The sequence below is a fragment of the Streptomyces sp. NPDC048825 genome, assembly GCF_043198355.1.
GTDB lineage: Bacteria > Actinomycetota > Actinomycetes > Streptomycetales > Streptomycetaceae > Streptomyces > Streptomyces xiangluensis.
On record NZ_JBICUR010000004.1, the window covers coordinates 454,746 to 538,061 of the forward strand.

Here is an 83,316-nt window from a genome sequence, read left to right on the forward strand (position 1 = left end):
CCGATGGGCTCTCGTTGGGTGCTCAAGATGCAGCAGGTTGCGAGTACACGCCGGACCTGCGGCGTCAGTCGCCCATGCCGAACCGGGGTTCCTCGGTTCGGGTGAGGATACACTCGAACTCCCGTACTGGATCGGCTACGTGAGCACCTGTCAGGGCGGTGCCTCCAGGCCCTTCATGGGCTCCGGGAGCTCGACATGGGTTCGGAACTTCATGCCGCGGGCTCCCACATGAACCCGTCCGGGTCGGTGAAGGTCCCGGCGTCGCCGCCGATCGTGAGCCGGTGGGACCCGCTGCCCTCCGGCGGGACTCCGGCGACCTTGGCCAGGCCGCGACGTCCGTACAGCGACAGCTTGATGGGACTCGATGAACCGTCGAACTCGACGTACTTGCTGCCGAAGCTCTTCGCGACCGTGAGGCCGCGGTCGACGTAGAACCGCTTGGTCGCGGCCATGTCCGAGACGCCCAGCAGAAGAACGATCTCATCGATTTGCCGGCTGTCCGGACCGGTGTCCTTCTTCGACGAGCTTGCGAGCTGCCAGATTGTCCCGTCTGGGGCCTGTACGACGCCGCCGTAGCCCCACAACGACTTCTTGGCGGGCTTCAGCTCGGTGGCGCCGGCGGCCAGAGCGGCGCCGAAGAGGCCGTTGACGATCGACGGCTGGGAGACCACGAGCGACACCGTGAACCCGCGGAAGCCGGACGTCGGCGCCTCCGAGGCCCGCAGGCGTACTTGTTTGCCCAAGCCGAAGGCATCGGTGTAGAAGCGCTCGGCGGCCGTGGGGTCGGCCACCTCGAGGGTGAGGCAATCGATGGCGGTCATGGCGTTCACGCTAGCTGCGGCTCGGTGACCGGCGCTTCTTGAATCCTGATCGGTGTTGCCACCGGCCGGGAGCCGCTACTGCTCGCAGAAACCGGTCGTTGGGGCCGCGCCAGTCTCAGGATGAGTCTCCGTAGCGGGTGGCAATCGCGGCGGCGCGGTTGCGCAGGGAGGTGCGTAACGTCTGCGGGGCCAGGGCTTCCGCGTCCGTGGCGAGCTGCCACAGCGCCCATTCGGCGTGTCGTGAATCTTGGAAGGTCACCTCCAGCCGCAGCCAGCCGTCTGCGTCGGGTTCTTCTGCGCGGACGGCCAGCGCGGTGTCCAGCAGGTCCTCCCGCCGCGCCGGGTTCACCCGTACCCGCACGGTGATGTGGTTGCCGCCGGAGAGAAACTGCGCGGAGCGTTCCCGCCAGATCCGGTCCAGATCGACCCGGTTTGGCCGCTGTGCCGTTTCCGGGAGCTCCTCGGCGGCCAACACACGCGACAGCCGGTAGGTGCGGTCCGCGCCGGATCTCGTGGCCAGCAAGTAGCCCCGGTCGCGCACGGTGACCAGGCCGATCGGGTCCACCGTGCGCCACTGTGGTGTCTGGTCTGTGGCCGCGTAGTGGATGCGGAGCTTGTGTCCGGCGAGCACCGCGCGCCGGACCGCGATCATTGTGGTGTCGGGTACCTCCTCAGTGAGGAGCCGACGTGAGAGCAGGTCGGTCTCCGGGTCGACGAGAAATCGCTGGACCGCGTCGCTCGCGGTGGCCCGGTGGCTTTCGGGCAGCGCGTCGACCACCTTCCGCATGGCCGAAGCGAGCGCCGAGCCGAGGCCGAACACCTGCTCCCCGCGCCCCGATCCGGCGGTCAGCAAGGCAAGGGCCTCGTCGTGGTTCAGACCGGTGAGCTCGGTCCGGAAACCGGGCGCCAACGCGAAACCGCCGTGCCGGCCGCGTTCGGCGTAGACCGGGACGCCGGCTGCGGACAGCGCCTCGATGTCGCGCAGCACGGTGCGGGTGGATACCTCCAGCTCGCGGGCCAGCGTGTCCGCAGTCAGCCGACCGCGCTGACGCAGCAGCAGCACCAGCGAGACCAACCGGTCGGCGCGCATACGAGAACTTTATCGAAATACGTGACCAAGGATGTCGTGATTTGTTGCGAGGCTCGTCAACACGACGTCGAGGCCGGCGGCTACCGAGCCGATGGCCGTACGTACTCCCCATGAATCGAATGGAGCTGACGTGGCAGTGGAACGAACGGCGGTCAACCCGGTGACGTGGTCGGTGGAGATGGGATTCAACCAGGGCGAGGTCGTCTCCGGGCACACCCGGACCCTGTACATCTCGGGGCAGACCGCGATGAGCGGCGACGGCAAGCCCCAGCATGACGGTGACATGGCGGCGCAGTTGACGCTGAGCATCGACAACCTGGAGGCCGTGCTCGGCGAGGCCGGCATGTCTCTCGCGAACCTCGTCCGGCTCAACGTCTACACGACCGACGTCGATCTGCTTTTCCAGCACTACGGCGTGCTGGCGGCGCGGTTGGGCGCCGCGGAGGTGGCGCCGACCACCACGATGCTCGGGGTGACACGGCTGGCGATCCCCACCCTGATGGTCGAGCTCGAGGGGACCGCCGTCGCGTGATGCGACGTTCGGGCTGACGGTGCCGGGACGCGCCTTGGTCTGCGACAGCAGATCCGGCGGGAGGCGCGGGAAGGATCCGGAGGGTTTGCACGCGTTCACCAGCTGATTCCGGCCGCCACCGGCAGGTGGTCGCTGCCGGTGGCCGGCAGCACCCACGAGCTCTCCGGCTCCACGCCGCGGACCAGGATCTGGTCGATCCGCGCCACCGGGAAGGACGCCGGCCAGGTGAAGCCGAAGCCCTCCCCGGCCGCGTTCTGGGCCGAGCGCAGCTGTGAGGTGATGCCGTCGAACGCGCGGTCGTCCATGGTGCCGTTCAGGTCGCCGAGCAGCACCACCCGCTCGTTCTGCTCGGCGGCGAGGGCCTCGCCGAGCGCCTGCGCGTTGCGGTCCCGCGAGTCCGTCCAGAAGCCCGCCCTGGGATTCACCCGTACGGACCCCAGGTGGGCCACATACACCGCCAGCGGCCCGTGGTCGGTGGTCACCGTGGTGCGCAGCGCCCGGTTGTAGGCCATCTTGACCTCGTCCGGCTTCGTGTCCCCCAGCGGCCCGGCGTCCATCTTGATGTCGACCGGCTGGGTGTCCGACAGCGGCAGCTTGCTCCACAGTCCGACCGTGCCCTGCACCGTGTGGTACGGATACGCCTTCGCCAGCCCCTTCTCGTACGTGCCCCTGGCCTGCTCGGTCATCTCCTGCAGGGCCAGCACGTCCGCACCGGAGGCGGCCAGGTCGCGGGCGGTGCCGGCCGGGTCGGGGTTGTCGGCGCCGACGTTGTGGCCGGCCACCGTGAGGTCGCCGCCCGGGTGGGACTTGTCGCTGAGCAGCGCGCCGAAGAGGTGCAGCCACACCATGACCGGCAGCAGCAGCGCGACCACCGCGGAGACGGAGCGACGCCACAGCGCCCCGGCAAGGAGCACCGGGATGAACAGGCCGAACCACGGCAGGAAGGTCTCCACCAGGCTGCCGAGGCCCCCGATCCGGTTCGGGATCTTCGCATGCAGCAGCATGAGCAGGCCGAGCAGCAGCGCCAGCGCAGCGAGCACCGGGCCGCGCTTCCAGGGCCCCGGCCGGGAGCCGATGCGGATCGCCCGGCGGATGCCCGCGCGCCAGGTACCGGAGCCGGTACCCCGGCGGCCGGCGCCGCCCTGCCCGGTCTCCGCCGTGTCCACCTGCGCCACCGTCAGTCCTCGCTCACTGCCGGTCACTGCTGCATCCTCGGGTCCTGGGTGGGGTCCGCATACATACGCGGGCAACCACGATCGATCGCAGTGGTGCGCAGTTCGTAGTGCCAGGGTTCGTTCCTGTAGACCTGGCACAGCCCGTACTCGGCACCGTGTTCGGAAAGCCACGCCATCGCATCGGAGCTCCCGATGTCGACCGCGTCCCCCGACACGTGAGGAGACGTCACCGCGGTGGCCACCCATCGGGCGGCCTCGTCCGCAGACCCGTATTTGGAGACCGCCTCGCGAAGAAGCTGATTCTGGTACTCCGGGGAACGCCAGCCGCTGGTGACGGAGAACTCGACTCCGTCGTCCGCGGCAGCCGTTGCAGCCCGGCGGAGGGCCTTGAGCAGACCTGGATCGAGGTTGGCCACAGCCGGAATCGCGTCATCGAAGACCGTCACGTCGTCGGGGACCGCACCGTCAGCCTCGCCGAGCGCACCACCGTGCTCACGGTGAAGCGGATTCGAGGACGATGCGGCCGAGGGGGACGAAGAAGGCGAGGTGGACGAGGACTTCGGCGCCTGGCAGCCGAGGGTGGTGATCACTGCGATGACGGCTATCAGGTCGACGACAAGGAGCCGGCGAATCCGGCGGGTCGATGTTCGTGCTGATGGTGGGGTCCAAGTCATGCCGCCAGTCAAGGCAGCGTGGTGTTGCCGGCACGTATGCGGTTTTCGATACGCCGACGATATGTGCCGACTCGTAGCCTCAAGAACATGCGTGTGTTGGTTGTCGAGGACGAGCCGTATATGGCAGAAGCCATCCGCGATGGTCTGCGCCTGGAAGCGATCGCGGCGGACATCGCCGGTGACGGCGACACCGCTCTGGAACTGCTCGGCATCAACACCTACGACATCGCCGTTCTCGACCGCGACATCCCCGGCCCCTCCGGCGACGAGATCGCCAAACGCATCGTCACCTCCCGCAGCGGCATGCCGATCCTCATGCTCACCGCCGCCGACCGACTCGACGACAAGGCCTCCGGGTTCGGACTCGGCGCCGACGACTACCTCACGAAGCCGTTCGAGCTCCAGGAGCTCGTGCTCAGGCTCAGGGCACTCGACCGCAGGCGTGCACACACCAGGCCTCCCGTACGAGAGATCGCAGGTCTGCGTCTGGATCCGTTCCGCCGCGAGGTCTACCGTGACGACCGCTACGTCGCGCTGACCAGGAAGCAGTTCGCCGTGCTCGAAGTCCTCGTCGCCGCCGACGGCGGTGTCGTCAGCGCCGAAGAACTCCTGGAACGCGCGTGGGACGCGAACGCCGACCCATTCACCAACGCCGTGCGCATCACGGTCTCGGCACTGCGCAAACGTCTCGGCGAACCCTGGATCATCGCCACCGTGCCAGGCGTCGGCTACCGCATCGACACGCAACCGGAGGCCGGAGACGAGGGAGGGGACCGTGGATAGGGCACCCGGGTTGAGCGTTCGCCTCAAACTCACCCTCAGCTACGCCGGATTCCTCATGGTCGCAGGCGCCTTGCTGCTCACGGCGGTGTGGGTGTTCCTCCTGCGTTACGTCCCCGATCGTGCGATGCTCATCAACCCCGATGACAAACCCACGAGCGGTGTCTTTCCCGTCCGGTCCGCCCTCCTGGACGTTTTCGCTCCGAGGGCACTCGCAGTACTGGCGTTCCTGCTGCTGTTCGGTCTCCTGGGAGGGTGGCTTCTCGCCGGCCGCATGCTCGCCCCCCTGACTCGCATCACGGACGCCACCTGCATGGCCACGAACGGATCACTCTCCCACCGGATCCGGCTACCGGGCCGCAGGGACGAGTTCCGCGAACTCGCCGACGCCTTCGACACGATGCTCGCGCAGCTCGAAGCACACGTCGCCGAACAGCAGAGATTCGCAGCCAACGCCTCTCACGAGTTGCGCACCCCACTGGCGATCTCGAAGGCACTGCTCGACGTGGCCCGCACCGATCCGAACCACGACACCGGCGAACTCGTCGACCGCCTCCACGCCGTCAACACCCGAGCCATCGACCTCACCGAGGCACTGCTCCTGCTCAGCCGCGCCAACCAACGGTCCTTCACCCGAGAACACGTCGACCTGTCCCTCATAGCGGAAGAAGCCACCGAAACACTCCTCCCCGTCGCGGAAAAGCATGGCGTCACCATCGAGACTTCTGGCGACGTCGCTCCCACGATCGGATCGCAAGCGCTCCTGCTGCAGCTGACCATGAATCTCGTGCACAACGCCATCGTCCACAACCTGCCTGAACAGGGCACCGTGTGGGTGAATACCGGCGTCCGCCCCAAGACTGTGGTGCTCACTGTCGAAAACACTGGCGAGAATATGTCCCCACGGCTGGTGTCGACACTCGCCGAACCATTCCAGCGCGGCACCGAGCGCATACACATCGACCACGCAGGCGTCGGCCTCGGCCTGGCAATCGTCAAAACCATCACCCAGGCACACGACGGAACGCTCACCCTCACCCCGCGCTCTGCCGGCGGGATCCGCATCACCGTGGAACTACCCGCGACAGCCCCGCACACCGACAGGTGAAGAATCAGGGAATTGACGCGCCTCGTGCCGAGCTGCGCCTCGTCCCGCGGTGAAGTGCCCTGCAAAGCAAGGCAGTTGACTGAGGATGCGGAGCTGGGCGATCCGCTCCGGCAGTTCACCGCGCTGATGTCGCGGGGTCGTTGACATGCCCGAGGCGAGCCGCGATCTTTGTGAACCGACCGCTGTTTGACCAACAAAAGGGGGAAATCCAATGCGGATGGTGCGTCTCGCTGTGGCGGGCACGATGATGGCTTCCGGGATGCTCGCGTTCGGCGTGGCTCCTGCGCAGGCAGCCACCTATTGCAGCGGCTGGAAGCAGGTGGAGAGCTTCCAGGAGCGGGCCTGTGTCATCACCGAGAGCGGGAGCAAGATCAGGCACCGGCACGAGGTCCGCAACCTGATCGACCGGACGCAGTCGACCCAGGTGACCACGTTCCGGTACATCAACGGCAGCGTCAGCGTCTGCAAGAGCGCGCAGAGGGTGTCGTTCTCCGCGCACCAGACCAAGAGCTGGTCGTGTGTCAGCACCCGGATTTCGGGATCGAAGTACATGACCCGCGGCTACATCACCAAGCAGGGCGGCGGCAATGTCGGTGTGGACTCGCGGACCATCACTGGCTGACCCGCCTCCCCACGCCGAGAGTTGACGGCCCTCGTCGTGCGCTGCCTCGTAGCGCACGACGGGACTGGGGCATGTGCACGCATGCCCGCACTACGACCCCGTGGCCTCACAGCCGCCCGCCAGCGTCATCGCCCGGTCCAGCGCCTGCAGGAAGCCGTTCACGGTCGCCCGGTCCCGGACCGCCAGCCGCAGCCAGTCCTCGCCCAACCCCGGGAACGTGTCGCCGCGGCGCACCGCGTATCCGAGGGTGCGCAGGTGGTGGCGTACGAGCGCCGCGTGGGGGAGTCGTACGAGGACGAAGGGGCCCTCGGCGGGCTCGGCCACCGACAAGCCGTCGGAGGCGAACTCCTTGAGGCCCTCGACGAGATGGGCGCGGTCCGTGACGACGCGGTGGGCCGCCTCGGACTGTTCCGCGAGAGCCCGCGGAGACATGCAGGCCTCCGCCGCCGCGAGGGCCGGTGTGGAGACCGGCCAGAGGGGCTGGGCCCGCTGCAGGTCCGCGATCACCTCCGGAGGAGCGAGCACGTAACCGATCCGCAGCCCGGCCAGACCCCACGTCTTTGTGAGGCTGCGCAGCACCACCAGGCCGGGGACGTCCGTCCGCCCGGCAAGGGCCTCGCATTCCCCCGGCACCGCGTCCATGAACGCCTCGTCGACCACCAACGTCCGTCCAGGGCGGGCGAGTTCAGCGATCCCCGCAGCCGGGTGCAGCACGGACGTCGGGTTGGTCGGGTTTCCGATCACCACCAGGTCCGCGTCCTCGGGGACGGCCGAGGGGTCGAGACGAAAGCCGTCCGCCGCCCGTAGCACGACCCGGTCCACGCTGTGGCCCGCGTCCCGCAACGCCGCCTCCGGCTCGGTGAACTGCGGGTGCACCACCACCGGCTGACGTACCTTCAGGGCGCGGGCGAGCAGCACGAAGGCCTCCGCCGCGCCCGCCGTGAGGAGTACACGCTCCACGGGGAGCCCGTGCCGGGCAGCCACCGCCGCGCGCGCGGACCGCCCGTCCGGGTAGGCGGCCAGCCCGGCCAGCGACCCGGCGATCCGCTCGCGCAGCCACGCCGGGGGCGTGTCGGCGCGGACGTTGACCGCGAGGTCGACGAGGGCCGAGCCGTCGTCGCGTACCTCCGCGTCACCGTGGTGACGGAGGTCGTGCGCCCGGTTCTCGGGTCCCTCGGCTCTCTCAGTGCGCATGGGAGTGTGCATGCCCGTGGTGGTGACCACCGTGATGGTGATCGTCGTCGTCCGGGTGGAAGTGCGGCTGCTGGGGCATGCCCACCTTGTCCTCGAAGCCCGGCAGCGCGATGCGGTAGACGCAGGAGTCGCAGTTCATCCGCAGGTCGCCGGCCACGGCTTCCCGGTAGCGCTCCATCACCAGGTCGAGCAACTCCGGCTCCGGGCCGATGACTTCGGCCGACCGTACCTCGATATCCGGGTGTGCCGCCGCCCAGCCTTCGGTCTGCAGCCGCACCCGGTCCGGCAGGATGCCGGTGAACAGGAAGTAGGGGAGCACGACGATCCGCCGGGCGCCCAGCCTCGCGCAGCGGTCGAGGCCGGACGGCACATCCGGCGCCGCCAGCGACACGAACGCGGTCTCCACCCCCGCGTAACCTCGCCCCTCCCACAACAGCCGCGCCGCCTTGTGGACCTCCGCATTGGCGTCCGGGTCGGTCGAGCCGCGGCCGACGAGGAGGACGGTCACATCGGCCCGGTCGAAGGGCGTGCGCGCCGTGGAGCCGAGCGCCTCGTCGAGCCGTCGCTCAAGGACGGTGAGCAGCGCGGGGTGCGGGCCGAGCGGGCGCCCGTACGTGTACGAGATCCCCGGGTGCCGTTCCTTCTCACGGGCCAGCGCTGCCGGAATGTCACCCTTGGCGTGCCCGGCGGACACGAGCATCAGCGGGACGGCGGCGAAACGGCGTACCCCTTGCTCGACCAGCTCCGTCACGGCGTCGCCGAGCGGCGGCGGGGACAGTTCGATGAAGCCGCCCGCGACGGGGAGTTCGGGGGTGCGGCGGCCCAACTCCCGTACGAAATCACGGAAGGCCTCGGCGCCCGCGTCGTCCCGGGTGCCGTGTCCGGCGATGAGCAGGGCGGGCGGCTGGGACGTGGTCACGGTTTCTCCTTCAGGGGCTCTGAGGCCTCGGATACGGCGGATGGAACTGGCGAAACGGGTGGATCTGGGGGTACGGGTTGATAGAGCAGGGCGTTCAGCGCCGCCGCGGCGACCGCCGAACCGCCCTTCTCGGAGACGTTGCTGACGGCGGGCAGCCCGCTCTCCCGCAACGCGGCCTTGGACTCCGCCGCGCCGACGAAACCCACGGGCAGACCGATGACGAGCGCCGGAGCGGCGTCCAGCGTCAGCAGCTCCTCCAGCGCGGTCGGAGCACAGCCGATCACCCAGAGCGCACCGGGCCCGACCTGCTCGTACGCGAGCCGGATCGCATGCGCCGAACGCGTCAGCCCGGGACCGGAACCGGCGTCCTTCAGCCGGCACACGGTCTCGCGCCGGGTGATGCCCGCCGCGACCATCTCCACGTCCACCACGACGGGCGCCCCGTCGTGCAGCGCGCCATGGGCCTTCTCCAACGCGGCCTCGTCCATGACGAGATCCTCCGCGTACGCGAGGTCGGCGGCCGAGTGGATCACCCGCTCCACGACCGCGCGCGTCAGCGGCGGGAAATGCGAGGTGTCGAGCCGGGCGCGCAGCCGCCGGAAGGACTCCACTTCGATGGGGTGCACGGCCCGGGACTCCGGGAACACTTGGCTCATCGGGGCTCCTCCTGCCAGCGATATCCGCGCGGCGTCACCATGCGGCCCGAGATCTCACGGGTCGCCGTGTTGCCCACCGTCACGACCGTCATCATGTCGACGGTGGCCGGGTCGAGTTCGGCGAGTGCGGTGAGGCGGCTGGACTCGTCCGGGCGGGAGGCGTTGCGTACGACACCGACGGGTGTCGTCGGCTCCCGGTGTTCCCCGAGGATCGCGAGGGCCTTGGGGAGCTGCCAATCGCGGCCCCGGCTACGGGGGTTGTAGAACGTCACCACGATGTCCGCCTCCGCGGCGGCCCGTACCCGACGCTCGATGACCTCCCACGGAGTGTGCAGGTCGGACAGGCTGATCGACACGTGGTCATGGCCGAGCGGCGCGCCCAGGATCGCCCCGGCCGCGAGCGCGGCGGTCACTCCCGGCACTCCGACCACGTCGATGTCGTCGGACGCCTCCGCGAGCGCGGGCGAGGCCATCGCGTACACGCCCGCGTCCCCGCTGCCGATGAGCGCGACGGCGTGACCGAGTCGGGCTTCTGTGACGGCAGTTCGGGCTCGTTCCTCCTCCGCTCCGAGCCCGGACTCCAGGATCCGGGTGCCGGGCCGGAGCAGGTCGCGGATCTGGGCGACGTACTGGTCGAGGCCGACGAGCACGGAGGCGCGGCGCAGTTCCTCCCTGGCGCGTGGGGTGAGGAGGTCGCGCGCGCCGGGGCCGAGCCCGACGACGGCAAGCCGACCGCGGGACGGACGTCGTACGACGGCGCAGGTCGCCATCGCGGGCTGTCCGGGCTGCCCGGCCGACTTCTGCTTGGGTACGAGGAGTTCGCCGCCCCGTACGAGCGCGGCGGCCTCCGCGACCGAGGGCGTACCGACGGCGGTCAGCGGGGCGTCCGACGGGTTCGGCACGTCCACGGCCGCCAACTCCTCGGCGGAGTACGTGACCAGGGGGACCCCGAGGCGGGCGGCTGCCTCCAGGAGGCCGGGCTCGTCGGCCTTGGCTTCGACGGTGGCGAGTTCGGCGACGGACTTCGCGGAGAGCCCGGCATCGCGCAGGGCATCCGCGATGTTCCCCAACACCTCATCCACGGGCGCGCCCTTGGAAGCGCCGACGCCGATGACGAGGGAAGGCGGACGGAGGACGACTTCATGCGCGGCGGGCTCGACCAGCCGGTCGCTGACGCGGATCGTGTACTGATCTGTCAGAGCAGTGAGGCCAGTCAGACCTGTCGGGCCTGTCGGGGTTACGGGAAGGGGCGGGAGCGGCCACGGCACCTCCGCCTCCAGGGCTACGGGCTCCCCGTCCAGCAGAGCGCGCGTCACGGCGGCGACATCCCCCTCGACCGGAAAACCGAGCGTGTCGAGGCCGGGCAGACCGACCGCGTCCGTCGCCGTCGTCACCACGGGCTGTGCGCCCAGCAACTCACCCACCGCGTGGGCGAGTTCATTGGCGCCACCCCCGTGCCCGCCGACAAGCGGGACGGCGAACCGACCGCCCTCGTCGACACACACGATCCCGGGGTCGGACGCCTTGTCCTCCAACAGGGGTGCGACGAGCCGGACCACAGCCCCCGTTGCCAGGAAGCACACCAGCTGCTCACACTCCGCGAAGGCCCGCCGCACGGCATCACCCACGGGGCCGTCGTACACCCGCGTGCGATCCGGCCAGGCCGCGGCCACCCGTTCACGGGCCCTGACACCCGCCGCCGTCGCCGAAATCAGGCCGATCACTGAGCAACTCCCTCGGTACGCGCCGGAGGCCGGACGCCCCACAGCAGAAAGACGGGATTGGTCGCCGCGAGCCGGGTCACGTCCCCGGGCAACGGCGCGAGCCGGGACGACTGCAGCAGTACGCCGTCGCAGCTGAATCCGGCGGCCAGCAGCGCCTCCCGTGCCGCCGGAACCCGGTCCAGCGCGGCCATCGCCACCACGACCGCCCGCCGCGCCCGCCGTGCGCAGGCCGTCACGATGGCGGCCAGCTCACGCCCGCCGCCGCCGATGAACACGGCGTCGGGGTCGGGGAGTTCGGACAGTACGGCGGGTGCGACGCCCTGCACGACGGTCACGTCGACACCTTGCGCGGCGGCGTTGGCGCGTACGCGCTCCACGCCGTCCTCGCTCTTCTCGACGGCGGTCACGGCGGCCCCGAACCGTGCGCACTCCACGGCGACCGAGCCGGAGCCCGCGCCGATGTCCCAGACGTGGTCGCCGAGCCGCGGCCCGAGCCGGGCCAGCGCCAGGGCCCGTACCTCGAACTTGCTGATCATCGAGTCGCGATACGTGAACTCGCCCTCGTCCAGAGCCCATTGGGTGGGACCGGGCACCGCCCCGGCGATCGTGCGTACGGGGGAGACGGCGCGTGACTCGTCGAGGCACAGCACGACGCTGACCGCCGGCCCCCAGTCGCGGGCGGCGGCCTCGGCGGGCGTGACCCGCTCGACGCGCTCGTCCGGGCCCGAGCCCAGGGCCGAGGCCACGACGAGGACGCGTTCGCTCGACTGTGATCGCAGCGCGGCGCCCAGTTCCGCCGGCCCGGCGCCCGGGCCGGTCAGCACCGCCACCTTGGGGTGGGCCAGGCAGACGTTCACCGCGGTCCGTGGGTCCCGGCCGTGGGCGCTCACCACGATCGCGTCGTCCCAGGTCAGGCCCAGGCGCGCGAAGGCGGTCGCGACGGACGAGACAGCGGGGCGTACGTCCAGGGTGTGGGCGCCGAAGCGGTCGGCGAGCGCTCGCACGATGCCGAAGAAGCCGGGGTCTCCGGAGGCCAGCACCACGACGCGCCCCTGAGCTGTGTGGTCCGCGGGCTTCTTCAGGTGCTGCTCGATCGCGTCGAGGGCAGGGGGCAGCGGGCCGAGCACGATCTCTTCCGTCGTGTCCGGCAGGTCGGCCGCCGTCAGGTGCCGACGGGCGCCCACGACGAGCGTCGCCGTGGCCAACTCGGCCTCGGCGTCCGGAGGAAGGGGCGACCCGGTTCCCGTACCGATGACGGTGATCACGGTTGTGATCATGGTGTGGCACCTCGTGTACGCAGCGCCTTACGTGCCTCGGGGTCCGCCTTGCGGAAGCCGTGGAAGTGGCCCGGGTGGTAGAGGTGCGAGCGGGTGCCGTGCGCGTCGAGGGCCGCGCCGACCAGGAACAGCGTGTGCTTCCACAGCTTGTGCTCCTTGACGGTCTCCTCCAGCGTGCCGATCGTGCACTTCACGATCAGCTCCTCCGGCCAGGTCGCCTGGTACGCGACCACGACCGGCGTCGTCGTCGGGTAGCCGCCCTCCAGCAGTTCCCGTACGAGCTGGCCGCTGCGGGCGGCGGACAGGAACAGCGCCATGGTGGTGCCGTGGCGGGCGAACTCGCGTACTTCCTCGCCGGGCGGCATGGGTGTCTTGCCGCCGCCGAGGCGGGTGAGGATCACGGACTGGGCGATCTCGGGGATGGTCAGCTCGCGTTGTGCCAGGGCGGCGACGGCGGAGAAGGAGGAGACGCCGGGGATGATCTCGGTCTCGATGCCGATGCTTTTGCACCGGTCGAGCTGTTCCTGCGTACCGCCCCACAGGGCCGGGTCGCCGGAGTGGATGCGGGCCACCTTGAGGCCTTCCGTTGCGGCCCGTTCGTACACGGCCACGACGTCCTCGAGCGACATGGTTGCCGAGTCGAGGATCTCCGCTTCCTCGCGTGCGTGGTCCAGGACCTCCTCCTGCACCAGGCTGGCCGCCCAGATGACGATGTCGGCCTCTGCGATCGCCTTCGCGGCGCGGAAGGTGAGCAGGTCGGCTGCGCCGGGCCCGGCGCCGACGAAGGTCACCTTGGGGGTGGGGGCGTCGGGCATGGGGTGGGTCCTCTCCTACGAGTGATCAGTGGCTGCGGGGACATTGGGTGCGGGCTGGGAGGTGGCTGAGGTGATGGGGGCCTGCGGCGCTTCTTTCCTCAAGCCCACCCCTTCCCGTAACCAGGGGCGCTGCCCCTGGGCCCCGCAGGGGGCTCCGCCCCCAGACCCCCGATCAGCCTGAGCGGCCTCGTCCTCAAGCTCCCCCACTCTCGGCTTCGCTCGAGCGGGGGGACCCCCACGACGGGCTGCCAGTGGCTGGTGGCCTGGGTGCGAGTGGCTCCGGCCGTTCACAGCTTGCCGCCGCGTTCGCCTTTGCGTGGGGCGGGGGCGATGAGGGTGGAGAGGTACGGCAGGGGAGTGCTGTCCATGTCGGATGCGGGGCGGATCGACTCGTCGGGCAGGCCCAGTGCCGAGCCCCACACCGCGTCATCGAGCCGCCCGGTTTCCCGCAGCGCCGCGGCCACTTCCTCCGCGAGGCGGCCGAACTTGTACGCGACAACCGTCCCCGGACCGCTCAGCGCGTCCTTCAGCACGGCGGAGCCCGCAGTGACGGGGACGAGGGTGAGTGGCTCGGTGCCCTCGGTCAGTACGGCACCTGAGCGGGCGGCGAGGTCCTGCATGGCGGTGATGCCGGGCACCGTTTCGACGACCGTGCCCGGGATCAACTCCTCGATGGTCTGCGCGAGATAGGTGAACGTGGAGTACACGTTCGGGTCGCCGATGGTGGCGAAGGCGACCGTGGCGTGGGCGCGCAGCAGCTCGGCCACCCGCGCACCGGCCGCGTCCCAGGCGGCCTCGCGCCGTGCGCGGTCCGACCGCTCGTTGAGCGCGAACACGACCCGTACGACCTTGTCCTCGGGCACGTAGTGCAGCACGGTGGCCTCGGCGCGCCCGCGTTCGCCCCCATCTTTTCCATCAAATGCAGCCATCACGGGGACGACGACCACGTCCGCCGCGCGGAGGGCATTGACCCCCTTGACGGTCACGAGCTCCGGGTCCCCGGGCCCCACTCCGACTCCGATCAGCCTGCTGCTGCTCATGACGTCCGGCACCTCTCCACGAACCGACGGGCGACGCCGGGTGCGGACGCCCAGTGCGTGTGCACGTAACTCGCGTGCACACCTTGTTGTACAAAACCTTCGACTCGCCGCCCCGGAGCATGGAGCCCCCAGGCGGGAGCGGCGCCCGCGCCGGGCTCGACGACGGTGCGGTGAAACTCGTGACCGCGCATACGCGTCCCGGCTGCGGCGAGGACGCTGTCGCTCACGGCCACGGCGTCCCGGTACCCGAGGGTCAGCCGCTCGTCCATACGGGCCGTCGCCTCCAGCACGCCGCACATGGGCTGCCCGTCGAGCTCACGGGAGAGGTAGAGGAGGCCGGCGCATTCGGCGGCGACGGGAGCACCACTGAACGCCAGCTCGGCGATGGCTTTGCGCAGGGGTTCGTTGGCGGACAGCTCGGAGGCGTACACCTCCGGGAACCCGCCGCCGATGACCAACCCTGCCGTTCCGTCCGGGAGTTGCTCGTCATGGAGGGGGTCGAAGGTGATGACTTCGGCTCCGGCGGCGGCGAGGAGTTCGGCATGCTCGGCGTAGGAGAAGGTGAAGGCGGGGCCGCCGGCGATGGCGACGATGGGGGACTTCGGCTGGTTCGGGGCTGTTGGCCTGGCTGGTTCCTTTGAGCTCAGTCCAGGCACAAGCAGCCCGTCCGGCGTTTGAGGACGAGGCCGTTCAGGCCGATCGGGGGTCTGGGGGCGGAGCCCCCAGTTTCGGGAAGGGGCGGGGCTGGGGAAAGAAGCGCCGCAGGCCACCACCTCAGCCGGATCCCAACCCGCACCCGACAACCCAGGCGCACTACGCGCCAGCGCAAGCAGCGCAGACAGATCACACCCCTCCCGCACCCGCGAGGCCATGACCTCGACCGCCCCCACGGCCTCCGCCCGCCGCTCGGCAACCGGCACCAGTCCGAGGTGCCGAGAAGGCGTCCCCACCTCCCGAGCCCGCCGCAAAACACCAAGCGCCGGCACCCCGGACTCGTCCAACGCCTCCCGCAACATCACCTCATGCCGCTCGGACCCCACCTTGTTGAGGATCACGCCCGCAACCCGCACCTCGGGATCCCAGGAAGCAAACCCATGCACGAGCGCAGCCACCGACCGAGCCTGCGCCGACGCATCAACAACCAACACCACGGGCGCCCGCAGCAGCTTCGCCACATGAGCGGTGGACGCCAACTCCCCCTCCCCGGCGGCCCCGTCGTACAGCCCCATCACACCCTCGACAACGGCGACATCACACCCGCGCGCACCATGCGCGAACAACGGAGCCACCAACTCCGCCCCACACAGATAGGGATCGAGATTCCGCCCCACCCGCCCCGCGGCAAGCGCGTGATACCCGGGATCGATGTAGTCGGGCCCCACCTTGTGCGGAGACACGGCAAGCCCCCGCGAGGCGAACGCCGCCATCAGCCCCGTAGCAACAGTGGTCTTGCCGCTTCCGGAAGAAGGCGCGGCAATGACCAGCCGAGGGACGGAAATCACCACTCGATGCCCCTCTGGCCCTTCTGGCCGGCGTCCATCGGATGCTTGACCTTGGACATGTCGGTGACGAGATCGGCGAAGTCGACGAGCTTCTCGGGCGCGTTCCGCCCGGTGATCACCACATGCTGCGTTCCGGGCCGGTCCCGAAGCACTGCGATGACCTCGTCGACATCGACCCACCCCCAGTGCATGGGGTACGCGAACTCATCGAGGACATACAGCTTGTACGTCTCGGCAGCGAGGTCACGCTTGACCTGCTCCCACCCCTCGCGGGCCTTCTCCTCGTTGTCCATCTGGGAGTCGCGCTGCACCCAGGACCAGCCCTCACCCATCTTGTGCCAGTCGACGGACCCGCCCTCACCGGAGGCACCGAGGACCCGCAACGCGTTCTCCTCGCCGACCTTCCACTTCGCCGACTTCACGAACTGGAACACCCCGATCGGCCACCCCTGATTCCAGGCCCGCAACGCGAGCCCGAAGGCGGCGGTGGACTTGCCCTTGCCGATCCCGGTATGCACCACGACCAGCGGCCGATTACGTCGCTGACGCGTCGTCAAACCGTCGTCCGGTACGACACTCGGCTGTCCCTGCGGCATTACGCGGCCCTCCTGCCGTTGCCCCTGCTGCCCTGAACGTCCCTGACAAGACCGGCGATCGAGTCGGCCCGCAGCTCGTCCAACGTCACTGCCGTACCGCCGAGTTCACCTGCGAGCTGCCCGGCAAGCCCGAGCCGTACGGGCCCCGACTCGCAGTCGACGACCACGGACGCGACCCCGTCGGCCGCGAACAGCCGCGCCGCGCGCCCAGCGAGCGTGACGGGCTCCGGCCCACCCGTGGCCCGCCCGTCCGTCACCACGACGACGAGTGAACGCCGCGCGGGATCCCTGAGCCGTTCCACCCGCAGCACGTCATGGGCACGCAACAGCCCTGCGGCCAGCGGTGTCCGCCCACCCGTCGGCAACGACTCCAGCCGTGCCGCCGCCGCGTCCACCGACGAGGTCGGCGGCAACGCGACCTCGGCGTCCTTCCCCCGGAAGGTCACCAGCCCCACCTTGTCCCGCCGCTGATACGCGTCGAGCAGCAGCGACAGCACGGCCCCCTTCACCGCGCTCATCCGCTGCCGTGCGGCCATGGACCCGGAGGCGTCCACGACGAACAGCACGAGGTTCCCCTCACGGCCCTCCCGCGTCGCCTGCCGCAGATCGTCGCGCCGTACGACAAGTCCGGGCCCCGACCGTCCGCGCGCCCGCTGATGCGGGGCCGCGGCCTGCACGGTCGCCGCCAAGTGCAGCTTGGTGAGCGCCCCTCGGGGCCGCCGGGCCCCGGTGGTCCGCCCGTGCTCGGTCCGCGCCCGGGACCGCCGTCCGGCAGCACCCTCGCCGAGTCCGGGCACGCTCAGCATCTTGGTACGAAAGGGCTCGGCAGCCCGTACGGGGGACTGCTCACCGCCACCGGGTGCTGCCGGTGCCTGCCCGTCGCCCTCCGAGTGCTCGCCCTGCGCCGGAACATCAGCGGCGGGGGAGTCATCCCCGTCCGGCCCGTCCTGCGGCGGCTGCCCGCCACCGCCGGGCCCGTCCGGATCCGGATCCGGATCCGGATCCGGATCCGGGTCTTCGTCGCCGGCGTCGTCACCGCCGCCGAACTCCTCCAGCGTGTCGTCGAGCTTGTCCTCGTCAAGTCCCGGCGCATCAAAGGGATTACGCCGCCGCCGATGCGGCAGCGCGAGCAGAGCCGCCTGTCGCACGTCCTCCGCGAGGACATCCGTCCGCCCGGCCCACGCGGCCAGCGCCGTCGCGGTCCGCGCCATCACGATGTCGGCCCGCATCCCGTCGACCTCGAAGGCCGCGCAGGTCGCCGCGATCTGCCGCAGCGCCCCGTCGCCGAGCCGTACGGAGGGCAACAGCTCCCGCGCCGCCACGATCCGCGCCCGTACGGCGGCCTCGTCGTCGGCCCAGCGCGCCGCGAAGCCGGCCGGGTCGTCGTCGTACGCGAGCCGCCGCCGCACGACCTCGACCCGCTGGTCGGGCTCCCGCGAGGCGGCGACCTCGACGGTCAGTCCGAAGCGGTCCAGCAACTGCGGCCGCAGCTCGCCCTCTTCGGGATTCATGGTGCCGACAAGGAGGAACTTGGAGGCATGCCGCACGGAGACGCCCTCGCGCTCGACGTACGAGGCACCCATCGCGGCGGCGTCCAGGAGCAGGTCGACGAGGTGGTCGTGCAGCAGATTCACCTCGTCGACGTAGAGGATCCCGCGGTGGGCGTCGGCGAGCAGGCCGGGTTCGAAGGCCTTCACGCCCTCGGACAGGGCACGCTCGATGTCCAGCGCCCCCACGAGCCGGTCCTCGGACGCGCCGACGGGCAGCTCGACCATCCGGGCCGGACGGGACGTACCCGCGCCCGTCTCGTGCGGCCCGTCCGGACACGCCGGATCCGGCGACACCGGGTCGCACGAGAAGCGGCACCCGGCGACGACGTCCACCTCCGGCATGAGCGCGGAAAGGGCGCGTACGGCTGTGCTCTTGGCGGTGCCTTTTTCGCCGCGCACGAGCACGCCGCCCACCGCAGGTGACACGGCGTTCAGCAGCAGGGCGAGCCGCAGGTCGTCCTGACCGACGACAGCCGTGAACGGAAAGGGGGTACTCACTGGTCGTCGCCCTCCAAGTCGCCTTCGAGCTCCAGGTACGTGGCGCGCAGCCGTTCCAGCGTGTCGGCGTCCGGCTCGGCCCACAGCCCCCGGTCGGCGGCCTCCAGCAGCCGCTCTGTGATCCCCCTCAGCGCCCAGGGGTTGGACTTCTTCATGAAGTCCCGGTTCTCCGCGTCGAAGACGTACTCGGCGCTGAGCTTCTCGTACATCCAGTCGTCCACAACCCCGGCCGTGGCGTCGTACCCGAAGAGGTAGTCGACGGTCGCCGCCATCTCGAACGCACCCTTGTAGCCGTGGCGCCGCATGGCGGCCATCCAGCGCGGGTTGACCACGCGGGCGCGGAACACGCGGTGCGTCTCCTCGCCGAGGGTGCGGGTCTTCACCTGGTCGGGCGTGGCGGAGTCGCCCACGTACGCCTCCGGACTCGCCCCCGTCAGATGCCGCACCATGGCGACCATCCCGCCGTGGTACTGGAAGTAGTCGTCCGCGTCGACGAGGTCGTGCTCACGGGTGTCCACGTTCTTCGCGGCGACAGCGATCCGCTTGAACGCCGTCTCCATGTCGCCGCGCGCTGCCCGCCCGTCGAGTCCGCGCCCATACGCATAGCCGCCCCACACCGCGTACACCTCGGCGAGATCGGCGTCGGAGCGCCAGTTGCGGGCGTCGATGAGCGGCAGCAACCCCGCCCCGTACGCGCCGGGCTTCGAACCGAAGATGCGGGCCGTCGCACGTCGCCGGTCGCCGTGCTCAGCGGTGTCCTCGTCGGCGTGCGCCCGTACGAAGTTCCTGTCCGTGGGCTCGTCCAGCTCCGCCACCGCCCGCACCGCGTCATCGATCAGCCCCACCACATGCGGGAACGCATCGCGGAAGAACCCGGAGATACGGACCGTGACGTCAATCCGCGGCCGGCCCAGCTCCTCGACCGGAACCACCTCGAAGCCCGTCACCCGGCGCGACGCGTCGTCCCACACCGGACGGCAGCCGAGCAGGGCCAGGATCTCCGCGATGTCGTCGCCCTGCGTGCGCATCGCGGACGTACCCCACACCGTCAGACCCACGGACTGCGGATACTCACCCGTGTCCTGGAGATACCGCTGCACGAGCGAGTCCGCGAGCGACTGCCCGACCTCCCAACTCAGCCGTGACGGGATCGCCTTGGGGTCGACCGAGTAGAAGTTCCGGCCGGTCGGGAGGACGTTGACCAGACCGCGGGTCGGGGAGCCCGACGGGCCCGCCGGGACGTAACCGCCGTCCAGGGCCCGGAGGATGTGGTCGATCTCGTCAGTCGTACGGGCGAGACGCGGCACGACCTCACGGCACGCGAATTCCAACACCGCGACCGCGTCCGGGAGTTCGGTGCCGACGACCTCGCGTACGAGACCTGGCACGGCCGTGACGTCCCACCCGCGCTCCTCCATGCCCTCCGCGACCCGGCGGCACAGGATCTCCAGGAGGTCGATCGCGTCCGAGGCCGTGCGTGACGGTCCGTCGACGAGGTCGGTCAGCTCGGCCGGCACCTTCAGCGGCGTGCCCGGCTCGGCGAGCAGCTCCTTCTCGACCAGGCCGAAATGAGACGCGAACGAGGCGCGCAGGCCAGGCAGCGCGTTCGCCGCACCGCCCCACACCTGTGAGGCCCGCAGGACGGCGAGTACGAGATTGACGCGTGGCTCGCCCACCGGGCCACCGCCGAGGATGTGCAGCCCGTCCCGGATCTGGACGTCCTTGATCTCGCACAGATAGCCGTCGATGTGCATGACGAACTCGTCGAATGCGTCGTCGTCCGGCTGATCGTCCACATGCAGGTCGTGGTGCAATTCGGCGGCTTTGACCAGCGTCCAGATCTGGGCGCGCACCGTCGGCGCCTTCGTCGGATCCAGGTCGGACACCAGGGCGTACTCGTCGAGCAGTTGCTCCAGTTTCGCGAGATCCCCGTACGTGTCCGCGCGCGCCATCGGCGGCACCAGGTGGTCGACGACCGTGGCGTGACCGCGGCGCTTGGCCTGGGTGCCCTCGCCGGGGTCGTTGACGATGAAGGGATAGATCAGCGGCAGGTCGCCGAGCACTGCGTCCGGTGCGCAACCCCCGCTCAGCCCGAGTCCCTTGCCGGGAAGCCACTCCATCGTGCCGTGCTTGCCCATGTGTACGATCGCGTCCGCGCCGAACGAGAGTTCCAGCCACCTGTACGCCGCCATGTAGTGGTGCGACGGCGGCATGTCCGGGTCGTGGTAGATGGCGATCGGGTTCTCGCCGAAGCCACGGGGCGGCTGGATCATGACCACGACGTTCCCGAACTGGAGGGAGGCCAGCACGATGTCGTCCCCGTCGACGTACAACGAACCCGGCGGCTCACCCCACGCCTCCAGCATCCCGTCCCGCAGTCCGGGGTCGAGCTTGTCGAACCAGGCCTGGTAGTCGGCGAGCGGTACGCGCGCGGGTGCGGAGGCCAGTTGATCCTCCGTCAGCCACTCCACGTCGTGACCGCCGGCCTCGATGAGCCGGTGGATCAACTCGTCGCCGTTGTCGGGGTATCCGCTCACCCCGTACCCGGCGTCCCGCAGGGCATCCAGCACCCGCACGGCCGATGCGGGCGTGTCCAGCCCCACCGCGTTCCCGACCCGCGAGTGCTTCGTCGGGTAGGCGGTGAAGACGAGCGCCAGCTTCTTCTCGTCGTTCGGCTTGTGCTTCAACTGCGCGTGCCGTACGGCGATTCCGGCCACCCGCCCGGCCCGCTCCGGATCGGCGACGTACACCGGAACGTCGTCAGGGCCCTGCTCCTTGAAGGAGAACGGGACCGTGACGATCCGTCCGTCGAACTCCGGGATCGCGACCTGCATCGCCGCGTCCATGGGGGAGAGGGCGGCATCGGAGTCATCCCATGCCTGCTTCGACGATGTGAGGCAAAGCCCTTGCAGCACAGGGATGTTGAGGTCGGCCAGCGCCCCGATGTCCCAGGCCTCCTCGTCACCGCCGGCCGACGCCTGCGAGGCGTGCGTGCCTCCTGCCGCGAGCACGGTGGCGACCAGCGCGTCGGCTCGCCCGAGGATCTCGTACAGGCCGGCGTCGGCACCGCGCAGCGAACCGCAGTACACGGGAAGGGCGTTGGCGCCGCGCGCCTCGATCGCGTCGCAGAGGGTGTCCACGAAGGCGGTGTTGCCGGACAGCTCGTGGGCCCGGTAGAAGAGGACGCCGACGGTCGGGCGGCCGTCGACGTACGGACGCTCACCGTGGACGCCGTACTCGGCCATCTTCTGCGGCTCTTCGAAGCCTTCGCCCGTGAGCAGCACGGTGTCGGAGAGGAAGCGGGCCAGCTCGGCGAGGTTCCCGGGGCCGCCCTCGACGAGGTACCGAAGCGCCTCCGCCACGACACCGGCCGGCACCGACGACTCCGCCATCAACTCCGCGTCGGGAACGGCCTCTCCGCCGAGCAGTACCGTCGGGATCCCGGACGCCTTCAACGCCGCGAGCCCGTCCTCCCAGGCGCGTTTGCCACCCAGCAGGCGTACGACGGCGATGTCCGCGCCCTCGATCAGCGCGGGCAGCTCCTCCGCCACATCCACCCGGGTCGGATTGCCGATCCGGTACGAGGCGCCGGAAGCGGCCCGGGCCGCCAGCAGATCCGTATCGGCGGTCGACAACAACAGCACTGTGCTCATGCGGGCGCTCCCGGTGGAATGAAGGGCAGTCCTGAGGGCGCGCCAGACTCGATGAGTCGCCACAGCGCGTCCGTGTCCGCGTGGTTCTCGATCAGATCGCCGAGCCGGTCCAGCTGCTCCTCACGCAGCGCGGCGAACGACGTGTCTGCGGCCGGTACGAAACGGCGGCCCGCGGCGGCCGCCACCTCGCGCAGGAAGGCCCGCCGGAAACCGTCCGACTCGAGCGAGCCGTGCCAGTGCGTCCCCCAGACCTCGCCGACCCGGCAGCCGTCCAAGCTGTGTCCATTGTCATCAGAGATGAACGCGGTTCCGCCGGTGACTTCGGCTACGCCGTGATGGATCTCGTACCCCTCGACGTACTCGCCGAGGGCCTCGCCGACGGGGCGGGTGAGGGTCTTCTCCCGCGCGAACCGCACGCGTACGGGGAGGAGTCCGAGTCCGTCGACATGGCCCGCGCGCGACTCGACCTCGTCCTCGATGTGCTCGCCGAGCGCCTGGAAGCCGCCGCAGATCCCGAGGACGGGCCGCCCTTCAGCGGCTCTGCGCATCAGCGCATCCGCGAGTCCGCGCTCCCGCAGCCATTCCAGGGCCCTGACCGTCCCTCGGGTGCCGGGCACGACGACCAGGTCCGCGTCGGCCAGCTCCTCCGCCCGATCCACGAACCGCACGACGACGCCCGGTTCGGCGGCGAGCGCGTCCACGTCGGTGAAGTTGGACATCAGGGGGATCGCGCAGACGGCGACCCGTAGGACGTCCTCCCCGACGGGCGGAGCGACCACCGACTCGCGCACCGTGCCCCGCAGTGACACGCGCAGCCCGTCCTCCTCGTCGATGCCGAGGCCGTGCTGGAAGGGGAGCACGCCGTACGTGGAGCGTCCGGTGAGGGAGTGCAGCATGTCCAGCCCCGGCTCCAGCAGCGACACGTCGCCGCGGAACTTGTTGACCAGGAACCCGGCGACGAGCGCCTGGTCCTCGCGGGACAGCAGAGCGATCGTCCCGAAGAACGACGCGAAGACCCCGCCACGGTCGATGTCACCCACCACCAGCACGGGAAGCCGGGCGTTCCTGGCGATTCCCATGTTCACGATGTCCGTCCGCCGCAGATTGATCTCGGCGGGACTGCCCGCCCCCTCACAGATCACCGCGTCATACGTGCCCCGCAACTCGGCCAGGCACTCCAGCACGGTTCCAAGGAGCTGCTCCTGCCTGCCCCCGTGCAGCACTTTCCCGGGGGACACAGCGCCTGACAGCGGCTCCGCCGCGGGCCCAGAACCCCCGAAGAACCCGCGCGCGCTCAACTCGCCCACCGGTTTGCCCATCAGCACGACCTGGCTGCTGCGGTCGCTGCCCGGCTTCAGCAGTACGGGGTTCATGAGCGCCGTCGGCTCGACGCGTGCGGCCTGTGCCTGCATGGCCTGCGCGCGCCCGATCTCGGCGCCCTCGCGTGTGACGAACGAATTGAGGGACATGTTCTGCGCCTTGAAGGGCGCGACCTTGACGCCCTGGCGCACCAGCCACCGGCAGATCCCGGCGGTGACGACGCTCTTGCCGGCGTCGGAGGTGGTCCCTGCGACAAGCAGCCCGCCGCCGCTCATGACGTACGCCCCTTTGCGCTCAGCCGCCCGTTGAGAAGCCGTGTCGTGAGGAGCCGTCCGGCCACGCACACACCGAGGGCCAGTCCGCCCACCCGCTGCGAGAGGCGTACGGCCCGCTCGATGTCGTCGACCTGGACGGCCCGTCCCTCGCCGTTGAGTACCGGCCGGTGCTCAACTCGCCCGCCGTACGAGAGTGTCCCGCCAAGGCGTACGCCCAACGCCCCCGCGAACGAGGCCTCGACGGGCCCGGCGTTGGGGCTCGGGTGCTTGGCGGCGTCGGTGCGCCAGGCGCGTACGGCCCCGCGGGGATCGCAGCCCGCGACGGTCGCGAGCACGGCGGTCAGCCGGGCGCCCGGCCAGCCCGCCACGTCGTCGAGCCGCGCGGAAGCCCAGCCGTACCGCCGGTACTTGGGCGATTTGTGCCCGACCATGGCGTCCAGCGTGTTGACGGCCCGGAAACCGACGAGCCCCGGCGCACCTGCCACCGCACCCCACACCAGTGCGCCCACCACCGCGTCGGAGGTGTTCTCGGCGACGGACTCGACGACGGCCCGGGCGATCCCGTCGGCGTCCAGCGCCTGCGGGTCCCGTCCGCACAGGTGCGGCAGCCGCTCCCGGGCCGCCTCGAGATCCCCGGCCGCGAGTGCCTCGCCGACGGCCCGGGCCTCGCGGCCGAGCGAAGTCCCGCCGACCACGGCCCAGGTGGCGGTGGCGGTCAGTGCGACGGAGGCGGTACGGGAGGTACGTACGGACGTGGCGGCGATGGCCGCGAGGGATACGGCACCGCCTACGCATACGGCGGTGTGCAGCGCGCCCCACCCACGGTGGTCCTGCCACAACACCCGCTCCACGGCGCCCGCGGCCCGCCCGAACGCGGCGACCGGATGCCCATGGCGCGGATCGCCGAGGAGGAGGTCACCGAGGAGGCCGGCGGCGGCGCCGTACGCGAAAACGCGATCGGCACGCATGGGGTCAGCCTGTCGCTACGTCAGGCAGAACCCTTTGCGCCCTTGAAACCCTCGTACTCGGCAAACTGATCCGCAACAGGCAGCCGCACATGGCGATATGTCCTCACTCAGGGTGTCCGCGCCCTGGTTCGACGAGACCGACGGCGAGAGTTCCTGGCTCCCGGGGAACTGCTTCCCCGGTCACAGTGGCGGGACCGCGCCGGACTCACACCGGCTTCCTCTTCTGCCGCCGTACTTGGCTCGGGCAGTCCACCACGCCCGCGAACCGCCGTCAACTTGCCGCTGACCTGCGGAGGGAGAGTGTGCTAAGGCCCACACGGGCGGGTGGGGCGCCGGACGTCAAAGGGTGGGGTGCAGGGACGTCAGGCCACGATCAGGTAGATGCCGTACGCGACCGCCGCCGTGCACGCCGTGAAGCATGCGTACGCGCCGGTGGTCGCGAGGAGCGCGGAGTTGCCCTGGGCGGACGCCGACTCGCGCCGGGAGAGGCCGGCGATGCCGAGGGTGAACAGGCCCACGAGGGCGACGGTGACGATGAGGCTGACTCCGAAGACGGAGCCGAGGGCTGCCCAGTCGATGTGCATGGTGTGGATTCCTCAGACCGTGGCGGTGCGGGTGGCGGGCTCGGTGTCCGGCTCTTCGACGGTGCCCGTCGGGGGCGGGGTGACGGCGGCGATGGCCGTGGTCACCACGTCGGGGGTCTCCTCTGCGTCGTCGACCTCGTTGACGTTCGTGTGGTCGACCACCTCGCGGCGGGAGACCACCCAGATCGCGGCGCTGGACGCGATCAGGAAGACGGCGACGAACGCGGTGCCCCAGGTGCCGAAGGAGGTCACGTACTCCGCGATCGCGGCGACCAGGGCCGCTGCCGGCAGCGTCAGGCCCCAGGCGACGAACATCCGGGTGGCGGTGGACCAGCGGACCACACCGCCCTTGCGGCCGAGGCCCGCGCCCATCACCGAGCCGGAGACCGAGTGCGTGGTGGACAGGGAGAAGCCGAGGTGCGAGGAGGCCAGGATGACCGTGGCCGCGCTGGTCTGGGCGGCGAAGCCCTGCTGCGGCTGGAGGTCGGTGAGTCCCTTGCCCATCGTCCGGATGATGCGCCAGCCGCCGAGGTAGGTGCCGAGTGCGATCGCGAGACCGGCGGAGAGGATGACCCAGACGGGCGGGTCGGAGTCGGGGGCGATGGCGCCGCCGGTGACCAGGGCGAGGGTGATGATGCCCATGGTCTTCTGCGCGTCGTTCGTGCCGTGAGCCAGCGAGACGAGCCCCGCGGAGGCGATCTGACCTGTGCGGTAGCCCTTCTTGGCGGCTTCGCCGTTCGCGTTCCTGCCGAGCCTGTACGTCAGCTTGGAGGCAAGCATCGCGGCAAGGCCCGCGACCAGCGGGGCGGCGATCGCGGGGATCAGCACCTTGGTGACCAGGACGTCGCCGTGCACCGCGCCGGCGCCGGCCGAGGCGATGGTGGCGCCGATCAGGCCGCCCATGAGGGCGTGCGAGGAACTGGACGGCAGGCCTACGAGCCAGGTCAGCAGGTTCCAGAGGATGGCGCCGACGAGCGCGGCGAAGATCACCTCGGGTTGGATGCCGGTTTCGTCGACCAGGCCCTTGGAGATGGTGTTGGCGACCTCGATCGAGAGGAAGGCGCCGACAAGATTGAGTACGGCGGACATGGCCACCGCGGCCTTGGGCCGCATCGCGCCGGTCGAGATGGTAGTGGCCATCGCGTTGGCGGTGTCGTGGAAACCGTTCGTGAAATCGAACGCGAGGGCGGTGACCACCACTATCGCGAGGATCAGCGAGAAGTTCTCCATTTACCTGGTCTTCTATTGGACGTCAGCGGCTCGTGGACCGTAGGCAACCTGGATGAACGGAAGATGAACTCAGCAGGGCCACGAGATGTATCGAAACGAGGCGTCACTGTAACGAGACGCCACCCCTCCAGGTACCCGGAGGGGTGGCGTGTAGTCGAACTGAGGCGGAGTGCCGGGCTCCGCCGGCCCTTGCTTCTAGCCCTTCGCGAACTTCTTGAGCCGGCTCATGGAACCGTTGAACACGTTCTGGTCACCCGGCAGGCTCCCGCCGTTGTCGTACTGCCAGAACGTCCACGTCCTCCAGCCCGCAGGCAGCGCCCCCGCCGACGAGCTGTAGCGGGCCAGCCAGAGTGCGTGGTTCGAGGCGAACGCCGAGCTGTTGCCGGTGCAGTTCTTCCACCAGTGCGTGGTGGTGTAGATCACCGGGCGGCGGCCGGTCTGCCGCTTCACCTCGTTGCTGAACGACTTGATCCAGCCGACCATCTTGGCCTTGCTCAGGCCGTAGCACTTCTTCTTGCCGTACGGGTTGTACTCGATGTCGAGCGCGGGTGGCAGCGTCCAGCCGTCCGCCCGCCAGCCGCCTCCGTTGCGTACGAAGTACGCCGCCTGTGTCCGGCCGGACGACTTGTGCGGCAGCGCGAAGTGGTACGCCCCGCGGACCAGGCCCGCGTTGCGGGCGCCGTGGTACTGCTGGCCGTAATAGGGATTGCGGTAGGTGTGGGACTCGGTCGCCTTCACATAGACGAACTTGGCGCCTTTGCTCTTCGCCTTCGACCAGTTGACGTTCTTCTGGTGCGAAGAGACGTCGTGCCCCTTGGGCTTGGCTGCCGCCGAGACCGGAACCTCGACGAGGGCGGTGGTGCCGATGGTCAGAGTCGCCACGGAGAGCACGGCGAAACGGGCGCGACGACTGCGTGACAGCCGGCGACTTCGGGACGGTTTGCGATCACGGGCCATTTTTCCCCCCGGAATGGCGGCGTGCACGACAAATCTCCCCGAGGTTATTGGAAGATCCGTGAAACTCCGTCGGTCGTCGGCCAATTGATCCGGGCGGGCGTTCTGTTCGTATATGCGCCCTTTCGGAGGTGCGCGTTCCGCCCTAAAGTGCCCCGGCCCGCGCCGGGCCGGGGCGCGCGGCTGGCAGGATCGCGGCATGGCCGAAGAGCGGTGGGACGCAGGGTACGGGCGGGACGTGGCGGGGCAGGGCGCGCGGGACGCGACGGAACGGGCCTGGCGCGAGCTTGTGGCGACGGCCCGCCGGACGGTGTCCGAAGGGCTGGTTGTCGGAACGTCGGGCAATGTGTCGGTCCGGGTCGGGGACACCGTCCTGGTCACGCCGACCGGAGTCCCATACGACGAACTCGGGCCCGAGGACGTCTGCGGGGTCGGTCTCGACGGCCGGCAGGTGCTCGGTTCACTCGTTCCGACCAGCGAACTGCCCATGCATCTGGCGGTCTACCGCGGCACCGACGCCCGTGCCGTCGTCCACACCCATGCCGTGCACGCCACGGCCGTCTCCACGCTCGTCCCCGAGCTGCCGCTCATCCACTACATGGCCGCCGCGCTCGGCGGCCCCGTCCGCGTCGCCCCCTACGCGACCTACGGCACGGAAAAGTTGGCCGAGAACATGCTCCGGGCACTGCGGAACCGCACGGCCTGCCTCCTCCAGAACCACGGCACACTCACCTACGGCACCACCCTCCTCCAGGCCTACGACCGCACGGCCCAGCTGGAGTGGATGTGCCGCCTGTGGCTGACGGCGTCGTCGCTTCCGGGCCACTCGCCGTCGCTGCTGAGCCGGGAGCAGGTGGCGGAGGTGGGGGAGCGGTTGAAGGGGTACGGCCAGCCGTAGCCGCCCTCCGGGCGCACTTTTCACGGTCCCTTCGGCTGGCCGACAGCGGGCTCCGTCTGGAGACTGGACCCGTGCGCACAGTGAAAGTGACGGCCGCGGCCGTCACCGCCGCCCTGGCCGCCGGAGCCGCCACCGTCGCGGCCGGCCGCTTCGCGAGCGACGCCGCCCTGAAGGCGTCGCCGGACCGACCGCTGCCCACCGAACCCCGGCTCACCGTGCACGCCACGGCTGCCGGGCGGATCACGCTCACCCGCGCCCTGGCCTCCCAGCGGCCGGGCATGTACGGCCTGAGCGACAACGCGAGCCATGCCGTCGTCGGTACGGTCCTGGACGCCGTCCCGCACCCCGCCGACACGGTCGTACGCCGACTGGAACGCGTCACCCGCGGCACGCTGGAAGCCGGCGACAAGGTGTGGTTCACCCCGACCGTGCACATCGGCGACCCGAGCACCGCGCTCGGCCTCGACCACACCGACGTCGACATCCCCGGCGAACTCGGCGCCCTGCCCGCCTGGTTCTTGCCAGGCGCCCGCGAGCCCTGGGTGATCACCGTGCACGGTCTGGGCACCACCCGCGAACACCCCATGAACGTCATGGAGTTGCTGCACCGCCTCCGCTTCCCCGTTCTCGACCTCGCCTACCGCGGTGACCCCGGCGCACCCCGCCCACCAGACGGCCTCTGTCACCTCGGCGAGACCGAGTGGCCCGACCTCGACGCGGCGATCCGCTACGCCGTGCGCTCCGGCGCCGAACAAGTCGTCCTGTACGGCTGGTCCACCGGCGCCACCATGGCGGTGCGCGCCGCCGCGCACTCCGCGCTGCGCGACCGGATCTCCGGGCTCGTGCTGGACTCGCCCGTCCTCAGCTGGGAGGACACGCTGCGCGCCCTCGCCGCGGCCCGCCGCATCCCCGGCGCCCTGCTTCCGCTGGCCGTCCGCGCCGCTCAGGGCCGCACGGGCATGCAGGGCGACCGGATCCAGGGCGCGGCCGACCCCGACCTGCTCAAGGTGCCGGTCCTCGTCCTGCACGGCCCGGACGACGCGGTCGCACCCTGGGCGCACTCCCGCCGTCTCGCCGACCGCCGCCCGGACCTGGTCACCCTGCACACCGTCCGGAACGCCCCGCACGGAGCCATGTGGAACGCCGACCCGGCCGGTTACGAAGAGGCCCTGCGCCGCTTCCTCACTCCGCTGATGTAGCCCTCGGCTCCCCTAGCCTTCCTCCCCCGCCTCCCTCCTCTCCTTCCTCTCCTTCCTCTCCTTCCTGTTCCTTCGTGCTCCCTCTCGGCTTCCGGTTCGACCCTGAGCACCTGGTTGCCGGGGGCTGTGAGGGCCCGTGGAGCCCGGTGCGTTGGCCTTCCCTGTCGCCCTCCGCGACCTTCCGTTTGGGTTTTCGGACCGTCAACCGGAAGACTGCCCCCGTGACGTCCCGTATCCCGCGCGACTCCAGGCTCCGACTCGTCCGCTCACGACCCCTGGCCGCCGCTCCCCGAGCGATGGACCAACGGCGTACGCGCCGACCCGCACCGCGACCGCCCGAGGGCACCCCGGCGCCCGCGGAACTGGCCCGCATGGCGCGTGCCCAGCTCGCCGGCGCGGCCCGTGTCGCCCGCTGGGCCGACGCCGCGCTCAGCCCCGGCCGGGACCTCGACGGCACGCCACCCGACGCCACGGGCACGCTCTCCGAGGCGAGTGCCCAACGGGCCGCTGACGACCTGGCCCTGACTCCGGCTCAGGTCCGCGCGGACTGGGACACCGCACGTCTCGCGGGCCTCATCGAGGTGCACGGCCACAGCGCCCGCCCCGGATGGCGGCTGCGCGCCTGGAACCGCGACGACAGCGCCGTACTGCGCGGCTGGGTCGCCCTCTTCGACGCCTGGTCGCTCGCCTGCCCGGAGCCCGAGGACCAGGAGCACGCGGCCGTCGCCGAAGTCGTCTCCGCGATGCCCCAGGTGCTCTCGTTCCTCCAGCTCTCGGCCGGCCCCGTCCCCGTCACCCAACTCCTCGACCTCCTCGACCAGCGCGTCACGGAACTGCGCACCGAGCGCTGCGAAATCCCGTACGGGCCGCAGCCCGAGCCGGTGGAGGAACCGGCACACGACACCCCTCTCGCCCCCCTCCTCGACTGGGCCCTTCACGCCCTCGCCTCCGTGGGCGCCCTCACCTGCGCCGACGGCCAGGCCACGCTCACCCCGCTGGGCAGCTGGGCGGTGTGGGTCAAGCTGGAGCAGATCTGCGTCGCCGCGCAGAGCCCCGCCGGAAACATCGAGCAGCCGGCCGAGGACATGCTCCGCGGCTGTGCCCAGCTGCGTCCCAACGCGGCCCGTGCCGAATACCGCGCCTGGCTCGCCGCCCGCCCCGTCGGCAGCGCCGTCACCGAACTCCTCGACGCCGCCCGGGGCGAGGACGCCCTGCTGCGCGGGCTCGCCTTCGAAGCGCTGCGCGTCGTCGGCGCCCCCGCCGAGCCGGACGTACGCGCCGTCGTCGACGAGGTCCACCTGCGTCCGTACGCCCTGCTGTGGCTCGCCGTGCACGACGGTCACGATCCCGAGGACGCCCACGAGATCCTCACCCGCGAAGAGGCCACCTGGCTGTGGGTGGACACCGCCGCGGCCGTTGCCGACCACGGCGAAGCCCCGCTGCTCGTACGGCACTTGGAGTCCGCGGTGCAGCCCACCGTGCCCGCGCTCCTCGACGAGGTCCGCGCCGTCGGCCACCCCCGCACCGTGCAGGTCCTGGTCGCCCTCGCCGCCGCCCACCCCGACCCGGCCCTGGCCAGGGCCGTACGCCGCGCCGCCTTCCAGGTGCACACCGGAGGCAACTGAGTCGCCGAGTGGGGGCGGCGTGGTCAGGCCCGTATTCGGGATTCGGCGTCAGGTCTGTATTTCGGGGGCGTACGTGCCGAAGCTCCAGATGTTGCCCTCCAGGTCACGCGCCATGTAGTCCCGCGATCCGTAGTCCTGGTCCGTCGGGGGCATGAGGATCTCCGCCCCGTGGTCGACGGCCCGCTGGTGGTGCGTGTCGACGTCGTCCACGACGACGTACACCCCGGTGTGGGTCGAGCCCTTCATCGCCTCGTCGAAGCGGCCGCCGCGGCCCCTGGAGCCGAGCATCACCGCGCCATTGCCCTGCACCAGCTCCGCGTGCAGCACCGTGCCGTCCTCGCCCTCGTACACCGACGCCTCGATGAAGCCGAAGGCCTCCGTGAGCTGCCTGATCGCGGCCTTCGCGTCCCCGTACAGCAGCGTCGGAAAGATGCTCGGGCGTCCGCCGACCGTGCCCGCCATGCCGACCACTTCCTCTCGCCTCGTCGCCGCATGTGACCTGCTGAATCCGACCTCCTCCCAGTCTTGCACCAGGCACTGACAACGCCCTCGGAGCCGGAATCCCCGGCTCTCGGGGCGACGAACTGCCGGGCCGCAAAGGTGACGTAGAACATGCGCACGCAGAAAAACTGCTTGCAGACCCCCGTTAGACTGGCCCCATGGCCATTCTCCTCGCGCATTAGACGGCGTGATCGCCCCGCCCGTCGCCCGCCACCACACTTCCAAGCGCGCGCTACGGCGGCACCACCTCATTCGCCCACTCCGTCATCAACCCCGCCCTGGAGTCTGTCCGTGATTTCCGCCTCCGGTATCGAGCTGCGTGCCGGTGCCCGCATCCTCATCGAGTCCGCCACCTTCCGTATCGCCAAGGGCGACCGCATCGGCCTGGTCGGCCGCAACGGCGCGGGCAAGACCACCCTCACCAAGGTCCTCGCAGGCGAGGGCGTGCCCGCCGCGGGCACCGTCACCCGCTCCGGCGAGGTCGGCTACCTCCCGCAGGACCCGCGTACCGGCGACCTCGACATGCTCGCCCGCGACCGCATCCTGTCCGCGCGTGGCCTGGACACCCTGATCCGCAAGATGCGCGAGAACGAACAGCGCATCGCGAACGGCCAGGGCGCCACCCGCGACAAGGCACTCAGGCAGTACGAGCGCCAGGAGACGGAGTTCCTCACCAAGGGCGGATACTCCGCCGAGGCCGAGGCCGCCACCATCGCCGCCGCGCTCAACCTGCCGGACCGGGTGCTCGGCCAGCCCCTGCATACACTCTCCGGCGGTCAGCGCCGCCGTATCGAGCTGGCCCGCATCCTCTTCTCGGACGCCGACACCCTGCTCCTCGACGAGCCGACGAACCACCTCGACGCCGACTCGATCGTCTGGCTGCGCGACTACCTGAAGACGTATCGCGGCGGTTTCATCGTGATCTCCCACGACGTCGACCTCGTCGACACGGTCGTCAACAAGGTGTTCTACCTCGACGCCAACCGCTCCCAGATCGACGTCTACAACATGGGCTGGAAGCTGTATCAGCAGCAGCGCGAGGCCGACGAGAAGCGGCGTAAGCGCGAGCGGCAGAACGCCGAGAAGAAGGCTTCCGCCCTCCACTCGCAGGCCGACAAGATGCGTGCCAAGGCCACCAAGACCGTCGCCGCGCAGAACATGGCCCGCCGCGCCGACAAGCTGCTGGCCGGCCTGGAGGCCGAGCGCAAGTCCGACAAGGTCGCCAAGCTGCGCTTCCCCGAGCCCGCGCCCTGTGGCAAGACACCGCTCACCGCGGAGGGTCTGTCGAAGTCGTACGGCTCTCTGGAGATCTTCACCGACGTCGACCTGGCCATCGACAAGGGCTCACGGGTCGTCATCCTGGGCCTCAACGGCGCCGGAAAGACGACCCTGTTGAGGCTCCTCGGCGGCGTGGAGAAGCCCGACACCGGCCAGGTCGTGGAGGGCCACGGACTCAAGCTCGGCTACTACGCGCAGGAGCACGAGACCCTCGACCCGGATCGCACGGTGCTGGAGAACATGCGCTCCGCGAACCCCGACCTCGACCTCGTCGAGGTGCGCAAGACCCTCGGCTCCTTCCTGTTCTCCGGCGACGACGTCGACAAGCCGGCCCGGGTCCTGTCCGGCGGCGAGAAGACCCGCCTCGCGCTCGCCACCCTCGTGGTGTCGTCCGCGAACGTCCTCCTCCTCGACGAACCGACCAACAACCTCGACCCGGCCAGCCGCGAGGAGATCCTCGGCGCCCTGCGCACCTACAAGGGCGCCGTCGTCCTCGTCACCCACGACGAGGGCGCGGTCGACGCACTCCAGCCGGAGCGGATCATCCTGCTGCCCGACGGCGTCGAGGACCTGTGGGGCGCGGACTACGCGGACCTTGTCGCCCTCGCCTGAGCCGCGCACGGTCCGGGGCGGGGTCAGCGGGGCTTGATCGAATGACTGATCAACTGCGTATGGATCATTCGGCTCATCCGTGATCCATCATCTGTGTGAGATCTCCTCGTACCGAGGTGTGTCGTACATCGATTTCGCGGCCGGGTCCTCGGCCGGCCGAGGACCGGCCGCTCCGCTCCGCTGACCTGGACCTTCGCGCGTGAACCCGTTCGGCCGTACGGACACCGCTGCCCGGAACCAAGGATTCCGCTCGTGAGGATGAGCTTCCGCGACTCAAAGCTTGTCCTACGGACCTTGCCGAATGGGTGGCCAGGAAGCTCTTGAGGGGTGATCATGAGAAGTCCAGAGCGCACTTCCCATGAGGAGGCACGGGTGGCCGAGACTCTGAAGAAGGGCAGCCGGGTGACCGGCGCCGCGCGCGACAAGCTCGCGGCAGACCTGAAGAAGAAGTACGACTCCGGTGCGAGCATCCGGGCACTGGCCGAGGAGACCGGCCGCTCGTATGGCTTCGTCCACCGGATGCTCAGCGAGTCGGGAGTCACGCTCCGAGGGCGTGGCGGAGCGACTCGCGGTAAGAAGGCCGCCTCGGCCTGAAGCCGGGCGGCTCCTTGTTCTCCGATGGTGGCCACCCGGTCGGTCGGGTGACCGACCGGGTGGTTACTGTGCAGTCACTTGAGGGTGCGCGCGTACGGCACCCGCTCTGACCGCACCCATCGGAGGCGCCCCATGGCTTCGCTCGACCCGGTACTCGACAAGGACGGCGTACGGCTCACCGTCCACGAGGCGATCGCCACGGTGACGCTGACCAATCCGGCCAAGCGCAATGCGCAGAGCCCCGCTATGTGGCGGGCGCTGGCCGAAGCGGGGCGGCTGCTGCCGGGCACCGTTCGCGTTGTCGTGCTGCGCGCGGAGGGCAAGTCCTTCTCCGCGGGTCTCGATCGGCAGGCGTTCTCGCCCGAGGGGTTCGAGGGCGAGCCGTCGTTCATCGAACTCGCGCGCAGTTCCGATGCCGAGCTCGATGCGGCGATCGCCGGGTACCAGGAGGGTTTCACCTGGTGGCGGCGCAGCGACATCGTGTCCGTCGCCGCCGTGCAGGGGCATGCCATCGGGGCGGGCTTCCAGCTTGCTCTCGCCTGTGACCTGCGCGTCGTTGCGGACGACGTGCAGTTCGCCATGCGCGAGACCAGCCTCGGGCTCGTGCCCGACCTCACGGGTACGCATCCGCTGGTGGGGCTGGTCGGCTACGCCCGTGCGCTGGAGATCTGCGCGACGGGGCGCGTTGTTCTGGCCGAGGAGGCCGTGAGTACGGGGCTGGCGAATCTTGCTGTGCCTGCGGAGCAGCTCGACGATGCGGTACGGGATTTGGGGGCGGCGTTGTTGGCTGCGCCTCGGGATGCGCTTGTCGAGACGAAGGCGCTGCTCCAGGGTGCCGTTGACCGCACGTATGAGGACCAGCGGGTCGCGGAGCGCTCCGCGCAGGGGCGGCGGTTGCGGGACCTTGCCGGGATCGGTGACTAGGCGCGTTACTGGAGGCCGTTCGAAGCTGCGGGTCCGTTGTGGCTGGTCGCAAAGGGGCGCGTCCCGCCTGGTCGGCTCATTCTGTGATCCTCGTGATCAGTACCGCCACCGATGGGTGGTCCGGGAGTGCTTCGCTCGCCGCCTCTCGGACCTCACGGGCCACCTCCAGTGCTCGCCGGTCCGCGTGGACCTCGAGCTCCACGCGGACGTGACGGCGCGGCAGGGTGGCCTCACCGGAGTGCTCCTCGATGTGCACCGCGCGGCCCAGGCCGGCGAGTGTGCCCGTCAGGCGGGCTACGCCCGGGACACTGAGCGCGGCGGCTGCCACTCGGGACTCGTCGTCTTCCAGTGTCGGCTCAGGCTCAGGCTCAGGTTCCGTGGTCTGCTGCCGTTCACCAGGACGTACGTCGGTCTCGCCCCCCTCTTCCAGCAGCCCCGTCACGCGTAGATCCACCTCCGTGACCGTCAGCCCGAGCCGCTCCGTCGCCGCCTCGGCGAGAGTCGCGCGGAGGCGGGACGCGAGGGTGGGGAGGGGTTCGCCGGTCGCGAGGGTGGCGGTGAACTCGCCGCTGATCCGCAGTGGCCCCGGCGGCAGGGCGCTGGGCGGAGGCGGTACGGCGGCCACGTATGTCTGGTCCGGGTCGGCGAGCGCGAGCCGTAGCGTGCCGAGGTGTACGCCCGGCACATGGTGCGCGGCGCGGCGCAGCACGGACTCGGCCGCCCTCTCCGTGATCCAGGCGCCGTCGCGCGGGCCCCCCAGTGGAAGGAGCCTGCCGAAACTGAGCTGACGTCGTACTGCCCGGGTCCACTGATCCGCCATCATTGCTCCAGCCTGCCGCATCACCTGCTGCGCTGCCGTGCAACCACACTTAGTGTGAGGGAAGGAGCGCAAGCCGGAAGGGACGCAGGGCGATGACCGACATGACGCAGCGGAACCGGACGGACAACCCCGAGGGCGAGAAGGGGGCGGAAGTACAGCCCCGCAGGCCCAGTGTGACCAAGCGCGGGGGAGGCGACCCGGCCTCCAGGGGACGTACCACGATCGCCGACGGCGTGGTGGAGAAGATCGCCGGGCTCGCAGCCCGCGATGTGCTTGGGGTGCATGCGATGGGCAGCGGGCTCTCGCGCACCTTCGGAGCGGTGAGGGACCGAGTCCCGGGCGGTGCGAAATCCGTGACCCGGGGCGTGAAGGCCGAGGTCGGCGAGGTACAGACGGCGCTCGACCTGGAGATCGTCGTCGACTACGGCGTCTCGATCACCGACGTCGCCGGCGCCGTGCGCGAGAACGTCATCTCGGCCGTCGAACGGATGACGGGTCTTGAAGTCGTCGAGGTCAATATCGCGGTCAGCGATGTCAAACTGCCGGAAGAGGAAGAAGAGGAAGAAGAGACCCGGCTTCAGTAGCACCGCCCCCTTTGATGCTCAGAGGAGCGCAGCATGAGCATGGCCGCGATCGGCATGATCGCCGGAATGGCGCTGGGCTTCGCCGGATACTTCGGCGGGTTCGGTGCCTTCCTCCTCGTGGCGGCCCTCGGCGCCGTCGGCTTCGTGGTGGGCCGCTTTCTGGAGGGCGACTGGGAACTCGGTGACTTCTTCCGTACTCGCGGCGACCGGCGGCGGTGACGCACGTGACCGGTGAGCTCGCCGCGGCCGGAGCCCCCATCCGGCCCGGCAGCCCCGGCCGGACCGTCGCACCTGCGGAGCGCGGTGCGCTCCGCATCGCCGACCGCGTCGTCTCGAAGATCGCCGCGCAGGCGGCGCGCGAGGCCCTGGACGTGCTGCCCCCGGACGCCGGGCCGCCGCACGCCAGCGTCGTCGTGCACCACGACGTGGCCCGTGTCCGGATCGGCCTGGAACTCGACTACCCCTCCGACATCGGCGCCCAGTGCGCCGCCGTGCGTCGCCAAGTCACACAGCGGGTAAGGATGCTGGCGGGTATGGAGGTGCCCGAGGTCGCCGTCCAGGTGCAGCGCCTGCACTCCGCGCAGGCACGCGGCGCGGCAGAGGGGAGGACCCAATGAGCGAGTCCCAGGGCGCCGAGAGCACCCGCCAACTGCCCGTCATCGAGAAGGCGGCCGAGAGTGAACTCGGCCAGTCCGCGTCCGCGGCGGCGTACGACCCGCTGCCCACCGCCGACGCCGAGGACGACGGGAACGGCCGCTTCTGGTCCGTACGCCGTGTCCCCGCGGGCATCCTCGCACTGCTGGTCCTGGCCGGCGCGGGCCTCCTGCTGTACGACGTCGTCGCCGTGCGCCTCGACCGGTCCGCCATGGCCTGGCGCAGGTCCCTCGCCCGGGAGCTCGCCGAGCGGCCCCTCGACGACATCTGGGTGCTCGTCGGCGCCGGGGTCGCGGCCGCTCTCGGCATCTGGCTGCTGCTGCTCGCCGTGACGCCCGGTCTTCGGGACGTACTGCCGATGCGTCGCCCCCACGCCGACGTACGGGCCGGTCTGCACCGGTCTGCGGCCGCCACGATGCTGCGCGACCGGGCCATGGAGGTCTCCGGGGTGCGCTCGGTACGGGTCCGAGTGGGGCGCAGGAAGGTCGGTGTGCGGGCGGCGTCGCACTTCCGTGAACTCGACGATGTACGCGCCGACTTGGACGCTGCGCTCGCCCAGGGCATCAAGGGGCTCGGGCTGGCCCGGCGGCCTGCCCTGTCCGTGCGTGTCGTGCGGGCGAACAAGAACCGGAAGGGGTGACGGCCGGTGCTGAGGATCGTGAACCGTGTTCTCGTGGGGCTCGCAGGCCTGCTGCTCATCGTGGGCGGCGGCTCAGTGCTCGCCGTGGGCCTCGGTCTTGATCCGCCTTCGTGGTGGGTCCACGACGGGCAGCGGGATGTGCTGCTGAGCGACGCGGACCGGACCCGCTGGCGGGACGAGGGCTGGTGGTGGCCCACCGTCATCGCCGTACTCGCCGTCACCGTGCTGCTCGCCCTGTGGTGGCTGATTGCGGTACTACGACGGCGTCGGCTGGCCGAGGTGCTCGTCGACACCGGCGACGGCGAGGGGGCACTGCTGCGCGGGCGCGCCCTGGAGGGCGTACTGGCCGGCGAGGCGGGCGCACTGGACGGCGTACAGCGCGCGCAGGCAGCGCTGACCGGCAAGCGCAGCACCCCTCAAGCACGGGTACAGCTGCTCCTCGAACCGCACGTCGACCCCGGCGACGCACTGCACGGCCTGACGACCCAGGCCCTCGCTCACGCCAGGGACTCGGCCGGGCTGGCCGCGCTGCCCGCCGAGGTACGCCTTCGCGGGGTCAAGCACCGGGCGGAACGGGTCAGTTAGAACCCGCGCCGAGTCCCGCCATCAACAGGGACCATGACCCCCGTCAGGTACGACGCGGCCGGTGACAGCAGGAACGCGGCCGTCCGCCCGAACTCCTCCGGGGTGCCGTAGCGGCGCAGCGGGATGCGGGACTCGTTGGCCGCGCGGGTGGCCTCCGGGTCGGGGGACAGGCCGTCGAGCTGGCGCATGCGATCCGTGGCGATACGGCCCGGGAGCACGCCCACGACGCGGATGCCGCGCGGGCCGAGCTCGTCCGAGAGCGACTTGGCGAAGCCCGCGAGACCGGGGCGCAGGCCGTTGGAGATGGTCAGGCCCGGGATCGGCTCGTACACCGAACCGGAGAGCACGAAGCCGATGACTCCGCCCTCGGCCAGCTCCGCGGCAGCCGCGCGGGCCAGCCGGACCGCGCCCAGGAAGACCGACTCGAACGCCGACTGCCACTGCTCGTCCGTGTTGTCGGCGGCGAAGCCGGGCGCCGGGCCGCCGACGCTGATCAGAATGCCGTCGAAGCCGCCGAAGCGCTCCTGTGCGGCGGCTATCAGATTTGCCGAGGCCGCCGGGTCGGCGTTGTCGACGGCGACTCCGTGGGCGTTCGGGCCGAGAGCCGCGGCGGCCTCGGCCACCGTCTTCTCGTCCCGGCCCGTGATGATCACTTTCGCGCCGTCGGCGAGGAGTTCCCGCGCGGAGGCGTTGCCCAGGCCGCGGGTGGCCCCGGTGACGACGTAGACACGGTCCTTCAGTCCAAGATCCATGCCCCTATCCTGCCCCCTCCTCGCCGAACAGGGTGAGGGCGGTGCCCACCAGTCCGATATGGCTGAACGCCTGCGGGAAGTTCCCGAGGTGGCGGCCCTCGACGGGGTCGTACTCCTCGGACAGCAGCCCCACGTCGTTGCAGAGCGCGAGCAGGCGCTCGAAGAGCTCGCGCGCCTCCTTCGTACGCCCCGTGAGATGCAGCGCGTCCGCGAGCCAGAACGAGCAGACCAGGAAAGCGCCCTCACTGCCAGGCAGCCCGTCGATCACCGTCTGCTCCGAGGAGTACCGGCGCAGAAAGCCGTCGTGTGCGAGCTCGTCGCGTATCGCGTCGATCGTGCCGATCACCCGCGGATCGTCCGGTGGCAGAAAGCCAGTACGGGGGATGAGCAGCAGCGAGGCGTCCAGTTCGCGAGAGCCGTAGAACTGCGTGAAGGTGTTCCGCTCAGGGTCGTAACCGCGCTCGCACACCTCGCGGTGCACCTCGTCGCGCATCGCGCGCCAGCGGTCCGGGTGGCCGCTCAGGCCGGGGTTCTCCTCCAGGGCCCGGGCGGTGCGGTCGGCGGCCACCCACGCCATGATCTTCGAGTGCACGAAGTGCCGGCGCGGACCGCGTACCTCCCACAGGCCCTCGTCGGGCCTGCGCCAGTTGGACCGCAGGAACTCCATCAGGGCCTCCCGCAGACGCCACATGTGCGGTTTGTTCGGCAGGCCGGCGCGCAGGGCCAGCGCCAGGGAGTCGATGACCTCGCCGTACACGTCGAGCTGCAACTGGCGTACGGCGTCGTTGCCGACCCGGACCGGACGCGAGCCCTGGAATCCCGGCAGCCACGGCACCTCGTACTCGGGGATCCGCCGCTCGCCCGCGAGCCCGTACATGATCTGCAGGTCCGCCGGGTCACCCGCCGCCGCACGCAGCAGCCAGTCGCGCCACGCCTCGGCCTCCTCGTGGTAGCCGCACGTCAGCAGCGCGCCCAGGGTGAGCGTGGAGTCGCGCAGCCAGCAGTAGCGGTAGTCCCAGTTGCGTACGCCGCCGAACTCTTCCGGGAGCGAGGTGGTGGGCGCCGCGACGATGCCGCCGGTCGGCGCGTACGTGAGGGCCTTGAGGGTGATCAGGGAGCGGACGACCGCGTCCCGGTGCGGGCCCCGGTAACGGCAGCGGGCCGCCCATGCCCGCCAGTCGTCGACGCTTGAGGCCAGTGCCTCGTGCGGGTCGACGAGCGGGGGGCGCGGCTCGTGCGAGGGGTGCCAGGTCATCACGAAGGCGACCTTTTCGCCCTCGGCGACCGTGAACTCCGAGTGTGTGCTGTAGTCCTTGCCCCAGGTGCGGACCTTGGGCTCGCTGCGCAGCCACACCGAGTCCGGGCCCGCCACGGCCACCCGATGGCTGTCCGACTTGCGCATCCACGGCACGATCGAGCCGTAGTCGAACCGCAGCCGCAGGGTGCTGCGCATGGTCACGCGGCCCTTGAGGCCCTCGACGACGCGTACGACGTCGGGAGAGCGGTCGCGCTGCGGCATCAGGTCGGTGACGCGTACCGTCCCCTCGGGGGTCTCCCACTCGGTGTCGAGCACGAGTGACTCAGGCCGGTACGCCCGCCGTGTGCACGCCTCCTCGCCCTTCGGCGCAAGCCTCCAGTGACCGTTCTCCTCATCCCCCAGCAGCTTCGCGAAGCAGGCCGCCGAGTCGAACCGGGGCAGGCACAGCCAGTCGATCGAACCGTCCCGCCCGATCAGGGCGGCGGTCTGGTGGTCGCCGATCAGCGCGTAGTCCTCGATGGCGGGGACCGTCCCGTCCGCCTTCTCGGTTTCTTTCCCGGCTGTGTGGGTCGCCTCGGACCCGTTGGGTGGGTGGGGCTCGTTCGATGAGTGCACGGGTGACGGGTTCCCGTCACGGCCGGTGACCAATCAGAGTGGGATCGTGTCGGCGGTCCGGGCTGTACGGCCGGCCGGTGGCACCTGGCGGTTACGGCCATACGGCGGCCGGTGTCGCCTCCGGCGGCGCCTACGGGGCGGCTGGTGTCGCTTCCGGGCGGTCCGCCTATACGGAGGCCGGTGTCGCCGCCTCCGGCGCTTCCGTCTTGGCAGCGGCCTCCGCCCGGTCCCGGCGCTCACGGCGGACCAGGATCACCCAGCCCACGGGGACGCCTGCCGCGAAGAGCCACCACTGGATCGCGTACGCGTAGTTCAGTGCGGCGTCCTCGTCGCCGGGCCTGCCGATCGGCTCCGGGGTGGCGCCCTTCGGCGCGGGTGCTGACTGCGCGATGTAGCCGCCGAGCACCTGCTTGCCGAGGCGGCGGGCCTCTTGCTCGCTGTTGATCAGCATGATCTGCCGGTCCGGCAGGCCCTCGAGGTTCTTGATGCCGCTCGCTTCGGTCGTCTCGTCAGGCATGAGCCGCCCGGTCACGGTGATCTCGCCGCGGGCCGGTGCGGGGATCTCGGGAAACGCCGTCTGGGTCGGGGCCCCGGGGATCCAGCCCCGGTTGACGAGCAGGACCTTGCCGTCGTCGAGGACGAAGGGGGTCAGGACGTGGTAGCCGACCTCGTCGTCGGAGTTGGTGCGGCGGCGGACGACGACCTCGTCGTCGGTGTCGAAGCGGCCCTTCGCGGTCACGCTGCGGTACCGCTCGTCGGTGGTGACGGTGTGCCCGGGGGAGGTGAGCTTCTCCACGGGCACCGGCTTGGCGCCCAGCGCCTCGGAGACCAGCTGGTTCCGGGCGGTGCGCTCCTCGTAGCGGTGCATCTGCCAGATGCCCAGCCTGATCATCGTGGGGATGAGGAGGAGGGCGACCAGCGTGAGGATCACCCACTGCCGGGACAACAGAAAGCGGTACACGCCATTGACGTTACCCCGCATGAATCGGCCCTCGACGGGAGGGTCCCGCCGAGGGCGAACGTGCGCAGGGGGTGCCTCACACTTTGTCGATGATCCCCGCCTTTCCTTCCGAGCGGGCGCAGTGCGCCCCGCAGAACCACTGGCCTCCGACCTCGACTCCCTGGCCGATGATCTGGACGCGACAGTGCTCGCAGATGGGTGCCATTCGGTGGATGGCGCAGGCGAAACAGTCGAAGACATGTACCGCGCCCTGCGCGTGCACCTCGAAGGACATCCCGTAGTCGTTTCCGCAGACCTCGCAACGTGCCATGCGCCACAGGGTGGGCCGCCGCGACGGCATGGGCGAGCGGCTGCGTGGCGAGTCGCCCGCCAATCACCCGTACGCCCGGCTCCCGCGCCGTACGTCCGGATCTCTCGTCGTACGCCCTGCCCCTCCTGCGTCCGTACGCCAGGATCTCGCGCCGCGGGCCGGGGCGGGCCCCGTCACGCACCCTCGGCCGGCTCCACATCCAGAAGCAGCTGTCCGAAGGCCGCCTCGTCGACGACCGGTGTGCCGAACTGGCGGGCCTTGACCGCCTTGGACGTACCGGAGTCCGGGTCGTTCGTGACGAGGAGGCTGGTGAGCCTGGACAGGCTCGTCGCGACATGCAGTCCGGCGTCGACGGCCCGGTCCTCCAGGAGCTCGCGGTCGACCGAGGTGTCCCCGGAGAACGCGATCCGCATGCCCTGCTTGAGCGGTCTGCCCGGCTCGTACCGGCCCGGGTTGGGGTAAGGGCACGCGGGCCGCTTGCGGGAGGGGCGCCAACTCCCCGGCCCGTATCCGCCGTAGCCCCCGCCGCCGGACTGCCGGCCGATGCGCGGCGCGGACCCGTCCGCCCACTCCGTGAGCGGCCGGCACTCCAGCAGCGGCAGTCGTACGCCGTCGCGCGCGGCGGCGTGCAGGCTCGGCCGGAACGCCTCGGCGAGCACGCGCGCGTCGTCCAGCGCGTGGTGCGCGCGCTGCTGTACGACGCCGAAGTGCGCGGCGAGCGAAGCCAGCTTGTGGTTGGCCAGCGGCAGGCCCAGCTCCTTGGAGAGCGCGATGGTGCACAGCCGCTGACGGACCGGCGCCTCGCGCTCCGCGCGGGCGTACTCCCGGGCGATCATCGACCAGTCGAAGACGGCGTTGTGTGCGACGAGCACACGGCCGTCGAGCCGGGCAGCGAACTCCTCGGCGATGTCCCGGAAAAGAGGCGCGCCTTCGAGTGCATCGCTCGTCAGGCCGTGGATCCACACCGGCCCGGGATCCCGCTCCGGATTGACCGTCGTGTACCAGTGGTCCTCGACCTCACCGCGCGCGTCCAGCCGGTAGACCGCGGCCGACACTATGCGGTCGTCGCGGGCCAGGCCGGTGGTCTCCACGTCGACCACCGCGTATCCCTGCGGATACGCGGCCGGCCACGAGGCTGCGGACGCTGCGGACGTACGGTCTTCGAGCATGGTCACCGAGGATAAAGGGCACGACTGACAGTCCGTTCGCCGGACTCCCTTGCCCGCGCCCCCGAGCGTCCGTCAGCTGCCCGGCCATCTGCGTCTCTTGGTGGAGTTGGCCAAGAAGCAAGCGCGTACCCTAGGTAATACTTGTGGGTAACAACGTCTGGCCGCAGCTCAACGGCCGCTCTACGGTTCACACATGCCGAACCTGCCCGATGTCGTGCTGTGGTCGATACCCGCCTTTGTGCTGCTCACCGTTGTCGAAATGGTGAGTGTCCGGATACATCCGGCCGCCGAAGGGGATGCCGCGGGGTACGAGGCGAAGGACGCCGTGACGAGCGTCTCCATGGGGCTGGGCAGCCTGGGCTTCGACCTGCTGTGGAAGATTCCGATCGTCGCCATCTACACGGCCGTCTACGAGCTGACGCCCCTGCGCGTGCCCGTCCTGTGGTGGACCGTGCCGCTGATGCTGCTCGCGCAGGACTTCTTCTACTACTGGTCGCATCGCGGGCATCACGTCATCCGCATCCTGTGGGCCTGCCACGTGGTGCACCACTCCAGCCAGAAGTTCAACCTCACCACCGCACTCAGGCAGCCGTGGACAACCTGGACCGTCTGGCCGTTCTACGTTCCTCTCGTCGCCCTCGGTGTGCATCCGGCCGCGCTCGCGTTCTGCTCGTCCGCGAACCTCGTGTACCAGTTCTGGATCCACACCGAGCGCATCGGAAAGCTGCACCGTGCCTTCGAGTTCGTCTTCAACACGCCGTCCCACCATCGGGTCCACCACGCCTCCCAAGGGGGCTACCTGGACCGGAACTTCGGAGGGATACTGATCATCTGGGACCGGCTCTTCGGCTCCTTCGTCCCGGAGACCGAGCGGCCGGTGTACGGGCTGACGAAGAACATCGACACGTACAACCCCCTGCGCGTCGCCACGCACGAGTACGCCGCCATCGCCAGGGACCTGCGGGCTGCGGGCAGTTGGCGTGAGCGGGCGGGGCGGGTGTTCCGGGGGCCCGGCTGGCAGCCGCCGACGCCTGCCGGTGTCGAGGAAGCAGGTGATCCGGTCTCGGAGACGGCCACAGGGACGGTCACCGGGACGGTCGCGTGAGCCCAGGCCGCCGCGAGCGCCACGCGCGCGTGGCGCTCGTCGCCCTCGGTCTCGTCACCGTCGTCGATCTCGTCTGCCTGGTGTTCGGTACCGGCCTCGGGCACGCGCTCGCCAAGCCGCTGCTGATGCCGCTGCTCGCCGCACATGTGGGACTACGCGGCGGGCCCCGACTCCTCGCCGCCGCCCTCCTGTTCGGCTGGGGAGGCGACGTGCTCCTGCTGTTCGACGTCGACGCCGCGTTCCTCGCCGGAATGAGTTCCTTCGCGGCCGGGCATGTCTGCTACCTCGTGCTCTTCAAGAGGCACGCCTTCCTGGGGCACGACGCGGAAAATGGGGCTCCACGCGTGCGTGCCGCCTGGCCGGCGGCCGGATACGGCGTCGCTCTCGTCACGACCGTCGCCCTTCTGTGGCCGGACCTGCCTCCCGAACTGCGGGTCCCTGTCGCCGGCTACAGCGTGCTGCTCACGGCCATGGCGTACCGAGCAACCCGCCTCGGCCTCACTGCCGCCCTCGGAGGCGCCCTCTTCATGCTCTCGGACACGCTCATCGCGACCGGAGTCGCCGAGTGGCCACAGCTCCCGCGCCCCGAGTTCTGGATCATGGCCACCTATGTCGCCGCGCAACTCCTGCTGGCGCGTGGGGTGCTGGACGTAGCCGGGCGCAACGCTCCCAAGGCCCTGGTCACCAACTGACGCGGATCAGGCGTTCACCAGCGAATCGGCACCGGCAGCGCCGTGAGCACCGCGGACACCGCGACCACCGCCCCCAGGGCGACGACTTCCGCACGGGCGGGGGCGTAGGCGGTGAGCGGGTCGGCAGCCCTGCGCAGCCGTCGGCGCGCGCACAGGGCGAGGACGGCGACGGCGACCACGAGGAGTAACTTGGCCAGCAGGGCACGCCCGTACGCCGTAGCTGTCAGCTGCTCCAGGACGGTCTCGGCCGGCATCCGGCGCAGGGTGCTGCCCACGCCCGTCAAGGTGATCGCGGCGAACAGAACGGCCGCCACACGCGCGTAGAGCCCGAGAAGCGCGGCGCCCGCCTCCGGGTCGCGCCAGCGCCACTGCAGGCGCAGGACGTGCAGCAGGCCGCCCGTCCACAGGGCCGCGCACGTCACGTGTACGAGCGTCAGGCCCGAGCCGAGCAGCGGGCTGTACTCCGTGGTGGGATGGGCCCGCAGTGCCTCCGCGACGGCCACCGCGGCGAGCGCCCACACCTGGGTCGCCGGACGGCGCGACAGGGCGCACAGGCCCGCCACGACGAACGCGTTGACCTCCAGCAGCGCGAGCATGCCGTCCCGGGTCTCGTACAGGCCGCCGATGTCCAGGTCGGAGAACCGGCGCGGCACCAGGTTGCCGTTGGCCACGACCGAGGCGAGCCCGAGCGCGGCGACGAAGCCGGCGCCCGCCGCGAAGGGAGCCCAGCTCCGGGGTTTGTCGTCCAGGGGCGCCCCCGGCACTCGGCGGGCCAGCCGGGTGGCGAACAGTTCCCCCGCCGACACGCACACCGCCGCGAACAGCACCGTACGCAGCAGGGCGATCCCCCCGTCAGCGGGCAGGGCGGCCTCCCCCGTGCCCCGCAGGACGACGGGCGGCCCGGCCAGCGGGATCAACGCGGCCAGGCCCACCAGGACGAGAACGGCAACGGCCCGTCGCCCCCCGGCCCGGCTCACCCGGGCGGCGCCCACCTCGCCACCCGCGTCGGCACTCGGTCTTATCGAACTCACCTCAGGATCTTCACCAGTCATTCAGATCCGGGCAAGCCCTGGAGAACAACTGAGGGAACGACTTTCCACCCCTGCATACGCCTCTGACCGCCTCCGCGACTCACCGCCACCCGCCGTCTGCGGCGGCTCTCGCACCCGATCACCGCGTACAAGAGCCGGGCGACCCCTGGGTCGCCCGGCTCAACTCCCCGCAGGGAGGCACTGCTTGTCCGCTACTTCGTCACCGCGTCCAGCGCGTCCACCATCCCCGCGCCATAGAACCCGTTGCGGTTCTTGCCGCCCTCGCAGACCGCGTCGATCTTGCCGTCGCCGTCGATGTCGTACGGGTCGGTGCACGGTACGGCGTCGGCCTCCGCGTACAGCAGGGCCTTCACCAGGGCCGGCGGGGCGTACGGGTGCGTCGACTTGATGAGCGCGGCCACGCCCGCGGCGTGCGGGGAGGCCATCGACGTACCGGCCATGTAGCCCCACTTGCCGCCGGGGACCGGGCCCAGGATGAGGCCGCTGGTGGCGGGCGGGGGCGGGGTCTGGTATGCCGTCGAGTCGCCGCCGGGTGCGGCGATGTCGATGACGTCCATGCCGTGGTTGGAGAAGGACGACTTGATGCCCTTCGCGCCCGTCGACGCGACCGTGACGATGCCCGGCAGCTGGGTCGGGATGTCAAAGCACGTGGACGGGTCGATCACGCGCTCCGACGGGGTGGAGTCGTTCGGCGACACCGGGTCGGTGATCTCGTCCGCCGCGAGGTCGTAGTTCTCGTTGCCCGCCGCCGCGACGTTGACCGCGCCCTTCTTCTCCGCGTACCGCGAGGCCCGGGAGACGGCTTCCACGAGGGCCTTCTGGTCCGGGTCGTTCTTGCAGTTGAAGTACCACGGGTCGGTGTAATAGCTGTTGTTGGTCACATCGACGCCGTGCTCGGCCGCCCACATGAAGCCGCAGACGACGGCCTCCGTGTAGAAGAAGCCGTCCGGGTTGGACACCTTGATGCCGGAGACCTTCACGCCCGGGGCGACGCCCGTGACGCCCACGCCGTTCTTGGCGGCGGCGATCTCACCCGCGACATGCGTGCCGTGCGGGCTCTCGGAGGCGCTCGGCCGCCACGCCCCGTCGGCCGTGTCCGGCTTGCCCGACACGCAGTTGACCGACGCCTCGCGGTCGAAGTTGGGCGCGATGTCGGGGTGCGTGTCATCCACGCCCGTGTCGATCACGGCGACCGTGACGTCCCGGCTGCCCAGCGACTTCTCGTGCGCCTTGTCCGCCTTGATGGCGGGCAGGTCCCACTGCAGCGGCTCCAACGGGTCCTGCCCGGCCGCCGCTTCGACGCCTGCGGCCTGCTCCGAGGTGAGCACCTTGGGGGTGCCGAGATCGGTCGTGGACTGCGCGGGCAGTGGCGCCGTACGCGTCGAGCCCGCCGACTCCACCCCGCGCACCTTGCGGATGGTCTTCGCGAAGTCGGCGTTCGACGAGTGGACGACGATCACGCCGATCTTGTCGTACGACGTCACCACGGTGCCGCCGGCCTTGGTGATGGCCCTCTTCACGTAAGAGGAAGTGCCGTGACCGGGGCGGACGTTGACGACGTAGCTGAGCGAGGTCGCATCCGCCGAGAGGGCGGAGAGCAGCGGTGCCTCGTCCCCGGCCGCCGAGGCCGCGGGCGCCGCCGCGGCGCCGGCGTTCGGCAGTAAGACGAGTGCCGTCGCCATGGCCATCCCGACCGGGACGGCCAGGACGCGACGAGAGCGCGTATGAGGCGCTGTCATGGAGTCTCCAGATTCGTTCGTGGCGTACAAGTCGGCCTGCCTCACCGCTTACTTGACCGCCCGCAGCGCGTTGACGATACCGAAGCCGTAGAAGCCGTTCACACGCTTGCCGCCCTCGCAGGTGGCGTCCACGACACCGTCGCCGTCACCGTCGTAGTCGGTCGGGCAGCTCTGGCTGTCCGCCTGCGCCTTCAGCAGCGCCTGGAGCTGGCCCGGAGTCGCCCACGGGTACTTGGACTTGAGCAGCGCGGCGACCCCGGAGGCGTGCGGCGCCGCCATCGACGTGCCCTGCAGGTAGCCGTACGCGTTGCTCGGCATCGTGGACAGGATCCGGCCGTTCTTCGACGGGGTGTCCGGGATCTGATACTTGTCTCCGCCCGGCGCCGCGATGTCGATGACGCCCTTGCCGTACGTGGAGTAGTACGACTTGGTGTTTTTGACGCCGGTCGCGCTGACCGTGACGATGCCCGGCAGTTGGGTCGGCACGTCGAAGCACTCGTGCGGGTCGATGGTGCGGGTGACCGGGGTCGAGTCGTCGGGGCTGGAGTCGTCGACGATCGCGTCCGAGTCGAGGTCGTGGTTGGAGTTGCCCGCGGAGGCGAGGTGGAGGGTGCCCTTCTTCGTGGCGTACTGCTGGGCCCGGTTCACCGCGTCGACGATGGCCCGCTGGTCCGGGTCGTCCATGCAGTTGTACAGCCACGGGTCCACGTAGTAGCTGTTGTTGGTGATCTCGACGCCGTGGTCGGCGGCGAACACGAAGGCGCAGACGACGCTCTCCGGGTAGAACAGGCCGTTCTCCCGGTCGGTCACGTTGATGCTGGAGACCTTCACGCCGGGCGCGACACCGGCCACGCCGATGTCGTTGCGGGCTGCGGCGATCTCACCGGCCACGTGCGTGCCGTGGTAGTCCTCCGGGGTGTACGGGCGCCAGGCGCCCTCGCTGGTGTCCGCCACGCCGCCGGCGCAGTTGGCCGACTGGGACGCGGAGAAGTTCGGGGCGAGGTCCGGGTGGGTGTCGTCGACGCCGGTGTCGATCACGGCGACGGTGACCTTCTTGCTGCCCGGGTTGATCTTCGCGGCCTTGTCGGCGCCCATCGCGCGCAGATCCCACTGATCGGCCTCGAGGGGCTCCTCGGCGGCCGTGCTCCTGGCCTCGACCTCGGCGGCCTCGGCGGCCGACAGGTACTGCGCCGCGCCCTCGTCCGTCGTCCCCGCCGGCGTCAGCGGCGTGGTGCGCGTCGCACCCGCGGACTGCACCCCGCGTACGGCACGAATCTGCTTGCCGAACTCCGGGTTGGCCGAGTGGACGACGATGACGCCGATCTTCTTGTACGTCGCGACAACCGTGCCATCTGCCTTGGCTATCGCCTTCTTCACCGACTCGATCGTGCCGTGGTCCGCCTTCTTGGTGTTGACCACGTACGCGAGGTTCGGACCCTCCTCCGCGGCCACAGCGGGGGTGTCGACCGGGGCGGCCGAGGCGACGCCCGGCAGGAAGCCGAGCGAGGCGGTGAGGGACAGCACGACGGGCACGGCGAGCGCAAGACGGCGTCTGGAGCGCAGATGAGCCATGGGGTCTCCACATCATCCGGAAAAGGAACCGGCCCGAACACAGGTGGTGCTCGGGCAGGTACATGACTTGAGTGGTGCAGGGGCGAAGCTATCTCCCGTGATCCCTGGCCAGCAACGACTTACAGAAAATGACATCCGAAAGAACGGCCGGGCGTTGAACCGGTCTTCGCATCGCCCCGTGACCTTGGGCAGGGGCGAGAGCAACAGCGAGCCCCTGTTGGATCACACCCGGGAGGCCCTAGCATCGCCACTCGGCCCACGTGATCCACACGTTCCGTGAGGTCCCAAAAGAACCATGTCCATTGCCAGTTCAGCCCTTCATCCCCATCCGCCCGCATCCGATTCGGACGCCGCAACCGCAACGCGAGGAGACTCCGTGGCTACCGACGCACCGCCCCCCTCGAAATCCCAGCCTCACCTCCCCACCACCGAGGAGTTCGTCGAGGTGCAGGAGAGCGCTGAGTTCGGTGAACTACGCCGCTCCCACCGCTCCTTCGCCTTCCCGCTGACCGTCGGCTTCATCAGCTGGTACCTGCTGTACGTCCTGCTGTCGAACTACGCGGGCGGCTTCATGGGCACCAAGCTGTTCGGCAACATCAACGTCGCCCTCGTCTTCGGTCTCGCCCAGTTCCTCACCACGTTCCTCATCGCCTGGTGGTACGAGCGGCACTCCTCCAGCAAGCTCGACCCCAAGGCCCACGCGATCAAGTCCCGGATGGAGGGCGGCGAATGAGCCCCGCGATCACTCAGGTCCAGTTCGCCGCGAGCGAAGTGCAGCTCGCGGCGAACGAGGCCAGCGAGCACCGGCCGCTGATCATCTCCCTGTTCGCCGCCTTCGTCATCGCCACCCTCTTCATCACCGTATGGGCGGGCCGGCAGACCAAGGACGCCGCCGACTTCTACGCGGGCGGACGGCAGTTCAGCGCCTTCCAGAACGGACTCGCCGTATCCGGCGACTACATGTCCGCCGCTTCCTTCCTGGGCATCGCGGGTGCGATCGCCCTCTTCGGATACGACGGCTTCCTGTACTCCATCGGCTTCCTGGTCGCCTGGCTGGTGGCCCTGCTCCTGGTCGCCGAGCCGCTGCGGAACTCCGGCCGGTACACGATGGGCGACGTCCTCGCGTACCGCATGCGCCAGCGCCCGGTGCGTACCGCGGCAGGCACCTCCACGATCGTCGTGTCGATCTTCTACCTGCTGGCGCAGATGGCCGGCGCGGGCGTCCTCGTCTCGCTGCTGCTCGGCATCACCTCCGACGCCGGCAAGATCCTCATCGTCGCCCTCGTCGGCGTCCTCATGATCGTGTACGTCTCCATCGGCGGCATGAAGGGCACCACCTGGGTCCAGATGGTCAAGGCCGTGCTGCTCATCAGCGGCACCATCCTGATCACCTTCCTGGTGCTGCTGAAGTTCAACTTCAACATTTCCGACCTGCTCGGCACGGCCGCCGAGAACAGCGGCAAGGGCTCGGCCTTCCTGGAGCCCGGCCTCCAGTACGGCGCGACCGGCACCACCAAGCTGGACTTCATCTCGCTCGGCATCGCCCTGGTGCTCGGCACCGCCGGACTGCCGCACATCCTGATCCGCTTCTACACGGTGCCCAACGCCAAGGCCGCCCGGAAGTCCGTGAACTGGGCGATCGGCATCATCGGCGGCTTCTACCTGATGACCATCGCGCTCGGCTTCGGCGCCGCCGCACTCATCTCGCAGGAAGAGATCATCGCGTCCAACAAGTCCGGCAACACAGCGGCGCCCCTGCTCGCCCTGCACCTGGGCGGCGTCGACTCGGCCTGGGGCGCGATCCTGCTGGCCACGATCTCCGCGGTGGCCTTCGCGACGATCCTCGCCGTGGTCGCCGGCCTCACCCTCGCCTCGTCCTCCTCGTTCGCCCACGACATCTACGCGAACGTCATCAAGAAGGGCAAGGCCACCGAGAAGGAGGAGGTCAGGGCGGCCCGTCTGGCGACCATCGGCATCGGCGCCGTCTCCATCCTCCTGGGGTCCCTCGCCCGCGACCTGAACGTCGCAGGCCTCGTCGCCCTCGCCTTCGCGGTCGCCGCCTCCGCCAACCTGCCGACGATCCTCTACAGCCTGTTCTGGAAGCGGTTCACCACCCAGGGCGCCCTGTGGTCGATCTACGGCGGTCTGACCGTGGCCGTCGGCCTGGTGCTGTTCTCACCCGTCGTCTCCGGCGACCCCACGGCGATGTTCCCCGACGTCGACTTCTCCTGGTTCCCGCTGAAGAACCCGGGCATCATCTCCATCCCGTTCGGCTTCCTGATGGGCTGGCTCGGCACCGTCCTGTCCAAGGAGGAGCCGGACACCGGCAAGTACGCCGAGCTGGAGGTGCGCTCGCTCACCGGCACCGGGGCCCACTGAGGCTCCCTGCCTGCCGCGGCCGCGCCGTAGTCCCCTGGACGTTCTACGGCGCGGCCGCGCCATGTCTCGTGTGATCCGCTTGCCGATCCCTTGCCGTCGTTGTCGGTCCTGTCACGTAGGCTCGCTGGTAACTGATTCACATGAGTGCTTGTTCTGAGTGCTGGTTCTGAGTGCTTGTTCGCTCGAGTGGAGGGGGCCCCACGTGCTCATCGACACCTATGGCCGTGTGGCCACTGATCTGCGTGTGTCGCTGACGGACCGCTGCAATCTGCGGTGCACGTACTGCATGCCCGAAGAGGGCCTGCAGTGGCTCGCCAAACCCGACCTGCTCACGGATGACGAGATCGTCCGCCTCATCGACATAGCCGGGCGCCGGCTGGGCATCACCGAGGTCCGCTTCACCGGCGGTGAGCCTCTGCTGCGCCCGGGCCTCGTCGGCATCGTGGAGCGCGTGGCCGCGCTCGAGCCGCGCCCCCAGATGTCCCTGACCACCAACGGCATCGGCCTCAAGCGCACGGCCCCGGCCCTGAAGGCGGCGGGCCTGGACCGGGTGAACGTCTCCCTGGACACGCTGCGCCCCGACGTCTTCAAGACCCTCACCCGCCGCGACCGTCACAAGGACGTCATCGAGGGCCTCGAAGCCGCCCGCGAGGCGGGCCTGAACCCGGTCAAGGTCAACACCGTCCTGATGCCCCGACTGAACGACGACGAGGCCCCGGACCTGCTGGCCTGGGCCGTGGAGCACGACTACGAACTGCGCTTCATAGAGCAGATGCCCCTGGACGCCCAGCACGGCTGGAAGCGCGAGGGCATGGTCACTGCCGGTGACATCCTTGCCTCACTGCGCACCCGCTTCGAGCTCACCGAGGAGGGCTCCCAGAAGCGGGGCTCGGCCCCGGCCGAGCGCTGGCTCGTCGACGGAGGCCCGCACGTCGTCGGCGTGATCGCCTCCGTCACCCGCCCGTTCTGCTCGGCCTGCGACCGTACGAGGCTCACGGCCGACGGCCAGGTCCGCACCTGCCTCTTCGCCCAGGAGGAGACCGACCTGCGGGCCGCCCTGCGCTCGGACGCGCCGGACGAGGAGATCGCCCGCGTATGGAAGCTGGCGATGTGGGGCAAGAAGGCGGGCGCGGGCCTGGACGACCCGTCGTTCGTGCAGCCGGAGCGACCCATGTCGGCGATCGGAGGCTGAGAGCCCTCCGACTCCGGGGACTTCGGGGCTGAGCCTCGCTAAGCCTCGGGGGACTGCGGCGGCTCCTGGCGTTCCAGGGGTTCCTGGGAGTCCAAGTCCTCCAGGAGCACGACGTCCTTCAAGAAGCCCCGTACGCCAAGGAACTTGGACAGGTACTCACGGTGCTCCTCGCACGCCAGCCACGTCTTGCGGCGGTCAGGGGTGTGCAGCTTCGGGTTGTTCCAGGCGAGTACCCACACCGCGTCGGCCCGGCAGCCCTTCGCGGAGCAGATGGGCGATGCGGGTTCGGAGCCGGGGACGTTCAGGATCACGCCCCCGACCCTAACCCTTGACGGCATCACCGCCCCTTACGGCATCTAGAAGATCCCGAGCACGGCCGGCCACGCGCAAGGAACGGCACCACAGAGAACGTGGGCCGCGAAATCGACCGGCGCGGCTACAGCGCGACGGCGGTGCCGAGGGGGGAACCAGCGGAAGAGCCGGGAGAAACTCCGTGACAAAAGGCGACGCCGAGCAGCCACGGGGGGAGCTGCCCGGCGTCGGTCTTTCGCTCCGACGGGGGATGCGGAGCGCGTACGAAGTATGTCACGGGTAACCCGTTGCCCGGCACTGGAACAGCATGATTGATCTGAGCTTTTCTTGAGCTTGGTGCAGTGGTGACGTCCGGCTGGCATGGATCGGCGGTGGTCAGGTCCGCTCGTGCGGCTCGCCCTGGGCGTCGGCCGGGGAGTCGGCCGCGAGGTCTTCCGGGACGGATTCCGCGGCGTCGTCCGGGCGGGGCTCCGTGAGCATCGGCCGGGCGGGCATGGTGACGAACGTCGACGGCAGCGACGGCGCGTTCTCGCGGCCCGCGTTGGCGATCACCACGGCGATGTAGGGGAGGACGAGGCCGAGCACCAACGCGACGATGGCGACGTGCCGTTCGACGTTCCAGAGGGTGGCCGCGAGGATCACGGCGAGCGTACGGACGGACATCGAGATGACGTAGCGGCGCTGCCTGCCGCGTATGTCGTCGGCGAGCCCCTGCCTGGCCCCGGTGATCCGGAAGACCTCGGTTTCGCTGTGCTTCCGCATCACGTTCCACCACCCGTCTGCATCGGACGCGCACCGGCCCGTACGACCTCCACGTTACGCCGCACGTGCGCCACGTTCGAGACCGGGGCCCGTCCCGTCCGGGCGGGCACCACTGCGCCGTACCGCGTATGGCCGCGCCCGGCATGCGGCGTACGACGGCCAGGCCGAAGCTGGGCGAAATGCTCACGTAGAGCCGTACAGGAGGCAGCCATGGGCTGGTTGTGGGCGATCATCGTCGGGTTTGTGCTGGGCCTGCTGGCCAAGGCGATCATTCCGGGCAAGCAGCACAGCCCGCTCTGGCTGACGACCATCTTCGGGATGATCGGCGCCATCGTGGGCAACTCGATCGCCCGCGGCATCGGCATCGACGAGACCCGCGGTATCGACTGGGGCCGCCACGGCCTCCAGCTCGCCGCCGCGGTCGTCCTCGTCCTCTTCGGCGACATGCTGTACACGGCCGTACGGGGTGGCAAGGAGCGCAGGGAGCGAGCGTGACGGTGCGACGAAGGACCGTACGGCGAAGGGGGTGGCCGGTCGGCCACCCCCTTCACCTGTGCGCCGGGCTCAGCCGCCCGTGACCTCCACCGCCGCGAGGTTCTTCTTGCCGCGCCGCAGGACCAGCCACCGCCCGTGCAGCAGGTCCTCCTTGGCGGGGACGGCGTCCTCGCCGGCGACCTTGACGTTGTTCACGTACGCCCCGCCCTCCTTGACCGTCCGCCGGGCGGCCGACTTGCTGGCCACCAGGCCGACCTCGGCGAAGAGATCCACCACCAGGGCCGGCTCAGCGACCTGAATGTGCGGCACCTCGGAGAGCGCCGCACTCAGCGTCGCCTCGTCCAGCTCACCCAGCTCACCCTGACCGAAGAGGGCGCGCGACGCGGCGATCACGGAGGCCGTCTGCTCGGCGCCGTGCACCAGCGTCGTCAGCTCCTCGGCCAGCGCCCGCTGGGCGGTACGGGCCTGCGGACGCTCCTCGGTGACCTTCTCCAGCTCCTCCAGCTCCTCGCGGGACTTGAAGGACAGGATCCGCATGTACGCCGAGATGTCCCGGTCGTCCGCGTTCAGCCAGAACTGGTAGAACGCGTACGGCGTCGTCATCTCGGGGTCCAGCCAGATGGCACCGCCCTCGGTCTTGCCGAACTTCGTGCCGTCCGCCTTGGTCATCAGCGGCGTCGCCAGCGCGTGGACGTCGGCGTGCGTCTCCAGCTTGTGGATCAGGTCCAGGCCCGCCGTGAGGTTGCCCCACTGGTCGCTGCCGCCCTGCTGGAGGGTGCAGCCGTACCTGCGGTAGAGCTCCAGGAAGTCCATGCCCTGGAGCAGCTGGTAGCTGAACTCCGTGTAGCTGATGCCCTCCTCGGACTCCAGGCGCCGGGCGACCGAGTCCTTCGTCAGCATCTTGTTGACGCGGAAGTGCTTGCCGATGTCCCGCAGGAACTCGATGGCCGACATCCCGGCCGTCCAGTCCAGGTTGTTCACCATCACCGCGGCGTTCTCACCCTCGAAGGACAGGAACGGCTCGATCTGCCCGCGCAGCCGGTTGACCCAGTTCGCGACCGTCTCCGGATCGTTCAGCGTGCGCTCCGCCGTCGGGCGCGGGTCGCCGATCTGGCCGGTCGCGCCGCCCACCAGGGCCAGCGGGCGCAGGCCCGCCAGCTGGAGGCGGCGCATGGTGAGGACCTGCACCAGGTGGCCGACGTGCAGACTGGCCGCCGTCGGGTCGAAGCCGCAATAGAATGTGACGGGACCGTCCGCGAGCGCCTTGCGCAAAGCGTCCTCGTCAGTGGACAGGGCGATCAGCCCGCGCCACTTCAGCTCGTCGACGATGTCCGTCACGGTTCTCGTATCTCCTTGGATGATCTTCGGGCGGTCGAATGACAGCCAGCTACGAGGTTATACGCCCCGACTGACAGAGCCCACGCCGTTATGTGCCCTGAGCCGCAGGCCCTGTCACACGCCCTGACTGACCGAACTCATGTTGAAGTCCGGGATGCGCAGGGGCGGCATCGCGGCCCGGGTGAACCAGTCGCTCCACTCCCTCGGCAGCGTCTTCTCCGTGCGCCCCGCCTCGGCCGCCCGCCCCAGCAGATCCACCGGGGACTCGTTGAACCTGAAGTTGTTCACCTCGCCCGTGACCTCGCCGTTCTCGACCAGGTAGACGCCGTCCCGGGTCAGGCCGGTCAGCAGCAGCGTGGCCGGGTCGACCTCGCGGATGTACCAGAGGCAGGTCAGCAGCAGCCCGCGCTCCGTGTTCGCGACCATCTCCTCCAGAGAGCGGTCCTGGCCGCCGTCGAGGATCAGATTGCCGATGCCGGGAGCCACTGGCAGTCCGGTCAGGCCCGCGCTGTGCCGGGAGCTGATCAGACGCGCCAGCTCGCCCGCCCGGATCCACTCGGTGGCCTGGAGGGGCAGCCCGTTGTCGAACACCGAGGAGTCGCCCCCGGAGGAGTGCGCGAGCTCGAAGGGCGCACACTCCAGACCCGGCTCGTTCGGGTCGCTGCGCAGCGTCAGGGGCAGCTCGGCGAGCTTCTCGCCGATGCGCGTACCGCCGCCGGGCTTGCTGAACACCGTCCGGCCTTCTGCCGCGTCCCGGGCCGACGACGACCACAACTGGTAGATCAACAGATCCGCGACAGCGGTCGGCGGCAGCAGCGTCTCGTACCGCCCGGCCGGCAACTCGACGCGCCGCTCCGCCCACCTCAGGCGCGTGGCCAGCTCCGCGTCGAGCGCCGCCGGGTCCACGTCCTTGAAGTCGCGCGTCGACCGCCCCGCCCACGCGGAGCGCGTACGGTCCGGCGACTTGGCGTTCAACTCCAGCGTGCCGTTGGGCTGGTCGTGCCGCAGACGCAGCCCCGTCGACGTACCGAGGTAGCTGGAGACGAACTCGTGGTTGGCGAAGCCGTACAGCTCGCGTCCGCCCTCACGCGCGCGGGCGAACGATTCGCCGAGCGCCGGGGCGAAGTCCGCGAAGACGCCCGACGAGGTCTCGGCGGGGGCGTCCGTGAACTCGGGGGACTCCGCGACCCCGGTGACCAGCGGCTGCGCGTCCTCGGCCGGGCCCGCGCCCCGCGCCGCCACCTCGGCGGCCCGGACCAGCGGCTCCAGCTCGTCCGCCGTCACGGCCGAGCGTGAGACGACCCCGGAGGACGTGCCCTCCTTGCCGTCGACGGTCGCGATGACGGTCAGCGTGCGCCCGCGTGTGACCCCGTTCGTGGTCAGCGCGTTGCCCGCCCAGCGCAGATTGGCCGTCGAGTACTCGTCCGCGATCACGACGCAGCCGTCGGCCCGGGACAGCTCGAGGGCGCGCTCGACGACCTCGTGCGGCTTGTTCGTACGCGCGCTCATCGACCGGCCTCCTGGGTGGTGTTGAGGATGTTGACGCCCTTGAAGAGGGCCGACGGGCAGCCGTGCGAGACCGCCGCGACCTGGCCCGGCTGGGCCTTGCCGCAGTTGAAGGCACCGCCCAGGACGTACGTCTGCGGGCCGCCGACCGCGGCCATCGAGCCCCAGAAGTCAGTGGTCGTCGCCTGGTACGCGACATCTCGCAGCTGGCCCGCGATCCGCCCGTTCTCGATCTTGAAGAAGCGCTGCCCCGTGAACTGGAAGTTGTACCGCTGCATGTCGATGGACCAGGAGCGGTCGCCGACGACATAGATCCCGCGGTCGACGCCGCTGATCAGGTCCTCGGTGGAGAGACCGCCGGGATCCGGCTGAAGCGACACGTTGGCCATGCGCTGCACCGGCACATGGCCGGGGGAGTCGGCGTACGCGCAGCCGTTGGACCGCTCGAAGCCGGTCAACTTCGCGATTCTGCGGTCGAGTTGATAGCCGACCAGCGTCCCGTCCTTGACCAGGTCCCAGGACTGCCCTGCGACGCCCTCGTCGTCGTACCCGATCGTCGCGAGCCCGTGCTCGGCGGTCCGGTCGCCGGTGACGTTCATCAGCTCGGAGCCGTACCTCAGCTTGCCCAGCTGGTCGAAGGTGGCGAAGGACGTCCCGGCGTACGCAGCCTCGTAGCCGAGCGCGCGGTCCAGCTCGGTGGCGTGCCCGATGGACTCGTGGATCGTCAGCCACAGGTTGGACGGGTCGACGATCAGGTCGTACACCCCCGCCTCGACGCTCGGCGCCCGCATCTTCTCGGCAAGCAGTTCCGGGATGCGGGCCAGCTCGGAATCCCAGTCCCAGCCGGTGCCCGTCAGGTACTCCCAGCCGCGCCCGACCGGCGGCGCGATCGTCCGCATCGAGTCGAACTCGCCGCTCGACTCGTCGACCGCGACAGCGGTGAGCTGCGGATGCAGCCTTACGCGCTGCTGCGTGGTGACGGTCCCCGCCGTATCGGCATAGAACTTGTTCTCGTGCACCGTCAGCAGCGAGGCGTCCACATGGCTGACCCCGTCGGCCGCGAGCAGCCGCGCACTCCAGTCCGTGAGCAGCCCCACCTTCTCGTCGTCCGGTACGGAGAAGGGGTCGATCTCGTACGAGGAGACCCAGCTCTTCTCGGCGTGCACGGGCTCATCGGCCAGCTCGACGCGCTCGTCCGAACCCGCCGCCTTGATCACCTGAGCCGACAGCTTTGCCATCGCCACGGCCTGCGAGGCGACCTTCGCGGCGGCGTCCATCGTCATGTCGACACCGGAAGCGAACCCCCAGGTCCCGCCGTGCACCACGCGCACCGCGAACCCCAGATCGGTCGTGTCCGACGACCCGGACGGCTTGCCGTCCCGCAGCCGCCAGGCCGCACTGCGCACCCGCTCGAACCGGAAGTCGGCATGCTCGGCGCCGAGCGCCCGGGCGCGGGCGAGCGCGGCGTCGGCCAAGGACCTGAGCGGTAGTGCCGTGAAGGCTTCGTCGATGGAATGAGGCACGGAGGTCTCCCTGCTGTCGTCGCCCTGTCAGGTCCGATCATGTCGCGCCGACGGTTCCGCGGCCACACGTTTCTGTAGGGATCCGACAGTGAGTCCCGTACGCCACTGTTGGTGCTCGATTCTCCGTAAGGGGGGCGGCAACGATAGGTTTTCGAGGTACCAGACCGGCTATCGAAAGGGTGATCCGTTGAGCCGCTCGGTTCTCGTCACCGGAGGAAACCGGGGCATCGGCCTCGCCATCGCCCGCGCTTTCGCCGACGCGGGCGACAAGGTCGCGATCACATACCGCTCGGGAGAGCCCCCAAAGGGGTTCCTCGCCGTCAAGTGCGACATCACCGACACCGAGCAGGTGGAGCAGGCCTACAAGGAGATCGAGGCCGAGCACGGTCCGGTCGAGGTGCTGATCGCCAACGCCGGCGTCACCAAGGACCAGCTGCTGATGCGTATGTCCGAGGAGGACTTCACGTCCGTCCTGGACACCAACCTGACCGGCACCTTCCGGGTCGTGAAGCGCGCCAACCGCGGCATGCTGCGCGCCAGGAAGGGCCGCGTCGTGCTGATCTCGTCGGTCGTCGGGCTGTACGGCGGTCCGGGCCAGGCCAACTACGCCGCATCCAAGGCCGGCCTGGTCGGATTCGCGCGCTCCCTCGCCCGTGAACTGGGCTCGCGCAACATCACCTTCAACGTCGTCGCGCCCGGCTTCGTCGACACCGACATGACCAAGGTGCTCACCGACGAGCAGCGCGAGGGCATCGTGAAGCAGGTGCCGCTCGGCCGGTACGCGCGGCCCGAGGAGATCGCCGCGACGGTGCGGTTCCTCGCCTCGGACGACGCCTCGTACATCACTGGAGCCGTCATCCCCGTAGACGGCGGACTGGGAATGGGTCACTGATCACCATGAGCGGAATCCTCGAGGGCAAGCGCGTCCTGATCACCGGTGTGCTGATGGAGTCCTCCATCGCCTTCCACACCGCGAAACTGGCCCAGGAGCAGGGCGCCGAGATCATCCTGACCGCCTTCCCGCGGCCCACGCTGACCGAGCGCATCGCCAGGAAGCTCCCCAAGCCCACCAAGGTCATCGAGCTCGACGTCACCAATGAGGAGCACCTGGGGCGCCTGGCCGACATCGTCGGTGAGGAGCTGGGCGGTCTCGACGGTGTCGTGCACTCCATCGGCTTCGCCCCGCAGGACGCCCTCGGCGGCAACTTCCTCAACACGCCGTTCGAGTCCGTCGCCACCGCCATGCACGTCTCGGCGTACTCCCTGAAGTCGCTGACCATGGCTTGCCTGCCGCTGATGCAGAACGGCGGCTCCGTCGTCGGTCTCACCTTCGACGCCCAGTACGCCTGGCCGCAGTACGACTGGATGGGCCCGGCCAAGGCCGCACTGGAGGCCACCAGCCGCTACATGGCCCGTGACCTGGGCAAGCAGAACATCCGCTGCAACCTCGTCTCCGCCGGCCCCCTCGCCTCCATGGCCGCCAAGTCCATCCCGGGCTTCAGTGAGCTGGCCTCCGTGTGGGACAACCGTTCGCCCCTGGAGTGGGACCTCAAGGACCCCGAGCCGACCGGCCGCGGCGTCGTCGCCCTGCTGAGCGACTGGTTCCCCAAGACCACGGGCGAGATCATCCACGTGGACGGCGGTCTGCACGCGATCGGTGCGTGACGCTGCCGCTGTGGCTTGACCGAGCCGTGGCTCGAGTGATGGGTGAGGGCCCGCGACCTGCCGAACGTCCGGCAGGTCGCGGGCCCTCAGCCATTCACCCGTTCGGCCTATCCGGCCGGGCGGTCGGGGGCCGCAACTGCGCACTCTGGACTAGGCGTTCACCGCGAGCGTCCCTCCCCGGCCCGGCAGAGGAGGCCCCCCTTGTGCGCCTTTTCCCGCGCTTCGCCCCGCTGCTGGCCGCTCTCGCTCTCCCGCTCACGCCGGCCTACGGCGACGCCCCGCACCTCGCGAAAACGGACCCCCACGCGCGCGTGGGGGTCGACAGGCCCTTCGGGGCGGAGTGCCGTATCAGAGTCGAGGGCTCGTATGTGACCGCGTACTGCCATAACCCGTACCCGGAGATCGACCGGCTCGCCCTGCACATCGAGTGCGACCGATGGTGGGACATCGACAGCGACGGGACCCTGGTCGCGGTGGGGCCCACGCAGACCGTGCGGCTCACCGGCCGGTGCTGGAAGGAGGTCCGCTCGGCGTGGGCCACGCACCAGAAGTGACGCGTCAGAGGTGACGCGTCAGTCTCCGGAGGTGACAGGGCCCCTCGGGCGGCACAGGAACGGATAGCTCGCGGCCTCCGTGGCTGCCGACTCCGCGTCGCCCACGCGGATCGCGTCCAGCAGGCGCGTGTGGTCCATGTACGTCTCGGGGGTCAGCTCCTCGCCCAGGTCCTCGCGCAGCCAGTCGCGCACGACCTCGCCGAGATCCGCGTACATCGCCGTCATGACGTCGTTGTGGGACGCGGCCACCACCGCCATGTGGAACGACGTGTCGGCGACGACGAAGGCCTCCGTGTCGCCCGACTCCCAGGCCTCCTCCCGGCGGACCAGGAGCGCGTGCAGCTGCTTCAGGTCGCGCTCCGTGCGGCGCTCGGCGGCCAGCTTCGCGGCGCTCGACTCCAGCGCGGAGCGCAGCTCGGCGATGTGCCGGGGATCGGCGTCCGCGAAGCGGCGGTGCATCACGCCCGCCAGCTCGCTGGTCGCCACGACGTACGTCCCCGATCCCTGGCGGATGTCGAGCAGGCCGTTGTGCGCGAGCGCGCGCACGGCCTCGCGCACCGTGTTGCGGGCCACGCCCAGCTGCTCGACCAGCTCCGGCTCGGTGGGGATGCGGGAGCCGACGGGCCATTCGCCCGAGGTGATCTGGCCGCGCAGCGCGGCGATGACCTGCTCGGACAGCGCCGATCGTCGGGGGTGGCTCAGGGGCATGGCGTTCCTTCGCGCAGAACGAAGCTGACTCCGGGTGGACAACCAATCATCCCATGATTCTATGATGGGCAGCATGGCAAGCGAGGAAACCCGCACGGAAACCCGGACGACGACGTCCACATCCCAGCCCATGGCCTTACGCAGTTCCTCCGGAATCGCCGGCGAATCCCCGAAGCCCACCCCGCGCGCGTGGGGGACGCGCCTGGTGATCGTCGGCCTCGTCCTCACGGCCCTCAACCTGCGGCCCGCGATCACCAGCCTCGGTGCCCTCCTCGAAGAGGTGCGTGCCGGACTCGGCATGAGCGGCAGCGTCGCCGGACTGCTCACCTCCGTACCGGCGCTCTGCTTCGCCGTCTTCGGCGTCATGGCACCGCGCCTAGCCCGCCGCTTCGGACCCGGCACCGTGGTGTGCGCCGGCATGGTGGCCATCACCGCGGGCCTGGCGATCCGGCCCTTCGCCGGGAACACGGCGGGCTTCCTCGCGGCCAGCGCTCTCGCACTCATGGGCATCGCGGTCAGCAACATCCTGATGCCGGTGATCGTCAAGCGCTGGTTCCCGGACCGGGTCGGCTCCATGACCGGCCTGTACTCCATGGCCATGGCCCTCGGCACCGCCGCCCCGGCCGCCGTGACCGTGCCCATGACCGGGGCCCTGGGCGGCAGTTGGCAGTCCGGGCTCGCCGTCTGGGCAGGCCTCGCGGCCCTTGCCGTGGTGCCGTGGGTGCTTCTCGTACGCGAACGGGGCGCGGCCCCGGTTCCAGGCGCGGCCCCGGCTTCCGACACGGATTCGGCACCCGGCACGGACTCGGCTCCCGTGGCACGCCGGGAGCCGGACGCGCTGCGGATCACCCGGAGCCGTACCGCCTGGGCGCTCGCCGTCTTCTTCGGGCTTCAGGCCACCGCCGCGTACATCACGATGGGGTGGATGCCGCAGATCTTCCGTGACGCGGGCGTCCCGGCGGGCACGGCCGGACTGCTCCTCGCCGTCACGATGGTGATGGGCGTGCCGCTGGCGTTCGTCATCCCGCGGGTGGCCACGCGCCTGCCCCACCAGGGACCGATCGCGATCGCCCTGGGCCTGTGCGGCCTCACCGGCTACGCGGGCCTCTATTTCGCCCCGGCGGAAGGCGCCTGGGCCTGGGCGCTGCTGCTCGGCGTCGCCAACTGTGCCTTCCCGCTGGCCCTCACACTGATCGGCATGCGGACCGGGTCCAGCGCCGGGGTCGCGAAGCTCTCGGCCTTCGCACAGAGCACCGGTTACCTGATCTCGATCCCGGGACCGCTCCTGGTGGGCGTGCTCTACCAGCACAGCGGCGGCTGGGGGCTGCCGCTCGCGCTCATGACGGCCCTGATGATCCCGCAGATCGTGGCGGGCTTCCTGGCCGGTCGCGATCGCACTGTCGAGGAGGAGGCCGCGCGCCTGGCCCGGCGCTGACCGGCCCGCACCGGTCCGCACCGGCGGGCGACCCCACCGGCAGGGGCCGGCCGAAGGGTGCGAGACTGGCCGTATGCCTGTCCTCGACCCGAACCCCAAGAACGGCCAGAAGAAGATGCTGCTCGTCTTCGGCGCCTTCTTCGCCATCTTCGTGATCATCGGCATCGTCGCGTCGATCGCTGCGCCCTGATGCCGTTGCCTCACCCCGGCCCCGTCAGGGGATGGTGGGGCTAGCCCCACCATCCCCTAGGGGGTGAGTGTCAGGGTCAAGTGGGTGGATCACCGGATGGGTTGAGGGCTCTTCCTTCCGTAGCTTCGAAGTGTGGCCGCGAGGACGCGGATCCACGGCCCAGTCGAAGACCCACGGAGGCGGCATGTCGGCGCGTACGCAGACCCGGCCCAGCTCGGCGACCAGGGGCGGCGTCGAGGTTCGGCTGCCCTGGTGGGCCCTCGCCCTGCCCGCGCTCGCCTTCGTCGCGCTGCTGTTGCTGATACTCAACCCCGCGGATGCCCATGCGTCGAGCGGTGATCCCGCGGTCGGCGAGCTCATCGAGCGCATCCAGCAGACGGTGCTGCGGCAGGGCTCCTGAGCTGGAGGATCCGCCATGTTGGGGCAGCGTGCCAACTCCCTGCGCCCCATGGCGTGTTTCATGCGAAGCTGGGTTCCATGAGCGTCGCAGAACCCCGCAAGATTGTCCTCTTCCGGCATGCGAAAGCCGACTGGCCACAGGTGTCCGATCATGAGCGGCCGCTCGCTGAGCGGGGCCGCAAGGATGCCGCCGTCGCCGGACTCAAGCTGGCCGACACCGGTATCCCCTTCGATCTGGCCCTCTGCTCCACCGCGACCCGCACCCGCGAGACATGGAAACTCGCCGTTCAGGAGTTCCCACAGCGGCCGAAAACGGTCTACGAGGAGCGGCTGTACGAGGCCTCGCCAGGCGAGCTCATCGCTGTGCTCAACGAAACCCCGGACGACATGCGGAACGTACTCCTGATCGGTCACAACCCCGGAGTACAGGGCCTCGCCGACATCCTGGCCGGCCAGTCCGAGGGCGACGCCCGTGAGCGGATGAGCAGCCGCGACTTCCCCACCGCCGCGTTCGCAGTGCTCGGCTTCTCCGGCTCCTGGAAAACCCTGGAGCCCGGCCTGGGCACGCTGCTCGACTACTGGGCGCCGACCGAATAGCCCGCCCCTGCGTGGACGGGCACGGCACCGTGAAGGGTGCCGGCCCGTCTGTGTTCGGTGCTGTACCGCGCTCCACAGGAGGCCGGAGGCCTTCAGGGGCGCGGGGCTGTGTCAATGTGCGGCTCCGCCGCGTGGGCGCGACCAGCCACAACGAACCCGCAGCCGCCAACCACGGAACCAACCGAGCTCCCCGAACCGCACAACCCAGCGGAGCGCCTAGTCCACGTGCATGTCCGCCGCCTCGACCTCTTCGCGAGTGACGCCGAGCAGGTAGAGGACGGTGTCCAGGAAGGGGAAGTTCACGGCGGTGTGCGCGGCCTCGCGGACGACGGGCTTGGCATTGAAGGCGACGCCGAGACCGGCCGCGTTCAACATGTCGAGGTCGTTCGCGCCGTCACCGATCGCCACGGTCTGAGCGAGGGGTACGCCCGCCTCGGCGGCGAACCGGCGCAGCAGCCGCGCCTTGCCCGCGCGGTCCACGATCTCGCCGGTGACCTTGCCCGTCAGCTTCCCGTCGACGATCTCCAGCGTGTTGGCCTGGGCGAAGTCAAGCCCGAGCCGCTCTTTGAGGTCGTCCGTGACCTGCGTGAACCCGCCTGAGACGACGCCCACTTGGTAGCCGAGCCGCTTCAGCGTACGGATCAGCGTGCGCGCCCCCGGCGTCAGCCGCACCTCGCTGCGCACCTTGTCCACCACGGAGCCGTCGAGCCCTTCGAGGAGTGCCACGCGCGCGTGCAGTGACTGCTCGAAGTCCAGCTCGCCCCGCATCGCCGCCGCCGTCACCTCGGCGACCTTGTCCTCACAGCCGGCGTGGGCGGCGAAGAGCTCGATCACCTCGTCCTGGATCAGCGTCGAGTCGACGTCCATGACGACCAGGCGCTGGGCACGCCGGTGCAGCCCGGCCGCGACGACCGCGACATCGACACCAAGGGCCGCGGCCTCGGTCACCAGGGCGGTCCGCAACTTCTCGGGCTCCGCACCGGACACGGCGAACTCGACTGCCGTCACGGGGTACTTGGCGAGCCGGAAGATACGGTCGATATTGCCGCCCGTCGCCGTGATCCGGGCGGCTATCGCGGCCGTCGACTGTGCGGTGAGCGGGTGCCCGAGCACGGTGACGAGCGACCGGCCGTGGCCACGCGGCCGGTTGTCGCCGTGGCCGGAGATGATCTCGGCCTGGAGCTTCAATGAGTCCGCCCAGCTGTGCACCGTGGCCCGCAGCTCGCCTTCGACGCCGGCCGGCGGCTGGGTCACGAGCGCGCACAGCACGATCCGGCCTCGGGTGACGACCTGCTCGATGTCGACCACGTCGACCGAGTAGCCGGCGAGAGTGTCGAAGAGCCCGGCCGTGATTCCGGGGCGGTCCTTGCCGAAGATCTTGACGAGGAGGGTGGGGGCGTCGGAGGAGGTCTGCGAAGCGCTCATGGTTTTCCCACAGTAACCGGCACTCACTGCCCACTGCTTCTACGGTCCGCCCAGCGGACGGGAAACACTGGGTGTCATCTCGGTGACCTCGTCGTTCCCGCGCGATGACGCCCACGAGACCCACCAGCCGACGTGTGCGGAAGCCCTCCCTCACGGCCGTCCGCGAGGCCGCCTGGGCGGAGGCGGCCGCTCCTCCGGTGGCGGAGGCGGCCCGTCCTGGGACGGCCCGCGCTTGGAGGGCGGCTTCGGGACGGGCGGTGGGGTGTAGGGGCCCGCGACCGTGGGGGCGCCGTACACCTCGGGTGGACGCCCGTTCTCGGGGGGACGTGCGCCGGGAGACGGGGCATCGGGGGGCCGTGCGCCAGGGGGCCGGGCACGGGAGGACCGAGCACCGGGAGGCGGGGCGTCGGACGACCGCGCACCAGGATGTCGCCGTCCGTCCTCAGGCTCCCGCAAGTCGTCCGGGAGGTGCAGATAGGGGTTGGTGTCGGGGTTCGCCGGGCGGTACGAGGGGGTGGGGCTGTAGGGGCCAGGCTGTTCGGGGGCCTCCGTGTACGGCGGTGTGACCGACTCGGCCGGCCCGGTCGATTCCATCGGCCCGTCCCCGCCTCCTCGCGCCAGCGGTGCAGCGCGCCGTCCCGCGGCCCCACTGGCGCAGGCGAGCAGCGCCCCCGCCGCCCCCGCACCCGCGCCCCACAAGGCGCCGAGCAGCATTGCCATGCCCAGCTGCCCGTGCAACTCGATGCCGGCGTCGAACGCGTCGACACCGAGAACGGACAGCGAGGCGTCCACGGACACCTCCGTCAGCCAGGCGAGCAGCGGCAGCGCGAGCGCTGTCACGATCGCCAGCCGCAGCGCACAGCGCCCCGCGAAACCGAGGGCGGCCCCCCGCGCGCGTACGAACGGCGTACGCACCGCGGTCAGCACGCCCGCGTACAGCATCATCAACGCGGTCGCGACCCCCAACAGCCAGACCCGCCCGTCCAGTTCGGCCAGCCGCCCGAGAGTGGCGGGCTGGTCGGAGGACAGGCTCAGCAGCTCGTCCAGGGGGGCGGGCAGGAACTGGACGAGCCCGCCCGAGGCCGAGCCGTCCCACGGCACGAAGAGCCCGATCGGGACGCCCAGCCACACCCCGTTGGGCGCCCCGAGCAGGGCAGCGCCCGCGATCCGTTTCGGATGGGCGTCGCCGATCGCCGCGTACGCCGCCGCCGCGAGCCCCGCGAGGACCGCCACCAGCAACACCGTGACCAGCGCGGACGCGGCCGGCCGTACCAGCCGGTGTACGGCCTCCCAGCCGCGCGGCAGCGGCGTACGGCGTGAGGCCAGCAGCGCGATCAGCAGGACGCCGAGCACCCACACCGCACCGCCGAGCAGTGTCGGCACGGTGTCGACGGTGAAGCCGACCTTCGCGTTCGCGTCCGCGAGGTCCCCGAGCCGGTCGGGCAGCAGCCCTCCGATGTCACCGAGCCCGGGCACCTCGACGTCGTCCGGCAGTCCGCCACCCGGCAGCTGGTCGAGCCCGAGCGAACCGCCGTCAATCGTGATCACGTCGTGACCCGCCCAGGCGAGCCCGCCCAGCATCGCCACGAAGAGCACCACCACAGCGCCCGCACGCGCCGCGAGTTCACCGGGTGAGATCACAACTCCCGCTCCGCGCAAGGAGCGCAGGAAGAACCAGGCCAGCAGAAGCGCACCCACGAGGCTCACTCCCAGTGGCGTGATCTGTAGGGCGGTCTCCGCCTCTGCGCCCTCAAGGCCGAAGGCCGACACATCGCCCGACGGCGTCACCGAACCACCCGCCCCGAGCGCCACCACAGCCGCGGTCATCGTCCCGAGCGAGCCCGACGCGTCCGCCTCCAGCAGACGCAGCCCCAACGCGGCCACGCCTGCCATCCCGATCAACGCCCAGCTCACAGCGGCGATCGCGGACAACAGCACATCGCCCACCGGCAGTCGCCTGCCGCCCCTCGCGGTCTCGTAGCTCATCGTCAGCCCCCCGACTCGCGCCGCGATGTCTCCACCGTGGATGTCCCCCTCGCGTGGGATTACCACTCTCCGGGTCGGTTTGAACACAGTCAACGCAAACGGACAAGCCGCCCGTACACGGTCATCACAAGGCCCGACTTTCGGTCAGAGGGGTCGTCCTGAAATAGTTCCCCCCGATGTTCGACATCCCTAGACTCCCTGTGATGGGGGTAACTCGGGGGACAACTCACGTGGGGCATGGAGTGCCGGAACTCGTACTGGAATTGAATGGACGGACCTGGACGCTTGATGCGTCCAGGCCATACGCCCTCGGACGCGATCCGCAGGGGGACATCGTGCTCGACGACGCCAGGGTGTCCTGGCGTCACGCCACGATCAGCTTCAACGGCCGCAGTTGGGTCATAGAGGACCACGGCAGCACCAACGGCACCTTTGTGCAGGGCCAGCGGATCCACCAGATGGAAATCGGTCCGGGTTCGTCCGTGCACCTCGGCAACGCGACCGACGGCCCGCGCGTGAGCGTCTCGGGCGCCGCCGCATCCTCGGCCGCACCGCAGGCGCAGCCCCAGCAGCAGCCGTACGCCGCACAGGGCGCGGGAGGGGCCGGCTGGGCGGCCCAGCAGGCGCCACCGCAGCAGCAGTCCCCGCAACAGGGCTGGCAGCAGCAGCCGCAGGTCCCGCACCAGGGCCCGTCGGAGTCGTACGCGCAGAAGGTCCCCGGTGGTGTCGCGGGGGCGCCGCCGGTCTACGGCGACCGCAGCCCGACCACGTTCCACCAGATGTCCCTCGGCCGTGTGATGCGCATCGGCCGTGCGCTGGAGAACGAGCTGGTCGTCTCCGACCTGCAAGTCTCCCGACACCACGCCGAGTTCCACGCGACGCCCGACGGCCGCTACGAGATCCGCGACCTCGGCTCGCACAACGGCACGTACGTCAACGGCATGCCGATCGCCAAGGGCGGCTCCGCGCTGCTCGGCCCGAACGACATCGTCGGTGTCGGCCACTCGACGTTCCGCCTGGTCGGCGACCGCCTCGAGGAGTTCGTCGACACCGGTGAGATCTCCTTCTCCGCCCGCCATCTGACGGTGACTGTCGACGGCGGCAAGCAGATCCTCAAGGACGTCTCGTTCGGCGTACCGGAGAAGTCGCTCATCGCGGTCATCGGCCCGTCCGGCTCCGGCAAGTCGACGCTCCTGAAGGCGCTCACGGGCTACCGCCCCGCCAACCAGGGCGACGTCCTCTACGACAACCGGAATCTCTACAAGCAGTTCGCCGAGCTGCGCCAGCGCATCGGTCTGGTCCCGCAGGACGACATCCTGCACAAGGAGCTGACCGTCAAGAAGGCGCTCAAGTACGCGGCCAAGCTGCGCTTCCCCGCGGACACCACGGGAGCGGAGCGCGAGGCCCGTATCGACGAGGTGCTGCGCGAACTCAAGCTGGACATTCACAAGGAGAAGAAGGTCACCTCGCTCTCCGGCGGCCAGCGCAAGCGCGTCTCGGTGGCCCTGGAGCTGCTCACCAAGCCGTCGCTGATCTTCCTGGACGAGCCGACCTCCGGCCTCGACCCGGGCATGGACCGCGACGTCATGCAGCTGCTGCGCGGCCTCGCCGACGACGGCCGTACGGTCCTGGTCGTCACGCACTCCGTGGCCGAACTGGCGATCTGCGACAAGCTGCTCGTGATGGCACCCGGCGGCAGCGTCGCCTACTTCGGCCCGCCGGAGGAGGCGCTGAACTTCTTCGGCTACGACACCTGGGCCGATGTCTTCTCCGCCTTTGAGAACTACCGCGACTACGACTGGGCGGGCCGCTGGAAGGGCTCGCAGCACTACCAGATGTACGCCGCGGACATCGACGCCGTCGCCGCGCAGTCGACGCAGATGCCGCCCGCCCAGTCGATGCGTCCACCGAAGCCCCAGGGCTGGGGCTCGCAGTTGTTCACTCTGATCCGCCGCTATGTGTCGGTGATCGCGTCCGACAAGGGCTTCCTGGCGCTGACGGTGATCCTGCCGGCGGTGCTCGGCGCGGTGAGCCTGCTCATCGACCCGGACAAGACCCTGCTGGTCAACGAGAACCCGAAGACCGGCAGAATCATCCCGAACGGCACGGCCACCACCGTCCTGCTCATCCTCGCGGTCGGCGCGTGCTTCGCGGGCGCCGCCAACTCCGTCCGCGAACTGATCAAGGAACGGGTCATCTACGAGCGGGAGCGGGCGACCGGCCTGTCGCGCTCCGCGTATCTGATGTCCAAGGTGATCGTCCTCGGCGTGATCACGGTGCTGCAGGGCGCCATGGTCGGCGCGATCGGCTTCTCCAGCCGGACGATCCCCGACGAGGCCCTGATCTTCGGCACCGGCAAGCTCGCCGTGATGCTCGAGCTCTCCATTCCGATCATGGCGCTCGGCTTCAGCTCCATGATGTTCGGCCTGGTCATCTCCTCGCTGGTGAAGACCTCCGAGAAGACGATGCCGCTGCTGGTGATGTTCGCGATCATCCAGGTCGTCTTCACCGGCTGCCTGTTCATCCTGCACGGCACGCTCGGCGTCAACGAGTTCTCGTATCTGATGCCCTCGCGCTGGGCGGTCGCCGCCGCCGGTACCACGCTGGACTTCAACCGGATCAGCCCGAACACGGACGACCCGGGCAACACGGACCCGCTGTGGGAGCACACGGCCTCGGCCTGGGGCATGGACATGGCCGCACTGATCGTCCTCGGCGTCATCTGCGGCTTCTTCGTGGCCCGCTTCCTGCGCCGCCATGAACCCGAGGTCATGCGTAAGTAAGGGTTCTGGTGCAGTAACGAGTGCACGAACGAGGCGCGGCACCCCGCAGGGGATGCCGCGCCTCGCCGTCTGTACTGAGACCAGAGGTCCGCGCGGGACTCAGTACGGGACTCAGTACGCGCCGTTGACGTTGTCCATGGTGCCGTAGCGGTCGGCCGCGTAGTTGCAGGCGGCGGTGATGTTGGCGACCGGGTCGTAGATGTTCCAGGACGTGCCCGCGACGTGGTACGCCTGGAAGGTCGGCGGGATCACCTGCAGCAGGCCCTTGGACGGGACACCGTTGATGGCGTTGATGTCCCAGTTGTTGATGGCCTTCGGGTCGCCCGAGGACTCGCGCAGGATGTTGCGCTTGATGCCGTCGTACGAGCCCGGAATGCCCTGCTTCTTCATGACGTCGAGCGACTCACGGATCCAGCCGTCGAGGTTGTTGGGGTAGGTCTTCGCGACCGGCTTGGCCGCGGCGCGCTGGGCGGACCGGCTCGCGGCCTCCTTCGCCTTGCGCGCCTGCTCGGCCTGCTGCTTGGCGGCTTCCGCGGCGGCCTTCGCCTTGGCGTCCACGGCTGCCTTCTTCGCGGCGGCCTCGGCGTCGGCCTTCTTCTTCTCGGCGGCGGCCTTGGCCTGCGTGAGGGCGTCGTTCAGCTGCTTCTCGACGCCGCCCTGCACGTCCTCGACCTGCCGGGAGCTGAAGGCCACCGAGGAGGCGGAGACGGACTCGGTGGTACTCGCCTCGGAGCCGTCGCCCGGTACGAGGGAGAGCGCAAGGGCCGCGGCACCGAGACCGGCGACACCGGCGATCCCGAGCTGATGTTTCTTGGCCAGCTTCTGCCTCGTGGTGTTCAGCTTCTGCCCGGTGTGGGTCAGCTTCGTCCTGGTCTGCTCGGTGAGCTCGGTCAGCTTGGCGAGGGTGGGGCGATGGCCGGAACCGTTGGTGTACTTGGGCATGGCTGAAGGACCTCTTCGAATAGCGCGGAGGTCGCTCTCGGGCCGGAGGGGACATTGCTGGTTCCGGCACAACGCCGCGGGGGGAAACCCGCGGCGTCGAGCGACGGCAGCCATTCTTAGCGGCCGCAAAATGCTGTGGCAAAGGTGTGACGTACGACCCTGGGTAGTGGACCCCTAAAGGGCAAAACGGGGCAGATTGGCATGTCTTCCCCGCTCGTATGGGGTGTTTGTACCTCCTAGCGTGCTTCGTACGTGACGTGCGCCCTATGGGTGGGGTCACATCGAGCGCATATCGGTCTCACCGGCAGTTGCTGACGCAATGCTCTGTGTGAGGGTTCTCGGACCTCCGCCGACCCTCAGACATCTCGGACGGCAGGACGAGGTGCATGTCGCCGAACTCGTGCCACAGGTAGCGGCCACACAAGGCCTCGTCGTAGCCGTGCCGGATCGCCGCCGGTCCCGCGATCGCCTCCAGCATCAGCAGATGCGAGGCCTCCGGTTCGTGCAGCCCGGTGAGGAGCCCGTCCGCCACCCGGACCCCGCGCTCCGGGGTCACCACGAGATCGGTCCAGCCCTCCGCCGCCCGTACCACCCCGTCGGGGCCGACCGCGGACTCCACGGCCCGCACGGCGGTCGTACCGACCGCGATGACCCGGCCGTCTCCTGCTCTAGCCGCATTGATCGACCGCGCGGACGCCTCGGGCACCGCGAACCGCTCCGGATACGGCGGCTCGTGCGCCTCCGTCGACGCGACTCCGGTGTGCAGCGTGATCGGGGCGAACTGCACGCCCCGGCTCACCAGCTCCGCCACCAGACGCGGCGTGAAGGGCCGGGCGGCACTCGGCATCTCCGCGCTGCCCGAACCGTCCGCGGACGGCAGCGCGAACACGCTCTGGTACACCGACAAGGGCTGGTCCCGCTCCGTGTAGGAGTACCGAATGGGCCGCCCGTGCCGCCGCAGTAACCCCGGGACGTCCGGTTCCGACACCCGCGCCCACCACAGCCGCGGGCTTCGCGTGGTGAGGGGCTCCTCCAGGACGAGTCGTACGTCACCGGGGAGGCACACCTCTGTACCCGCGGGTCCTCCCGCACGCGCGCGCGTGGTGCCCGTTCCGTCGGGATCCCGCAGCTCAACCGCCCACCGCCCGTCCTCGCCCCGCGTGGAGAAATGCACCACCATGCGCGCGTGCCCGAGCCGTCCGTCCACCGCCGCCGCCAGTGTCGACGACGTGTTCACGACCAGCAGGTCCCCGGCCCGCAACAGCCCCGGCAACTCCACGAACGCGTGATGCGACACCTCCTCCGCTCCGCACGACACGAGCAACCGCACCCCGTCCCGGTCGAGCCCGAGCCCTCGCTGCTCGACCGGGAGCCGGGCCAGCAACTCCTCCGGAACCTCCACAGCGGTCGTCATCGCGCCCCCACCAACGAGGGCGCCGCACAGCGGCCGCTGGCCGGTCGCTCATCGAGCAGCCGCAGAAACCCCGGGATGACGCTCGCCGGCGCCGGCCGAGGGTCCTCGTCGTCCGGGACGGCTGCCGCGTACAGATCCGTGTTCATGTCGCCCGGATCGACCGCCCAGACCCGCAGCCCGGGCTCCTCCTCGGCGAGCACCGCCGAAACATGGTCGAGGGCCGCCTTCGACGCCCCGTAGCCGCCCCAGGTCTCGTACGCCTCGGCCGCCGCGTCCGAGCTGATGTCGATGACCGTGCCCGCCGCCGAGGCCCGCAGCAGCGGCAGCGCCTCCTGGATGAGGCCGAGCGCCGCGACCACGTTGACTTCCAGCGCCCGCCTCAGGCCGTCCAGCGCCAGGCTCTCCAGGCGTACGAGGGGTTCGGCGCCGAGCGCGCTCGCGTTGTTCACCAGCAGATCGACACCACCGAGCCCCTGTGCCGCCGCCACCAGCGCGGTACGGTGCGCCGCATCCGTGACGTCCCCGGGCAGCGCCTCCACCCGTGTCCCGTGCTTGCCGACCGCCTCGGCCGTCTCCTGGAGCACCTCCGGCGTCCTGGCGTCGAGCACCAGATCCCAGCCGCGCTCCGCCAAGGCTTCGGCGAGCGCCCGCCCGAGCCCTTTCGAAGCCCCCGTGATGATCGCTACCGGCATGCCAACCGTCCCCTCGTCCCACATGACCGCCATTCCCGGCGGCTGCCTTCAACGTAGAAACGGGACCGCCCCCGCCGCCTCGGACGCGAGCCGCAATGATCCGGGGCCCTTTGCCCTAGGCCCACCGCCCTACTCAGGGGCCGCCACAGGTCCGATACGGGCTGTCACACCCGGCGGGTACGTTGAGGTCATGAGTCAAGGACCCAGGTCGGGCCTGGCCGCGGTGAGTTCCGCGCTGCTGGCCATGAGCAGGCATCTCGAGGTGCGCGACGCCCTCAAGACGATCGTCGCCTCGGCCCGCGAGCTGCTCGACGCCGAGTATGCGGCGCTCGGTGTCCCCGACGACCACGGCGGCTTCGCCCAGTTCGTGGTGGACGGCGTGAGCGATGCTCAGTGGAAGGCCATCGGCCCGCTGCCGCGCCAGCACGGCATCCTGGCATCGATGCTCCACGAGGCCAGGCCCGAGCGCCTCGCCGACGTACGCAAGGACCCCCGCTTCGAGGGCTGGCCGAGCACCCACCCGGAGCTCGCCGACTTCCTGGGCCTGCCCATCCGCGACGGCGACGAGGTCATGGGCATCCTCTTCCTCGCCAACAAGCAGTGCCCGAAACCGGAAGGCGGTTGCGGCTTCACCGAGGAGGACGAGGAACTCCTGGCGATCCTCGCCCAGCACGCCGCGATAGCGCTGACCAACGCCCGCCTGTACGAGCGCAGCCGCGAGCTCACCATCGCCGAGGAGCGCTCCCGCCTCGCCCATGAACTGCACGACGCCGTCAGCCAGAAGCTGTTCTCCCTGCGCCTGACCGCCCAGGCCGCGGCCACCCTGGTCGACCGCGACCCGGGCCGTGCCAAGGGCGAACTCCAGCAGGTGGCCGCGCTCGCCGCGGAGGCCGCCGACGAACTGCGCGCCGCCGTCATCGAGTTGCGCCCCGCGGCCCTCGACGAGGACGGCCTGGTGGCCACGCTGCGCACCCAGATCCAGGTCCTCGACCGCGCCCACGCCGCACGCGTGACCTTCACCGGCCGACGCGTACGCGCCCTGCCCTCGGCCCAGGAAGAGGCGATACTGCGCGTCGCCCAGGAGGCCCTGCACAACGCGCTGCGGCACTCCGGAGCGGCCCACGTCGATGTCACCCTCGACAAGTGGGGTTCGGGAGCAACCCTGCGGGTCACCGACGACGGCAGCGGCTTCGACCCCCAGGCGATACGGCGCGCGGGACGCCACCTGGGCCTGGTGTCCATGCGCGACAGGGCGAGCGGAGTCGGCGGCCGGCTGACCGTGGAATCGGCGCCCGGAAAAGGCACCACGATCGAGATGGAGGTCCCCGGTGGCTGACGCAATCAAGGTGCTGCTCGTCGACGACCACCAAGTGGTCCGCCGCGGACTGCGCACCTTTCTGGAGATACAGGACGACATCGAGGTCGTGGGAGAGGCGTCCGACGGCGCCGAAGGGGTGGACCGAGCCGAGGAGTTGAAGCCCGACGTCGTCCTCATGGACGTCAAGATGCCGGGCATGGACGGCGTCGCGGCCCTGCGCAGGCTGCGCGAACTCGACAACCCCGCGCGCGTGCTCATCGTCACCAGCTTCACCGAGCAGCGCACAGTCGTCCCGGCCCTGCGCGCCGGCGCCGCCGGATACGTCTACAAGGACGTGGACCCCGACGCCCTGGCCGGAGCCATCCGCTCCGTCCACGCGGGACACATACTTCTGCAACCCGAGGTCGCCGACGCGCTGCTGTCCCAGGAGGACTCCAACCTCGGCCAGGGGAGAGGCGGTTCACTCACCGAGCGGGAGCGTGAGGTACTCGGCCTGATCGCCGACGGCCGTTCCAACCGCGAGATAGCCCGCGCCCTCGTCCTCTCCGAGAAGACGGTCAAGACGCACGTCTCGAACATCCTGATGAAACTCGACCTCGCCGACCGCACCCAGGCCGCCCTGTGGGCCGTGCGCCATGGGGTGGCCGGCTGATCCCCGCTCCGGCACGCTCACTTGACGACTCCCTGACGACAATATGGAGGGTTCCGTTCCGGGCTGAGATTCATACCGTCGTGGGAATGTCACCCAGATGGCGCATCCTCCGGGGATCCGACGCGTTCTCCAGTGCGTGCTGCGGCACCTGCCGCAGTGACCACAAGGAGGGCTTGAGAAAAGTGAAGAACCTGAAGAAGGCCGCAGCCGTCACGATGATGGCCGGCGGCCTGGTTGCCGCCGGTGCCGGCTTCGCGTCCGCCACCGAGGCGCACGCCTCCGGCCAGGCCGTGGGCTCGCCGGGCATCGCCTCGGGCAACCTCGTCCAGGCCCCGGTCGACATCGACGTGAACGCGGTCGGTAACACCGCGAACGTCATCGGCATCCTGAACCCGGCGTTCGGCAACGAGGGCTTCAACGGCTGAGACACCCCGGGTCAGCAGTGACCACCGGCCTCCCAGGTACCTCTGGGGGGCCGGTCCGCGTTGGCCTCCGGCCGTCGGGCTGAGCGGCCTTGCCGAAGTCCGGTGCGCTACCGCGCCAGGGGCGCGGGGCTGTATCGATATGCGGCTCCGCCGCGTGGGCGCTACCAGCCACAACGAACCCGCAGCTTCACTCCGCACCCCCAGCGGAGCGCTACCGCTCGCGTTCCTCCACGAACGCGTTGTACGCCGCCACCTGTGCCCGCCTCGCCGTGCGCTCGACCGGCCGCAGCGCCTCGGAGCGCGCCGCCATCTCCGAGGCGCTCACCGCTCCGCCGTGGCCGTTCTCGTACGCCACCGAGATGAGCAGTCCGACGCGCTGCGCCAGCTCCAGCACCCGTACCGCACGCGGCGGATAGCCGGGAGCCAGCACCTCGCCGCCCTTCTCGGCCCGCGCCCGGTACGCGTCGATCGCCGCCTCCGCGACCGGACCCGAAGCGGCCACATCGAGCCGCGACAGCATGTCGGTGGCCTCGCGCAGCGCCTCCGCGAGCTCCCGCTCGGCCTCGCCGAGGGACGGTACATCGGCGGGCGGCGCCTCCCGCACCGCCAGGCAGTGCCAGACGACCTCCACATGTACGTCGCCTTCAGGGCCGGCCTCGAACACCTCGGGCACCAGCCCCAGCGCGGCGCCGTGACAGATGACCGCCTCCTCCGCGTCCAACGCCCGCGCATTGAATTCCGGCGGCCCGCTCAGCCCGAGCGGATGTCCCGGCGCGGGCAGCGCGACCCGAAGACCGGTCACCCCGAACCCGCGCAGCCGCCCCAGCGCGAGCGTGAGCCCGACGGGCCCCGTCTCGCCGGGCAGCCCCTCGACCCGGTGCACGGCGTCCTCACCGACGACGGCGAGGACCGCGTCGTCCGGCGAAACAAACCCGGCCAACAGGGCATTTCCCCATGCGGCCAGCCGTCCTGAGCGTGGTTCCGAGAGCATGCCCCCACCCTAAGGACCGGCCGATGGAAAGGTGCGGGGGACCGGTGGCGTAGGTTTTCCCTGGGGGCTGCGTCCACAGACGTAAGCGACGGTCGAGACTGCAATGGGAGACAGCGCGCTCATGAGCGATGTTCTGGAGCTGGAGGACGTATCCGTGGTCCGGGAGGGCCGGGCTCTGGTGGACCAGGTCTCCTGGTCGGTCAAAGAAGGAGAGCGCTGGGTCATCCTCGGTCCGAATGGTGCCGGAAAAACGACCCTTCTGAACATCGCGTCCAGCTATCTCTTCCCCAGCAATGGCACCGCCACCATCCTCGGCGACACCCTCGGCAAGGTCGACGTCTTCGAGCTGCGCCCCCGCATCGGCATGGCCGGCATCGCCATGGCGGAGAAGCTCCCCAAGCGCCAGACGGTCCTGCAGACCGTGCTGACCGCCGCGTACGGCATGACCGCCGGCTGGCACGAGGACTACGAGGACATCGACGAGCAGCGCGCCCGTGCCTTCCTCGACCGTCTCGGCATGAGTGACTACCTGGACCGCAAGTTCGGCACGCTCTCCGAGGGCGAACGCAAGCGCACCATGATCGCCCGCGCCCTGATGACCGACCCCGAGCTGCTGCTCCTCGACGAGCCCGCCGCGGGCCTCGACCTCGGCGGCCGCGAGGACCTCGTACGTCGTCTCGGCCGTCTCGCCCGCGACCCGATCGCTCCCTCGATGATCATGGTCACGCATCATGTCGAGGAGATCGCACCGGGCTTCACCCACGTGCTGATGATCCGTCAGGGCAAGGTGCTCGCCGCGGGCCCGCTGGAACTCGAACTCACCTCCCGCAACCTGTCGTTGTGCTTCGGCCTCCCGCTCGTCGTCGAGCAGGTCGGCGACCGCTGGACGGCGCAGGGCCTGCCCCTGTCCTGACGAGCTCGAACGCCTGTGCCAAGTTGATCGGCGCCCTGTCGGCGAGCCGACCTGCGGTCCTACCATGACCACGTGGACGACATCGACGCATGGGTGTGGTGGTTGATCGGCGCGGCCGGGCTCGGGATCCCGCTCGTCGTAACCGCGATGCCGGAGTTCGGAATGTTCGCCGTCGGCGCTGTGGCCGGCGCCCTGACCGCGGGACTCGGGGGCGGTGTGGTTCTCCAGGTCCTGGTCTTCGTCGCGGTCTCGGTCGCGCTCCTCGCCGTCGTACGCCCCATCGCGGCCCGACATCGTGCCCAGATGCCCCAACTGGCCACGGGCATAGACGCGTTGAAGGGCAAGCAGGCAGTCGTCCTGGAGCGGGTCGACCGCTCCGGAGGGCGGGTCAAGCTCGGCGGAGAAGTCTGGTCCGCGCGTGCCCTCGACACCGGCCGGACCTACGAAGCCGGCCAGGAGGTCGATGTCGTGGACATCGAAGGTGCCACGGCGATCGTCATGTGAAGTCACGCGAAGTCGCATGACCGGAACGCTGCACGTGGAGAGTTGTGGTCTGACACACTCGTCCAGCAAGATCTTCAACAATCACAAGATCTTCCGGAACGCCGAGGCGGAGAAGGGTACGGGGAGCCACGATGGAACCGATCATCATCGTCCTGATCATTCTGGTGGTGTTGGTCTTCATCGCGCTGATCAAAACCATCCAAGTCATTCCACAGGCCAGCGCCGCCATCGTCGAGCGCTTCGGCCGCTACACGCGCACTCTCAACGCGGGCCTGAACATCGTCGTCCCGTTCATCGACTCGATCCGCAACCGCATCGACCTCCGCGAGCAGGTCGTCCCCTTCCCACCGCAACCGGTGATCACCCAGGACAACCTGGTCGTCAACATCGACACGGTCATCTATTACCAGGTCACCGACGCCCGAGCGGCCACGTACGAAGTCGCCAGCTACATCCAGGCCATCGAGCAGCTCACTGTCACAACCCTCCGGAACATCATCGGCGGCATGGACCTGGAGCGGACGCTGACCTCCCGCGAGGAGATCAACGCGGCGCTGCGCGGCGTCCTCGACGAGGCCACCGGCAAATGGGGCATCCGCGTCAACCGTGTTGAGCTCAAGGCCATCGAGCCGCCCACCTCCATCCAGGACTCGATGGAGAAGCAGATGCGCGCCGACCGTGACAAGCGCGCCGCGATCCTCACCGCCGAAGGTATCCGCCAGTCGCAGATCCTCACCGCCGAAGGTGAGAAGCAGTCCGCGATCCTGCGCGCCGAAGGTGAGGCCAGGGCCGCCGCACTGCGCGCCGAGGGCGAGGCCCAGGCGATCCGTACGGTCTTCGAGTCCATCCACGCCGGTGACGCGGACCAGAAGCTCCTCGCCTACCAGTACCTCCAGATGCTCCCGAAGATCGCCGAGGGCGACGCCAACAAGCTCTGGATCGTCCCCAGCGAAATCGGCGACGCCCTCAAGGGATTGAGCGGCGCCATGGGCAACTTCGGCCCGATGGGCGGCAACTCGTCCGGCGGAGGCACAGAGCGCCTCGAGAAGCCAACGGTCACCGACTGACGTCGTAGGCAGTCGTACGCATGTGAAGGGGCCCACCTCCCTCAGGAGGCGGGCCCCAGTCACGTACGCCCTATGCGGCCGGCTGAGCCAGCCACTCCGGCAGCGCGTCGAACTCGTCCCGGCCCAGCGCCAGCAGCATCGCGTCCGCCGGCGTCGGCTCGAACGGCTGCCGCAGCAGCGGCATACCCGCCTGCTCCGGAGTCCGGTTCGCCTTGCGGTGGTTGTCCTCCGCACACGAGGCCACGGTGTTCAGCCAGGAGTCCGTACCCCCCTGCGCCCGCGGCACCACATGGTCCACGGTCGTCGCCCGCCTGCCGCAGTACGCACACCTGTGCCGGTCGCGCACCAGAACACCCCGCCTGGACCAAGGAGCTTGTCTTCGAAAGGGCACCCTCACATAGCGGCACAGCCTGATCACCCGCGGCGCCGGTATGTCGACCACGGCTCCGCGCATACGCAGTTCGGGGTGGGCCTGCTCGACGACAGCCTTGTCCTGCAGCACCAGAACGACGGCTCGATTCAACGTCACCGTCGACAGCGGCTCGAAGCTCGCGTTCAGCACCAGCGTGTCCCGCATCCAGCCCACCTCCTATGCGCACCGGCCCACCCCCTGGCGGGCTTGGATCAACTCTGGCCGGGCACGCCGAGATGGACAACGCAATAAAAATGCCCGCCTCTGATCAATTCCAAGACCAGAGGCGGGCAAACGTTCCGTGAACGCTCAGCCCTCCGCGGGCGCCGCGTACTCGGCGATGAGCTGCGCCCTCGCCAGCGTATGGAAACGCAGGTTGAAGCCCACGAAAGCCGGGGTTGCGTCCGCGTCAGGACCGAGCTTCTCCTGATCCACGGCGTACACGGTGAAGACGTAACGGTGCGCCGGGTCTCCGGGCGGCGGCGCGGCACCACCGAAGTCCTTCGTCCCGTAGTCGTTACGCGCCTGCACCGCGCCTTCCGGCAACCCCTCGAACTTGCCGCTGCCCGCACCCGCCGGCAGCTCGGTGACCGAGGCCGGGATGTCGAACACGACCCAGTGCCAGAACCCGCTCCCCGTAGGGGCATCGGGGTCGAAGCACGTCACGGCGAAGCTCTTGGTCTCCGGCGGGAAGCCCTCCCAGCGCAGCTGCGGCGAGGTGTTCCCGGCTGCGTAGACCTGGGCGTCCTTCAGCACCGCGCCCGGCTCGACATCCTCGCTCGTCACCGCGAACGACGGCACGGTCGGATGGAAGTCATGGGGAAGCGGCGGCCTCTTGGACTCGGTCACCTCGGCACCTCCTGATCGGTTCTGCTCGATGGAGTCTTTCGTCCCTGAGCCTAGAACCAGTTCCGGCGGCTACCGACCTCGGACAGCCACTGGTTGAGGTACGCCGCCCAGTCGGTCCCCTGGAAGTCGTTCAGCCCCACCTTGAACGACCGGAACGTGTCGCTGCTCTCGCTGAACAGACCCGGCTTCTTGTCCATCTCCAGGATGACGTCCATCTCGCGCGCATCGGCGACGAAGCTCAACTCGACCTGGTTGAGGCCGCGGTACTGCTGCGGCGGGAAGAACTCGATCTCCTGGTAGAACGGCAGCTTCTGCCGCGTACCCCGGATGTGCCCACGCTCCATGTCCGCGCTCTTGAACCGGAAGCCCAGCTGAATGAAGGCGTCCAGAATCGCCTGCTGCGCCGGCAGCGGATGCACACTGATCGGGTCCAGGTCACCGGAGTCCACGGCACGCGCGATCTCGAGCTCCGTGGTCACACCGATGTTCATCCCGCGCAGCGGCTGACCGTCAATGGTCGTGATCGGCGTCTCCCACGGGATCTCCAGCCCGAACGGCACCGCGTGCACCGCGTTTGCCTGCAGCTCGAAGGCGCCTCCGAGCCGCATCTTCGTGAACTCCATGTTCTGCTGGAGCTCCTGGTCCTGCCCCTCCACCTCGACCCGGGCCTGAAGCCCCACGGAGAGCCCCTCGATCTCCTGCTTCACGGAACCGCCCTGGATCCGCACCTCACCCTGAACGACGCCGCCGGGAACGACATTCACCTCGGTCAGTTCCGTCTCGACCGAAGCCCCACCGGCCCCAAGGCTCGCAAGCAGCCGCTTGAACCCCATGTCTTTTCCTCCTCAGGCAACGCCTGTCTCTGTCCGATTCCTTGATCCCTACACACGCGAGCCGGACGTGTCCGGTTCCGCGCCCTTTCACCCTGGCAAGACGCCAGGTCTCTGGCCACCCCGCTCAGCGTCACACGTTTCCACTACGCTCGTACGCCATGATCGCGGCCCCCGACCGTACGCCCCTGCCCCGGGAGTTCTTCGACCGCCCTGTCCTGGACGTCGCCCCCGACCTCCTGGGACGCATCCTCGTGCGCACCACCCCGGACGGACCGATCGCGCTCCGCCTCACGGAGGTCGAGGCCTACGACGGCCCGAACGACCCCGGCTCCCACGCGTATAGGGGCCGCACCGCCCGCAATGACGTGATGTTCGGTCCGCCCGGTCATGTGTACGTCTACTTCACCTATGGCATGTGGCACTGCATGAACCTGGTGTGCGGTCCGGAGGGCAGGGCAAGCGCAGTCCTGCTCCGCGCCGGAGAGATCACCGAGGGTGTAGAACTCGCACGCAAACGTCGGCTTTCGGCCCGATACGACAAGGAACTGGCCAAAGGCCCCGCCCGCCTGGCCACGGCTCTGGGCGTCGACAGAGCCCTGGATGGCACGGACGCCTGCGCCCCCGAGGGCTCCCCGTTGACGCTTCTCACCGGCATACCCGTACGCCCCGACCAGGTGCACTACGGTCCACGCACCGGCGTGGCCGGCGCCGGAGGCGTCCACCCCTGGCGCTTCTGGATCGCCGACGACCCGACGGTGAGCCCATATCGGGCCCATACGCCCCGTCGCCGCCGAACTTGACGCGTCTGTGGGCGATCCGTAATGTAGCCCGAGCCGCTTGAACCGGGTACGGCGTTCAGCCAGCAGCCGGAAGCGGCCAACCCACTACCTACGACTTCCTCTCAGCGAGGGTGAGTTCGGCACGCCTGCGTGCCGTAATTCGAACTCGCGGGACTCGATTATGAGTTGCCGGGGAGGATCGGTTAACGTAGTAAATGTCGAAAGGCCGCGAGGGAGACCTTGGAGCCTAATGGCAAATCCCCTCCGACGGGGAATCGGATCCGAAAGGATCTGGTAACGTTGGAAACACCGAAGGGAAGCCCGGAGGAAAGCCTGCGAGGGTGAGTACAAAGGAAGCGTCCGTTCCTTGAGAACTCAACAGCGTGCCAAAAATCAACGCCAGATATGTTGATACCCCGTCCACCGGAAATCTCTGGTGGCGAGGTTCCTTTGAAGAAAACACAGCGAGGACGCTGTGAACCCTTCCGTTCATTCCGCGGGGGGTTCCGCTCTCGTGGTGTCGTCCCGATTACGGGAATACATTCACGGAGAGTTTGATCCTGGCTCAGGACGAACGCTG

At 69.8% G+C, this 83,316-nt stretch carries 81 protein-coding genes and 1 riboswitch; of the genes, 36 read left to right on the top strand and 45 right to left on the bottom strand.

Annotation, left to right across the window (positions count from 1 at the left end):
• Positions 1-209 precede the first annotated feature (209 nt).
• A complete protein-coding gene (locus ACGFNK_RS13525; protein WP_393415425.1) occupies positions 210-821 on the bottom strand; it encodes a glyoxalase in 612 nt (203 codons plus the stop codon).
• A 115-nt stretch (positions 822-936) separates the two neighbouring features.
• The gene (locus ACGFNK_RS13530; RefSeq protein WP_393415427.1) at positions 937-1,911 is read right to left on the bottom strand and encodes a helix-turn-helix transcriptional regulator; all 975 of its coding nucleotides are present in this window, start codon (positions 1,909-1,911) and stop codon (positions 937-939) included.
• A 136-nt stretch (positions 1,912-2,047) separates the two neighbouring features.
• On the opposite strand from ACGFNK_RS13530, the gene ACGFNK_RS13535 reads away from it, so the two are divergent.
• Positions 2,048-2,443 carry a RidA family protein gene (locus ACGFNK_RS13535; RefSeq protein ID WP_393415570.1) on the top strand — a complete coding sequence of 132 codons (396 nt, stop codon included), beginning with the start codon at positions 2,048-2,050 and terminating at the stop codon, positions 2,441-2,443.
• A 95-nt stretch (positions 2,444-2,538) separates the two neighbouring features.
• On the opposite strand, the gene ACGFNK_RS13540 is transcribed toward ACGFNK_RS13535, so the two are convergent.
• Both ACGFNK_RS13540 and ACGFNK_RS13545 read right to left on the bottom strand, forming a co-directional pair.
• Positions 2,539-3,525, bottom strand: a complete 987-nt coding sequence (locus ACGFNK_RS13540; RefSeq protein ID WP_393415572.1) for an endonuclease/exonuclease/phosphatase family protein — start codon at positions 3,523-3,525, stop codon at positions 2,539-2,541.
• Positions 3,526-3,641: 116 nt separating this feature from the next.
• Positions 3,642-4,292: a M15 family metallopeptidase gene (locus tag ACGFNK_RS13545; RefSeq protein WP_393415429.1), complete on the bottom strand. Its 651-nt coding sequence runs from the start codon at positions 4,290-4,292 to the stop codon at positions 3,642-3,644.
• Positions 4,293-4,379: 87 nt separating this feature from the next.
• On the opposite strand from ACGFNK_RS13545, the gene ACGFNK_RS13550 reads away from it, so the two are divergent.
• The 3 genes from ACGFNK_RS13550 (at position 4,380) to ACGFNK_RS13560 (ending at position 6,802) form a co-directional block, all read left to right on the top strand.
• The gene (locus ACGFNK_RS13550) at positions 4,380-5,075 is read left to right on the top strand and encodes a response regulator transcription factor (protein WP_393415431.1); all 696 of its coding nucleotides are present in this window, start codon (positions 4,380-4,382) and stop codon (positions 5,073-5,075) included.
• On the top strand, positions 5,068-6,180 hold the full coding sequence (locus ACGFNK_RS13555) for a sensor histidine kinase (protein ID WP_393415433.1): 1,113 nt from the start codon (positions 5,068-5,070) through the stop codon (positions 6,178-6,180). Before ACGFNK_RS13550 ends, ACGFNK_RS13555 begins: the two co-directional genes overlap by 8 nt.
• A 211-nt stretch (positions 6,181-6,391) precedes the next feature.
• The gene (locus tag ACGFNK_RS13560; protein WP_393415435.1) at positions 6,392-6,802 is read left to right on the top strand and encodes a hypothetical protein; all 411 of its coding nucleotides are present in this window, start codon (positions 6,392-6,394) and stop codon (positions 6,800-6,802) included.
• A 90-nt stretch (positions 6,803-6,892) separates the two neighbouring features.
• Here the strand turns inward: ACGFNK_RS13560 and cobC are convergent, their stop codons facing one another.
• From cobC to ACGFNK_RS13640, 16 genes are all read right to left on the bottom strand, one after another.
• Positions 6,893-7,996, bottom strand: coding sequence for an Rv2231c family pyridoxal phosphate-dependent protein CobC (gene cobC / locus ACGFNK_RS13565; protein WP_393415437.1), 1,104 nt, complete (start codon positions 7,994-7,996; stop codon positions 6,893-6,895).
• Positions 7,986-8,915, bottom strand: coding sequence for a sirohydrochlorin chelatase (locus ACGFNK_RS13570; RefSeq protein ID WP_393415438.1), 930 nt, complete (start codon positions 8,913-8,915; stop codon positions 7,986-7,988). Before ACGFNK_RS13570 ends, cobC begins: the two co-directional genes overlap by 11 nt.
• The gene (locus ACGFNK_RS13575) at positions 8,912-9,571 is read right to left on the bottom strand and encodes a precorrin-8X methylmutase (RefSeq protein WP_393415440.1); all 660 of its coding nucleotides are present in this window, start codon (positions 9,569-9,571) and stop codon (positions 8,912-8,914) included. Before ACGFNK_RS13575 ends, ACGFNK_RS13570 begins: the two co-directional genes overlap by 4 nt.
• Positions 9,568-11,295, bottom strand: coding sequence for a precorrin-3B C(17)-methyltransferase (cobJ, locus tag ACGFNK_RS13580; RefSeq protein ID WP_393415442.1), 1,728 nt, complete (start codon positions 11,293-11,295; stop codon positions 9,568-9,570). The genes ACGFNK_RS13575 and cobJ overlap by 4 nt, the downstream gene beginning before the upstream one ends.
• On the bottom strand, positions 11,292-12,560 hold the full coding sequence (cbiE, locus tag ACGFNK_RS13585; protein ID WP_393415574.1) for a precorrin-6y C5,15-methyltransferase (decarboxylating) subunit CbiE: 1,269 nt from the start codon (positions 12,558-12,560) through the stop codon (positions 11,292-11,294). The genes cobJ and cbiE overlap by 4 nt, the downstream gene beginning before the upstream one ends.
• A gap of 8 nt (positions 12,561-12,568) precedes the next feature.
• Complete coding sequence (gene cobM, locus ACGFNK_RS13590) at positions 12,569-13,387, bottom strand: precorrin-4 C(11)-methyltransferase (RefSeq protein ID WP_386345476.1); 819 nt, start codon at positions 13,385-13,387, stop codon at positions 12,569-12,571.
• Positions 13,388-13,674: 287 nt separating this feature from the next.
• On the bottom strand, positions 13,675-14,427 hold the full coding sequence (gene cobI, locus ACGFNK_RS13595) for a precorrin-2 C(20)-methyltransferase (RefSeq protein ID WP_393415444.1): 753 nt from the start codon (positions 14,425-14,427) through the stop codon (positions 13,675-13,677).
• A complete protein-coding gene (locus ACGFNK_RS13600; RefSeq protein ID WP_393415446.1) occupies positions 14,424-15,932 on the bottom strand; it encodes a cobyrinate a,c-diamide synthase in 1,509 nt (502 codons plus the stop codon). Before ACGFNK_RS13600 ends, cobI begins: the two co-directional genes overlap by 4 nt.
• Positions 15,926-16,525 carry a cob(I)yrinic acid a,c-diamide adenosyltransferase gene (cobO, locus tag ACGFNK_RS13605; protein ID WP_344392966.1) on the bottom strand — a complete coding sequence of 200 codons (600 nt, stop codon included), beginning with the start codon at positions 16,523-16,525 and terminating at the stop codon, positions 15,926-15,928. Before cobO ends, ACGFNK_RS13600 begins: the two co-directional genes overlap by 7 nt.
• A complete protein-coding gene (locus tag ACGFNK_RS13610) occupies positions 16,525-18,573 on the bottom strand; it encodes a putative cobaltochelatase (RefSeq protein ID WP_393415448.1) in 2,049 nt (682 codons plus the stop codon). Before ACGFNK_RS13610 ends, cobO begins: the two co-directional genes overlap by 1 nt.
• Positions 18,570-22,226 (bottom strand): cobaltochelatase subunit CobN, encoded by a 3,657-nt coding sequence (gene cobN / locus ACGFNK_RS13615; RefSeq protein WP_393415450.1) that lies wholly within the window; start codon positions 22,224-22,226, stop codon positions 18,570-18,572. The genes ACGFNK_RS13610 and cobN overlap by 4 nt, the downstream gene beginning before the upstream one ends.
• Positions 22,223-23,821 (bottom strand): cobyric acid synthase, encoded by a 1,599-nt coding sequence (locus ACGFNK_RS13620; RefSeq protein ID WP_393415452.1) that lies wholly within the window; start codon positions 23,819-23,821, stop codon positions 22,223-22,225. Before ACGFNK_RS13620 ends, cobN begins: the two co-directional genes overlap by 4 nt.
• On the bottom strand, positions 23,818-24,789 hold the full coding sequence (locus ACGFNK_RS13625; protein WP_393415454.1) for a cobalamin biosynthesis protein: 972 nt from the start codon (positions 24,787-24,789) through the stop codon (positions 23,818-23,820). Before ACGFNK_RS13625 ends, ACGFNK_RS13620 begins: the two co-directional genes overlap by 4 nt.
• Positions 24,790-24,913: 124 nt before the next feature.
• Positions 24,914-25,054: riboswitch (cobalamin riboswitch) on the bottom strand.
• A 97-nt stretch (positions 25,055-25,151) separates the two neighbouring features.
• Complete coding sequence (locus tag ACGFNK_RS13630) at positions 25,152-25,373, bottom strand: hypothetical protein (RefSeq protein ID WP_393415456.1); 222 nt, start codon at positions 25,371-25,373, stop codon at positions 25,152-25,154.
• A gap of 12 nt (positions 25,374-25,385) precedes the next feature.
• A complete protein-coding gene (locus ACGFNK_RS13635; protein ID WP_393415458.1) occupies positions 25,386-26,603 on the bottom strand; it encodes an anion permease in 1,218 nt (405 codons plus the stop codon).
• 195 nt (positions 26,604-26,798) lie between these two features.
• On the bottom strand, positions 26,799-27,560 hold the full coding sequence (locus ACGFNK_RS13640) for a lysozyme (RefSeq protein WP_393415576.1): 762 nt from the start codon (positions 27,558-27,560) through the stop codon (positions 26,799-26,801).
• A 196-nt stretch (positions 27,561-27,756) separates the two neighbouring features.
• On the opposite strand from ACGFNK_RS13640, the gene ACGFNK_RS13645 reads away from it, so the two are divergent.
• The 3 genes from ACGFNK_RS13645 to ACGFNK_RS13655 all read left to right on the top strand — a co-directional run bounded on the left by ACGFNK_RS13645 (position 27,757) and on the right by ACGFNK_RS13655 (position 31,279).
• Entirely contained in the window at positions 27,757-28,455 is a 699-nt protein-coding gene (locus ACGFNK_RS13645; protein ID WP_393415460.1) for a class II aldolase/adducin family protein, read from the top strand.
• 71 nt (positions 28,456-28,526) lie between these two features.
• Entirely contained in the window at positions 28,527-29,654 is a 1,128-nt protein-coding gene (locus ACGFNK_RS13650; RefSeq protein ID WP_393415462.1) for an alpha/beta hydrolase family protein, read from the top strand.
• A 221-nt stretch (positions 29,655-29,875) separates the two neighbouring features.
• On the top strand, positions 29,876-31,279 hold the full coding sequence (locus ACGFNK_RS13655) for a hypothetical protein (protein ID WP_393415464.1): 1,404 nt from the start codon (positions 29,876-29,878) through the stop codon (positions 31,277-31,279).
• A gap of 48 nt (positions 31,280-31,327) precedes the next feature.
• On the opposite strand, the gene ACGFNK_RS13660 is transcribed toward ACGFNK_RS13655, so the two are convergent.
• A complete protein-coding gene (locus ACGFNK_RS13660) occupies positions 31,328-31,741 on the bottom strand; it encodes a VOC family protein (protein ID WP_386345457.1) in 414 nt (137 codons plus the stop codon).
• Positions 31,742-32,071: 330 nt separating this feature from the next.
• Between ACGFNK_RS13660 and ACGFNK_RS13665 the strand changes: the two genes are divergently transcribed.
• The 3 genes from ACGFNK_RS13665 (at position 32,072) to ACGFNK_RS13675 (ending at position 35,188) form a co-directional block, all read left to right on the top strand.
• Positions 32,072-33,670, top strand: a complete 1,599-nt coding sequence (locus ACGFNK_RS13665; RefSeq protein WP_386345455.1) for an ABC-F family ATP-binding cassette domain-containing protein — start codon at positions 32,072-32,074, stop codon at positions 33,668-33,670.
• 372 nt (positions 33,671-34,042) lie between these two features.
• On the top strand, positions 34,043-34,264 hold the full coding sequence (locus ACGFNK_RS13670; RefSeq protein ID WP_006123601.1) for a helix-turn-helix domain-containing protein: 222 nt from the start codon (positions 34,043-34,045) through the stop codon (positions 34,262-34,264).
• Between the two features lie 132 nt (positions 34,265-34,396).
• Positions 34,397-35,188, top strand: coding sequence for an enoyl-CoA hydratase/isomerase family protein (locus ACGFNK_RS13675; protein WP_393415466.1), 792 nt, complete (start codon positions 34,397-34,399; stop codon positions 35,186-35,188).
• Between the two features lie 76 nt (positions 35,189-35,264).
• Here the strand turns inward: ACGFNK_RS13675 and ACGFNK_RS13680 are convergent, their stop codons facing one another.
• Positions 35,265-36,011: a nucleopolyhedrovirus P10 family protein gene (locus ACGFNK_RS13680; protein WP_393415468.1), complete on the bottom strand. Its 747-nt coding sequence runs from the start codon at positions 36,009-36,011 to the stop codon at positions 35,265-35,267.
• Positions 36,012-36,100: 89 nt separating this feature from the next.
• On the opposite strand from ACGFNK_RS13680, the gene ACGFNK_RS13685 reads away from it, so the two are divergent.
• Genes ACGFNK_RS13685 through amaP form a run of 5 tightly spaced genes read left to right on the top strand, consistent with a single transcriptional unit; the run spans position 36,101 to position 38,471 of the window.
• On the top strand, positions 36,101-36,592 hold the full coding sequence (locus tag ACGFNK_RS13685; RefSeq protein WP_393415470.1) for an Asp23/Gls24 family envelope stress response protein: 492 nt from the start codon (positions 36,101-36,103) through the stop codon (positions 36,590-36,592).
• Between the two features lie 33 nt (positions 36,593-36,625).
• Positions 36,626-36,811, top strand: a complete 186-nt coding sequence (locus tag ACGFNK_RS13690; protein ID WP_393415471.1) for a hypothetical protein — start codon at positions 36,626-36,628, stop codon at positions 36,809-36,811.
• Between the two features lie 5 nt (positions 36,812-36,816).
• Positions 36,817-37,209, top strand: a complete 393-nt coding sequence (locus ACGFNK_RS13695) for a hypothetical protein (RefSeq protein ID WP_393415473.1) — start codon at positions 36,817-36,819, stop codon at positions 37,207-37,209.
• Positions 37,206-37,886, top strand: coding sequence for a DUF6286 domain-containing protein (locus ACGFNK_RS13700; protein ID WP_393415475.1), 681 nt, complete (start codon positions 37,206-37,208; stop codon positions 37,884-37,886). Before ACGFNK_RS13695 ends, ACGFNK_RS13700 begins: the two co-directional genes overlap by 4 nt.
• A gap of 6 nt (positions 37,887-37,892) precedes the next feature.
• On the top strand, positions 37,893-38,471 hold the full coding sequence (gene amaP / locus ACGFNK_RS13705; protein WP_393415477.1) for an alkaline shock response membrane anchor protein AmaP: 579 nt from the start codon (positions 37,893-37,895) through the stop codon (positions 38,469-38,471).
• Here amaP and ACGFNK_RS13710 read toward each other — a convergent pair.
• From ACGFNK_RS13710 to ACGFNK_RS13730, 5 genes are all read right to left on the bottom strand, one after another.
• Positions 38,468-39,223, bottom strand: coding sequence for an SDR family oxidoreductase (locus ACGFNK_RS13710; protein ID WP_393415479.1), 756 nt, complete (start codon positions 39,221-39,223; stop codon positions 38,468-38,470). The genes amaP and ACGFNK_RS13710 overlap by 4 nt on opposite strands.
• A gap of 4 nt (positions 39,224-39,227) precedes the next feature.
• Positions 39,228-41,000 (bottom strand): glycoside hydrolase family 15 protein, encoded by a 1,773-nt coding sequence (locus tag ACGFNK_RS13715; protein WP_393415578.1) that lies wholly within the window; start codon positions 40,998-41,000, stop codon positions 39,228-39,230.
• 262 nt (positions 41,001-41,262) lie between these two features.
• Positions 41,263-42,057: an SURF1 family protein gene (locus ACGFNK_RS13720; protein WP_393415481.1), complete on the bottom strand. Its 795-nt coding sequence runs from the start codon at positions 42,055-42,057 to the stop codon at positions 41,263-41,265.
• A gap of 76 nt (positions 42,058-42,133) precedes the next feature.
• Positions 42,134-42,367, bottom strand: a complete 234-nt coding sequence (locus ACGFNK_RS13725) for a hypothetical protein (RefSeq protein WP_344392932.1) — start codon at positions 42,365-42,367, stop codon at positions 42,134-42,136.
• Positions 42,368-42,540: 173 nt separating this feature from the next.
• Positions 42,541-43,536: a DEDDh family exonuclease gene (locus ACGFNK_RS13730; protein ID WP_393415483.1), complete on the bottom strand. Its 996-nt coding sequence runs from the start codon at positions 43,534-43,536 to the stop codon at positions 42,541-42,543.
• Between the two features lie 193 nt (positions 43,537-43,729).
• Here ACGFNK_RS13730 and ACGFNK_RS13735 point away from each other — a divergent pair, with 193 nt between their 5' ends.
• Together ACGFNK_RS13735 and ACGFNK_RS13740 are read left to right on the top strand one after the other, a co-directional pair.
• Complete coding sequence (locus ACGFNK_RS13735) at positions 43,730-44,641, top strand: sterol desaturase family protein (RefSeq protein ID WP_393415485.1); 912 nt, start codon at positions 43,730-43,732, stop codon at positions 44,639-44,641.
• Complete coding sequence (locus ACGFNK_RS13740; RefSeq protein WP_393415487.1) at positions 44,638-45,333, top strand: lysoplasmalogenase; 696 nt, start codon at positions 44,638-44,640, stop codon at positions 45,331-45,333. The genes ACGFNK_RS13735 and ACGFNK_RS13740 overlap by 4 nt, the downstream gene beginning before the upstream one ends.
• Before the next feature lie 14 nt (positions 45,334-45,347).
• On the opposite strand, the gene ACGFNK_RS13745 is transcribed toward ACGFNK_RS13740, so the two are convergent.
• From ACGFNK_RS13745 to ACGFNK_RS13755, 3 genes are all read right to left on the bottom strand, one after another.
• Positions 45,348-46,364: a CopD family protein gene (locus ACGFNK_RS13745; RefSeq protein ID WP_393415489.1), complete on the bottom strand. Its 1,017-nt coding sequence runs from the start codon at positions 46,362-46,364 to the stop codon at positions 45,348-45,350.
• A gap of 212 nt (positions 46,365-46,576) precedes the next feature.
• Positions 46,577-48,124, bottom strand: coding sequence for a S8 family serine peptidase (locus tag ACGFNK_RS13750; RefSeq protein WP_393415491.1), 1,548 nt, complete (start codon positions 48,122-48,124; stop codon positions 46,577-46,579).
• 48 nt (positions 48,125-48,172) lie between these two features.
• Positions 48,173-49,696, bottom strand: coding sequence for a S8 family serine peptidase (locus tag ACGFNK_RS13755; RefSeq protein ID WP_393415493.1), 1,524 nt, complete (start codon positions 49,694-49,696; stop codon positions 48,173-48,175).
• Positions 49,697-50,072: 376 nt separating this feature from the next.
• Here ACGFNK_RS13755 and ACGFNK_RS13760 point away from each other — a divergent pair, with 376 nt between their 5' ends.
• From ACGFNK_RS13760 to moaA, 3 genes are all read left to right on the top strand, one after another.
• Complete coding sequence (locus tag ACGFNK_RS13760) at positions 50,073-50,429, top strand: DUF485 domain-containing protein (protein ID WP_344392925.1); 357 nt, start codon at positions 50,073-50,075, stop codon at positions 50,427-50,429.
• Positions 50,426-52,075, top strand: a complete 1,650-nt coding sequence (locus ACGFNK_RS13765) for a cation acetate symporter (RefSeq protein ID WP_393415495.1) — start codon at positions 50,426-50,428, stop codon at positions 52,073-52,075. The genes ACGFNK_RS13760 and ACGFNK_RS13765 overlap by 4 nt, the downstream gene beginning before the upstream one ends.
• Positions 52,076-52,277: 202 nt before the next feature.
• Complete coding sequence (gene moaA / locus ACGFNK_RS13770) at positions 52,278-53,267, top strand: GTP 3',8-cyclase MoaA (RefSeq protein WP_393415497.1); 990 nt, start codon at positions 52,278-52,280, stop codon at positions 53,265-53,267.
• A gap of 38 nt (positions 53,268-53,305) precedes the next feature.
• Here moaA and ACGFNK_RS13775 read toward each other — a convergent pair whose 3' ends face one another.
• Together ACGFNK_RS13775 and ACGFNK_RS13780 are read right to left on the bottom strand one after the other, a co-directional pair.
• Positions 53,306-53,605, bottom strand: a complete 300-nt coding sequence (locus ACGFNK_RS13775; RefSeq protein ID WP_393415499.1) for a hypothetical protein — start codon at positions 53,603-53,605, stop codon at positions 53,306-53,308.
• A 349-nt stretch (positions 53,606-53,954) separates the two neighbouring features.
• A complete protein-coding gene (locus ACGFNK_RS13780; RefSeq protein WP_393415501.1) occupies positions 53,955-54,341 on the bottom strand; it encodes a DUF3099 domain-containing protein in 387 nt (128 codons plus the stop codon).
• Between the two features lie 210 nt (positions 54,342-54,551).
• On the opposite strand from ACGFNK_RS13780, the gene ACGFNK_RS13785 reads away from it, so the two are divergent.
• The gene (locus ACGFNK_RS13785; RefSeq protein ID WP_386345417.1) at positions 54,552-54,836 is read left to right on the top strand and encodes a GlsB/YeaQ/YmgE family stress response membrane protein; all 285 of its coding nucleotides are present in this window, start codon (positions 54,552-54,554) and stop codon (positions 54,834-54,836) included.
• Positions 54,837-54,905: 69 nt separating this feature from the next.
• Here ACGFNK_RS13785 and tyrS read toward each other — a convergent pair whose 3' ends face one another.
• The 3 genes from tyrS to ACGFNK_RS13800 form a co-directional block, all read right to left on the bottom strand.
• Positions 54,906-56,174: a tyrosine--tRNA ligase gene (tyrS, locus tag ACGFNK_RS13790; RefSeq protein WP_386345415.1), complete on the bottom strand. Its 1,269-nt coding sequence runs from the start codon at positions 56,172-56,174 to the stop codon at positions 54,906-54,908.
• A 114-nt stretch (positions 56,175-56,288) separates the two neighbouring features.
• On the bottom strand, positions 56,289-57,683 hold the full coding sequence (locus ACGFNK_RS13795) for a metallopeptidase TldD-related protein (protein ID WP_393415503.1): 1,395 nt from the start codon (positions 57,681-57,683) through the stop codon (positions 56,289-56,291).
• A complete protein-coding gene (locus tag ACGFNK_RS13800) occupies positions 57,680-59,203 on the bottom strand; it encodes a TldD/PmbA family protein (protein WP_393415505.1) in 1,524 nt (507 codons plus the stop codon). Before ACGFNK_RS13800 ends, ACGFNK_RS13795 begins: the two co-directional genes overlap by 4 nt.
• A 187-nt stretch (positions 59,204-59,390) precedes the next feature.
• Here ACGFNK_RS13800 and fabG point away from each other — a divergent pair, with 187 nt between their 5' ends.
• The 3 genes from fabG to ACGFNK_RS13815 all read left to right on the top strand — a co-directional run bounded on the left by fabG (position 59,391) and on the right by ACGFNK_RS13815 (position 61,422).
• On the top strand, positions 59,391-60,095 hold the full coding sequence (gene fabG, locus ACGFNK_RS13805) for a 3-oxoacyl-[acyl-carrier-protein] reductase (protein WP_393415507.1): 705 nt from the start codon (positions 59,391-59,393) through the stop codon (positions 60,093-60,095).
• Positions 60,096-60,100: 5 nt separating this feature from the next.
• Complete coding sequence (gene fabI, locus ACGFNK_RS13810) at positions 60,101-60,868, top strand: enoyl-ACP reductase FabI (RefSeq protein WP_393415509.1); 768 nt, start codon at positions 60,101-60,103, stop codon at positions 60,866-60,868.
• Positions 60,869-61,071: 203 nt separating this feature from the next.
• Complete coding sequence (locus tag ACGFNK_RS13815) at positions 61,072-61,422, top strand: hypothetical protein (RefSeq protein ID WP_393415510.1); 351 nt, start codon at positions 61,072-61,074, stop codon at positions 61,420-61,422.
• Positions 61,423-61,440: 18 nt separating this feature from the next.
• Here ACGFNK_RS13815 and ACGFNK_RS13820 read toward each other — a convergent pair whose 3' ends face one another.
• Positions 61,441-62,130 (bottom strand): FadR/GntR family transcriptional regulator, encoded by a 690-nt coding sequence (locus tag ACGFNK_RS13820; protein WP_393415512.1) that lies wholly within the window; start codon positions 62,128-62,130, stop codon positions 61,441-61,443.
• A 61-nt stretch (positions 62,131-62,191) separates the two neighbouring features.
• On the opposite strand from ACGFNK_RS13820, the gene ACGFNK_RS13825 reads away from it, so the two are divergent.
• The 4 genes from ACGFNK_RS13825 to ACGFNK_RS13840 all read left to right on the top strand — a co-directional run bounded on the left by ACGFNK_RS13825 (position 62,192) and on the right by ACGFNK_RS13840 (position 64,751).
• Positions 62,192-63,565 carry a CynX/NimT family MFS transporter gene (locus ACGFNK_RS13825; RefSeq protein ID WP_393415514.1) on the top strand — a complete coding sequence of 458 codons (1,374 nt, stop codon included), beginning with the start codon at positions 62,192-62,194 and terminating at the stop codon, positions 63,563-63,565.
• A 73-nt stretch (positions 63,566-63,638) separates the two neighbouring features.
• The gene (locus ACGFNK_RS13830) at positions 63,639-63,755 is read left to right on the top strand and encodes an SGM_5486 family transporter-associated protein (protein WP_393415516.1); all 117 of its coding nucleotides are present in this window, start codon (positions 63,639-63,641) and stop codon (positions 63,753-63,755) included.
• 184 nt (positions 63,756-63,939) lie between these two features.
• On the top strand, positions 63,940-64,155 hold the full coding sequence (locus tag ACGFNK_RS13835; RefSeq protein WP_386345401.1) for a hypothetical protein: 216 nt from the start codon (positions 63,940-63,942) through the stop codon (positions 64,153-64,155).
• 77 nt (positions 64,156-64,232) lie between these two features.
• On the top strand, positions 64,233-64,751 hold the full coding sequence (locus ACGFNK_RS13840) for a SixA phosphatase family protein (RefSeq protein ID WP_393415518.1): 519 nt from the start codon (positions 64,233-64,235) through the stop codon (positions 64,749-64,751).
• A 216-nt stretch (positions 64,752-64,967) separates the two neighbouring features.
• Here ACGFNK_RS13840 and serB read toward each other — a convergent pair whose 3' ends face one another.
• The gene (gene serB / locus ACGFNK_RS13845) at positions 64,968-66,176 is read right to left on the bottom strand and encodes a phosphoserine phosphatase SerB (protein ID WP_393415520.1); all 1,209 of its coding nucleotides are present in this window, start codon (positions 66,174-66,176) and stop codon (positions 64,968-64,970) included.
• Positions 66,177-66,326: 150 nt separating this feature from the next.
• Positions 66,327-68,162, bottom strand: a complete 1,836-nt coding sequence (locus tag ACGFNK_RS13850) for a streptophobe family protein (RefSeq protein ID WP_393415522.1) — start codon at positions 68,160-68,162, stop codon at positions 66,327-66,329.
• A 242-nt stretch (positions 68,163-68,404) separates the two neighbouring features.
• Here ACGFNK_RS13850 and ACGFNK_RS13855 point away from each other — a divergent pair, with 242 nt between their 5' ends.
• Positions 68,405-70,945, top strand: a complete 2,541-nt coding sequence (locus tag ACGFNK_RS13855; RefSeq protein ID WP_393415582.1) for an FHA domain-containing protein — start codon at positions 68,405-68,407, stop codon at positions 70,943-70,945.
• Between the two features lie 111 nt (positions 70,946-71,056).
• On the opposite strand, the gene ACGFNK_RS13860 is transcribed toward ACGFNK_RS13855, so the two are convergent.
• The 3 genes from ACGFNK_RS13860 to ACGFNK_RS13870 form a co-directional block, all read right to left on the bottom strand.
• Entirely contained in the window at positions 71,057-71,887 is an 831-nt protein-coding gene (locus ACGFNK_RS13860; protein WP_393415523.1) for a transglycosylase SLT domain-containing protein, read from the bottom strand.
• A 298-nt stretch (positions 71,888-72,185) separates the two neighbouring features.
• Positions 72,186-73,301: an S-adenosylmethionine:tRNA ribosyltransferase-isomerase gene (locus ACGFNK_RS13865; protein WP_393415525.1), complete on the bottom strand. Its 1,116-nt coding sequence runs from the start codon at positions 73,299-73,301 to the stop codon at positions 72,186-72,188.
• Positions 73,298-73,993 (bottom strand): SDR family NAD(P)-dependent oxidoreductase, encoded by a 696-nt coding sequence (locus ACGFNK_RS13870; RefSeq protein ID WP_393415527.1) that lies wholly within the window; start codon positions 73,991-73,993, stop codon positions 73,298-73,300. Before ACGFNK_RS13870 ends, ACGFNK_RS13865 begins: the two co-directional genes overlap by 4 nt.
• A gap of 190 nt (positions 73,994-74,183) precedes the next feature.
• Here ACGFNK_RS13870 and ACGFNK_RS13875 point away from each other — a divergent pair, with 190 nt between their 5' ends.
• The 3 genes from ACGFNK_RS13875 (at position 74,184) to ACGFNK_RS13885 (ending at position 76,388) form a co-directional block, all read left to right on the top strand.
• Complete coding sequence (locus ACGFNK_RS13875) at positions 74,184-75,329, top strand: GAF domain-containing sensor histidine kinase (RefSeq protein ID WP_393415529.1); 1,146 nt, start codon at positions 74,184-74,186, stop codon at positions 75,327-75,329.
• On the top strand, positions 75,322-75,963 hold the full coding sequence (locus ACGFNK_RS13880) for a response regulator (RefSeq protein WP_386345387.1): 642 nt from the start codon (positions 75,322-75,324) through the stop codon (positions 75,961-75,963). Before ACGFNK_RS13875 ends, ACGFNK_RS13880 begins: the two co-directional genes overlap by 8 nt.
• Before the next feature lie 182 nt (positions 75,964-76,145).
• Entirely contained in the window at positions 76,146-76,388 is a 243-nt protein-coding gene (locus ACGFNK_RS13885) for a chaplin (RefSeq protein WP_393415531.1), read from the top strand.
• 211 nt (positions 76,389-76,599) lie between these two features.
• On the opposite strand, the gene ACGFNK_RS13890 is transcribed toward ACGFNK_RS13885, so the two are convergent.
• Complete coding sequence (locus ACGFNK_RS13890) at positions 76,600-77,379, bottom strand: hypothetical protein (protein ID WP_388682730.1); 780 nt, start codon at positions 77,377-77,379, stop codon at positions 76,600-76,602.
• A 121-nt stretch (positions 77,380-77,500) separates the two neighbouring features.
• On the opposite strand from ACGFNK_RS13890, the gene ACGFNK_RS13895 reads away from it, so the two are divergent.
• From ACGFNK_RS13895 to ACGFNK_RS13905, 3 genes are all read left to right on the top strand, one after another.
• Positions 77,501-78,292, top strand: a complete 792-nt coding sequence (locus ACGFNK_RS13895; RefSeq protein WP_393415533.1) for an ABC transporter ATP-binding protein — start codon at positions 77,501-77,503, stop codon at positions 78,290-78,292.
• Between the two features lie 72 nt (positions 78,293-78,364).
• Positions 78,365-78,796 (top strand): NfeD family protein, encoded by a 432-nt coding sequence (locus tag ACGFNK_RS13900; RefSeq protein ID WP_386345382.1) that lies wholly within the window; start codon positions 78,365-78,367, stop codon positions 78,794-78,796.
• A 131-nt stretch (positions 78,797-78,927) separates the two neighbouring features.
• Positions 78,928-79,863, top strand: coding sequence for an SPFH domain-containing protein (locus tag ACGFNK_RS13905; RefSeq protein ID WP_386345381.1), 936 nt, complete (start codon positions 78,928-78,930; stop codon positions 79,861-79,863).
• Between the two features lie 70 nt (positions 79,864-79,933).
• Here ACGFNK_RS13905 and ACGFNK_RS13910 read toward each other — a convergent pair whose 3' ends face one another.
• From ACGFNK_RS13910 to ACGFNK_RS13920, 3 genes are all read right to left on the bottom strand, one after another.
• On the bottom strand, positions 79,934-80,440 hold the full coding sequence (locus tag ACGFNK_RS13910; protein ID WP_165343612.1) for an HNH endonuclease: 507 nt from the start codon (positions 80,438-80,440) through the stop codon (positions 79,934-79,936).
• A gap of 144 nt (positions 80,441-80,584) precedes the next feature.
• A complete protein-coding gene (locus ACGFNK_RS13915) occupies positions 80,585-81,124 on the bottom strand; it encodes a YbhB/YbcL family Raf kinase inhibitor-like protein (protein ID WP_386345379.1) in 540 nt (179 codons plus the stop codon).
• Between the two features lie 50 nt (positions 81,125-81,174).
• A complete protein-coding gene (locus ACGFNK_RS13920) occupies positions 81,175-81,957 on the bottom strand; it encodes a sporulation protein (protein ID WP_393415536.1) in 783 nt (260 codons plus the stop codon).
• 158 nt (positions 81,958-82,115) lie between these two features.
• On the opposite strand from ACGFNK_RS13920, the gene ACGFNK_RS13925 reads away from it, so the two are divergent.
• Positions 82,116-82,757: a DNA-3-methyladenine glycosylase gene (locus tag ACGFNK_RS13925; protein ID WP_393415538.1), complete on the top strand. Its 642-nt coding sequence runs from the start codon at positions 82,116-82,118 to the stop codon at positions 82,755-82,757.
• Positions 82,758-83,316 lie beyond the last annotated feature (559 nt).

What these genes read in the sequence shown, in the direction of transcription:
- ACGFNK_RS13525 (WP_393415425.1), bottom strand. Translation starts at nt 821, where the DNA reads ATGACCGCCATCGATTGCCTCACCCTCGAGGTGGCCGACCCCACGGCC.
- ACGFNK_RS13530 (WP_393415427.1), bottom strand. Translation starts at nt 1,911, where the DNA reads ATGCGCGCCGACCGGTTGGTCTCGCTGGTGCTGCTGCTGCGTCAGCGC.
- ACGFNK_RS13545 (WP_393415429.1), bottom strand. Translation starts at nt 4,292, where the DNA reads ATGACTTGGACCCCACCATCAGCACGAACATCGACCCGCCGGATTCGC.
- ACGFNK_RS13550 (WP_393415431.1), top strand. Translation starts at nt 4,380, where the DNA reads ATGCGTGTGTTGGTTGTCGAGGACGAGCCGTATATGGCAGAAGCCATC.
- ACGFNK_RS13560 (WP_393415435.1), top strand. Translation starts at nt 6,392, where the DNA reads ATGCGGATGGTGCGTCTCGCTGTGGCGGGCACGATGATGGCTTCCGGG.
- cobC (WP_393415437.1), bottom strand. Translation starts at nt 7,996, where the DNA reads ATGCGCACTGAGAGAGCCGAGGGACCCGAGAACCGGGCGCACGACCTC.
- ACGFNK_RS13575 (WP_393415440.1), bottom strand. Translation starts at nt 9,571, where the DNA reads ATGAGCCAAGTGTTCCCGGAGTCCCGGGCCGTGCACCCCATCGAAGTG.
- cobM (WP_386345476.1), bottom strand. Translation starts at nt 13,387, where the DNA reads ATGCCCGACGCCCCCACCCCCAAGGTGACCTTCGTCGGCGCCGGGCCC.
- cobI (WP_393415444.1), bottom strand. Translation starts at nt 14,427, where the DNA reads ATGAGCAGCAGCAGGCTGATCGGAGTCGGAGTGGGGCCCGGGGACCCG.
- cobO (WP_344392966.1), bottom strand. Translation starts at nt 16,525, where the DNA reads ATGCCGCAGGGACAGCCGAGTGTCGTACCGGACGACGGTTTGACGACG.
- cobN (WP_393415450.1), bottom strand. Translation starts at nt 22,226, where the DNA reads ATGAGCACAGTGCTGTTGTTGTCGACCGCCGATACGGATCTGCTGGCG.
- ACGFNK_RS13620 (WP_393415452.1), bottom strand. Translation starts at nt 23,821, where the DNA reads ATGAGCGGCGGCGGGCTGCTTGTCGCAGGGACCACCTCCGACGCCGGC.
- ACGFNK_RS13625 (WP_393415454.1), bottom strand. Translation starts at nt 24,789, where the DNA reads ATGCGTGCCGATCGCGTTTTCGCGTACGGCGCCGCCGCCGGCCTCCTC.
- ACGFNK_RS13630 (WP_393415456.1), bottom strand. Translation starts at nt 25,373, where the DNA reads ATGCACATCGACTGGGCAGCCCTCGGCTCCGTCTTCGGAGTCAGCCTC.
- ACGFNK_RS13635 (WP_393415458.1), bottom strand. Translation starts at nt 26,603, where the DNA reads ATGGAGAACTTCTCGCTGATCCTCGCGATAGTGGTGGTCACCGCCCTC.
- ACGFNK_RS13640 (WP_393415576.1), bottom strand. Translation starts at nt 27,560, where the DNA reads ATGGCCCGTGATCGCAAACCGTCCCGAAGTCGCCGGCTGTCACGCAGT.
- ACGFNK_RS13645 (WP_393415460.1), top strand. Translation starts at nt 27,757, where the DNA reads ATGGCCGAAGAGCGGTGGGACGCAGGGTACGGGCGGGACGTGGCGGGG.
- ACGFNK_RS13660 (WP_386345457.1), bottom strand. Translation starts at nt 31,741, where the DNA reads ATGGCGGGCACGGTCGGCGGACGCCCGAGCATCTTTCCGACGCTGCTG.
- ACGFNK_RS13675 (WP_393415466.1), top strand. Translation starts at nt 34,397, where the DNA reads ATGGCTTCGCTCGACCCGGTACTCGACAAGGACGGCGTACGGCTCACC.
- ACGFNK_RS13680 (WP_393415468.1), bottom strand. Translation starts at nt 36,011, where the DNA reads ATGATGGCGGATCAGTGGACCCGGGCAGTACGACGTCAGCTCAGTTTC.
- ACGFNK_RS13685 (WP_393415470.1), top strand. Translation starts at nt 36,101, where the DNA reads ATGACCGACATGACGCAGCGGAACCGGACGGACAACCCCGAGGGCGAG.
- ACGFNK_RS13690 (WP_393415471.1), top strand. Translation starts at nt 36,626, where the DNA reads ATGAGCATGGCCGCGATCGGCATGATCGCCGGAATGGCGCTGGGCTTC.
- ACGFNK_RS13700 (WP_393415475.1), top strand. Translation starts at nt 37,206, where the DNA reads ATGAGCGAGTCCCAGGGCGCCGAGAGCACCCGCCAACTGCCCGTCATC.
- ACGFNK_RS13710 (WP_393415479.1), bottom strand. Translation starts at nt 39,223, where the DNA reads ATGGATCTTGGACTGAAGGACCGTGTCTACGTCGTCACCGGGGCCACC.
- ACGFNK_RS13725 (WP_344392932.1), bottom strand. Translation starts at nt 42,367, where the DNA reads ATGGCACGTTGCGAGGTCTGCGGAAACGACTACGGGATGTCCTTCGAG.
- ACGFNK_RS13730 (WP_393415483.1), bottom strand. Translation starts at nt 43,536, where the DNA reads ATGCTCGAAGACCGTACGTCCGCAGCGTCCGCAGCCTCGTGGCCGGCC.
- ACGFNK_RS13735 (WP_393415485.1), top strand. Translation starts at nt 43,730, where the DNA reads ATGCCGAACCTGCCCGATGTCGTGCTGTGGTCGATACCCGCCTTTGTG.
- ACGFNK_RS13750 (WP_393415491.1), bottom strand. Translation starts at nt 48,124, where the DNA reads ATGACAGCGCCTCATACGCGCTCTCGTCGCGTCCTGGCCGTCCCGGTC.
- ACGFNK_RS13755 (WP_393415493.1), bottom strand. Translation starts at nt 49,696, where the DNA reads ATGGCTCATCTGCGCTCCAGACGCCGTCTTGCGCTCGCCGTGCCCGTC.
- ACGFNK_RS13765 (WP_393415495.1), top strand. Translation starts at nt 50,426, where the DNA reads ATGAGCCCCGCGATCACTCAGGTCCAGTTCGCCGCGAGCGAAGTGCAG.
- ACGFNK_RS13775 (WP_393415499.1), bottom strand. Translation starts at nt 53,605, where the DNA reads ATGCCGTCAAGGGTTAGGGTCGGGGGCGTGATCCTGAACGTCCCCGGC.
- ACGFNK_RS13780 (WP_393415501.1), bottom strand. Translation starts at nt 54,341, where the DNA reads ATGCGGAAGCACAGCGAAACCGAGGTCTTCCGGATCACCGGGGCCAGG.
- ACGFNK_RS13785 (WP_386345417.1), top strand. Translation starts at nt 54,552, where the DNA reads ATGGGCTGGTTGTGGGCGATCATCGTCGGGTTTGTGCTGGGCCTGCTG.
- ACGFNK_RS13795 (WP_393415503.1), bottom strand. Translation starts at nt 57,683, where the DNA reads ATGAGCGCGCGTACGAACAAGCCGCACGAGGTCGTCGAGCGCGCCCTC.
- fabI (WP_393415509.1), top strand. Translation starts at nt 60,101, where the DNA reads ATGAGCGGAATCCTCGAGGGCAAGCGCGTCCTGATCACCGGTGTGCTG.
- ACGFNK_RS13820 (WP_393415512.1), bottom strand. Translation starts at nt 62,130, where the DNA reads ATGCCCCTGAGCCACCCCCGACGATCGGCGCTGTCCGAGCAGGTCATC.
- ACGFNK_RS13825 (WP_393415514.1), top strand. Translation starts at nt 62,192, where the DNA reads ATGATGGGCAGCATGGCAAGCGAGGAAACCCGCACGGAAACCCGGACG.
- ACGFNK_RS13830 (WP_393415516.1), top strand. Translation starts at nt 63,639, where the DNA reads ATGCCTGTCCTCGACCCGAACCCCAAGAACGGCCAGAAGAAGATGCTG.
- ACGFNK_RS13835 (WP_386345401.1), top strand. Translation starts at nt 63,940, where the DNA reads ATGTCGGCGCGTACGCAGACCCGGCCCAGCTCGGCGACCAGGGGCGGC.
- ACGFNK_RS13840 (WP_393415518.1), top strand. Translation starts at nt 64,233, where the DNA reads ATGAGCGTCGCAGAACCCCGCAAGATTGTCCTCTTCCGGCATGCGAAA.
- serB (WP_393415520.1), bottom strand. Translation starts at nt 66,176, where the DNA reads ATGAGCGCTTCGCAGACCTCCTCCGACGCCCCCACCCTCCTCGTCAAG.
- ACGFNK_RS13850 (WP_393415522.1), bottom strand. Translation starts at nt 68,162, where the DNA reads ATGAGCTACGAGACCGCGAGGGGCGGCAGGCGACTGCCGGTGGGCGAT.
- ACGFNK_RS13860 (WP_393415523.1), bottom strand. Translation starts at nt 71,887, where the DNA reads ATGCCCAAGTACACCAACGGTTCCGGCCATCGCCCCACCCTCGCCAAG.
- ACGFNK_RS13865 (WP_393415525.1), bottom strand. Translation starts at nt 73,301, where the DNA reads ATGACGACCGCTGTGGAGGTTCCGGAGGAGTTGCTGGCCCGGCTCCCG.
- ACGFNK_RS13870 (WP_393415527.1), bottom strand. Translation starts at nt 73,993, where the DNA reads ATGCCGGTAGCGATCATCACGGGGGCTTCGAAAGGGCTCGGGCGGGCG.
- ACGFNK_RS13875 (WP_393415529.1), top strand. Translation starts at nt 74,184, where the DNA reads ATGAGTCAAGGACCCAGGTCGGGCCTGGCCGCGGTGAGTTCCGCGCTG.
- ACGFNK_RS13890 (WP_388682730.1), bottom strand. Translation starts at nt 77,379, where the DNA reads ATGCTCTCGGAACCACGCTCAGGACGGCTGGCCGCATGGGGAAATGCC.
- ACGFNK_RS13895 (WP_393415533.1), top strand. Translation starts at nt 77,501, where the DNA reads ATGAGCGATGTTCTGGAGCTGGAGGACGTATCCGTGGTCCGGGAGGGC.
- ACGFNK_RS13905 (WP_386345381.1), top strand. Translation starts at nt 78,928, where the DNA reads ATGGAACCGATCATCATCGTCCTGATCATTCTGGTGGTGTTGGTCTTC.
- ACGFNK_RS13910 (WP_165343612.1), bottom strand. Translation starts at nt 80,440, where the DNA reads ATGCGGGACACGCTGGTGCTGAACGCGAGCTTCGAGCCGCTGTCGACG.
- ACGFNK_RS13920 (WP_393415536.1), bottom strand. Translation starts at nt 81,957, where the DNA reads ATGGGGTTCAAGCGGCTGCTTGCGAGCCTTGGGGCCGGTGGGGCTTCG.
- ACGFNK_RS13925 (WP_393415538.1), top strand. Translation starts at nt 82,116, where the DNA reads ATGATCGCGGCCCCCGACCGTACGCCCCTGCCCCGGGAGTTCTTCGAC.